This window comes from Limnobacter sp., from assembly GCF_036405155.1.
GTDB lineage: Bacteria > Pseudomonadota > Gammaproteobacteria > Burkholderiales > Burkholderiaceae_B > Limnobacter.
In genome coordinates this window covers 1-115,343 of the sequence record NZ_DASWYD010000003.1, presented here as the reverse complement: position 1 = coordinate 115,343, position 115,343 = coordinate 1, and the positions used below count along the sequence as shown (strand labels likewise).

The window sequence follows — 115,343 nt, the reverse complement described above, 5'->3', positions numbered from 1 at the left end:
GGCGACCGTGGTGCGCCAAACAGCGGATGGACTAACGGCCGACCATGTACCCCTGCTGTATGAAGCCAGTGACACCGGTTTGGGAACGCTGATTGGCCACGTGGCCAAAAACAACCCGCTGTGGCAAGCGCCTGCCGAGGAAGAACTGCTGCTGGTGTTTCAGGGGCCGTCCACCTACATTTCGCCCAACTGGTATGCCACCAAAGCCGTGCACCACAAAGTGGTGCCCACCTGGAATTACGCCGTGGTGCATGTGCACTGCACATTGCAAGCCGTTCACGAACCCGCCGAGTTGCTGGGCATTTTGACGACGCTGACACAACACCATGAAGCCACGCAACCTACACCGTGGCAGGTGGCCGACGCACCCGAGGAATTTACTCGCACACTGCTGAACCACATTGTGGGCATTCGCTTGAATATTCTGCGGTGGCAAGGCAAATGGAAGGTGAGCCAAAACCAGCCACCAGAAAACAGGCAAACTGTGGTTGAAGGGTTGATGAAAACACCCACCGAGACGCACACAGAGATGGCGCGCATGGTGCAATCGAACAACAGAGGGGACACATGAACACCACACAGCGCTGCATTGGCGCCATAGCCACATGCTTGCTCATCGGCTTGCTGGCCGCCTGCGGCGGCTCAGACAACTCAACAGGGGCCATCAACGGCCGCACCACCGCCAGCGGCTTTACACCCAACCCCTACGGCGCCTACCAAAGCACCGTTTACCAAGGCACGCAAAACTGGTTGTGCCACCCTGAGTTAACTGGCTTGCGCAATGTGTGCCTGGGTAACTTCGACACCACGGTGGTGCCTGCTGGCAATGCACCGGCCACCATCAAACCTTACAGGCCAGCGGCTGCACCGGCAGTGGATTGCTTCTATGTGTACCCCACTGTGAGCCCCGACCCCGGAGAAAACTCCGACCGAATCACCGACCTTCAAGAGCAGCAAACCACTGCCCTGCAACTGGGCCTGTACGGCAGCGTGTGCCGCCAGTTTGCACCGGTGTACAAACAACGCACACTGACCACGCTGGCCCTGCAAAGTTTTGCCAGCAGCGCACTGCCCGACAACTTTGCCGCCAACGCAGGCGAAGTGGCCTATGCCGATGTGCTGGATGCCTTCAAGCACTACATTGCCAATTTGAGCGAAGGCCGCGGCTTTGTACTCGTGGGGCATTCGCAGGGGTCAGGCCTGTTGCGGCGTTTAATTGCCGAAGAAATTGAAACCAAACCTGAACTGCTCAACCGGCTGATTGCTGCACACATTCCCGGCTCGAATGTGTTGGTGCCCATTGGGCAGGATGTGGGGGGCTCGTTCAAACAAGTGCCCGCCTGCCGAAGTGAAAGCCAAACCGGTTGCGTGATTGCATTTTCCACCTACCGCAAAGGCGACCCCCAACTGGCCAACCCACGCTTTGGCTTAAGCACTGTGCCCGGCACGCAAGCCTTGTGCGTCAACCCCGCTGCACTGGCCGGCGGCGCAGCCACCACCGACCCCCACATACCGCGCGTGTTGCCCCCTGTGTTTCAGGCGTTGCTCATTCCGCGCGGCACCGGTGGGCCGTATGCCAACCCGGTGAACAACCTCACCATCAGCACGCTGTACTACAGCATGCCCAACCAGCTCAAAGCCGAATGCAAAGTGGGGCCCAACGGTGTGAGCTACCTGGAGCTTGAAATATTGGCAGACGCCGCCGATGGGCGTGCCGACGACTACCCGGGTGAATTTATTGGTGGCATGAACTGGGGTTTGCATTTGCCAGAATTGTCGCTGGCGCAAGGGGATTTGGTGCGCTTGGCTGCAACACAATCGGCTGCGTGGTTGGCAAAAGGCCGTGCGGATTGATGATGGCCGCTATTCGGCCAAAGCGGTTATTTGCCGGTTGAGCTTTCGAATTTGATATATTTGCAATATATGTTACAGTATAAGCAACTTATATTACAAGCCTAGGTTGATCATGTTGACCGACACAATCGAATCCAAGGCGGAGATTGATCGCTCCAAAGCAGCGGTCATGATCATGAAACTTTTCGACCTTTGGGGCTTACAAACCGAAGAGTCCACCGCTTTGCTGGGGCTGGCCAAAGACAACCGCACAGCGTTGGCCAAGTACCGCAAGGGAGACCCCATCTCCAACTCCAGGGACAGCCTTGAGAGGCTAAGCCACCTGTTTGCCATCCACAAAAACCTGCGACTTCTATACCCACAAAAAGAGGTTTGCTACGCCTGGATGAAAAAGAGAAACCTGGTGTTCGATGGCTTGACACCCGTAGAGGTTATCGATCGCTTCGGCTTTAGAGGTTTGTTGATGGTCAGATCCTACCTGGACCGGGCCAGAGGTCACTGATGGCAGACGCTCAAACCATTCTCGGTCAATCCAAGAATGTGGCCTTCGACGGCACCGTGTACCGCAACATTTGCTCTTTGGTGTTAAGCCAGGACTTGTTTGACGACATTGCCGATCCGGAAGATTTTGCAATGGCGCAAGCCATTGAAGAATACGCCAAACCCCCACACTTTGCGAGCCATCAACCCATCATTCACCGCCCCTTTGAAGAAGCCGACTGGAATGACTCGGTTGATTATCCTTTCGAGAACTGGCAAGAATCCAGGTTTAGTACCGGCAAATTTGGTGTTTGGTATGGCGCCTCTGATTTGATGACGGGTGTGTATGAAACGGCATACCACTGGATCAAACGCATGGTCGATGAGGATGGGCATTGGGCCGAGGGACGGATTGCGCAACGCAAGGTCTACAGCGTGGACTTGAAAGCCGTGCTGATTGATCTTCGCACCACGTGCAAAAAGGTGAAGGCACTGACCGACAAGAACGACTACACCCTCACCCAATCCATTGGCAAGGTTTTGAGTGAACAGGGCCACCCTGGACTGCTGTCCAAATCGGCCCGCTGTGATGGTGATATTCAAGCCATTTTTACCCCAAGGGTGTTGTCAAATCCGAAGGTGAGCTGCTGGTTTGAATACAGGATTGAGGGTGACCAAGTGATTGCGAGCAGTGGATCAAACTCGACATCAATACACATCAAGATCGATCAGTTGGTTGCTTGAAAGAAGTGATGCCCCAACGACTCAAGGATCAGAAAAACAGATTACCGGTCGAAAGAGGATGCGGGTCTGATTTCGGCAGGAGCTGCTACTTGAGGTATTGCAGTTGAGTGTCAGCTATTCGGCCAAAGCTGTCGTTCGGATTGCCACAATCGTGGGACAGTTACCGGTCCAAAACGTTAGTCCTGAAAGGCGCGACATTGCCGGACGCTCAGCTGGCCGCCACTCCACTTCGCGATCAGATCGGTGTGGAGATTCCCATCTGCATCGTCGACAATTCGGAAAATTCAACATAATGTGTCCTACTAAGGGGGATAGTGATGACATCGATTAATGCATTTGTAGGGCATAGCTTCACCGAGGACGATGCAGTCGTTGTTAACTCGGTTCTAAATTACTTATCACGTGTAGCCGAGTTGCATCCATCCTTTTCATGGACTCACGCAAAGCACCCCGAACCGATTTCGGTTGACGAAAAGGTATTGGCTATATTCGAAGGAAAGAACCTATTTATTGGCATCTGCACACGTAAGGAACTAGTCGTTACTTCCAATGCACTGTCATCATGCTGGCTGTCTCGACAGAAACAGGCAGTCGAGACGACTGCTCTTGTGTGGAAGACGTCCGACTGGATAATCCAGGAAATTGGATTCGCCATCGGTCGTGGCATGGACATCATTCTTCTCGTCGAGGAAGGTATCCGCTCGCCAGGTACGCTACAAGGAAATCTCGAGTACATTCCGCTAAACCGAGATGCTCCCGAACGATCATTCGACGCTTTGCTGGCAATGCTAGCCTCTCTTACCCCCCGACCAACTAACGGTGCTGCCACAGCCTTGCCGCCAAGCACAACCGAGCTCTCCAAATCGACCGAGAAATCTGAGAGTGACTGGATTACACCCACGCCTGAGTGGGCTCAGAGCAACTTCGAATTTGCAATGATGCATTGCGTCGTAACGAAGAACGATCAGGCAAAAGAGCTTGTCGACAAGGCGTTCCTAGCATCAAAGGTTGGGGCTTCTTTTGAAGCTCAAAAGGAATGGTCAGCCTACAAGGAATATATCTGTATCCAACTTGGGTGTGGTGGCGATCTCTCAAGGCTTGAAGCCATTGCAGCTGAATTGCCAGAAAACACCAACGTAACGCAGCGTCTCGCAAAAAGCTATGCCCGATTTGACGAACACGGTAAAGCTGCGTCTCTTTACCAGAGCATCGCAGGAAAGGCCAAGTCGGCTCTCTCCCAAATTGAACTATATGGCCAAGCTGCCCTAAGTCTTGAGAGGGCAGGGAAGAAGGTTGACGCCGATCGATTGGTAAGCCAAATCCGGATGCTCAGCGCCGAAGCAGGTGAAGGTGAGATGGATGTTCTACTCGCCGAAACGGAGATAGCAGCGCTTCGAAAGGACGATGATGCGGAAATTGCATTGCTTGAACGGCAGCTTGAACTTAATCCCTCTGACAGCGATACCCGATTTTCCCTTGCTTACAAGTACTCAACTATTGACCGGGATGACATAGCTGCTTATCACTACTCACAAATTCAAAAACCTACGAGAACTGCCATTGCATGGAACAACTACGGTGTCGCGCTTCAAGCACTGAAATTGCCAGTGAAAGCTGTCGAGGCGTATCGCAATTCTGCTAGCCTCGGCGAAACACTCGCCATGAGCAATCTTGCACACCAGTTTTTGAACGCTGGCTTTGTTGACGAAGCCAAGCAGATTCTTGCTGAAGCTTTGAGCATCCCTAACCATCACAAGAACGTTGACAAGGCCCTAGGTATTATTCGTGACCGTGTGGACGATGAAGAAAAGCGGGAAATCTTGGTATATGACAAGGCGAAGGCTGTCAGCAAATTCTTCCGATCTTTTGGGCAGGCACGAATAAAACCTCTCACGATCGGATTGCAGGGAGCATGGAAATGCCCCACCTGCGATGTCATAGTTCAGATCGATGGGACATCTTTCGTAGCCCATGGCACATATGAGGTCAAGACAGCCGGACTTCTTGCCGCCGCGCTCATGGATACAAGGACTATTGACTCCACGCCGCTGAAATACTTTTTAGAATATAGGGGCGAACTCTGCGGTCAAACGATCAGCGGAACCGTTTCTCGCGAACAGGTTGGCATCACGAAATCGGCTGGTATTTCAACACTGCTCAGTGCCGAGACAAAACCGACGTTCTTGATGTGGCTCGGCGATGCCGGAACTGTGATGTATGTCATGGAACGTCCAACGCCGGAAGAATCTCGCTTCTACCAGTTAAAGCGAATTTAGTTTCGACGACTTCGAAATTACCGACGCGCGGTCGTTTTGTTTCCTGTCAAACTCAATTCCGGTGATAGATTCGCGCCTGCCTTCGGAGTTGAGTGGTGCCAGCGGCAGCTTTGGCCGAAAAGCCGTCATTCAGTACCTGATCTAAATTTCTCATTGACCGAAAATCGACCAAAGCAGCCAATCGACATAATGAATCGAGTATCCATCACTTACAGCAGATCGTTAACTCACTTCCAGCCCTGGATCCATCGCTCTTCGTCCAGTAGTTCACGCCAGTGGATAATCTGCGAATTCCCTGAATAAACAGCTTCCAGCACAAACTGCTCCGCTGGAAGTTTATCGTCGTCAGGTGGAACAACGCCGCTCACAATAAAATGCTTTTCTTTGCGCAAAGGAGTTACGGCGGTCCATTTGCTCAACAAAAGTTTTTTGGGGTTTAAGCGTCGCATAATTTAAACAGGCTTAAGTACACCTCGACTACTCCGCAAACAACGGCGCTTGGCAGCTTTTACACAACCGGTACTCCGCCGTGCCATCAGACCACACAATCAGTATTCTGCCGGTGCGGTCCAAAGTCCAGGTACCAGTCTTTCGGTTCCAAGTTAAGGTGCCAGTCGCGCTGCAGTTAGACGCATCAAGGTCATGCGCATACACCCGCTCGCTCACCAATTCCGACCCAGCAATGGCCGCCTTCGCCAACGCAGCATCCACAGTAAAGGTGGAGCACACTTCGGCTGTCTCATCACTGGATATAAAGTGGGTCAACACGCCTGTTTTATTCACTGTTAATTGCATGGTTTGGGGCTCAGCCTGCAAAGCAGCGCATGCTGCCAACAGCAAAGTGGATATGGCAATCCGAAAGGCCACAGCATTAACCCTCCAGCCAGTACTGGGTATCACAACACATCTCCAACCCCTTCGCAATCGGCGTCACCTCAAACTCTGGAAACCGCTGTTTGAATTTGTTGGAATCAAAAATGTTATCCACCGCATAGCGGGGCAATAACTCGACCGCATCACAAATTTGCTGATTGAACATGCCAGCCAAAACAAGCTGCCATTTTTTCACGACGGTGTACTTGGGCTGTTTACCAAACGTCTTCGCAGCCAGTTGAACAAACTCGCGGTAGGTCAGCCGGTTGTCGTCACAGGGCAAATGCCAGGTTTGTCCAAACCCATCAGGTGTGTTGCCAAGCAAAGCCATGGCTCTACTGGCGTCGGGCGTAAAAATGAGCGTCCGCAATGTGTCGTCCGCCAAAAACACTTTGGCTTTTTTACCGGCTTTCAGCGGTTCAATCACCGTGGTGTTGGTAATGCTTTGGGTCAGCCCTGGTCCATAAAATTCTGGTGCGCGGCAAATCAGTCCGTCTACCCTGCCCGCTTGCATGGCCTGCAACAAGTCATTCGCAATCTCGGCACGCACTTGGCCTTTCAAACCGTTGGGCTGAAAAGGGCAGTCTTCAGTTTGCACCTCGCTGGTTTGCGGGTACATGTAGGTGTTGTCGAAGAACACCAACTTCGCCTTGTGCTGCTCACAGGCGGCAATCACGTTGTGCATCATCACCGGCCATTGGGCAATCCACAAGTCGGTGTTCATCGGTAAACCCACGGTGAGGTAAGCCACGCTAGACCCTTCAACCGCCCGCGCTGTTTGCGCAGCATCCATCAAATCGGCGGGCATCAATTCGTCGGTGCCGTTTACCTGCTTGGGGTTGCGGCTCACCAAGCGAATGGTCTCATTCGTTTTACTGGTGAAATCGCGGTGCAGACAACGCGCCAGTTCTCGGCCAATTTGCCCGTTGGCACCCAAGATGGTTTGCATGTCAGTGTCCCTTCCTTGTTTACGATTGAAGCAACCAACAACGTCAAAAGGTTACTGATTGAGTGTGTGTTTTCAAGCGAACGTGTAGAGCCAACGAATGTTAGCCCCAACAAAGACCTTAATTTACCTCAGCATGGCAGCGTTCATGTTGGCTGGCTGCAATCATGCGCAATCCACCGTAAGCGGCGCTGGTCTCACAGAGTTCTCTATCTAGGGTGTACGGGGAAATAGAGTGGGATTAGCCACGGAAGCAGCTGAGGGTGTGTTGACGTTCAAAGATGGAAAATACAGTTGGACAGAAAACCCCAACTGAGGCGCAGTAAACAACAGGTCAGCAGATGCTACCTGGAATGAGCTTTCCCTTTTTAAGGTCAATTCCGATGTAGCAGATGTAACCATCGCTGGGGGTGTAGGTGCAGGCAATTGACCCGTCCGACTTCATGCGAAAGCGACTGCCAGGGTCCTGCAAACAGGTATCTTTTGAATCACTGCCCAACTGGTTGAAAATATCTTCAGCAGCTTGACTTGAAATTTCAATTGAAATTTTTGCGTCTTTCTTTGTGGGCTTTGCGGGATCACCCAATGAGCCCGAATAGACCATGTACTGAGAATCCATTTTTTTGAATTCTTGGGCCATTGCTGAATTCACCGATAACAAGGCGATGCAAGCGATGTAAATCAAGCGAGTCATGCAGGTGGCTCCATGTAATGTGGGCATGGTTAATAACCCTGTTGGCTCAGTGACTGGCCTCTGACAGAGTGAGCCGAACTTCCACGCTATCAAAAGGAACAAATACCTTTTTGGTATCCTCTGTTCTCAGCACAAGGCCTAGCTCAATCAATTTATTGATATCACTGTGCACATTTGAATAATTTCGCCCAACCAGTTTGGCCAAGGCATAGATTGACTGTTCGCCCGCTTTCCGCAGGTCTTCGAGCAAGGCAATTCTAGCTGTACTTAACTCGCTCAGCAGCAGCTTCGATGATTCGAATGACAGGTGATAGTTACCACGCACTGCTTTACCCGAATCTACCTGACGAGCCGTTTTGAGAAGGCTATTCACCAAACCGCCTTTCGGACTTACATCAATGATCGCTTTCATGAGCAGTACCCCAAGCTTCAATATCATGCTGAAAATCTGTCAGCAACGTTTCCAAATCTCGAAATCGATAGGGAAACTCATGACCATTGATATGTCGATGGTCCCCCTTTCCCAACTCGTTGTCGTATCGCACTCGGCACACGCCGGGCAATCCGTAATACAAGCGATATTTGTAGGAATGAGTACAAGGCTCAAGGCGGGCGGGTAGCTTCCACACAACCACTTCGACAATCGTTCCGTCTTCTCGAATTTCCTTCGCCTTGAGAACTGGAATTGCTTTCATATATTGTACGTAAACAATATATTGTTTTCAAGCAATATAGTGTTTTTAGATATGCTCTGAATGGATGATGAAAAATTGGTAACCATCCCCCAGGAAAGATTCCACCTAAACAACCCTATTCACTGTGAATCAATAACCAACTGAACCTTCTAAAAACTAACACCCCATGTTCAACGATCAACTCTTTCTGGCAGGCATACTCGCCAGCATCACCCCCCTAGCAACCGCCGCTAACAACATTCAATGGGTGGATGGCCCTGCCTTGGTCATCGGCAACACATCAAACCTAACAACCAACGCAGACGCGCCGACCACGTTGGAAGCGTTTGTGCGCAACTGGTCTCAATTCGAAATCCTGGTGCCTAAAAACCAGTTTCCAATTGCAGCCCCAAATTGCAAGCAGACCGTCCAGATTCGGTTCAAAGGAATTGAGCCTACAACGGCAGACATCAATGCCGTGCAACAAGCCCGGTGGAATTTGCTTCAGGCCATTCGCACCGAAGATGCGTCTCTGTTTCCGATCACTCTGAAGGTCGACACATCGGCTTACATCGCTAAGGGCAACAATGGGCAATACGCCCTGCGCTATTGCAATGTGTTTGTTGAGTAGAAGATGAATGACAGGGGAAACGCCACCCCTGCGTGCCGCTGTCGCGTCACTGGGCGTGTCGATTCTCCCGGCTTTTCGCTGGCAGGCGAAAAGCTTCGAATCCCCCAGGCGAAGTCCGCAGGGACTTCGCTTCTGCTCCGCCAGAAATGCAAAAAGCCCAGTCAAATGACTGGGCTTTTTGTTGAATTTCTTGGCGGAGAGAGGGGGATTCGAACCCCCGATGGGCTATTAACCCATACACGCTTTCCAGGCGTGCGACTTAAACCACTCATCCATCTCTCCGCGTGGTCAGCCCGCAAGTATAGCAAACTTTTGCCAAAAAGCGCTATGGTTCTCTGGTTTCGAGGGTACGCTCGGGTGTGCGCAGGGTCACAATCATGTCGGGCATTTCCCGCTTGTGCCCGTCAATGGTCGAACCCAGCACCATGGCCAGTGCGCTCAGGGGCACGGTGATGGCACCCGACGCCACACCGCTCAAGCCCCACAGGGTCACGGGGTCGGCATTGAACACGCCCATGAAACTACTGTTGGACAAGGCCAAATAGGTGGCCGAAGTACCAAAACCGGTGCCCATGGCCCACAACGCGCCTTTGCGGGTGGCCCTGCTCCAAAAAATGCCGGCCACCAGCGGCACAAACAGGCTGGAGGCCGCCAATGCAAACGCCGCGCCCACCAGCAGCACAATATTGCCGGGCTGCAGGCTGGTCACCCAGGCGGCCAGCAAGGCAGCCGTCATGAGGGCAATTTTTGACATCGTCACCCGCCGTTGCGAGGTGGCTTCGGGGTCCAGCATTTTGTAATACAGGTCATGCGACAGCGAGGCGGCAATCGCCATCAACAAGCCATCGGCTGTGGACAACGCAGCGGCCAAACCACCCGCCGCAATCAGGCCCGACAGGAAAAAGGGCAGGCCCGCAATTTCCGGGGTCACCAGCACAATGATGTCGGGGCTGAGGCTGATTTCAGCAAACTGCACAATGCCGTCCTGGTTAATGTCCTGAATGGCTGCAAGCCCGGGGGTGATGCGGCTCCAGGCAGCCATCCAGTTGGGCACATCAGCATAGTTCAGCCCCACCACATTGTCGTACACCACCACTTTGGCAATCACCGACAACCAGGGAGAGGCCAAATACACCAGCAAAATGCAGCCCAGGGCCACCACCACCGACCACCGGGTTTGCGAGGCGTTGGGCGTGGTAAAAAACCGAACAATGATATGCGGCAGGGCCACGGTGCCACACATCAAGGTGAAGGCCACCGCCAGAAAACTGAAGGCCGAGGCCCAGTCGGTGGGTTTGCCCTTGTCCACATTCACACCAAAATGCGGCACGCTGGTTTTAACCTTTTCCAGCAGACGCAGGCGCTCTTGTGACCACCGCTTGCGGGCTTCGCGCACGTCTTTGGGGTATTCGTTCAGCACGCGCTCTGCATTCTTGATTTCCTGAAATGTCGAGCCGTCGTAGCGGGCCAGTTCCAGGTTTTTGCGGCGGGCTTCGTAACCTTCTACCCATGAGGTGGGCAAGGCATCCATCAGCAATTCATACCGCTGTGCCTCATGCAGGTACATGCGCCGCACATCGGCTTCTTTGGGGTCGTTCAAAATGCGCTTTTCCTGAATGCGCACATACTCGGCAAAGCCCACTTTGTGGCCCTGCTCCACATCGTGTTTGGGGTTGCGGCTGGAAAAAGTCATCAGCGAACCAATCATCAACAACATGGTGATGATCATGACAATGCACTGGGCCACAGCCGTCCAGGTGACGGCGCGCATGCCCCCCAAAAACGAGCACACCAGCACACCGGCCAAACCAAAAAACACGCCGATGCCAAACTCCACACCCGCAAAGCGCGAGGTAATCAGCCCCACCGCGTAAATTTGCGCAATCACATACACAAAGGAAATGGCAATGGTCACTCCAATGCAGAACAGGCGCACCACGCGCCCATCGTCGTCACCGCTGTAGCGTTCGGCCAAAAAATCGCCCACGGTGTAATACGAAAACTTGCGCAGGTAGGGTGCCACCAGCAGGGCAATCAATACGAAGCCACCCGTCCAGCCCACCAACAGCGCCAACGCCTCAAAGCCGCTGTAAAACAGGGTACCGGCCACCCCCAAAAACGAGGCGGCGCTCATCCAGTCGGCGGCAGTGGCCATGCCGTTGTATATGCCGGGCACGGTGCGCGACGCCACAAAGTATTCGTGAATGTCGCTGGTGCGGCTCAGCAGGCCTATGACTGCATACGCACCCAGTGTGGCAAATATGAAGTAGTAGCCGATCCACTGGCGCGCCACGCCATACAACTCCATGACGGCGGCGCTGCCAATGCACACCATGAACGCGAGCGTGAGCACCGCAAAAAAGCGGGTCAAGCTCAGCGTGAAGCTCATGGTGTGGGCGTGCTCTCGGTGAGACTAACTTGGTTGACCTTCGTTGGCCTTAGTTGGCCTTACCCAACTGGTCCAGAATCGCCGGGTTCTCCAGAGTGGAGGTGTCCTGCGTAATCTGCTCACCCTTGGCCAGGCTGCGCAGCAAGCGGCGCATGATTTTTCCTGAGCGGGTTTTGGGCAGGTTGTCGCCAAAGCGAATTTCTTTGGGCTTGGCGATGGGTCCAATGTCCTTGCCCACCCAGCCTTTCAGCTCATTGGCCAGTTTGGCGCGGGTGTCATCGTCGGCCGGGCGGTCGCCTTTCAACACCACAAAGGCCACAATCGCTTCGCCGGTCAGGTCGTCTGGGCGGCCCACCACAGCAGCCTCGGCCACCAGTTCATTGGCCACCAGCGAGCTTTCAATTTCCATGGTGCCCATGCGGTGTCCCGACACGTTCAGCACGTCGTCAATGCGGCCCATGATGGTGAAGTTGCCGTTGTCTTTGTCGCGCACTGCGCCATCACCAGCCAGGTACAGCTTGCCACCCAGTTCTTCGGGGAAGTAGCTTTTCTTGAAGCGCTCGGGGTCGCCCCAAATGGTGCGAATCATCGAAGGCCATGGGCGCTTCACCACCAAAATACCACCTTGACCGTTGGGCAGGTCGCCACCAGTTTCATCCACCACGGCGGCCATAATGCCGGGCAGCGGCAGTGTGCACGAGCCGGGCACCAGCGGTGTGGCGCCGGGCAGCGGCGTGATCATGTGGCCACCGGTTTCGGTTTGCCAGAAGGTGTCCACAATGGGGCAACGCTCGCCGCCCACGTTTTTGTAATACCACATCCACGCTTCGGGGTTGATGGGCTCACCGACTGAGCCCATCAAACGCAGGCTCGACAAATCGTAGCTCTTGGGGTGCACTTTCTCATCGGCTTCCGAGGCCTTGATGAGTGAGCGAATGGCCGTGGGTGCCGTGTAAAAAATCGTGGCCTTGTGGCGGGCAATCATGTCCCAGAAGCGGCCCGCATTCGGGAATGTGGGCACACCTTCAAACACAATCTGTGTGGCTCCGGCAGCCAATGGGCCATAGGTGATATAACTGTGGCCAGTCACCCAGCCAATATCGGCCGTGCACCAAAACACATCGTTGGGCTTTAGGTCGAAGGTCCACTTCATGGTGAGCAATGCCCACAGCAGGTAACCCGCCGAGCTGTGCTGCACACCCTTGGGCTTACCGGTTGAGCCCGATGTGTACAAAATGAACAAAGGGTGTTCAGAGTCCACCATCACCGGGGCGCACTGGTCGCTTTGCTTGTCGGCCAGTTCGTGCATGTACAGGTCACGGCCGGCTTTCATGCCCACGTCGGCACCGGTGCGCTTGTACACAATCACATTTTTCACGGCGTCGCAGTCGCCCAGGCTCAGGGCCTCGTCCACAATCGTCTTCAGGGGCAATTGTTTGCCGCCGCGCACTTGCTGGTCAGCCGTAATCACGGCCACGGCGCCGGTGTCCACAATGCGGTCTTGCAAGGCCTTGGCCGAGAAACCACCAAACACCACGGAGTGGATGGCACCAATGCGCGCGCAAGCGTGCATGGCGGCCACGCCCTCAATGCTCATGGGCATGTAAATCACAACCCGGTCGCCCTTGTTCACGCCAAGGCTTTTCAGGCCGTTGGCCAGTTTGTTCACACGGGTCAGCAATTCCTTGTAGGTCACCTTGGTCACTTCGCCGCCATCGGCTTCGAAAATGATGGCCACTTTGTCGCCCAAACCGGCGTCGATGTTTTTCTCAAGGCAGTTGGCCGACACGTTCAACTCACCACCGGTGAACCACTTGTAAAACGGCGCGTTCGACTCATCCAGCACTTGTGTAAATGGCTTGGAGAACTTCAGGTTCTCCTTGGCCAGGCGGCCCCAAAAGCCGGTGAAATCGCGTTCGGCTTCGTCGCACAGGGCCTTGTAGGCCGCCATGCCACTGATGTTGGCCTGGCGCTTGAATTCTTCGCTGGGGTTGAACACACGGGTCTCGTGCGAGACTGACTGAATTGCTGACATCCTGTCCTCCAAGGGTTGTTTTTTAATCTGTTGAATGTGGCAGCGCGCACAAAAAGCCGGCTTGCAGCGGCGCCCAGATTGATGGATATCGCCCAACAATAGGCAAACGCTCTTACTGTCACCTTACACACCGCCGCTGTACAGCAAAACGTGTTCCACACCGCCAAGTGCTTGATAGAAAGCCAATTCAGCACAGCGCGGTCTGCTATCATGTGGCACTACTTCATCCACATATTGCTGCACTGCACACTTGCTACAAAATGGAACAGAGACACCACCGACCCCCTGCCCTAGCCCGCCTCATGTTTGCCAGCCGCTGGCTGCAATTGCCCTTGTACCTGGGCCTCATCGTGGCGCAAATTGTGTACGTGTACCACTTCCTGATCGAGCTGTGGCACCTGGTGGGTGGTGCAGCCACCCACACGCTGGACGAGACCGGCATCATGCTGATTGTGCTGGCCCTGATTGATGTGGTCATGATTTCCAACCTGCTGATCATGGTCACCATCGGCGGCTATGAAACCTTCGTGAGCCGCATGCACCTGGAGGGGCACCCTGACCAACCTGAGTGGCTGGACCATGTGAATGCCTCGGTGCTGAAGGTGAAACTGGCGATGGCCATCATCGGCATTTCGTCCATTCACCTGCTGAAAACCTTCATCAATGCCCAGCAGTACGATGTGAAAACCCTGGTGGCGCAAGGCAGCATTCATGTGATTTTCCTGCTGTCCGCCATTGCCATTGCGTACTGTGACAAACTGATTTCCCAACCCCATTCTTCGCCGGAGTCCCACTCATGAGCACCATCAAGCAAGAGGATTTCATCGCCTCCATCGCCGACGCGTTCCAGTACATCTCCTACTACCACCCACTGGACTACATCCAGGCGCTGGGCAAGGCCTATGAGCGTGAAGAAAGCCCGGCTGCCAAAGATGCGATTGCGCAAATCCTGACCAACAGCCGCATGTGTGCCGAAGGCAAGCGCCCCATTTGCCAGGACACGGGCATTGCCGTGGTGTTCCTGAAAGTGGGCATGAATGTGAAGTGGGACAGCACCCTGAGCGTGGCCGACATGGTCAATGAGGGCGTGCGACGCGCTTACTTGCACCCGGACAACAAGCTGCGTGCCTCGGTGCTGCTCGACCCCGCCGGGGCCCGCAAAAACTCCAAAGACAACACCCCCGCCGTGATTCACTATGAAATTGTGCCGGGCGACGACGTGGAAGTGATTTGCGCAGCCAAAGGCGGTGGTTCCGAGAACAAATCCAAGATGGTCATGCTCAACCCGTCTGACTCGATTGTGGACTGGGTTCTGAAAACTGTACCCACCATGGGCGCGGGCTGGTGCCCGCCTGGCATTTTGGGCATTGGCATTGGCGGCACACCTGAAAAGGCCATGTTGATGGCCAAGGAAAGCCTGATGGCCCCTTGCGACATTCACGAACTGCTGGCGCGTGGCCCCCAAAACCGCATTGAAGAACTGCGCCTTGAACTGTACGACAAGGTGAATGCACTGGGCATTGGCGCACAAGGCCTGGGCGGCCTGACCACCGTGCTCGACGTGAAGATCATGGACTACCCAACCCATGCGGCCAGCCTGCCCGTGGCCATGATCCCCAACTGTGCCGCCACCCGCCATGTGCACTTCCACCTGCACGGCGACGGCCCCGCCAAGCTGCAAGCCCCCAACATTTCCGACTGGCCCCAAGTGAGCTGGAAGGCCGACACCGAGAAAAGCAGGCGCGTGAACCTGGACACCCTTACCCCCGAGGAAGTGGCCAGCTGGAAACCGGGCCAAACCCTCTTGCTGAACGGCAAAATGCTGACTGGCCGCGATGCAGCCCACAAGCGCATTGCCGACATGCTGGCCAAGGGCGAAAAACTGCCCGTGGACTTCACCAACCGTGTGATTTACTACGTAGGCCCCGTTGACCCTGTTCGCGACGAAGCCGTTGGACCAGCCGGCCCCACCACCGCCACCCGCATGGACAAGTTCACCCGCATGATGCTGGAAAAAACCGGCCTGATCGCCATGGTGGGCAAGGCCGAGCGTGGCCCGGTGGCCATTGAAGCCATTCGCGACAACAAGTCGGCGTACCTGATGGCCGTGGGCGGCGCAGCTTACCTGGTGTCCAAGGCCATTACCCAAGCCAAGGTGGTGGGCTTTGAAGACCTCGGCATGGAGGCCATCTATGAATTCGAGATCAAGGACATGCCCGTGACGGTGGCTGTGGACAGCACCGGTACTTCCGTGCACAACACGGGCCCCAAAGAGTGGCAAGCCAAGATCGGGAAAATTCCGGTCTCTGTCGCGTAAATTCTCCGTGGCATAAAATGCGCCGGGCTGAACCCATCCAGCTCGGCCAAAAAAAGGCCTCTGCAAGCAAATTGCAGAGGCCTTTCAATTGATGCGGCCCGGAAAGAACCACATCACCCCAAACTAATCGTCTTCAATGGACCACGGCAGACTTGATTTGTTCCAGCGCAGCCGGGTCTTCAATGGTGGTCATGTCGCCTGGGTCCCGCCCTTCGCAAATCGCCTGAATGGACCGCCGCAGCAATTTGCCCGAGCGGGTTTTGGGCAACACATTCACGAAGTGCACTCGGGCCGGTCGTGCCACAGCGCCCAATTGCGAATCCACCACTTTCATAATATCCGCTTCCAGGGCTTTTGCCTTCTCAGGGCTTTCCATGACATCCGAGGTTTTCAGAATCGCGAAAGCCATCGCCACCTGACCTTTGAGCTGATCGGCCACGCCCACCACGGCCACTTCCGCCACGGCAGGGTGGGATGAAATGCTTTCCTCAATTTCACGGGTGCCCAAGCGGTGGCCAGCCACGTTGATCACATCGTCGGTGCGGCCCAAAATGAAGAAGTAACCATCTTCATCCCGAATGCCCCAGTCGAAGGTGGAATACACCTGCCGGGCTTTGAAGCTGGACCAGTAGGTTTTGACGAAACGCTCGTCGTCGCCCCACACCGTTTGCATGCACCCCGGTGGCAAGGGGCCCTCAATGGCCACCACACCTTTTTCATTCACCTTGCAGGGCTGCGCGGTGCCCTCATCCAGCACATTCACATTGAAGCCAAACACCGGCACACCTGGGCTGCCAAATTTGGGGTCCATGTCTTCAATGCCCCGCTGCACACACAAAATCGGCCAGCCGGTTTCAGTTTGCCAATAGTTGTCGATGATGGGTTTTTGCAGGGCATCCGAAATCCACTGCGCGGTGGTCTCATCCAGCGGCTCGCCCGCCAGAAACAAGGCCTTCAGGCTGCTTAAGTTGTACTTGCGCAGCAGGCTTTGGTCCTGTTTTTTCAACACCCGAACCGCCGTGGGTGCCGAGAACATGACCGACACTTGATGGTCCTGCACGATCTTCCACCAAATACCTGCATCGGGCCGAATCGGCACACCTTCGTAAAACACCGTCCCCATGCCGGCAATCAGTGGGCCGTACACAATGTAACTGTGGCCCACCACCCAACCAATGTCACTGGTGGCAAAAAAGTTTTTGCCCGCTTCACCCAAAAACACGTGCTTCATGGACGCGGCCAAGGCCACTGCATAACCACCGACATCGCGCTGTACACCTTTGGGTTTGCCGGTGGTGCCGCTGGTGTAGAGGATGTAACTGATGTCTGTGGACTTCAGCCAGGTCACCGGCACCTCAGCATCTTTCAACTGAGCATGCAATGTGGCGTAGTCTTCATCGCGACCCGCTACAGTCTGAAAGGCTGACAGCCCACGGTTCACCATCAACACTTTGGCGGGTTTGTGCGCTGCGCGTTCAATGGCCTCGTCCAGCAAGGGTTTGTAGGCCACCACTTTGCCAGCCCGGCTGCCGGCATCGGCCGACACAATCACCGTGGGCTTCGCATCGTCAATGCGCGAGGCCAGGCTGTGGGAGGCGAACCCCCCAAACACCACCGAGTGAATGGCACCAATGCGCGCGCAGGCCAGCATGGCAAACGCGGCTTGCGGAATCATGGGCATGTAAATCAATACCCGATCGCCTTTCTTCACCCCCAGCTTTTGCAACATGGCGGCAGCCACCTGCACTTCCCGATGCAACTCACGGAAGGTGTAGGTGCGCTCCTGCTCCACCTCGGTGGACACATAAATCAGCGCCGCTTGGTCGGCACGTGTGGCCAAGTGGCGGTCCACCGCGTTGTAGCACAGGTTGGTTTCACCGCCCACATACCACGCAGCAAAGGGGGGCCGGGAATCGTCCAGCACTTTGTCAAACGGCTTGTGCCAGTCGATCAATTCGGCTTGACGGGCCCAAAAGCCTTTGGGGTTGCGGATGGATTCCTCGTACAGGTTTTGATAGGCGCCCGAGGACTGATACTTCTTGATTGAGCTCACAGCCATGTCTCCGTGTGTGGTGTCAGGGTTGCACCCTTTGTTTGTCGTCCCACTGTAGAAAGTGGCCCTTACGGCACTCTGACGCGATATTTCGTGTATTCTAGTAAATAGGAATGCTTCTTGTTTGCATCTCGATTACCGAGATACAAACGTCCGGCGTGAAGCGACCTCTTTTCCACTGTTTAACCTGAATCATGAGAGTGTCCATGAACATGTCACTGAAACGATTGATGGCCCTGAGTGCCCTGGGCTTGTTGAGCGCCACTGCGCACGCCGAAGACAAGGTATTGAACCTGTACTCCGCCCGCCATTACGCCACCGATGAAGCGCTCTACAGCGACTTCACCAAGCAGACTGGCATCACCATCAAGCGCCTGGACCTGGGCGATGAAGCCCTGCTGGAGCGCCTGCGCAATGAAGGGCCCCGCAGCCCGGCCGATGTGGTGTTGCTGGTGGATGCTGCGCGCTTGTCCACAGCACAAGACCAGGGCTTGTTCCAACCCGTGAAATCCAAAATATTGGCTGACCGCATTCCCGCCCAGTACACCGGCAAAGATGGCCTTTGGTATGCCTTCTCGGCCCGCAGCCGCGCCATTGTGTACAACAAGGCCAACATCGACCCCGCCACCGTCCAAACCTACGACGACCTGGCCAAACCCGCGATGAAGGGCAAAGTGTGCACCCGCAGTGGCGCACACCCTTACATGCTCAGCCTGCTGAGCAGCATTGTGGCCAACCAGGGTGAAAAAGCAGCCACCGACTGGGCCACCGGCATGGTGGCCAACATGGCCCGCAGCCCCAAGGGCGGCGACACCGACCAAATTCGGGCGGTGGCCAGTGGTGAATGTGGCGTGGCCCTCACCAACACCTACTACTGGGTGCGCCTGTTGAATTCCGACAAACCGGAAGACAAGGACGTGGTCGCCAAAGTCGGCTTTATTTGGCCGAACCAAAAAACCACGGGTGCGCACATGAACGTGTCTGGCGGTGCCGTGGCGGCCAATGCGCCCAACAAGGCCAACGCGGTGAAGTTTCTGGAATACCTGGCCAGCGACTCTGCCCAAAAATACTTTGCCAATGGCAACAACGAGTGGCCAGTGGCCAAAGGTGTGAAGCTGGACAACCCCGGGCTTGAATCCCTGGGCCCATTCAAGGCCGATGTGACACCCGCCAAAACACTGGCTGCCAACACGGCCTTGTCGCAACGCATCATGGACAAGGCCGGTTACAAATAAACCGAACCTGTAAGCTGCGCCATCCCCCTGCCCCGCACTTGCGGGGCACATTTTTTACAATTGTGCTGGAAGCTTGTTACACTGCCAGCAACAATGTAACTCACGAGTAATTTGTGAAGAAATCCACCGACCCGAAAAAGACGGCATCCAGCAGTGCCGCGGGTGTGTCGGCCAAGCGCCTGGGTACCCGCAAAGTGCCCAAAGAGCAGCGGATGGAACAAATCCTGGAAGTGGCCGGCGCGGTGTTTTCCAAACACGGCTTCCACTCCACCAGCATGGAAGAGATTGCAGAGGGAGCCGGCGTGACCAAACCCCTTCTGTACCGCTACTTCGGTTCCAAAGATGCGCTCTACCTGGCCACCATCACGCAAGTGGGCAACCATTTGATGTCAGGCCTCAGCCTGCTCATGGCCAACCCCAACGCCACCGAGCGCTTGAAGTTCATCATGTTGAGCTTCCTCACCTTTGTTGAACGCCACCGGGAGGGCTGGTCTGTGCTGTACAACGAGGCCCTGACCAGTGTGGGGCCTGTTGGTGAAAAGGTGACCTTCTTTCGCAACAGTTTTATTGAGGCAGCGGCCCGCACCATTGAAGAAATGAAGGGTGCGCGCAAAGCGGGCGACCCCGCCAACAGCGCCGTGGGCATTCAAGCCATGGCCATGGCCAGCGTGATGGTGGGCGCCGTGGAAGCCGGTGCACGCTGGTGGATTCAACATCCGGAAATTCCCATCCGCGACATGCAGGTGCTGATTGAAAAAATGCTGGTACCCGGCCTGGCCGACTGAATAAAAAAAACCACCGCCTTGTGAGCGGTGGTTTTTTGTTAAAAGCCTGTGTGTGTTCAGGCCGAAATGGTACCCACCATCAATACTTTGGAATCGCGCTCAGCCAACAGTTCATAGCGAGCCACGCCGTTGCTGGTCACGCTCTTCAAACTGGCCTTGGATGGCAAAAACACCGGCTGCTTGAAACTCAAGCTGTACTGCCTGGCCGGCGCGCCCAAACTGGCTTCCAGAATGCTCAGGGTTTTGGCTGCACTCCACATGCCGTGTGCAATCGCCTGCTTGAAACCAAACATTTTGGCGGTTTGCGCATACAGGTGAATCGGGTTGTAGTCATTGGACACCTTGGCGTATTTGCGCCCCTGGTCTTCCGGCACCTTCAGGCTCACATACTGAGCCTGGGCAGGGTCCAGCGACTCGGCGGCCGCTGGTTTGCCAGCGGGTTTGGGCATGCCCTTCACCCGGCACAACACACTCATGGTGCCGCGCCAATGCACATCGTCACCCTTGAAGAACTCGGTGTGCACATCAAATTCCAGACCTTGTGGAATGGCGCGGGTATCGCCAATGGTGACCACCACGTCGTAGGGCACACCAAATTCCAGGGGCTGAATCAGTTCCACCGAATTGTGCAAATGCACCATGCCCAACATGGGGAACGGGTGCTCGGCACGGCTCATGAGGTACATGTGCAGTGGTGAAGCCAGCACCTGAGGTGCAGTCAGGGAAATAAAATCTTCCTGAAAACCACACACCGCGTTGTAGGCACGCACCCACTCCCGATCGATGTACACCTTCTTGACTCGGGCACCCAGACGCACGGCCTGGGTGTCGGTCTTGGGTTTTTTCGTCGAGGTGGTGGCGGCCTTCAGCAGCATCACCTTGCCATTGGGCATCTCGCCGAGTTCAAAGAACTTGGTCGAGGACTTCAAACGGTCGGCGGCGCTCATGGATTACTTCTCGAGAATGGCGGTTACACCGATACCACCAGCGGCGCACACGGAGATCAGACCGCGACCGCTGCCCTTCTCGTTCAGCAGCTTGGCCAGGGTGGCAATAATGCGACCACCGGTTGCAGCAAATGGGTGGCCAACAGCCAGCGAACCGCCTTTGACGTTCAACTTGCTGCGGTCAATTGAACCCAATGGCTTGTCCAGACCCAGCTTTTCCTGGCAGAACTTGGGGTCTTCCCAGGCTTTCAGGGTACACAGCACCTGTGCAGCAAAGGCTTCATGGATTTCATAGAAATCGAAGTCCTGCAGGCTCACACCGGCTTTTTTCAACATGCGGGGCACGGCGTAGGCGGGGGCCATCAACAGGCCTTCCTTGCCAGACACAAAGTCCACACCAATGGTTTCGCAGAAGGTGAGGTAAGCCAGGGGCTGCAAGCCACGAGCCTTGGCCCAGTCTTCCGATGCCAGCAACACGGCGGATGCGCCATCGGTCAGCGGTGTGGAGTTACCGGCGGTCATGGTGCCTTTGCCGCTCTTGCGGTCAAACGCAGGCTTCAGGCCAGACAGCTTTTCCACGGAAGAATCGGCACGCAGGTTGTTGTCTTTGGTCAAACCGTTGAAGGGTACGATCAGGTCGTCAAAGAAACCTTCTTCGTAGGCCTTGGCGGCTTTCAGGTGGCTGCTCACAGCCAGCTCGTCCTGCTCTTCACGACCAATGTTCCAGGTTTGAGCCATCACTTCGCAGTGCTGGCCCATGCTCATTTTGGTGCGGGGCTCGGAGTTGGCGGGTGGCAGGGGTGCCAGGTGCTTGGGGCGAATCTTCAGCAATGCAGCCAGTTTGCCTTTGGTGTCGCGGGCGCGGTTGGCTTCCAGCAGAATTTTGCGCAGGCCTTCGCTCACAGCGATGGGGGCGTCGGTGGTGGTGTCTACACCACCGGCCATGCCCACTTCGATTTGGCCCAGTGCAATTTTGTTGGCCACCAAAATGGCGGCTTCCAGACCGGTGCCGCAAGCCTGTTGAATGTCAAATGCAGGGGTCATGGGGCTCAAGCCAGAACCCAGTACCGATTCGCGACACAGGGAGAAATCGCGGCTGTGCTTGACCACCGCACCGGCCACCACATCACCCAGCTCTTCGCCGTGCAGTTGGAACTTGTCCACCACGCCACGGAAGGCAGCGGTCAGCATGTCCTGGTTGGACTTGCCAATGTAAGCCGTGTTGGAACGGGCAAAAGGAATGCGTGAACCGCCAAGGATTGCAACGCGACGACCGTGTTTCATAGTGTTCTCCTAGATATTCTGTGTGTTGATCAGGCTCACTGCGTGAGCCTGACTTTAGACAAATCAGTTCAATTAAGCGCCGACCAAGTTCTGGCCGCAAACGCGCAGTGTGGCGCCATTCACGCCGGATGCCAGCGGGCTGGCCATGAAGGTCACGGCTTCAGCAATGTCCACTGGCAAACCACCCTGGGACAGGGAAGACAGACGGCGGGCCACTTCGCGGGTCACCACGGGAATGGCTGCTGTCATTTGGGTTTCGATGAAGCCTGGGGCAATGGCGTTCACTGCAATGCCCTTGCCACTCAGTTCCTTGGCCAAAGCGTCCACATAACCAATCACGGCGCTCTTGGTGGCAGCGTAGTTGGTTTGGCCCACATTGCCGGCAATGCCGCCAATCGAGGAAATGCACACAATGCGCGCGCCTTCACCAAACGCTTCACCAGCCAGCAGTTGTTCGTTGCAACGAACAATCGCACCCAGGTTCACGTCCAGCACCATGTCCCACAGGTGGGCAGCCATGTTGCGCAGCATTTTGTCGCGGGTAATACCGGCGTTGTGCACAATGATGTCGATCTTGCCGCCGCGCTCAGCAGCCACGGCAGCCAGCTTCAAACCAGCGTCGGCTTCGGTAATGTCCAGGGGGCACACAATGCCACCAATGGCACTCATGGTTGCACCCAAGGTGCTTTCATCGGCGGGGCGGTCAACGCCAATCACTGTGGCGCCTTCACGGGCCAGCACTTCGGCAATGGCAGCCCCAATGCCGCGCGCAGCACCGGTGACCACAGCCAGCTTGCCGGTCAGTGGCTTCTCGGAAATCACAGCTTTCACGCCCTTGGGGCCACCCACCACGGGCAACACCTGGCCTGTTACATAAGCGGAATGGGGGGTCAGGAAGAAACGCAGTGCGCCTTCAATGCCAGACTCAGCACCGCTTTTCACTTGCAACAGGTTGGCCGTGGTGCCGTTCTTGCCGTTTTCCTTGGCCAAGCTGCGCACAAAACCGGGCAAGGATGCCTGGGCTGTGTCGGCCACAGCGTCTTTGGCATCGCCCTTGGGGCGACCAATCACCACAATGCGCGAATTGCTGGGCAGCTTGCGCAGGCGGGGGTTGAAAAAGTCATACAGCAAACGCAGGTCGGCCACGTTGGCTGCGGCGGTCATGTCCAGCACGTACACGCTTTCGGCCACACCGGCGTCGGCTTGGCTAATACCCACTTCCACCTTGGCTTTGGTGGCGGCCTGTTTGATGCCATCCAAACCGGCCAGGTCGGACGACACTTTCAGGTTGGCACCCATGGCGCTCAAGCCTTTCACCACGGCAGTGGATGCTGCACCGTAGGCCGATGCGCCCACCAGTGCATTCACGCCCGCCAAGGGCTGCTCGGCATAACCCGCTTTGGCACGCTTCAATTGGGGAGGAACGGGCAGACCCAATGCTGCGGCGATCTGTTTGCCAGTGGAAGAATGGAGGTATTCAAGAATCTTGTCGGCCATGAGTCTCGTCCTTGTTGTTTGATTGGATTGGGTTTTTAGGCCATCAGAATAGCCCGGATCGCCCATGTTACTAACGCGTAACTTCGGAGTGTATAGAAACTTCCGTGGAAAATCGTAGAGGGCCTTCTCTAACCCTTACGGGTCACTCGCCAAGCATTGAAGTGCTGAAGTTATCAGGTCACGCCGGGAAGCGCAAAGGGGCGTCGCCAGCCTTCCACGGCGCCAGCTTGGGCATGGCCGCCTCAAACCAATCAGCCGTTAAAAACCGCTGCAGCCACTGTTGCAAAACCGGGAATTCGGTTTGGGCATCGAACCAGGCTTCGTCGGCAATTCGGAATTGGCGCACAAACGGCAATATCGCACAGTCGTAAAAACCGGGTTGGTCACCAAACAACCAGGCACTGCCCTCCCCGGCCAAGTGCGCATCCCAGGTTTTGAGAATATCCACGCACACCTGTCGGTGCGGCAGTGGGTCGCAGTGGTCGTAACGGTTGGGGTATTTGTAACGGTCCAGGGCCTGTTTGAACGGCCCATCGAGCAATGCCAACCAGGCGTCACCCTGCGCAGTTTGCACCAGGTTGGTTTGCAACCAGCCAGCAGGCCAATGCTGGCCAACAGCCCAACGCATCACATCCAGGCTTTGGTCGATCACGGTGCCATTGGTCAGCCACAACACGGGCACTGTGGCCTTGGGTGAAATATCGCGCAGGTGGGCTGGTTTGTCGCGCAACACAATTTCCCGCACCTCCACCGCGCAACCACTGGCCAGCAAGGCCAGTCGCGCACGCATGGCATAGGGACAGCGCCGGAAGGTGTACAGCACCGGCAGCCCCAATTGATGTTGAACAGTTGGGTCAGTCACCACAGCGCAGGCGGGTTACGCTTCGGTGGTTTCGCGCGGGGGCATTTTGCGGCCAATGTGGCGCTCGTTGCGGGCTTGCGCCAAGCGAATCTGCTTTTGCCGCTCGCCAAAGCGCTGCTTTTGGTCTTCTGTCAGGGAGTCATAACAGTGTGGGCAGCCCACGCCTTGAATGTACTTGTCGCTCTGTTTTTCTTCATCGGTAATCGGCATGCGACAGGCATGGCACAAGTCATAGTGGCCCACTTGCAAACCATGCGTCACCGACACCCGTTGGTCAAACACAAAGCATTCGCCCTTCCACAGGCTTTCTTCTTCGGGCACTTCTTCCAGGTATTTCAAAATGCCACCCTGCAGGTGGTACACCTCGTCAAAACCCTGCTCCAGCATGAAGGCAGTGGCCTTTTCGCAGCGAATGCCACCCGTGCAAAACATGGCAATTTTCTTGGGGCGTTTTTCAGCGGGTAAGCTTTTCAGGTTGTTTTCCACCCATTCAGGAAATTGGCGGAAGGTGGTGGTTTTGGGGTCGACGGCATGTTCAAACGTACCAATGGCATATTCGTAATCGTTGCGTGTGTCGATCACCAAGGTATCGGGATCGGAAATGAGTGCATTCCATTCCTTGGGCGGCACGTAGCGACCCACCAGCCGGTTGGGGTCGATGCCCTCCTTGCCCATGGTCACAATTTCTTTCTTCAACTTCACCTTCATGCGAATGAAGGCCTGCTCGGGCGACAGCGAATACTTGGGGGCCAGGTCGGCAAAGCGAGGGTCTGACCACAAGTGCTTCATGAGGGCCACAATGCCTTCGCGCGGGCCACTCACTGTGCCATTGATGCCTTCAGCCGCCAGCAACAAAGTGCCCACAATCTGGTTGGCATGGCACACCTGCTCCAACACGGGCTTGATCTGCTCAAAGTCGGGCAGGCTCACAAACTTGTACAAGGCAGCCACAACAAACTGGCCGCTTTGGGTATCGATTTGCGGAATGGAATCTTCGTTCAAGGTAGTGGCCATGGCAGCACAGCAATTCAAATCAGGTAACCCGGTATTGTACTTCACCTGCCTTTTCAAGACCATGCCCGTGCCAACGGCCTGACCATCGCGCCCATCGCCTCACTGTTAAAACTGCCCGCAAAACCCTGTTTGCTACACTAGCGTCTGTTTCAACACCAACGAGCGCCCCATGCACGCCCTGTGGATCCTGATTGCTTTGGTGCTGGTTTCCGGCTTTTTCGCCCTGTCAGAAATGGCTTTGGCCTCCAGCCGCCGCAGCAAATTGAGCAGTATGGCCGAGCAAGGCAACCCCAAAGCCCAACTGGCCCTGCACATCATTGACCACCCCAACCGCCTGCTGGCTGCCACGCAAACAGGCATTACTGCCGCAGCCTTGTTGATGGGCGTGTACGGCGAGTCGGCGTTGTCCACCGTCTTTGAAGGCGCCATTCAAACCCACTGGCCAGCGTTGGCTGAATATGCCGGCACGGTGTCATTTGTGCTCACCATTGCCCTGGTGACAGCGGTGTCCATTGTGCTGGGCGAAATTGTGCCCAAGCGGCTGGCCATTGCCAACCCGGAGGGTGTGGCCGTTTTTTGCGCGCCCATCATGTCCGCCTTCATCGCGCTGATGCGCCCCGCCATCGCCCTGCTGTCCAAGGGTGCTGACTTGGTACTGGCCCTGGTGCCCTTCAAGGCTGCGCCTGCGGTGAACAGCGTTGAGGATATTCTCGCCTTCCTGAACGAAAACCAGCAGGACGGCGCACTGGCCCCTGAAGAAACCCACCTGATGGGCAATGTGCTTCGCCTGGAAGACCGCCGCTTGGCGGCCGTGATGACCCCGGTGAGCGATGTGGCCTGGATCAATCTGGACGCACCGCTGACCCAAAACCTGCTCACCCTGCGGGAAGCCCCACACTCGGTGTTGCCGGTGTGCAAGGGCAATTTGCAAGAGGTGGTGGGGGTGATGGAAAGCCACGACATTTTGCAAGCGGCCATCGCGGGGCAAATCGATTTCAGTCAGGTGCCGGTGCAACCCGCCTTGTTTGTACCCGCCTCACTCACCTTGGTCGATTTGCTGCGCACCTTCCGCAAGCAGAAAAACACCTTTGCATTTGTGGTGAGTGAATTCGGCATGACCGAAGGCATTGTGACCATTGATGACGTGATTTCCAGCGTGGTGGGCGACATGATGCCAGTGCTGGATGAAGACCTCGAAACATTGGCTGTTAAACGCGAAGATGGCTCTTGGCTGCTGGACGGCCTGCTGCCCGTGGATGAAATGTGCGAGAAATTGCGTCTGCGGGAATTGCCGATCGAGGAGCTTGGCAACTTTCACACGGTGGGTGGATTTGTGTTGGCCGTGCTGGGTCGCAAGCTGGGCCGCATTCCGAAAAAATCGGAAAAATTCAGCTATGGCGATTGGACATTTGAAGTGATGGACGTGGACGGTCACCGGGTTGACCAGGTGCTGGCCTCACCGATGACCACAATCAATGCTTGATTCCGGATGGCTGCCCTGACAGACCTTTGGGCAGTGGGAAGGAAATGTTTTCCTCCACGCCATCCAGATTGCGCACCGACGCGGCCCCCCATTCTTTCAGCCGCTTGATCACCGCTTGCACCAAATGCTCGGGCGCAGACGCACCTGCAGTCAAGCCAACCTGCTTCACGCCTTCAAACCAACCCTGCTCCAGGCTATCGGCATTTTCAATCAGCTTGGCAGGCACACCCAACTTCTCGGCCACTTCGCGCAAGCGGTTGGAATTTGAACTGCTGGGGCTGCCCACCACCAAGACAATGTCCACCTGCCGCGCCATGAACTTCACCGCGTCTTGCCGGTTTTGGGTGGCATAACAAATGTCGGCTTTTTTGGGCTCGCGGATGTTAGGGTATTTGGCCTTCAGTGCTGCAATCACTCTGGAAGCGTCGTCCACACTGAGTGTGGTCTGGGTGACATAAGCCAAGTCATTGGACTGCACCTGCAGGCGGGCCACATCCTCCTCGGTTTCGACCAGGTAAATGCCATCCTTGACCTGCCCCATGGTGCCTTCCACTTCCGGGTGGCCTTCGTGGCCAATCATGATGATTTCGCAGCCCTGCGCACGCATTTTGCTGACTTCCACATGCACCTTGGTCACCAGCGGGCATGTCGCATCAAATACTTTCAACCCCAGGCTCTCGGCCTGAGCCCGAACATCCTGCGACACGCCATGGGCTGAAAAGACCACTGTAGAGCCCACGGGCACATCTTCCAATTCATCGACAAAAATGGCGCCTTTGTTGCGCAGGTCGTCCACCACGGTTTTGTTGTGCACAATTTCATGCTTGACATAGATGGGCGCCCCAAACTGCTGCAGCGCCCGCTCCACGATTTCAATGGCACGATCAACACCCGCGCAAAAACCGCGTGGCTGGGCCAGGCTGATCTCGATGCTCATTACAACACTCCAATCAATTGCACTTCGAAACTCAAGCGCTTTCCAGCCAATGGGTGGTTGAAGTCAAACAGAATGCTGTCTTCGCGGTCTTCCACCACAGTGCCTGCAAACTGGCCGCCGTCCGGTGCAGGAAAATGCACGAAGTCACCCGGTTCAAACGTGGTGCCCTCTTCGGCATAGCTGTTCAACAAGGCCTTGCTGACAGGCCGGTACAAATCGGGGTTGGTGTCGCCGTAGCCGTTCGATGCAGGCAAAATGAATGTGTCCCGTTGACCTGCCTGCATGCCCATCAGGCAGCGCTCAAGACCCTCAGCCAGCTGACCGGCCCCCATTTGCAAGGTGGCGGGCTTGTCTTCAAAGGTGGACACCACCACCTGCTGGCTATCGGCCAGGCGAATGCGGTAATGCAAGGTGACAAAAGACTGCTCGTTCACAACGGGCTTGGAGTCGGCCGCATCGGTCATGGTGGGGGTCCTGCTGTTCAATGTTGATTCAGCCGACATTTTAAGCCATTGCGGGTGCGCGCTCCATGCACATTGCGGGAACTCGTCCGCCAAGCTGTCCACCCAAGTGCCTAAGCCGCCGGGTGTGTACCGGGGCACGTCGTAAACTCCCCAACAGGGCCCGCACATGGGCAAATCATCATGAGCATTCAAGAATGGCCTCAACATGAGCGGCCACGCGAGAGGTTGATTCAACGCGGCGCAGGGACCTTGTCCGATGCTGAATTGCTGGCGATCTTCCTTCGCACAGGCCTGCCGGGCAAAAGCGCCGTGGACCTGGCCCGCGAGATTATTCAAACCTTTGGCGGGCTGCAAAACCTCAACCGAGTCCATTTGAAGGACTGGTTAAAGGTAAAGGGTTTGGGCGAGGCGAAATATGCCCAGTTGCAGGCCTGCCTGGAAATGGCCCGACGCTGCCTGAGCGGCGAGCTGAATGACCCTCAACAGCTGGTGAATTCGCCCGAACGCTTTGAGCAATTCGCGCGGGCGCACATTGGCTTGTCGGGCGTGGAGCAGTTTTTGGTGATTGCGCTGGACAGCCAATTGAAGGTGATTCAGCACCGGGTGCTGTTCTCCGGGACGGTGAACAAAACCGCTGTGTTTCCACGGGAAGTGCTGAAATTCGCGTTGGATTGCCAAGCCAGCCGCGTGATGGTGGCCCACAACCACCCCAGCGACTGCTGCACCCCCAGCGCTGCCGATGACAAACTCACCCGCGACCTGTTCGCAGCCCTTCGCCTGGTGGACATTGAGCTGACGGATCACCTGATTGTTGGCAAAAGCTGCCTGTTTTCATACCGGGAGGCACTGCGAAACCCGTTTTGATGGGCTTGCAGGGCCAACAGAGGCACAACACCAGCGTGCTTGTTCAAACAACTGTCGGATGGATTGGTAAAAAGCAGAAATACCGCTGGGCATTCGGAGGGGTTTTGGGTATAATCCAGCCTTCGTTGCAAAGGTGAGGCTTGATGGCCTTGGGCTTTGCTGTTATACTAATGGACTTTGCTGAATTTGGGGTCATCATGGCTCGCGTATGTCAAGTAACGGGTAAGCGCCCGATGGTAGGAAACAAGGTTTCCCACGCCAACAACAAAACAAAACGTCGTTTTCTGCCGAACCTGCAAACTCGCAAGTTCTGGGTTGAAAGCGAAAACCGCTGGGTTCGCCTGCGTTTGACCAACAATGCCCTGCGCACCATCGACAAGAACGGTATTGATGCTGTTCTGGCCGACCTTCGCGCACGCGGCGAAATCTAAGGCAGGAGTTGAATCATGGCTAAAGGTGGTCGCGAAAAAATCAAACTGGAATCTACCGCTGGTACAGGTCACTTCTACACAACGACCAAAAACAAGCGTACAAAACCAGAAAAGATCGAAATCATGAAGTACGACCCAGTCGTGCGCAAGCATGTTTCGTACAAGGAAACCAAACTGAAGTAATTCAGTTCGGCAAAGTCCTCCAGAGAACCCGCTCGGTGAAAAGCTCGGCGGGTTTTTTGTTGCCCGTGCCTTTTGATTGCCCCCCAGCAACACCGGCAGCCCGTGCCTGTTTATTGCCCCTTGATCAACACCGGCAACCCGTGCCTGTTTATTGCCCCCCAGCAACACCGGCAACCCGTGCCGAACGCCCCCCCCGAAAGTAAAGGTTGCCCCGCGCCTTCGAACCGGACCGATAACTCGCCACTGCGTGGCTCAAACATCTCGGTCCGCGTGTTCGAATGCTGTGCGGGTCAAGCCGATCGGGGGACTGACTGTTCGGCACCGGGCACACCGGCATTGCTAGGGGCGCGGCCTGCGCGGTTAAACTCCCCTGCAGCGACAGTCAGGGCCATTGGCCCGAGCGTGACAAACAGGCGCGGTGGGCCAAGCTCAAAGAGTTGGCCCAGAGGTCGATCCCGACTCGCTGTTTGGAGGGGCGACCTCAGCGATCGTGCGGCTCAGCGAGGGAAACACCAATGGACCGTCGCAAAGGGGTGTGACCGCGCGGAGCCACAAATCTATCCATGCGCAATGCGCACACCAAGCCGACAAACAAAAACGCCCCGGCGAACCGAGGCGTTTCAGCATTCAATCCAGCGATTCAAATCACGCAGCGTACCGGCGAATCCGCAAGGACATGTCCTGCAACCACTGGTTACCGCTCTGCTCAGCTTTCTCACACCACTGCTGCAGATGGGTCAGCATTTGCTCCTTGCTCAGGTTGGTCCGCTCCCAAATCACGCGGAGCTCGCGGCGCATTTCAACCAAACCACGAATGAGGGACGACTGGGCACACAACTGCTCCAGTTCCATGCGCTGTGCATCACTCAGTTTGGCTTCATCGATGGACAACAGTTTTTTGGCCTTGGCCAGCACACTGCGCTCTTGGGCGCTTTTAGCCTGCTGCTTTAAACGGGCAGCCTCTGCGCGGAAGGCTTTGCGCATGGAACTGGCGTAGCGGGCCATCACGTCATACCGGTGGTTAATCACCGCTTGCACAGTGACCAAATCCAGGCTGGCCTTGCTTTTGGACGCAAAGCGCGGCCGCTGGGCCACTTTTTTAACCTTGACCAAACCCAAAAAGCTGAAGATGCGGATGTACATCCAACCAATGTCGAACTCATACCACTTGGAACTGAGCTTTGCCGATGTGGCATGGGTGTGGTGGTTGTTGTGCAGCTCCTCGCCACCAATCAGGATGCCCCAGGGGAAAATATTGCGGCTGGCATCCACACAATCGTAATTGCGGTAGCCCCAGTAGTGGCCAATGCCATTGATCACACCCGCAGCCAACACGGGGATCCACAACATCTGGATGCCCCAAATGCTGACACCGGGGAAGCCAAACAGGATGAATTCCAACACCAACGTTACACCTACACCCTGCCAAGGAAAACGTTCGTACACATTATTTTCCAACCAGTCGTTGGGGCAACCATGGCCATAACGGGCAATGGTTTCGGCATTGTTGGCCTCAGCACGGTAAAGCTCAGCACCCTGCCAAAAGACGGTCTTCAAACCCCGTGTTTGAGGGCTGTGAGGGTCATCGGGCGTTTCACATTTGGCATGGTGTTTGCGGTGAATGGCGGCCCAGGCACGGGTGCTCATGCCGGTGGTCAACCACAGCCAAGCCCTGAAGAAATGGGCCAATGCCGGGTGTACATCCAGGGCGCGGTGGGCTTGTGCACGATGCAAATACACGGTGACCGCCACAATCGTGATGTGGGTGGCAATCAGTGTGTAAATCACCATTTCAGTCAATGAAGCCCCGGTGATCCCGGAGGTCAGAAAATCAGCAATCATGGTCACAATCTCAAAAAAGAGTGGTTCTGTTAACGGCAGCTCTTTTCGTCCTCTGCATGCTTCTGAAGCGGCCGCAATTCAATTTCAGTGCACAACTGTACTTTATAAAGCGAATGATGTTTGGAATTTCTCTTCGGGAAATTTTCAGACGGATTACGCTTTGGACCGTTGCAACACTGCTGCAAAAAACCCGTCCGATTCGCCATCTTCAGGCCACAACCGGAGCATGTCTGCCGTGGTGTCGGCCTTTGAAGGGCGTTCGTTGGGGTTGAGCACTTCCGTCCAGCGACGCAGGCGAAACTCAGGATGCGCCGCCAGGAAGGCTTCCACCACACGCTCGTTTTCATCCTGCAAAACACTGCATGTGACGTAGATCAAACGCCCATCGGGCTTCACCAGTTTGCTGGCGTGCTCGATGATCGACATTTGTTTCTGATTTAATTCTGCCAGACTTTGCAAATCCTGTCTGAATTTTAGATCCGGGTTACGCCGCAGGGTTCCCATGCCCGTGCAGGGTACGTCCACCAACACCCGGTCTGCCTTGCCGTAATACTTGTTCAGGCGTGGGTCGGCCTCGTCATTGATCACCAGGGTGTAGAAGTTGCTCATGCCTGCGCGGGCCGCGCGGGGGCGGAATTTCTGCAGGCGGCGTTCGGATGTGTCCAGCGCAACCACACGACCCGTGTTTTTCATCAATGCAGCAATGGCCAGGGTTTTACCACCCGCACCGGCGCAAAAATCAACCACCAGGTCACTCCGACGGGGGGCCACCAAGCGGCTCACCCACTGGCTACCAGCGTCCTGAACCTCAAAAGCACCCTCCTGAAACAACTCGGTTTTGCCCAACGCAGGCTTGCCATCAACCCGCAAGGCATCGGGCAGGCCTTCAATCGGTTCGCTCTTCACACCCATGCCAGCCAAGGCTTGCTGAAGCTCACCCACGGTTATTTTCAAGGTATTCACCCGCACATCCAACGGGGCTGCCTGCAACACAGCCTGTGAAAAAGTTTCTACGCGGTTTGGACCAAATTGTTCCAGCAGCTTGGCGGTCAGCCAGTCGGGCAAGCAGGTACGGGGTTCAGACGCCAAGTCGTCCGCCGACACGTTGATAACACGGCTTAACCACTCGTTGTCACTTTGACGACCCGCCGACCAAATCGGCTCGGGGGCACCGGACCACAACAGCGCCAACTTGGCCTGACGCATCAAGGCTGGGCCTTCCGCCGCCTGCGCCAGGTGGTTGATGCGGAACCGGTAGCGCAACCAGCAATACACGGCTTCGGCCACCAGCGGACGGTCTCGACCACCCAGCTCGGGATGGTCTTTGAAAAAGCGGGAAATGGTGGCATCGGCCGGCCCCTCGAACTGGTCAAGGAGGTCAATCAGCTGGGCCACTTGGCTCACCAGCCCAAAACGGGACACAGCCCCTTGACGCGGCTCACCCGCGCGACCGCGACCACCGCTCTTGTTGGCCTGCGGCTTGCGGAAGGGGGTATTTTTTTGCTTGGAACCCGTCATGGTTCAATGTCCTTTGTTCGAAATGTCAATCAACAGCGGGGCATCCAGTGCGCCGTTTACCCGCAAGCTGCCCGAGGCTTCCGTCCAGTTCAGTCGACCCGCGCACAACCCGGCCAAAGCCCTGGGAAACAGCCGGTGCTCCAGCTGCAACACCCGCGCGGCCAGGGTTTCGGCGGTGTCATCGGGCAACACCTGCACGGCCGCTTGGTCCACAATCGGCCCATGATCCAACTCGGGCGTCACAAAATGCACCGTGGCGCCGTGTAAACGTACACCGGCCTCAATGGCCTGCTGATGGGTTTTAAGACCCGGAAACGCGGGCAACAGGGACGGATGGATGTTGATCAACCTTCCCAGGTAGCGGTTCACAAAACCGGCCGTCAGCACCCGCATGAAACCGGCCAGCACCACCCAATTGGCCTGAAAACCGTCGACCAACTGCGCCAACTCGGCGTCGAAAGCTTCGCGACTGTCAAACAGGGTGTGGTCCAGCACCGCGGTCTCAATGCCAGCGGCGCGCGCCAAATCAAGCCCTGCGGCTTTGGGGCGGTTGGAAATCACGGCTCGGATTTGGTATTCGGACGTCTCTGTTGCGTGGTCGATCAAGGCTTGCAGGTTGGACCCTCGACCCGAAATCAGAATGACCACGGAAGGAATGGATTTTTGCATGGCGCGAGTTTATCACTGCACGGGGAAAAAAGCCCTTGTTTTCAGAATTCAGGCCGTATAATGGCAGGTTGTTTTGCAACTCGACAACAGCCCCGATTCCGGTATGAAAATCATCCGCCGGCCTGGAACCAGCCATGGTCACCAGGGCGCAGCACTCACCATCGGCAATTTTGACGGCGTCCATTTGGGTCATGCCCAATTGTTCCGTGAAGTGGTGCATGCTGCAAAAGCGCAGGGATTGGTGCCCACAGCGGTTACCTTTGCTCCGCACCCCAAGGAGCTGTTCAGCAACAGTTTCAAGCTGGACCGCATTGCCACGCTGCGCAACCGCATCACCGAGATGAAGCGTTGTGGTATTGAACAGGTGTGCATACTGCCATTTGACAAAGCCATGGCCAGCCTGAGCCCTGAGGCCTTTGTGGACGAGGTACTCGTCGGCCAATTGAACGCAAAGCTGGTGTGGGTGGGCGACGATTTTCGCTTCGGGGCCAAGCGCGCCGGGGACTTTGCAGCCCTTCAAACGCTGGGGCAAAGCCGTGGCTTTGAGGTGCGTGACTTGCCCGAGGTGCAACAGCACGGCCAACGGGTGTCCAGCTCCAGCGTGCGCGAAGCACTCAAAGCCGGCCAAATCGCTGAGGCCACAGCCATGCTGGGCCACCCGCTGGTGTACTCCGGCCACATCATTCATGGCAAAAAGCTGGGTCGCACCCTGGGCTTTCCCACCATGAACCTGCACATTCCTGGCCGGGCCAGCGCGCTCAGCGGCATTCTGGCGGTGTGGGTTCATGGGCTTGAGCCGCAGCCACTGCCAGCCGTGGCCAGCTTGGGCGTTCGCCCCACGGTCGAACAATCCGACCTTATTTTGCTGGAAACCTTCATACCCGGCTGGCAAGGCAATGCCTACGGCAAACTGCTCCACATTGAAGTGGCCACGCACATTCGCCCGGAAGCCAAATTCGACGACCTGGACACCTTGGTGGTCCAGATGCATCAAGACACTGAACAGGCCATGGCATTTCTGGCCAGCCACACCCCCCAATTCACCCCTGCAGCCTGCTGAACCATGGATTACAAAGACACCCTCAACCTGCCCGACACCCCCTTCCCCATGCGCGGCAACTTGCCCCAACGGGAACCCAACTGGGTTGAACAATGGTGCCGCGAAGACCTGTACAAGGCCATCCGCCAGTCCAAGGCGGGCAAGCCCAAGTTTGTGCTGCACGACGGCCCACCCTATGCCAATGGCGACATCCACATTGGCCACGCGGTGAACAAAATCCTGAAAGACATCATTGTGAAATGCCGCTGCCTGGCCGGTTACGACGCGCGCTACGTGCCCGGCTGGGACTGCCACGGCATGCCCATCGAAATCCAGATTGAAAAAACCCACGGCAAGGGCCTGCCTACGCTGGAGGTGCAGGAAAAAAGCCGCGCCTACGCCACCGAACAAATCGAGCGCCAGAAGAAGGATTTCATTCGCCTGGGTGTGTTGGCCGATTGGACCAACCCCTACAAAACCATGAATTTCAAAAACGAGGCCGACGAACTGCGCGCCTTGGGCAAAATTCTGAAGGCGGGGTATGTGTTCCGTGGACTGAAACCCGTGAACTGGTGTTTTGATTGCGGCTCAGCACTGGCCGAAGCTGAGGTGGAGTACAAGGACAAGCAAGACATTGCCGTGGATGTGGGCTTTGCCTTCAATGCGGCCACGCTGGACAAATTGGCCAGCGCCTTCAATGTGCCCACCGACACACTGAAGGCCAAGCCGGGTCAATTGGTTATCTGGACCACCACACCGTGGACCCTGCCGGCCAACCAGGCCCTGAACGTTCACCCTGAGTTGGTTTACAGCTTGATGGATGTGGGCAGCAAGTACCTGCTGCTGGCGCAAGAGCGTGTGAAGCCCTGCCTGGAAAGCTACAGTCTGGAAGGCACTGAAGTGGCCTCGACCACGGGTGCGCAGCTTGAGGGCCTGGCTTTTCACCACCCCTTTTACGATCGCCTCAGCCCCGTGTATTTGGCCAATTATGTGAGCACCGATGCGGGTACCGGCATTGTGCATTGCTCCCCCGCCTACGGTGTGGACGACTTCATCACCTCGAAAGCCTACGGCCTGAAAGACGCCGACATCATCAACCCGGTGATGGGCAATGGTGTGTATGTCGATTCACTGCCCTTCTTTGGCGGCCTGCACATTTGGAAAGCCAACCCGCTGATTGTTGAGAAACTGATCGAGACAGGGGCGCTCATCAAGCAACTCAAATTTGGCCACAGCTACATGCACTGCTGGCGCCACAAAACACCGGTCATTTACCGCGCCACTTCCCAGTGGTTTGCGGGTATGGATGTTGCCCCCAAAGACGGCACTGGCACATTGCGCGAAAAGGCACTGGCCGGCGTTGAAGCCACCCAGTTTTACCCGGCATGGGGCAAGGCGCGCCTGCACGCCATGATTGCCAACCGCCCAGACTGGACCTTGTCACGCCAACGCCAATGGGGTGTGCCCATGGCCTTCCTGGTGCACCGTGAAACCGGGGAATTGCACCCCCGCACCGACGAATTGATTGAAGTGATCGCCCAGCGCATTGAACGCGAAGGCATTGAAGCCTGGCAACACATCACGGTGGAAGAACTGATTGGTGCGGAGGCGAAAGACTACGTCAAAAACCCGGACACACTGGATGTGTGGTTCGACTCGGGCACCACCCACGAAACCGTGCTGCGCGGCAGCCATGCCGATGAAAGCCACTTCCCGGCAGACCTGTATCTGGAAGGCTCGGACCAGCACCGCGGCTGGTTCCACTCCAGCCTGTTGACCAGTTGCATGATCAACGGTGTGCCCCCCTACAAAGCACTGCTGACGCATGGTTTTGTGGTGGATGGACAAGGCCGGAAAATGAGCAAGTCGGTGGGCAATGTGATTGCTCCGCAAGAAGTGACCAACAAAATGGGCGCTGAAATTTTGCGCCTGTGGGTGGCCAGCACCGATTATTCCGGCGAACTCACCATCTCCGATGAAATCCTGAAACGCGTGGTGGAAAGCTACCGCCGCATTCGCAACACCCTGCGTTTTTTGCTGGCCAATATTTCAGACTTTTCTGTAGAGACCCAAGCGGTGTCTGTGGAAGACCTGTCTGAAGTGGACCGCTACGCACTCACACTGCTGGCCAAACTGCAGGATGAATGTGAAGAACACTACACACGCTATGAATTCCACCCCATCGTGAGCAAACTGCAAATTTTCTGCTCTGAAGATTTGGGTGCGTTTTATCTGGACGTGTTGAAAGACCGCCTGTACACCACCGGCGCCAATTCCCGCGCCCGGCGCAGCGCCCAAACTGCGCTGTACCACATCACCCACGGCCTGCTGAAACTGATGGCCCCCATTTTGAGCTTCACGGCTGAAGAAGCATTTGCAGACATGCAAGGCGACGCCAAGCAGCCCTCCGTGTTCTGTGGTGAATTCCATGCAGTGCCGGAAGTACACGATGCAGCGCAGCTTCAAAGCCGATGGCCCAGCCTGCTGGCCCTGCGCGCCCGGGTGGTGAAGGAACTGGAAAACCTGCGCACTGCCGGGCAGATTGGATCGTCCCTGCAAGGCCGGGTGAAACTTGTGCTGCCCGCCGAACTCTATGCAGCATGCGCGGCATTGGGCGAAGACCTGAAATTCCTCTTCATCGTGTCGCAGGTCGACATTGAAGCTGGAGAACAGGAAGTGATTGAAGTCAACACCGCCGAGGGCAAAAAATGTGAACGTTGCTGGCATGTTCGCCCCGACACGGGCGCCGATGAAAACCTGCCTGACCTGTGTGGCCGCTGCGTAAGCAACCTGCACGGCGATGGCGAGGAGCGGGCGCATGTCTAAACCAACACCGCCGAAAGCCAACGTGCAGGCTGCACCCAAAGCGGCACAATCAGGCGCCAAGGTCGCAGTTCGGCCCAACGCACCGGCCAAACCCTCCAAGCGCCCCTCCATACTGCCCTGGCTGGGTTTGAGCATCATCTGGATTTTGCTGGACCAGCTCACCAAGCTGTGGGTGGTTGCGCGCCTGGACCTGGGTGCGGTGGTTGAAGTCACTTCTTTCTTCAACCTGGTGCATGTGCTCAACCCAGGCGCTGCATTCAGCTTTCTGGCCAGCCAGGAAGGCTGGCAACGGCATTTCCTGTCGGGTGTGGCGGTGGTGGCCTCCATCGTGATTCTGTTCATGATGCGCAGTTCAAGCCACCGCAAATTGGCCATGCTCTGCCTGGCCAGCATTCTGGGCGGCGCTTTGGGTAACTTGCTGGACCGCAGCATGCATGGCGCGGTCATTGACTTTCTGGACTTTTACTGGGGTAATTACCATTGGCCAGCCTTCAATGTGGCCGACATGGCGATCAGTATGGGTGCGGTGGGCCTGATCATTGACGAACTGTTGTTCAACAAGGCCGACAAAGCCAAGGGTGCATGAGCAAAAGCGAACTTCCCCAACTTCCTGGCCTGAAGGGCCTGCGACTGGTGCTCGGCGTGTGTGGTGGCATTGCTGCTTACAAGTCGGCTGAACTGACGCGCCTGCTGATCAAGCAAGGGTGTTCGGTTCAAGTCGTCATGACGCCATCGGCCACGCAATTCATCGCGCCCCTCACCTTTCAGGCACTCACCGGCAAACCGGTTTATGTGTCGCAATGGCCAGAAGGTGCCAACGACCGTGGCATGCCCCACATTGACCTGAGCCGGGCCTGTGATCTGCTCTTGATTGCCCCCTGCACCGCCAACTCCATGGCGAAGTATGCACATGGGCTGGCCGACAACTTGCTGGACAACCTGGTGTTGGCCCGCAATTGCCCGTTGGCCATTGCACCAGCCATGAATGTGGAAATGTGGAACAACCCCGCCACACAACGGAACCTGGCACAACTCAAAGCCGATGGTGTGCATGTGTTCGGCCCAGCGCATGGTGAACAAGCCTGTGGTGAAGTGGGTGCGGGCCGCATGCTGGAACCTGAAGAATTGGTGTATGAACTGGCTCAAGCGGTGAGCCCGAAACCGCTTGTGGGTCAACGGGTACTGATTACCGCTGGCCCCACCTTCGAGGCGATTGACCCGGTGCGAGGCATCACCAATCGCTCCAGCGGCAAAATGGGCTATGCCATTGCGCAATCAGCTTGGCTGATGGGCGCACAGGTGACGCTGGTGAGCGGCCCCACCGCCCTGCCCACACCACACGGTGTACAGCGCGTGAATGTCGACAGTGCCAAGCACATGCTGGCCGCAGTTGAAAGCCACATACCCAACACCCAACTGTTTGTGGGCGTGGCGGCCGTGGCGGACTATGGCGTTAAAAACGCCAGCGCACACAAGCAGAAAAAAGTGGACGGTGCTGCGCCAGGCTTGCAGATCGAGTTCGAACTCAACCCCGATATTTTGGCCACGGTGGGTGAGTGGGCCTCAACACGCTACCCGCAACTGACCGTGGTGGGCTTTGCTGCTGAAACCCAGCAACTGGATGAATATGCACAAGCCAAGTTGATGAAGAAAAAGGCGCACTGCATTGTGGGCAACCTGGCGCAGCATGCCTTGGGCGCTGACGAAGTGACGCTCACGGTGTATACGCACCACCATCCACCGGTTGAATTGCCCCACGCCGACAAGTTAACGGCTGCGCTGGAATTGCTGCGCACCTTGCCGACATTACTCCACCAATAAGCCCAACCCATCGCAGCCCCATGAATATTCAAGTAGAACTGAAAGTGCTCGACCCCCGGATGAAAGACTGCCTGCCAGCCTATGGCACGCCGGGCAGTGCCGGCATCGATTTGCGCGCAGCGCTCGAACAACCCTTGACCCTGCAACCCGGTCAAGCAGAGCTGGTGCCCACAGGCCTGTCCATGCACCTGGCCGACCCCAACTACTGCGCCACCATTTTGCCGCGCTCGGGTCTGGGTCATAAAAAGGGCTTGGTCTTGGGCAACCTGGTGGGCCTCATCGATTCCGACTACCAAGGTCCGTTGATGGTCTCCGCCTGGAACCGCAGCAGTGTGCCGGTCGTGATCGAACCCATGGAACGCATTGCGCAAATGGTGATTTTGCCTGTGGCCCACGCTACCTTCAAACTGGTGGATGAATTCGCGCCCAGCCAACGGGGTGAAGGCGGTTTTGGCAGCACTGGGACACGCTAAGCCAAGGAATCGATTTGGTTCTGGGGGAACCACTCCCCCTGGGCACACCACTGACGTGCATACCACCTTGGACACATTGGCATGCACACACACCGTTTGCCCGGCGCCGGGCGAAAAATACACCTGTGGTCCCTGTTGATTTTGCCTTGGTTGGCCGCTGCTGTACTCATGGTTTGGTTAAACAATGCCCGCCAACAGGAGCATCAACATGCACTGACCGCTTTGGCGCTGTCCGACCTCATCGTTCAAAGCCAAGGCCTTCACTGGCTGCATGACACACGAACACCCCTGGCCAATGCGCAATTGGCAGTTGCCGGCTACCCCTCCCCCATGGCGCTTCTCAATCAACTCGATCGCCGTTTGGCCATTCTGGAGCAATTTCCCCACTTCAAGGACAATTCTGCAGCCGGCACCTTGCGCGCATCACTGGAGGGGCTGATCAACATCTACCGAAACAAGTCTGGCGTGAGCGCACAAGCCGATGAACTTCAGCGTAGCCTGAAAGCAGGCAGTCAATATCAGGATGCGCTTCGCACCCTTCAAAACAGGGCCGAGCTGTCTGCATTTGGCAGCAGCCGCATACCGAACATGGTTTGGTGGCTGCTGGCAATCGGTGCCTGGGCAGGGGCAGCAGCCTGCTCGAGCATGGCGTGGCGGGCTTTGCGCGCACCAACAACCAAGGCAGGCACTGGCCCTCAAACCCGCAAGAAACCAGTGCAAATGGGCGGGTGGCTAGAGCCTGCCGCATGGAACAAACGGGTTGGACAACACCTGGATGACTTCTCAGGAAAACCGGAGAACAGTTGTGCCTTGCTGATATTCCGCGTCATGCACTGGGCTGATTATGTTGAAACCTACGGCGAAGAAGCCGCAGAGACGCAGTTTGAGCTTCTGAAACAAACCGTGCTGGGGCACTGTCGACCATGGGACATCTCGACCCGCTTGTCCTCAACCGAATGCGCCATCCACCTGGACCGTTGCCATGCGACCCAAGCCCGTGAACTGGGTAAGCGTTTGTTGAAAAAGCTGGGGGCCGCCAGTTTCGACCTGGAGGTGAAAATGGCAGCCATTGGGGAGGCTCAGGGCATGAGCCTGGATCGCTTGATGGCAGAGGCTGACCTCGCGTTGCACAAAGCCGCTGTGTCGCGGCCAGCACATCGCAAGGTCAAACCAGCCGGGGTTTACTCAACCACCACTTCGGCACCGCTTTCCGACTCTTCACCGGTGGCACCCTCGGTGAATGTCAAGCTGACCTGATCACCTTCTGTGTCGTAATCCACGGTCACCTTGCCACCGTTGACCAACTTGCCAAACAGCAACTCGTCCGCAAGTGCCTTGCGGATGGTGTCCTGAATGAGGCGTTGCATGGGGCGTGCGCCCATCAGGGGGTCGAAGCCCTTCTTGGCCAAGTGCTTGCGCAGTTCGTCGGTGAAAATGGCATCCACTTTCTTCTGGTGCAACTGCTCTTCCAGCTCCATCAGGAACTTGTCGACCACCCGCAGGATGATTTCTTCGTCCAGCGCCCGGAAGGAAATGATGGAGTCCAGACGGTTGCGGAATTCAGGGGTGAACATGCGCTTGATGTCTTCCATCTCGTCGCCCTGCACCTTCGATTCCATGAAACCGATGCCACGCTTGGTCAGGGCTTCTGCACCCGCGTTGGTGGTCATGATGATGATCACATTTCGGAAGTCGGCCTTGCGACCGTTGTTGTCGGTCAAGGTGCCGTTGTCCATCACCTGCAACAAAATGTTGAACACATCCGGATGGGCCTTTTCAATTTCATCCAGGAGCAACACGCAGTGCGGCTTCTTGGTAATGGCCTCAGTCAGCAAGCCGCCTTGGTCAAAGCCCACATAGCCGGGGGGCGCACCAATGAGGCGTGAAACAGCGTGGCGTTCCATGTACTCGGACATGTCGAAACGCAGCAACTCAACACCCAGGATGTAGGCCAACTGCTTGGCCACCTCGGTTTTACCAACGCCCGTTGGACCGCTGAACAAGAAAGAACCAATCGGCTTGTCGGCCTTGCCCAAACCAGCGCGTGACATCTTGATGGCTGCAGACAGGGCTTCGATCGCCGGGTCTTGACCAAACACGGTGGCTTTCAAATCACGGTCCAGGGTCGACAACTTGTTGCGGTCGTCCGTGTTGACCGACTGCGGTGGTATGCGGGCAATCTTGGACACGATGTCTTCGATGTCCGCCTTGGTGATGGTTTTGCGCTGCTTGCTCTTGGGCAAAATGCGTTGGGCAGCACCGGCCTCGTCAATCACGTCAATGGCCTTGTCGGGCAGGTGGCGATCATTGATGAACTTGGCAGACAACTCGGCAGCAGCGGTGATGGCGCCGGCCGAATACTTCACACCATGGTGCTCTTCAAAGCGGCTCTTCAGGCCACGCAGAATTTCAATGGTCTGCTCCACAGTGGGCTCAGACACATCAATTTTCTGGAAGCGACGCGACAACGCATGGTCTTTTTCAAAAATGCCACGGTACTCGGTGAAGGTGGTGGCACCAATGCACTTCAATTGTCCAGAGGACAGCGCGGGCTTCAACAAATTGGAAGCATCCAATGTGCCGCCAGATGCCGAACCTGCGCCAATCAAAGTGTGGATTTCGTCGATGAACAAAATGGAATCCGGATTGGCTTTGAGCTGTTTCAGTACAGACTTCAAACGCTGCTCAAAATCGCCACGGTATTTGGTACCGGCCAGCAAAGCGCCCATGTCCAGCGAGTGCACTTGGGCTGTCTCCAGAATTTCAGGCACATCCCCTTTCACAATGCGCCAGGCCAGGCCTTCCGCAATGGCGGTTTTGCCAACACCGGCTTCACCCACCAGCAGCGGGTTGTTTTTGCGGCGGCGGCACAGCACTTGAATGACCCGCTCCACCTCTTGCTCGCGACCAATCAGTGGGTCGATTTTGCCCTCACGGGCCAAGGCGTTCAGGTTTTGTGTGTACTGGTCCAAGGGGGACTGCTTTTCACCCGACGACTGGGTGGCTTCAGCTTCCTGTTCCTGATTTTCATTTTGCTGCGCCTCGGGTTTGGGTGCGGGCGCTTGCGGCGTCTTGGTGATGCCGTGAGAAATGTAATTCACCACATCCAGGCGTGTAATGCCTTGCTGGTGCAGGTAGTACACCGCGTGGGAGTCCTTCTCGCCAAAAATGGCCACCAGCACGTTGGCGCCGGTGACTTCCTTTTTGCCATTCGACGTGCTTTGCACATGCATGATGGCGCGCTGAATCACCCGCTGGAAACCCAGTGTGGGTTGTGTGTCGACCTCGTCTTGTCCAGACACCACCGGGGTATTGTCCTTGATGAAGGTTTGCAGGTTCTTGCGCAACTCTTCAATGTCTGCAGAGCAAGACCTCAGCACCTCGGCGGCAGAGGGGTTGTCCAGCAGGGCGAGTAGCAAATGCTCAACCGTGATGAATTCATGCTTTTGTTGACGGGCGTCCACAAAAGCCATGTGCAAACTGACTTCCAACTCTTGCGCAATCATGTTTCCTCCATCACGCACTGCAGCGGGTGTTGGTGCTGCCTCGCAAAACCACTGACCATTTCAACTTTGGTTGAGGCGATGTCTTTGGGATACACCCCGCAAACACCTTTCCCTTCACGATGCACCTTCAGCATGATCTGGGTGGCCTGCTCTCTGCCCTTGCCAAAAAACTTCTGCAAAACAATCACAACGAACTCCATGGGCGTGTAGTCGTCGTTCAAAAGTACGACCTGATACATCGGGGGCAGCTTGGCTTTTTGCGCCTGCGATTCCAGTACCGTAGATGGGCTATTTTGCGAACTCATAACTTCATTGTAATCACTTCTAAAGGGCGTGCAACATGGATTAGAGCCCATTACACCGCCTTTATTGTGGACTGAAAATTTTCCCTGTCGAATCAGTGAAATGCTTCTCGGGATGTTGAAGATCGACCCGAGCAAATTGCAGTGTTAAACCGGTGAAGTCAATCACTCGGAGCGGCGAACCGTTTGGGCGACATCACACCACTCTGTCGTAGACAAGGGGTAAACCCTTAAAAATGTATCTATTGTATGGTTGACCCACCTCAAAACTGCTTCAACAATAGCCCTTAAGCCAGTAGGGACTGGCGAGTTGTCGGAAAGTTCATGCGATCCGACCGAAGTATTTGTTTTTAGAAGGAGGTCTCGCGATGGCGACCGGCACCGTAAAATGGTTCAATGATGCAAAGGGTTTTGGATTCATCACGCCCGATCAGGGCAGCGAAGAATTGTTCGCTCACTTTTCCGCAATCCAGGCATCTGGGTTCCGCTCCCTGAAGGAAGGCCAGAAAGTGTCTTTCGAAGTGGTGGACGGACCAAAAGGCAAGCAGGCACAAAACATTATGGTGATTGAGGCGACCAACGCAGCCTGATAACAATCAGAACAAGGCCCCATACCGAAAAAGAAGCCAGTCCCAAGCTGGCTTTTTTTTCGCCTGCTGCTAGCCCATCGTTGACCAATAAAAAAAGGCCCGTCACCGGGCCTTTTTCATGGATGCAATACGAGTCACATGTTGTCGATCATCACCTGACCGAAACCGGAGCAGCTCACCTGCGTTGCGCCATCCAGCAGACGGGCAAAGTCGTAGGTTACCTTCTTGGACAGGATGGACTTTTCCATCGAGCTGATGATGAGGTCAGCTGCTTCAATCCAGCCCATGTGACGCAGCATCATTTCCGCAGACAGAATTTCGGAACCTGGGTTCACGTAATCCTTGCCAGCGTATTTGGGCGCTGTGCCGTGGGTTGCTTCGAACATGGCAACCGAGTCGGACAGGTTGGCACCGGGGGCAATACCGATACCCCCCACCTGCGCAGCCAGCGCGTCGGAGATGTAGTCGCCGTTCAGGTTCATGGTGGCAATCACACTGTACTCGGCGGGGCGCAGCAGAATTTGCTGCAGGAACGCATCGGCAATCACGTCCTTGATGACGATGTCGCCGTGGGCGGCCTTGATTTTCATCCAGGGACCGCCATCCAGCAACTCGGCACCAAACTCACGCTGGGCCAATTCGTAACCCCACTTGGCAAAGGCACCTTCGGTGTACTTCATGATGTTGCCTTTGTGCACCAAGGTCACAGAGGGCTTCTTGTTGTCGATGGCGTACTGAATGGCCTTGCGGAACAGACGCTCAGTGCCTTGCTTGGAAATGGGCTTGATGCCGATGCCCGATGTTTCGGGGAAACGGATTTTGGTCACGCCCATTTCTTCCTGCAGGAATTTGATGAGCTTTTTGGCCTTGTCGGTTTCGGCTTCGTACTCAATACCGGCATAAATGTCTTCCGAGTTTTCACGGAAAATCACCATGTCGGTTTTGTGGGGCTCTTTCACGGGGCTTGGCACGCCCTGGAAGTAACGGACTGGGCGCAGGCACACATACAAATCCAGTTGTTGGCGCAGTGCCACGTTAATAGAACGGATGCCGCCACCCACGGGGGTCGTCAATGGGCCCTTGATGGAAACCACATAGTCTTTCAACACTTCCAGCGTTTCATCGGGCAGCCACACATCGGGACCGTAAATCTTGGTCGACTTTTCACCCGCATAAATTTCCATCCAGCTGATTTTGCGCTTGCCGCCATAGGCCCTGGCAACCGCCGCATCCACCACGTCAATCATCACTGGAGTGATGTCAAAACCTGTACCATCGCCTTCAATGTAAGGAATGATGGGTTGGTCGGGAACGTTCAGTGAGTAATCGCTGTTGACGGTGATTTTTTCGCCAACTGAGGGAACTTTGATGTGCTGGTACATGGTCTCTCCGATGCTTCTAATTGTTAGAGGGATTACTCTAGTGTAGCCCCTCGAGATTCAAACAACCACAATTATTTCACAATGCGAAAATGCGTTCCTCATTGCGCTATACCGCTATGATAACCGCATCTTCTTTCAGATCTCTGACAGCCTTCCGGAACTTGAGAAACTTTCTGACCATGCTTGCCTGCACCAACCAAAACAATGCATCACGCCGTTTGAGTCCACTGGTTTTAATCAGCATCGTGACGTTGCTGTCGGCATGTGCCGGGGATTCACAGGCAACACCCCGCATGCAACCGCCCTTGCCCACCATTGAGCTGCAAGTGGGAAGCCACCACGTTCAAGCGGAACTGGCCAACACCCCCGACACCCGTCAAATCGGCCTGATGGGACGCAAGCAACTGGGCACCAACCAAGGGATGCTGTTTGAGTTTGATCAGGCTGAGACACAATGCATGTGGATGAAAAACACGCTGATTGATCTGGAGGTGGCCTTCATGAACGATGCAGGCACAATTTTGAACATCGAGCGGATGAAAGCAGGCACCGAAGACATTCACTGCTCAAGGGGCCCTTCAAGGTATGCCTTGGAGATGGGCAAAGGGTGGTTTGGTGAAAAAAGCATCAAACCCGGTTTGACCGTACAAATGCCGCGCATGATGAAATAAAAAAGCCAGCCATGAGGCCGGCTTTTAACATCTGGAAGATGAGGTCGATCAAGCGCCGTAGTTGGCTTCGGCGAACTTCCAGTTCACCAGCTTGAAGAACGTTTCCACGTACTTGGGACGCAGGTTGCGGAAGTCGATGTAGTAGGCGTGTTCCCACAGGTCGCACGTCAACAACGGCTTGTCAGCAGTGGTCAAAGGCGTGGCTGCATTGCTGGTGTTCACGATGTCCACGGAGCCATCGGCTTTTTTGACCAACCATGTCCAGCTGGAGCCAAAGTTGCCCACGCAAGATTTGGTGAAGGCTTCCTGGAAAGCTTCAAAACTGCCCCACTTGGCATTGATGGCCGCAGCCAAAGCACCAGAGGGCTGGCCACCACCGTTGGGGCTCAAACCATTCCAATAAAACGTGTGATTCCAGATTTGGGCAGCATTGTTGAACACGCCACCTGTGGACTTCTTGACGATGTCTTCCAGGCTGGAATTTTCAAACTCGGTGCCTTTGACCAGGTTGTTCAGGTTGGTCACATAGGCCTGGTGGTGCTTGCCGTAGTGGTACTCCAGGGTTTCCTTGGAGATGTGGGGGGCCAATGCGTCCATGGCATATGGCAGTGCGGGCAAGGTGTGTTCCATGTTCGGGTCCTCTCTCACTTCAAAATTGAACAGTTGATTCTAACGTGAATTCATTTCAAGGTTGGGTCAGCGTGTCGGTTACGGGCTGAACCGTCTGCACCGCCAGGCCGACACGACCATCCCGCAATGTGGCCACCAGAGAATCGCCAGGCTGCACATGCTGGATGGAGCTCACCACTTGAGCTTGATCGGGTCGCTCCAAGTACGCATAGCCACGTTCCAAGGTACGTTGGGGCGACACCGCTTCCAGAATATTGGCATGCTGGGCAATCTTGCGCTCCAGGTTTTGGAGACTTCGGGCAGACTCTCGGGTCAAGCCATCCTGTTGACGATTCAGACTGTCTTGCAGGCTGCGAATGCGTTGTTGCACCGCCCGCTGACTGAGGTCGACGTGTTGCCGGATAACCATGGCGTGGCGATTGAGGGTTTGATCCAGCACAGGTCGCAAACGGTTTTGCAAACCATTCAGTCGCGCTGCCAACACGCCCACATACGCGGAAGGCGTGACCAAGCCCAGTTCAGCCCGGTCAATGCGCTGCGCCCACTGCTCCACCCGTTGTGTCACCAAACTCTGCAGCCGGTCCCAATGGACTTGAAGATCATTCAATAAGTCCGCTGTGGGCCGGCTGACCAGCTCAGCCGCTGCGCTGGGGGTTGCAGCACGAAGGTCTGCTGCAAATTCAGCCAAGGTCACATCGGTTTCATGGCCTACGCCCACCACAATTGGCGTGTGGCAAGCGGCCACAGCCCTCACCACGGCCTCGGTGTTGAAGGACCACAGGTCCTCGAGACTGCCACCGCCGCGACACAGGATGAGGGTATCGTGCCCGGCTTGGTCCGCCTTGCGCAAAGCATTCACAATCTGGGGAACCGATGCATCACCCTGTACAGGCGTATGGTAAACCGTGAACTGCACATGTGGCGACCGACGTGCCAAGGCTTGTCGCACATCGGCCAATGCCGCTGCTTGCAACGAGGTCACAATGCCCACATTGAACACATGCGGTGGCAGGGCCTGTTTGCGCTGGCTGTCAAACAAACCCTCTGCGGCCAGCTTGGCTTTCAATTGCAAAAATTGCTCGTAGAGGTTGCCCAAACCCGCTTTCTTGAGCACATCGACCACCAGTTGGACTTCGCCCCGTTGCTCGTACAAGGCCAGTTGCGCCAACACCTCGACCTTGTCGCCCAGCTGTGGCGTAAAACCTGTCAACACGTTGCGGGGTCGAAACATGACGGCTTTCAACTGGGCCTGTTCGTCTTTGAGCGTGAAGTACCAATGACCAGAGGACGCGCGCGTGAAGGATGAAAGCTCACCTTGCAAGCGAACGGAACGAAATTGTTCACGGAATGTGTCGTTGAGCAGACGGGCGAACTGACTCACTGAGAAAAGCGGTTTGTTGTCAATCATTTAATGATCCAATCAAGCACTTACAACCACACCATCGGGAATTTTCCACAAACGGCTAGCAAATAACGCAAAGCCCTGCAACACGCCTGAAACAAAGTATTTTCAATGCAAGTTATTGAATTAAATTGAATTATTCAAAATCTGACGAATCACAAAAAGTTCATTTTTTGTGAAATCCTTGACATGTCAAAAATTTAAGCCAATTTTCCCCAAAGTTATCCACAATCCAATGACACCCGGCCAAACCGGAATTTGTGTAATCTGGAAAAGTTCGCTAGAGTCGCGTTCTCTTTCAGAAGGAGTCTACTGTGTGGTCCATTGTGTCTGCCGCCGGATGGCCGATTTGGCCGTTGATTTTTGCCTCCGTGGTGGCTGTTGCCATTGTGATTGAACGGGTGGTGGCCTTGAATGCCAACAAGCTGTTTCCGGCAGACTTGGTGAATGACGTGGTTCGAACCCTGCCCCAGTTTCGGGATGTACAAAATATTCAGCGGCTTCAGCAACACAGCCCTCTGGGCAGCATTCTGGCCAGTGGACTGTTGGCCTGGCGAGAGGGCAAACCCGCCGAAGAGCCCATGCAGACTCGACTGGGCCAGGTGCAACACCACATGGACAAACACCTGGATGTGTTGTCACTGATCGCCAGTGCATCGCCCCTGATGGGTCTATTGGGCACCGTGGTGGGCATGATCGAGATTTTTGCTGTTCAAGGGGCAACCAGCCAGACGCCGGAAGCGCTGGCCGCCGGCATTGCGGTCGCACTGTACAACACGGCGTTTGGTTTGATTGTGGCCATCCCGGCGCTGGTGGCCTACCGTCTGCTTCGCATCCGGATCAACAATTTGCTCAATGCCCTGGAAGACATGCTGCTGCCTTTTGAGCAGGCACTGGACAACACCCGCCCTGCCCCCGCACAACGCAAGGCCTCCTGACAGTCAAGCCGAATGAAGATACGTCGAACCCGTAGCAGCACGCCACCAGAGATCAATTTCATCCCGTTGATTGACGTGCTGCTGGTGATTGTGATCTTTTTGGTTTGCACCACCACCTACGTGCGGCAAAGCCAATTGAAAGTTGAATTGCCGGGAACACAAGCAGCGCAGGCAACCCCACCCAATGAAAAACCCTTGGTGGTGAAAGTGGGTGCGGATGGGAATTACGCTGTGGAGGGCGAACTGATCAACAACGAAGCACTGTTGAAAAGCCGCTTGGACAGCCGGCTGCGCCAGACACCAAAACCATCGGACAGTCGAGTGGTGATCGAAGCGGATGCGGCGGCCACCCATCAGTCCGTCGTCACGGTGATGGATGTGCTGGCATCACTGGGTGTGGCCAAGGTGTCCATCGCCACCGCGTCTGCAAGCAGCAAAACTCGCTGAAGCGGCATGCAACCTCACAAGCACCCACACAACAACCCTGCACGACTGGAACGCTGGCTGAACTCGGTGTGGTACGGGCAACACACACCCGCCAGCCTGACCCGTTTGGGTTTGAGAGCGTTGGGCGTGGTCTACAAGGCCTTGCGATGGGCGACCCGCCAGAACAGCCGCGCAGCAGCGGCCAAGCGGCCCTTCCAGCGTCGTCCGTTAATCTTGGTGGTGGGCAACTTGATTGCGGGTGGAGCGGGCAAAACACCGGTGGTGATGGCCGTGTGCAAAGCCTTGACAACCCGGGGCCATCGCGTGGGCATTGTCAGCCGGGGTTATGGTCGAAAAACAGACACCGTGGTGGTTTACACCCCAGGGCAGCAAGCACCCTTTGATGCTGCAGCCGTGGGCGACGAACCCCTGTTTTTGGCCCGGTCCACCGGGCGCCCCATCGCTGTGGGTGCACGGCGCGCCGAGGCTTTAAAGGCCTTGCTAAGCGAACACCCAGCCCTCGATGTGGTGGTGTCGGACGATGGCCTTCAACATGCAGGACTGGAACGCCATGTGGAATGGGTGGTGTTTGACCGCCGTGGTGCAGGAAATCGACAATTGCTGCCGGCCGGCCCACTTCGAGAGCCGCTGGGCCGCCTAAACACTGTGGACGCTGTGTTGTGCACGCAGGGCACCGTGGAGGAGTTGGCAGCACAATTGAACCAAGTGGCTGATGACCGCTGGCATGCGGTAGACGTACGTTTGACCGGTTTCACGCAAGCGGCAAGTGGACAACAGGTGACGATTGAGGCGGCCCGGTCTGCATGGCAAGGGCTCTCTGTGACAGCGTTCACCGGTTTAGGCAACCCAGACAAACTGTTTGAGGCAATTCGCCAAAGTGGCATCAACCTGTCGGGCTGCATGGGTCTGCCTGACCATGCCGACTACCCGGAGAACTTCTGCAGCACGATGCACGGCGATATTTTGCTGACCAGCGGAAAAGATGCCGTAAAATTGCCAATAACAGATGCACGTTTGTGGGTCGCTGACATTGAGGTCACGCTGCCAGCGGTGCTGATTGATCGCCTAGAGGAACAACTTGGACTCACAACTGATTGAAATACTGGTCTGCCCACTGTGCAAGGGGCCCCTGGAAAAGCGGCCGACGGACGGTTTTTTGGTGTGCAAAGCCGACCGTCTGGCCTTTCCGGTTCGGGATGGTATTCCAGTGATGCTGGTTGATCAGGCCGAGCCCCTAAAAAACTCAACAGAGGGCTGAACGGCATGTTTAAAGCCGTTGTTCCTGCCCGCCATGCGTCAACACGCCTGCCCGGCAAACCACTGCTGGACATCGGTGGCAAGCCGATGGTGGTGCGTGTGGCCGAACAGGCTTTGAAGTCGGGCGCTGACGAAGTTTGGGTGGCCACCGATCACCCCGCCATTGAGACCGCCTGCAAGGCTGAGGGTTTGAATGTGGTCATGACCCGCAGCGACTGGCCGACCGGAACCGACCGACTGGCGGAGGTGGTGCAGTTGCAGGGCTGGGGCGATGACACCGTGGTGGTGAATGTGCAAGGCGACGAACCGTTGATTGACCCGGCCCTCATTGACCGCGTCGCACAAGCTTTGCTGGAGGGCGATCAGGCCATTGCCACCTGCGGCCATCCCATTCACGATCTGGAGGAATTTCGCAACCCGAATGTGGTGAAAATCGCCCTTCGGGACGATGATGAGGCGCTGTACTTTTCCCGCGCACCCATTCCCTACCCGCGCGATTACTTCAACAGCGGCTGCGCCCCGTCCGTTCAACCTTCGGGCCCAATCGGCATACGGCACATCGGTTTGTATGCCTACAAAGCGCATTTTCTTCGGCGTTTCCAGACCTTGCCCCCGGCCCGCATCGAGACACTTGAATCACTGGAACAACTGCGTGCCTTGGCCCACGGCTTCCGGATAAAAGTGTGTATGATTCATGAAGCCCCGCTTCCCGGGGTTGACACTGCGGAAGACTTGGAGCGCGTGCGCGCTCTGTTTGTCTCCCGCTCGGGCTGAAAATCATCTCGAAGCCGCCCCGCCGAAAGTCCAGGTAAGTTTGCTGCAAGTTGAACCCCCTAGACTGCGCGAGGCTTCGAATAATAACCACAGCCCAGAATTCGCTGCCTGTCCATGACCGCACCGAGACCGCGTCGTGACAGTCGGCCAGCCAAATTTAATACTCTTGAGGCGACTATGCGTTTGATTCTTTTGGGAGCGCCCGGTGCTGGTAAAGGCACACAGGCGACATTCATCAAGGAAAAATTCGGGATCCCCCAGATTTCCACGGGTGACATGCTGCGGGCCGCAGTGAAAGCGGGTACACCGCTGGGCATTGAAGCCAAGAAGGTGATGGACGCAGGTGGATTGGTGTCTGATGACATCATCATCAACCTCGTCAAGGAACGCCTGAAAGAATCAGACTGCCAGAACGGCTACCTGTTTGACGGTTTTCCGCGCACCATCCCACAGGCCGAAGCCATGAAGCAGGCTGGCGTGAAGATCGACTTCGTGCTTGAAATTGATGTGCCGCACGGTGAAATCATTGAACGCATGAGCGGACGTCGCACACACCCGGCATCGGGCCGTACTTACCATGTTCGCTTCAACCCACCCAAAGTGGAAGGCAAAGACGACGTGACCGGCGAACCGTTGGTTCAACGGGACGACGACAAGGAAGAAACGGTGCGCAAGCGCCTGGATGTGTACGAGAGCCAGACTCGCCCCTTGGTGGACTACTACGGTCAGTGGGCCGCCACAGGCGATGCCAATGCCCCGCAATACCGAAAAATTGCAGGCGTGGGCAGCGTGGATGAAATTCGCGAACGGGCTTTTGCTGCGTTGGTTTAAGCGGCCTGGTAAGACTTAAAAATGGGAGGCTTCGGCCTCCTTTTTTTGTGCTCCCCGAAAGTGAGTTGACTGCGCGTTACCTCGCCCTTGGCGACGGTCCATTGGTCTTTCCCTCGCTGAGCCTCACGATCGCTGAGGTCGCCCCTCCAAACAGCGAGTCGGGATCGACCTCTGGGCCAGCCCGGCGGCTGCGCCCACCGCGCCTGTTTGTCACGCTCGGGCCAATGGACCTGACTGTCGCTGCAGGGGAGGTGAACCCCGCAGGCCGCGCGCACCGAGACCCCTCGCCCCTAGGCAATACCGGTATGCCCGGCGCCGAACAGTCAGTCCCCCGATCGGTTTGACCCGCACAGCATTCGAACACACGGACCGAGATGTTTGAGCCACGCAGTGGCGAGTTCTCGGTCCGGTTCGACAATGCGCGGGGCAACCTTTACTGCCGGGGGGCGTTCGGCACGGGCTGCCGGTATTGCTTGGGGCACGACTGCGAGCGTTGGCCAAGAGCTATAAACAAGCGCTGGCTAAGGGCATTACTCGGGGTATGTAAACGGCAGACTCGAATCACGCCGGTTTGCGTATCAACTTCCTCGGTGTCAAACCCATCGCAGCCAAAGCGGCGAAATAAACCACACCCGCCGCTGCAATCACCAACAACACCCAAACAATCCGCAAGGCCGGTTCTGCGCGCAACGCAATCCAGTCAAAGTGCTGGTTGGCCAACACCAGCACCACCGCCATCAAGACACTGGCGACCACTGTGCGCAACCAATACCCAGCCCAACCAGGCTTGGGTGTGTACAAACCGCGTCGGCGCAAGCCCATGTACAAAATCAGGGCATTCAACATGGCACCCAGGCCAATGGACAAGGGCAAACCAGCGTGATCAAACAAAGGCACAAAGACCAGGTTCATCAATTGTGTGGCCACCACCACACCGATGCCGATTTTCACGGGTGTTCGAATGTCCTGTTTGGCGTAAAACCCCGGGGCCAGGATTTTGATGAGCACCAACCCCAGCAAGCCCACACTGTAGGCCACCACAGCTTGGCTGGTCATGTGCACATCATGGGCTTCAAACCGACCATAATGAAACAGGATGGACACCAGCGCGTCGCTGAACAAGCCAAGGCCAACGGCTGAGGGCAAAGCCAACACCACGGTGAGGCGTAGCCCCCAATCCATGAGGCGGGAGTATTCTTCTGCGCTGCGGGTGGCGGCGGCCGACAACGATGGCAACAAGACAGTGCCCAAAGCCACGCCCAGCAAGGCGGTTGGAAATTCCATGAGGCGGTCACCAAATGAAATCCACGACACGCTGCCCGGTGCAAGGTGAGACGCAATGTTGGTGTTGATGATGAGGCTGATTTGGGCAACCGACACCGCCAGCGTGGCTGGCACCATGTTTTGCAACACGCGGCGAACCTGCGGATCGGCCCATGCAGCCCCGAGGCGGGAAATACCCGCCAACGGATTGATCCAGCAGCCGTTCACTTTTAACCCCCACCACAGCACCAGCACTTGCAACACGCCGCCCACCATCACCGAGATGGCAAACGCCATGGATACTTGCGGCATGTGGGGTGCCAGCACCAAAGCACCCACAATAAAGCTGATGTTCAAGAGCACGGGAGCAAAGGCAGGCAAAGCGAACGACCTGAACGTGTTCAACAAGCCAGAAGCCAAGGCCACCATGGATATCAGGAGAATGTAAGGAAACATCCACCGGGTGAGCAACACCGTGAGTTCAAACTGCGCGCTGCCCGGCTGTAAGCCGCTGGCCATGCCCAGCACCACCCAGCCAGCCCCGAGGCAACCGACCACCGTGATGGCGAGTAAAACCAGAAACAGCAAGGAACTCACCCGTCTGGCCAGTTCGATGGCCACAGATCGCCCCTCAGCAGCTGCCGTTTGGGACAGGATGGGGATGAATGCCTGGGAAAAGGCACCTTCCGCAAACAGCCTGCGCAACAGGTTCGGAATTCGAAAAGCAATAAAAAATGCATCGGATTCCGACCCGGCACCCAACAAACGGGCGGTGATGGTTTCCCGGACCAGCCCGGTAACCCGCGACAATAGGGTCATGGCACTGACCGAGGCGGCCGACTTCAATAAATTCATAGAAACGATTGTGAAAGGACTGGGTTTTTGTTAAAATCGTGGGTTTCCGAATTCTACACCCTGGATTAGAGCAACATGGCTAACACCGCACAGGCGCGTAAGCGCGCTAAACAAGCCGCTAAACTGAATGCGCACAACTCTGCGATTCGTTCAGCAATGAGAACTGCCGTCAAGAAAGTACGCGCTGCCGTTGAAGCAGGCGACAAAGCTGCTGCACAGGCAGTGTATATCGAAACCACCAGCATTCTGGACCGCGTGGCTGACAAAGAAATTATCCACAAGAACAAGGCTTCTCGCCAAAAGTCCCGTTTGTCTGCATTGATCAAAGGCATGGCTGCTTAATTTCAGCGCCTCTTGATTAAATAGATGTCAAAAAGCCCCGACATGGTCGGGGCTTTTTGTTTTGATTCGTGTGTGCAAATATGGCCGACCGTTATGGCGAGGGTGGGTCGGGCAACAAGCAGGCATCCAGCACCTGCAAATCGTTGTCACGTGCGAAATTGAGCACAAAATTAAAGGCCATCGGTTCCACTTCCCGCAAACGCTCGTCCACCACCACGCACTTGATGTTGTTCATCACGATGGGTAAACAGTAGGGGCTGTAAACCAAGTGCTGTTGGCTGGCTTGACGGCCCGGTGGCTTGAACTGCGACATGACGCCGCACAAACGTTCGGACCAGTCCGATGGACGGAATGTTTTCCCGGTCGAGGTGATACCGAGAATAAACACTTCCTTGGGCTTGACCTTGGGTGGTTCAGCCATAAACACAAAGCTCCTGAGCTTGGGCATTCACCCGACATTGTTGTGCGTTTGTGTATTGTCGGGTGTTTGACTTACATCGGACTGAAACAACGCTGCAAGACGCAGAAATCGTGATCAGACCCGGTCAATTCGGGCATAGGCCGAGTGGTTGTGAATGGACTCGAAGTTTTCCGCTTCCACGGTGTAGTGGCCAATTTCCCTGAATTTGTTCAAGGCAATCGCCACGTCACGCACCAAATCTTCCACAAACTTCGGGTTGTCGTAAGCACGTTCAGTCACGTATTTTTCATCGGGCCGCTTGAGCAAGCCGTAGAGTTCGCAAGACGCCTGCTGCTCGATGCTGGAAATCAGCATGGCAATGTCAAGGTCGTCTTTCAGCTGAACACGGGCTGTCACGTGGGAACGCTGGTTGTGCGCACCGTACTCGGAAATTTTCTTGGAACATGGGCACAAGCTGGTCACCGGCACCACCACGGTCAGGAAAATGTCCTCACCCGCATCAGTACCTGTTGCACGGGCTTGCCCTTCCAGGGTCAGTTGGTAGTCCATCAGGCTGGACACGCCACTGACTGGGGCCACCTTGGATAAAAAGTAAGGCAAAGCCATTTTGATGCGACCAGACGGTGCGTCCAGGCGCGTCAACATTTGCTTGAGCATGCTGCGGAAACCAGCCACGGTCAGCGTGCTGCCTTGGGATTCTTCCAACAATGCAATGAAGCGGGACATGTGTGTGCCCTTCTGCTCGGCAGGCAGGAACACCGTCATCTCGAATTCGGCCACGGAGGGCATGGGCTTTTGGCCCTGCAACTCAATCAGCACGGGGTATTTCACGGATCGAATGCCGACAGACTGGATCGCAATGTGCCGGGTATCAATCGAACTTTGAACGTCTGGAATGGCCTGACCAGTCTCTTGGACCGCGGCAGATTCCAAACCTTTGTCACGTGTATTCATAACTTCCTCATGGTTTTGTGGCTCGGCTTGGGACATGCCGGACCACATTGCTGTGGCGATCAAACAGATCGCCGTAGTACTGCTCAATGGATGCCTGGATACCGGGGGCATCCAGTCCAATGTTTTTCAACAACAAGGCAGGGTCGCCATGGTCGATGAATTCGTCGGGCAAACCGAGCTGCAACACCCGGTTGGTGAAACCCTGCGCGTGCAGGTATTCGGTAACAGCCGAGCCTGCCCCACCCATGATACAGCCCTCTTCAACGGTGACAAAACCGTAACGCTGCTCGGCAAGGCGCTGCAACAGCGCCTCATCCAGGGGTTTTACCCAGCGCATGTCGACCACCAAGGCACCCAGCGCACGGCCAGCAGCCAGTGCAGGTTCACACATGGAGCCAAATGCCAGAATTGCAAGCTTTAAATCATCTGCCTGGGGTTGATGTCGCACCACCGCCTTGCCCAGCTCCACCGTGTCCAGCGATTCGTCGGGCACCAGGCCTGGGCCTGTGCCGCGTGGGTAACGCACGGCTGCACATCCAGGGTACTGGTATGCGGTGGACAAAAGCTTTCTGCACTCGTCTTCGTTGGACGGGGCAGCGATGACCATGTTCGGAATGCAGCGCAGGTAAGCAATGTCGTAATTGCCCGCATGCGTGGCGCCATCGGCCCCCACCAAGCCAGCCCGGTCCAGCGCAAAAGTCACGTCCAGGTTTTGCAACGCCACGTCGTGAATCAGCTGGTCGTAGGCGCGCTGCAGGAAGGTGGAGTAAATGGCCACCACGGGCTTCATGCCTTCGCAGGCCAAGCCGGCTGCAAAGGTCACTGAATGCTGTTCAGCGATGCCCACATCGAAATAACGCGAGGGGAAGCGGCGCTCAAACTCGACCAGGCCGGAGCCTTCTCGCATGGCAGGCGTAATGCCAATCAACTTGCGGTCGGCTGCGGCCATGTCGCACAGCCACTGCCCGAAAATCTGCGTGTAGGTGGGCGGCTTGGGGCCGGTGGCTTTTTGAATGCCAATGCTGGGGTCGAACTTGCCAGGGCCGTGGTACAGCACCGGGTCTTGCTCGGCCAACTTGTAACCCGCACCTTTCTTGGTGATGACGTGCAAAAACAGGGGCCCTTTGAGCTTGCGCAGGTTTTGCAAGGTGGGAATAAGCGCATCCAAGTCATGGCCGTCGATGGGGCCGTAGTAATTGAAGCCGAATTCCTCAAACATCGTCGCCGGTGTCACCATGCCTTTCACATGTTCTTCAAGGCGGTGCGCAAATTCGTACAAAGGCGGGGCAACACCCAGCAAACCCTTGCCCACCTCTTTGGCGGTGTTCATCATGCGGCCCGACATCAATTTGGCCAGGTATTTGTTGAGCGCACCCACAGGCGGCGAGATCGACATGTCGTTGTCGTTCAAAATCACCAGCAAATCAATGTCGGGTGTTACACCGGCGTTGTTCATGGCCTCAAAGGCCATGCCTGCGGTCATCGACCCGTCGCCAATGATGGCCACATGCTTGCGGTTCACGCCCAAATTGCGGGACGCCACGGCCATGCCCAATGCAGCAGAGATGGACGTGCTGGAATGTGCCGTGCCAAAAGCATCGTACTCAGACTCGGACCGTTTGGGAAAACCGGAAATGCCGCCGTACTGGCGCAGTCCGGGCATGGCATCACGACGGCCAGTCAAAATTTTGTGCGGGTAGGTTTGGTGGCCCACATCCCACACCAGGCGGTCTTGCGGTGTATTGAACACATAATGCAAAGCCACCGTCAGTTCGACCGTACCCAAGTTGGAGGACAGGTGCCCTCCGGTTTTGGACACCTGCTCCACGATGTAATTGCGCAGCTCATCGGCCAGTGCAGGCAGCTGGCTGATGGAGAGGCGGCGAAGGTCCGCCGGCGAATCGATTTTCTTGAGCAAGTTGGTCATGATGTTCGGTTGGTGATCAATTCAACAAGCGTTTCCAAGGGGGTGCGGCGGTATTCATCAAACTGTTCACAGGCGGCCATGGCATCGGCTTTCAAGCTGGCCAACCAATGCTTGGCCTCCTGCAAGCCCATCAGGCTTACCACGGTGGGCTTGTTGTTCATGGCATCTTTCCCGGATGTTTTGCCCAGCACTTCGCTGCTGGATTCCACATCCAATATGTCGTCTATGATCTGATAAGCCAAGCCCAATGCGTTGGCATATGCCTCTAAAGCCTGTTGTTCGCCATGCCCGATGTGCGGGTTGGACTGGTAGCCCATTCGAACAGCAGCGGCAATCAAGTCGCCAGTTTTGCGGGCATGCATTTCCTTGAGTTCGCCCAAGCCCATGGCTTTGCCCACATGGGCCAAGTCGATGGCCTGGCCCGCTGCCATGCCCATCAGACCGGCGGCGGTGCTTAAAGTTGCAAGCTGTGCCATGCGCACGTCAGCACTGCCTTGGCGGGAATGGGCCAGCCAGTGAAATGCCGTGGTTTGCAAGGCATCGCCGGCCAGCAAGGCCATGGCTTCACCGTACTGTACGTGGCAGGTCGGCTTGCCGCGCCGAAGAACATCGTTGTCCATGCAGGGCAAGTCGTCGTGCACCAGTGAATAGGCGTGCATGGCCTCAATCGCACAGGCTGCGTCGTGCAAATGTTCAATGGGCGTGGACACAGCATGGCCTGCCGCATACACCAACATTGCGCGCAGGCGCTTGCCGCCTTCCAACAAACCATAACGCACGGCTGCATTCAGCTGTTGAGAAGGCCCTGCAAAATCATTCAATTTGTCGAGCAACACCTGCTCAAAGTCACTGCGGACCTGTTCGAACCAGGAGGGGCCATGCACAAAGGGGTTGTTCAAGCTCAAGACGGCTCTCCGCCCGCATCGCCTGTCAAGTCGGCTTCTATCACCTTGACCTCCTCGCGAACCTGCTGAAGCCGGTCGCGGCAATACTTCACCAACTGTGCACCGCGCTTGTAGTCCTTGACCAACTGGTCCAGACCCAGGCCCTGTTCATCCATGCCATCCACCAAGGCCTCCAGCTCGGCCATGGCCGATTCAAAGGACTCGGGCGGCTGCAACAGGCTATCGGCTTCAGGACTGACCGGCTTTTTGCTCATCGGGGGTGTTTTTCGTCACAAAGTCTTCTATTTTACTGCGACTTTGCTCAAACGCGAAAAGTCTTTGGCGGGAACTTCAATCCGAGGGTACAATCCCCTTTCTCTTTTTGTTCAACCACTTATTAGCAGCAGCCCCGGTTTGCACCCCGGGCCTTGTGGAAGGAGGTCCCCGGCATCATGTCCGATTTGAGCGATTTGTCGAATTTGTCACAGTCGAATCAGCAACCCCATGTATCGACGTACTTTGATGAACGTGTACTCAAAGCTGAAATCGATCAGCTCTATCGTGACGGTCCGGGTTATGTAGGCCACACCCATTGGGTGCCTGAGTCTGGCGACTGGCGCTCCCTGCCCTGGGAAAATGACGGTCGAATTCTGGTCAACAATGGCCAGTCCATCGAACTGCTGTCCAATGTTTGTCGCCACCGCCAAGCGGTCATGCTGAAGGGCCACGGCAATTCAGACAATATTGTGTGCCCGCTCCACCGCTGGACCTACGACCTGAAAGGCGAGCTGCTGGGTGCGCCCCATTTTCAACAGCAACCCTGTACCAAGCTGCAAGGCTTTGACCTGCAAAACTGGCGCGGCCTGTTGTTCAACAGCAGTCGGGATGTGCTGTCCGAGCTGGCCAATGTGCCTTTTCTGGAAGAAATCGACTTTTCGAACTACCAGTTGGACTCGGTCAAAACCAACACCCTGCCCTACAACTGGAAGACTTTCATTGAGGTGTACCTTGAGGACTACCACGTAGAACCTTTCCACCCGGGCTTGGGCCAGTTTGTGAGTTGCTCGGACTTGCAGTGGCACTACGGGGACAACTGGAGCGTTCAGTCGGTGGGCATCAAGTCGGGCCTGCGCCGCCCTGGCACCCCGGTGTACAAGGCGTGGCACGATGCGGTCATGAAATTTGGCAACGGCGTGGCACCCAAATACGGCGCCATCTGGTTCTGCATGTACCCCAACATCATGGTGGAGTGGTATCCGCATGTGTTGGTGGTGTCCACCTTGCACCCCAAAGGTCCGCAGGAAACCCTGAATGTGGTGGAGTTTTACTACCCGGAGGAAATTCGACTCTTTGAACGCGAGTTTGTGGAGGCCGAACAAGCCGCCTACATGGAAACCGCGGTGGAAGACGATGAGATTGCCATTCGGATGGATGAAGGCCGAAAAGTGCTCATGCTGCGCGGCGAGCATGATGCGGGCCCTTACCAAAGCCCCATGGAAGATGGCATGGAGCATTTCCACAAGTGGTATACCCGGCAGATGTACCCCAGCCAACCGGCTTTGAACCGCTTGAAGTAAGTCATCCAACACGGTTCAGTCCGTACCCCCCCCAAAGCCAGTCGTGAAACCACGGCTGGCTTTTTTGTTCGGTTCGGGTCTGAATTGTCCGATTTTGTCGAATGTTTTTCTGGTACATTGGCTGGACAATAATAAAACTCTTGAACCTGAACTGGACCCTTATGGATGACACTGCGTGGGCGGACAGCGCCCCAGTACCTGGCCTTGGGCCCGCCTATGTGCAAATCGGCTTGCGATTGGAGCAGGAGATTGTGCAAGGCTTGTGGGTGGCAGGTGACAGTTTACCCAACGAAAAACGCTTGGCTGAGCGATTCGGCGTATCCATCGGGACCATTCGCCGAGCCATCGAGAACCTGGAGTCTGCAGGGCTGGTTCAAAAAATGCAGGGCCTGGGCACGTTTGTTCGGAGCAAACCTGTCGGGGATGCAAACACCAAACCCACGCCCCCCTTCCACCTGCAAGAGCCATGGGCCAGCCATGTGTTGCAATCTGACCTCAGCACCGAGGTGACGCATCTTGAGAAAAGATTAGCGGATACCGACGAGGCCCGTGCATTGGGTTTGAAGGAAGAGGCTTTTATTTGGCACATTGAGATGCGGCACCAATTCAAAGCGCAATTGGTTGCGCTTGAAACCTTGAGCCTGTCCTGTCGGGTGTTTCCCACCCTGAGCATGGACTTGCTGAACCGTACAAAAGGCAATTTGTACCAATTGGCAGCCGAGGTGTTTAAAACCCGGATTGGGCGAGTGACCGACGAAGTCATGGTCAAAAACCTTGACCAAAACATGGCCACCCTGTTCAACAAGAGCGTGAATGAACCCACGCTTCGGGTTTATCGCATCACGCGGTCTGTGGACAACACGCCGATTGAAAAGCGGGAGGTTTGGCTGGACCCCAGTCTGGCCCATTACCGGGCCACACCGGGGTTGAACTAAGCGCGACGCTGAAGGCGTTCTTGGATAACGCCCACAATGCCTTTCCGGAAGGCCAGCACACACACGATAAAGATGAAGCCGGTCACGATGGTGACCGATTCGCCAATGGAGCGGAACCACTCAATCTGCGTGGCATTGGCAATCCAGGTGCCGGTTTCGCCCAGGCGGTTCTCTAGGGTAACAATCACGACGGCACCCACCACGGGGCCCCACAGGGTGCCCAAACCACCCACCAGCGTCATCAACACCACCAAACCCGACATGCTCCAGTGCACGTCGGTCAGGGTTTCAAAACCCAACACCGATGCTTTGGTGGCGCCCGCCAAACCCGCGATGGCGGCCGACAACACAAAGGCGAGCAGCTTTTGTTTTTCAACGTCATAACCCAGTGAAATGGCCCGGGGTTCATTTTCCTTGATGGCCTTTAACACCTGGCCAAACGGCGAATGCACAATGCGGACAATCAACGCAAAACCAGCCACGCAAATGGCCAACACCAGGTAGTACATGGTGATGTCGTTGTGCAAGTCGATGAGGCCAAACAAGTGCCCGCGCGGTATGCCCTGCAAACCGTCTTCACCGCCCGTAAATGGGGCCTGCAAAAAGATGAAATACAGCATTTGCGCCAGCGCCAAGGTGATCATGGTGAAATAAATGCCTTGCCGCCGAATGGCCAGGCTGCCCATGATGTAACCGATGACGGTGGCAAACAGCACGCCCGCCAGAATGCCGACCTCAAACGGCATGCCCTTGTCGCGCAGCAAGTAACCGGTGATGTAGCCCGCACCACCCAAAAATGCAGCGTGACCAAACGACAACAAACCGGTGTAACCGATCAGCAAATTGAACGCGCAGGCAAACAGTGCGAAACACAGCACCTTCATCAAAAAAACCGGGTAAATGGCCATGGGCGCCACCAGCGCCAGGCCCAATACAATGAGGAGGACTATGCGGTTCATGCTTCACGTCCAAACAGGCCAGATGGCCGAATAATGAGAACCACCGCCATGATGATGAACACCACAGTGGAGGACAGTTCGGGATAAAACACCTTGGTCAACCCTTCCAGCACGCCCAAGGTGAGGCCAGTCACGATGGCCCCAAGAATGGAACCCATGCCGCCGATGACCACCACCGCAAACACCGTGATGATGAGGTGCGAACCCATGAGGGGCGAAATCTGGATAACGGGTGCTGCCAACACCCCGGCCAGCGCGGCCAGTGCCACACCAAAACCATAGGTCAGCGTGACCATGCGCGGCACGTTGATGCCGAATGCTTCCACCAAACGCGGATTCTCGGTGCCGGCGCGCAGGTAGGCACCCAGCTTGGTTTTCTCAATCACAGCCCAGGTGGCCAGGCAAATGACCAAGGAGGCCACCACCACCCAGGCCCGGTAGTTCGGCAAAATCATGAAGCCCAGGTTGGTGGCACCCCGCAGTGCTTCAGGCACCGAGTAAGGCTGGCCCGAGACACCGTAGAACGAACGGAACAAACCTTCGACCATCAAGGTGATGCCAAAGGTGAGCAGCAGACCATACAGGTGGTCCAGTTTGTACAACCAACGCAGCATGGTTTTTTCAATCACAACGCCAAAGACGCCGACCAACAGTGGGGCCAGCACCAGCATCACCCAGTAATTGAGGTTGAAGTAGGCCATGCCCATCCAAGCCAAAAAGGCACCCATCATGTACAGGGCGCCGTGGGCAAAATTGATCACGTTGAGCAGGCCAAAAATAACCGCCAAGCCCAAGGACAACATGGCATAGAACGATCCGTTGACCAAACCCAGCAACAATTGCCCCAACAGGGCTGGCAACGGAATTCCAAAAATATCCATCACAACTCACCATGGAAAGCGGGCTCACCGAGCAACCGGTGAAACCCGCAAATTGACCGTGTGTTTAAGCCCGCATCACTTCCAGGCGGCGCACTTGGTTTCGGCTTTGGTGGTAAAAGCCTGGTCGCCTGGAATGGTTTGAACCACTTTCAGGTAATCCCAAGGCTTCTTGGACTCGTTGGGGGCTTTCACCTGCATCAGGTACATGTCGTGAATCATGCTGCCGTCCACACGGTAGTATCCGTTTTTGGCATACACATCATTGACTTTGCCTTTGCGGATGGCGTCCAGCACTTTGTCTGAATCGTCCGTGCCAGTGGCCTTTACCGCATTCAGGAACTGCAGGGTTGCGGAGTAATCGGCCGCATGCAGGCTGGTGGGCATTTTTTTCTGGGAATCAAAGAAACGCTTGGACCACTTGCGGGTTTCATCATTTTGATCCCAGTACCAGCTGTCAGTCAGGTACATGCCCTTGGTTTGCCCCAAGCCCAGCGCGTGCACGTCGCTGATGAACATCAACAAGCCAGCCAGCTTCATGGTGGAGGTCACGCCAAATTCGTTGGCGGCCTTGATGGAGTTGATGGTGTCACCACCGGCATTGGCCAGGCCCAAAATTTGAGCCTTGGAGGCCTGGGCCTGCAACATGAACGAGGAGAAATCCGACGCAGACAAGGGGTGGCGAACTGCGCCCAACACCTGGCCGCCACTGGCTTTTACCACGGTGGAGGTGTCGTTTTCCAGCGAGGTGCCAAAGGCGTAGTCGGCTGTCAGAAAGTACCAGCTTTTGCCGCCCTGCTTCACCACGGCAGAGCCTGTGCCTTTGGCCAATGCCACGGTGTCGTAGGCGTAGTGAATGGAATACGGGTTGCACTCCTCGTTGGTGAGGCGGGCAGAGCCGGAACCAATCACGAACACGGGTTTTTTCTTCTCGCCAGCCACCTTGGCAATCGCCAGGGCTGTGCCTGAGTTGGTGCCTGCAATCAGGAAGTCCACGCCTTCCTGGTCAAACCATTCGCGCGCCTTGCTGGCTGCAATGTCGGCCTTGTTTTGGTGGTCGGCGTAGATGAATTCGATTTTCTTGCCGTTCACTTTGCCGCCAAAATCGGCGATGGCCATTTTCACGGCTTCCACGCCCGAGGGGCCGTCGATGTCTGCATACACACCCGACAGGTCGGTGATCATGCCGATCTTGACCACATCACCGGACACTTGCGCGGCGGCGGTGCCGGCCATGGCCAGACTACCCACGGCCAACAGGCCGGCTACGATTGGTTTCAATGTCATCTCCTTCTCCTTTCTTTGCTTGTAAGAATGATGTTCAAACACCGAGCAGCGAATGCAGCACCGGCATTTTGTCGTCCAGTTGACTGGATTCGAATGTTTCAACAATCTGCCCGTGCTCAACCACATAAAAGCGATCGGCCAACGGTGCAGCAAACCGGAAATTCTGTTCCACCATGACGATGGTGTAGCCCTTGGCTTTCAGCGTGGTGATCATGCGGGCCAGCGCTTGCACAATCACCGGTGCCAGGCCTTCCGAAATTTCATCCAGCAGCAGCAATTTGGCGCCGGTTCGCAGAATGCGGGCCACCGCCAGCATTTGCTGCTCGCCGCCGGACAACCGGGTGCCCTGGCTTTTCCGGCGTGCCTGCAAATTTGGAAACATCTCGTAGATTTCGGCAACACTCATGCCCTTGTCGGTCTTTGATACAAAGGGCGGCAGCATCAGGTTTTCTTCGGCAGACAAGGATGAAAAAATGCCGCGCTCTTCCGGGCAGTAACCCACACCCAAGTGGGCAATTTTGTGGGTGGGCAGCGCAATCGATTCCTGCCCGTTGATCTGGATGGAACCCGCACGACGGCCGGTTAAGCCCATGATGGCCCGCAATGTGGTGGTTCGGCCCGAACCATTGCGCCCCAACAGGGACACCACCTCCCCTTCTTTCACCGAAAAAGTCATGTTGTGCAGAATGTGAGACTCACCGTACCAAGCATTCAGGCCTTCAATCTTTAAAACGGTTTGGCTCATGCATGGGCCCCTTCCAACTGCCCCGCGCTGGTGCCCATGTAGGCTTCCATCACCTGCGGGTTTTTCGACACTTCTTCATAGGCACCTTCAGCCAGCACAGCACCCTGCTGCAACACGGAGATGCGGTCGCAAATGCTGGCCACCACGTTCATGTTGTGCTCCACCATCAGGATGGTGCGGCCTTTGGACACTTTCTTGATCAATTGGGTCACCCGGTCCACGTCTTCATGGCCCATGCCTTGGGTGGGCTCATCGAGCAACATCACCTCGGGCTCCATGGCCAATGTGGTGGCAATCTCCAGGGCGCGCTTGCGGCCATATGGCAAGTCCACGGTTTGATAATCCGCGTACTCTTGCAGCCCCACTTCCGCCAGCAGTTCCATGGCCCTGTCATTCAGGCGGTGGAGAATTTTTTCGCTGCGCCAAAAATGAAATGCATTGCCCATGGGGCGCTGCAAGCCAATCCGCACGTTTTCAAGCACCGACAGGTGAGGAAACACCGCAGAAATTTGAAAGGAACGAATGACCCCACGCCGGGCAATTTGGGCTGGTTTTTGATGGGTGATGTCCTGTCCGTTGAACAGAATTCGCCCAGAGGTGGGCGTGAGAAACTTGGTGAGCAGGTTGAAACACGTGGTTTTGCCTGCACCGTTGGGCCCGATCAGCGCATGGATATGCCCGCGCTGAACCCGCAAATTCACTTGATTGACCGCCGTGAAACCCTTGAATTCCTTGGTGAGGTCATTGGTCTCCAATACAACATCCGCCATGCCTGCTCCGCCGTGTTTTTTAGTTTAGTGGCGCGGCTCATGTTGTCACGGGGTGTTCGGGGCGTGTATTAGGGCAAACCTCAACAGGGTTTTAATGGTGGTGGTGCAGAATACTGGCCAGGTAAGCCACCAGCACAACCCCGGCCGTGATGGTGGTGACCTGCATGATGCTGGAACGCAGGGCAAGGCGCTGCTGCATTTGGGGAATGAGGTCGGCCACGGCCACGTACAGAAAACTGGCCGAGGCCAGCACCAATGCAATGGGCAGTACATGCTGCAATTGCGAAAACAGGGTGAACCCAAGAAAGGCGCCCAGCACCGCCGCAACACCCGCCACGGCCATCAGGCGGATGGCTTTGGCCCGGGCAATGCCGGCATTCATGAGCACCAGAAAATCGCCTGTTTGTTGGGGAATTTCGTGCAGAACGATGGACAGCGTGGTGAGCAAACCCAATTGCACATCCACCAAAAACGCACTAGCAATCAGCAAACCATCGGCAAAGTTGTGGATGGAGTCACCCACCACAATCAAGAGGCCGCCCCGCCCTGCCTCATGTTTGTCAAAGCCATGTTCATGGTGGTGACCGTCATGCTCGTGGTGGTGGCTGTGGCGAAATATCGCAAACTTTTCCAGCACGAAAAAGAACAACAAACCACCCAACAACCAGATGAATAGATCGTGATGTTCCATGCCTTTGTCCAGCGCCTCAGGCAGCAGGTGCAACAGGGAGGTGCCCAACAACACACCTGTGGACAAGCTGACCATGGGCTCGAGTGCGCGGGCGATGCTGCGCGAACTGAGCCAGGCCGCAGCCAGAATGGCCAGCGCCGTGCCGGTGGCCGAGGCCACCATGACAATCAACAAACTGGAGTGCACGTTGGGTTAGAGCAGGCCACGCCTGCGCAAAAACTGAAGTGCCTGATTGTACGCCTGTTTGGCAGCCGTCGAGTTGTAGGTATTCCGATAATCCGCGTGGAAGCCGTGCTGCGCATTGGCAAACACCTCGATGTGTGTTTGGGCCGCATTCGCATTGCCGGGCGCAGCCTTGACCAAGGCTGTGCGCATGTCGTCGATGGTGTTCAAGGGGATGGAGGTGTCTTCCGCGCCATACAAGCCGAGCACAGGGGCTTTCAGGTCAGCAGCCAGGTCAACCGGCTGTTTGGGTGTTAGCGCGGTTGAAGGCCCCACCAGCTTGCCATACCAGGCCACCCCTGCACGCACCATGGGGTTGTGGGCTGTGTACAGCCAGGTGATTCGCCCCCCCCAGCAGAAGCCCGTCACGGCCAACTGGCCGGTGTTGCCGCCATCACCCGCCGCAAATTCCACGCACTTGTCCAGGTCCTGCATCACCTGGGCATCGTCCATTTTCGAAATCACGTTCTGGAGAATTTCAGCCACGGTTGCATACTGGCCCGGCTCACCATGGCGAAAAAAGATGTCGGGTGCCATGGCGTAAAAACCCGCTTGGGCAAACCGGCGCACCACATCCTCTATATAAGCGTGCACACCAAAGATTTCAGGCACCACCAAAATAACCGGCGGGTGCTTTTTGTGCGCGGGCTTGGCACGGTAGGCAAACATGTCGTCGTCGCCCACGTTCACCAACACCCGGTCTTCAATCAAACCGGTGGACGGCGTGGTGATGGCCTCGGACAACACCGGGCCAGCGGCCATGGCAAAGCCACCCGCCGTCAAACCCTTCAGCACGGTGCGGCGATCGGCTGCCAGCTTTCCGCCACCCGCTAGGGCTTTCAAGTGTTCGCTGTCTGTGTCGTGTTGGTCTTGCATGCTTCTACTCCCCCCGGTTAGTGGGCCTCTTCCCAATTCAGCCCCACGCCACAACCCACTTCCAGCGGCACTTTCAGGTCGGCCACTTGGGTCATGATCTCCGGCACTTTGCCCTGAATCACAGCCAGTTCGGAATTGGGGACTTCGAGTATCACCTCGTCATGCACCTGCATGATCATTTTGGTTTGAAGTTGCTCAGCCTTTAACCAGGCCGACAATTTGATCATGGCCATTTTAATGAGGTCTGCCGAGGTGCCCTGCATGGGCGCATTGATGGCAGCCCGTTCCGCCGCTGCACGGCGCGGTCCATTGGGGCTTTTAATCTCGGGTAACCACAGGCGGCGGCCAAACACCGTGCTCACATAGCCGTCTGCCTTGGCTTGGGCCCGCACATTCTCCATGTAGCGGGCCACGCCGGGGTAGCGCGTGAAATAACGGTCAATGTACAGCTTGGCCGCGTCGCGATTGATGTTCAAATTGGCCGCCAGTCCAAAGGCACTCATGCCGTAAATCAGACCAAAGTTGATGACCTTGGCGGTGCGCCGCTGGTCTGAATTCACCTCGCCCAAGGGCACGCCAAAAATCTCGGACGCTGTGGCACTGTGAATGTCCAGACCATGCTGGAAAGCGTGGATGAGCGCCTCATCGCCACTGATGTGGGCCATGATGCGCAATTCAATTTGCGAGTAATCGGCCGACACCAACACATGGTCAGCCGGTGCGACAAAGGCTTCCCGCACTCGGCGGCCCTCGGCCGTGCGCACGGGAATGTTTTGCAAATTGGGGTCGTTGCTGGCCAAGCGCCCGGTTACAGCCACGGCTTGCGCATAGTTGGTGTGCACGCGGCCCGTGCGCGGGTTCACCATGCGCGGCAGCTTGTCGGTGTAGGTGCTTTTGAGCTTGGCCAAGCTTCGGTGCTCCAACAATTTGGCAGGCAAGGGGTAATCCTCGGCCAGTTTGCTCAGCACCTCTTCATCGGTGGAAGGCGCGCCGCTGGCGGTTTTCTTCACCACCGGCAGGCCCAGCTTGTCAAACAACAGCTCACCAATTTGTTTGGGTGAATTTAAATTGAACTCACCACCGGCCAATTCAAAGGCCTGGGTTTCAATCACCTTGAGCTTGTCGGCGATTTCAGCGCTTTGGGCATCCAGTTTTTCGCTGTCAATCAACACCCCATTGCGCTCCACTTCAAACAACACCTGGCTGAATGGCAACTCCACCGTGTCGTACAGTGTGGCCAGTTCTGGCACTTGCTGCAGCTCAGCCCGCAGCACACTGGCCAAGCGCAGGGTGACTTCTGCATCTTCAGCGGCGTAGCGGGTGGCTGTCTCAATCGGTACTTGTTCAAACCCAATCTGGTTGGCGCCTTTGCCGGCCACTTCTTCATATTTGATGGTGTTGTAGTTCAACCAGCGCAGGGCCAGGGCATCCATGCCGTGGGGCTTGTGCGCTTCCAGAATGTAGCTGGCCAGCATGGTGTCTTCAACCAAACCTTGAACCCACACATGGTGATTGGCCATCACATGCAAGTCGTACTTGGCATTTTGGGCAATTTTGGGGGCCTGCGCGTCTTCAAACCAAGGCTTCAATGCGGCCAGGGTGTCGCTCAAACTCAGTTGTGGCTCGGCGGTCAGGTCCTGATGGCCCAGGGGAATGTAATAACCCACGCCCGGTTCCAGGGCAAAGCACAGCCCCACAATCTGCGCGTTCATGGGTTCCAGCGAGGTGGTTTCCGTGTCAAAGGCCACAGCACGCCGGGCTGACTTGGCCTTGGCCAGTTGGTCAATCAGTTCATGCAACGCATCGGCGGATTGAATGCTCACCGTGCCAATGGAATCGATGGACTGCGTGGGCGCATCAAACAATGCATTGGGGCCAGCGGTATTGGATGCCAAAGATGTTGAGCCCCCGGGCTCAGCGCTTGAGCTCGAGAACAAATCACCGGATACACCGCTTGGTTCTTCAGCAGCACCACCCAAGGCTCGAAACCAGGTTTTGAACTCAAACCGCTGAAACAGCTTTTTCAACACCTCGGCATTTTCGGTGCCAGCTTGCAGTTGGTCTTCAATGTGACGGGCCAGTTCAATGTCACAGTCTGTTTTCACGGTCACCAAGGTTTTTCCGGTGGGCAGCCAATCCAGGGCTTTTTGCAGGTTTTCGCCCACTTTGCCGCCAATTTGATCTGCATTGGCAACCACCCCATCCAGGGTTTTGTATTCGGCCAGCCACTTGGCGGCGGTTTTGGGTCCCACCTTCTCCACACCAGGCACGTTGTCCACCGTGTCGCCAACCAGGGTCAGGTAATCAATAATCTGCTCGGGGTACACGCCGAACTTTTCAAACACCGCATCACGGGTCATGACCGAATTTTTCATGGTGTCGACCAGGCGGATTTTGTCGTTCACCAGTTGCGCAAGGTCTTTATCGCCGGTGGAAATCACCACCTCATCAAAGCCTTGGCGCAGTGCGGTCTGGGCCAGGGTGCCAATCACGTCATCCGCTTCAATGCCGGGCTCGGCAATCACAGGCCAACCCAGCGCTTTGGTCACCTCGTAAATATGGGGTATTTGCGCAGCCAAATCTTCCGGCATGCTGGACCGATTGGCCTTGTATTCCGGATAAAGGTCATCCCGGAAGGTTTTGCCCGGCGCATCGAAAATACAGGCGATACAATTGGACGTGAGCGCGTCGCTCGGGAAGTCTGCCCGAAGGCGGCGAAGCATGTTCACCATGCCGTAGATTGCACCTGTGGGCTCACCAGCCCGATTGCGCAAATCCGGCATGGCGTGAAAGGCGCGGTACAGGTAGCTGGACCCATCGACGAGGAGTAAACGCTTCATATGACAACCAAGAACAAGAACATTCCGACCCTTCGCCACCTTCCATCCAAGGAGCAGTCCACCGCCGTCAAAGCGCGTGAATCGTGGCACGTGCTGGGAATTATGGCAGAGTTCATTGAAGCGACCGAGAAGCTGTCGGCAATTCGGCCGTCGGTGTCCATCTTCGGCAGTGCGCGAACCAAGCCCGAGCACCCGTATTATCAACTCACCGAAAAAATTGCACGTGCGCTGTCGGACTCTGGTTTTGCAGTCATTAGTGGCGGTGGGCCCGGCATCATGGAAGCCGCCAACAAAGGCGCCCACGCCGGACCATCGCCCAGTGTGGGCCTCAACATCGAGCTGCCTTTTGAGCAGCATGGCAACCCCTACCAAAACATCTCATTGACCTTCCGCCACTTTTTTGCACGCAAGGTGGCATTTGCCAAATACGCCAGCGCGTATGTGGTGATGCCTGGCGGCTTTGGCACGCTGGACGAACTGTTTGAGGCGCTAACGCTCATTCAGACCAGCAAAGGCCGCCGCATCCCCGTGGTGCTGGTGGGTCATGCCTTCTGGGGCGGGCTGATTGACTGGATACGCGGTCACCTCTTGGGCGAAGGCATGATCAGCGAAACAGACCTGGACCTGTTTGAACTGGTCGAAACACCCGAGGAAGTGCTGGCCTGCATCTTCCGGTTCTATGAAAAGCGCTCCTTCAGGCCATCGGATGACGAGTCCGAGATGCTGCTCGACCTGTAATGCAGGCGCAAACCCGGGTAAAATCGCCGGGTTTGCTTGCCGCTAAACCATGCGGGGCATCTGATCACTTTCAGGACCATTCATGGCTGTTTTCACCCGCATTACCCACGATGAGCTCAACGCCTGGCTGGCAGGCCGCCCTTGCGGCAGCCTGCAGTCCTTTGAGGGAATCAGTTCGGGCATCGAAAACACCAACTACTTCGTGAACACCAGCAACGGCCGCTATGTGCTGACGATTTTTGAAAAACTTCAAGCCCATGAATTGCCCTTCTACCTGGGTTTGATGGGCCACCTGGCTCACAAAGGGTTGCCTGTACCCGGGCCGGTGGCGGACGAGAGCGGCGCGTTGTTTTCCATGTTGAAGAACAAACCAGCAACGCTGGTGAACTGCCTGCATGGCCGTTCGGTGGACCACCCAAACCCGGCGCAATGTGCCGCCATTGGCGAATTTTTGGCCCGAGCACACCTGGCTGTGGGCGATTTCAACGGTCAGCTGCCCAACCCGCGAGGTTTGAGCTGGGTGCAAGAGGCCACTGGTCATTTGGTTCGTCATGCCCCCGAGGAGGTGCTGGCCTTGCTGAGTGACGAGGTGGCCCATCAGTCGCGCGTTGCAGCCAGCGATGCATACAGCAAGTTGCCCAAGGGCGCCGTGCATGCGGATTTGTTTCGCGACAATGCGCTGATGGATGGTGATGATTTGGGCGGCGTGATTGATTTTTACTTCGCCGGGGTCGACACCTTCCTCTTTGACCTGGCGGTGACCGCGAATGACTGGTGCATCGACCTCGACACGGGTGCACTCAACCCGGAGCGAACCTCCGCACTGCTGAATGGCTATCAAATGCACCGCGCTTTGGAAACCCACGAACAGGCCTTGTGGCAAGACATGCTGCGGTCCGCTGCACTGCGGTTCTGGACCTCACGACTGGTGGATTACTACATGCCTCGCGATGCTGAGGTTCTGACTGTGAAAGACCCGTCTCACTTTGAACGGGTTTTGAAAGCACGCCGTGCCGGTTGCCCGGCCTGCCTTATTTAACCGGGCCACAGGAGTATCCACATGGCCACACACCTGCACATTTGTACCCCCCGCCAGGGCTGGGAATGGCTAATGACAGGTCTCTCCCTGTTTCGCAAAAAACCGTCTGAACTGTTTCTATTGGGCAACACCTATCTGTTCATTCTGCTGTTTGTGGGCATGCTGATCCCCATGTTGGGTGCAGCAGTGGTCACGCTGCTCACGCCGGCTTTGGGCTTCGGCATCATGCTCGCAGGCAAAATGATGAAGTCCGGTTTGCGCGTTTCGCCCTCGATTCTGTTTGCAGGTTTTGGGCAGGCACATCGGCCCCATTTGCGACGTTTGCTTCAACTGGGGTTTGTGTACACCGTCAGTTTTGCTGCCATCCGGCTGCTGGCCAATGCTGTGTTGGGTGGACAGCCCACGCTGGACGTCAGCAATGTACAAAAAATGGATCCGGACCACATCGTCCGGTTTTATGAGTACATGGCCAGTTATCTCAGCGTGGTGGCCTTGGCCAGCCTGCCCGTGATTCTGGCGTTCTGGTTTGCGCCGGTGCTGGTGGTGTGGCATGGCATGTCGCCAGGCCAAGCACTGTTTTCGAGCTGGGTGGCCGTGTGGCGCAATAAGTCGGCATTTCTCATTTATGGCATGGGCTGGATTATTCTCAGTGTGGGTTTTTGCTCAGCAGTGGTGGCGGTGTTCAGCCTCTTGGGCCTGCCCGCATCGCTGTTGAGTGCACTCAACATCCTCACCATGGCGGTGGTCATGAGTGCGTCGTTGGCCACGTTCTACCCCAGCTACACCGCTGTGTTTGAGCACGACCCAGAACACTTCCAGGCACAAGCCTGATCACACCTTGCTGAGCTTGGCCAAGCTCAGCATCAGCCACTTCATGCCTTGGCGACCAAAGTTGATTTGTATGCGTTGGTCGTCGCCTTCGCCCTCATAGGCCACCACAACACCCTGACCAAACTTGGCATGCTCCACCCCGGTGCCAATGGGGTAAGGCCGGTTGGCCGCTTTCTGCGTGTAGGCCTTTCCACCGCCAAAACTGGCTGTGTTATTCCAGGACTTGGCATCCAATGCATCCCACCCCGAGCTCGCAATATGAGCCCGTTTCGGGGTCAGCCATTTCAACACATCTTCCGGCAACTCATCCAGAAAACGCGACCGCAGGTGGTAACGAATTTGCCCATGCAGCATGCGCTGTTGGGCATAACTCAAAAACAGTTGCTCTCGGGCACGGGTAATGGCGACATACATCAGGCGGCGTTCCTCTTCCACCGCCTCCACGCTGGTGCCATCGCCCGCTTCAATGGTGTTGCCAACGCTGTTTTCATGGGGGAACAAGCCCTCCTCCAGCCCAGTGACAAACACGCAATGGAACTCGAGCCCTTTGGCCGCATGGGCTGTCATCAATTGCACAGCTTGTTCACCGGCGGCAGCCGCGTTGTCGCCGGCTTCCAAAGAGGCATGCGACAAAAAGTCGGCCAGTGGTGTGATCAGCTTTTCAGCATCCATCTCGGTGGCTGGGGTGTCTTGGAAATAGCCCTCTGCCACTGCAAACGAGGCAGCTGCGTTCACCAATTCCTTCAAGTTTTCAACCCGGTCTTCACCATCCTTGTCGGTTTCAAAGTGTTGCAGCAAACCACTTTCCACCACCACTTTGTCCACCAGCTCGGCCAACCCCAGGCCCCGGGTTTCAAAGCGCAGTCGTTCAATCAGCTGAGCAAATTTTTGCAGACTGGCTTGGGCACGCCCATCCATCAGCGGAATGGCCCGGTACAGTGAAATACCCTGCTGCGTGGCCAAATCCTGCAGTTGTTCAATGCTGCGCGCACCAATGCCCCGGGTTGGGAAATTCACCACCCGTGAGAAGGAATTGTCATCGTCGGCATTGTCCAGCAAGCGCAAGTAGGCCAGCGCGTGCTTGATTTCAGCGCGTTCAAAAAAGCGCAAACCACCATACACCCGGTACGGAATACCCGCATTGAACAGGGCTTGTTCCACCACCCGCGACTGGGCGTTGGACCGGTAAAGAATGGCAATATCGGACCGGCTCATGCCCTCTTCCGTGATGAGTTTCTTGATGCGGTCGATGATGAAGCCCGCCTCATCCTGATCACTGATGGCTTCATACACACGAATCGGTTCGCCCTCGCCAGCGTCGGTCCACAAGTCTTTGCCCAAGCGGGCCTTGTTGTGCGCAATCAACACGTTGGCCGCTTTGAGCACATTGCCCACCGAGCGGTAGTTCTGCTCCAGCTTGATGCGGTTTTGTACATCGAAGTCGCGCTCAAACTGGCTCATGTTGGCCACCCGTGCGCCCCGAAACGCGTAAATGGACTGGTCGTCATCGCCCACTGCGAAAATGCACCCCTGAGGGCCCGACAAACGCTTTAACCACTGGTACTGCAGCGTGTTGGTGTCCTGAAACTCGTCCACCAAAATGTAACGGAAGCGCTGCTGGTAATGTTCACGCAAAGCCGGGTTGGCGCCCAACAGTTCAAAGCTGCGCAACAGCAGCTCGGCAAAATCCACCACGCCTTCCCGCTGGCATTGGGCCTCGTAGGCTTCGTACAGCCTCACCATCATGCGGTGGTACTCATCGAAAGCATCCACGTCCTTGGGGCGCAAACCTTGCTCTTTGGCTGAGCCAATAAAGTAGGCCAGTTGTTTGGGCTGAAATTTTTCGGGATCAATGTTCAGCACCTTGTACATGCGCTTGATGGCCGACAACTGGTCCTGCATGTCCAGAATCTGAAAAGCCTGCGGCAAACCCGCTTCACGCCAGTGGGCACGCAACATTCGGTTGCACAGGCCGTGGAACGTGCCCACCCACATGCTGCGGGTGTTGATGGGCAGCATGCTGGAAATGCGGTGCAGCATTTCCTTGGCCGCTTTGTTGGTGAATGTCACCGCCAGCACACCGCCTGGGCCCACCTGCCCGGTTTGAATCAACCACGCAATGCGCGCCGTGAGCACCTTGGTTTTGCCACTGCCAGCGCCCGCCAAAATCAAGGCTGATTCTCGCGGCAGGGTAACAGCGGCCAATTGCTCAGGGTTCAGGTTGTCGAGTAGGGACACGTGCACAATTCCAAGGTTCGATGGCTGTTGATTTTAACAGTGTTATTGCCGCAACACCGGTGCAGCCCCAACTCACGCGACGTCGAAACCCACACAAAGCCCGATATAATGAAAGATTGCCCCAAACCCCTGAAAAACCGGCGTTGTTCACCCAAGTGACCAAACCGGCGGGCCTGATTTTTTGCATTCCATCACCACCATGCTCAACCAATACGCCGCCCAAGACATCGAATCGTCCGTACAGGGCCAATGGAAGTCCACCGACGCCTACAAGGCCGAGGCCTTTGCCAAAGACGCCCAGGGCCGGGAAAAACCCAAGTACTACTGCGTGTCCATGCTGCCCTACCCCAGCGGTAAACTGCACATGGGCCATGTGCGCAACTACACCATCAACGACGTGATGATTCGCCAAAAGCGCATGAAGGGGTACAACACCTTAATGCCGATGGGTTGGGACGCCTTCGGCATGCCTGCGGAAAACGCCGCCATGGCCAACGGCAAACCACCTGCCGCCTGGACCTACAGCAACATTGCCTACATGAAGAAGCAGATGGAATCCATGGGCCTGGCCATTGACTGGTCCAAGGAAGTGGCCACCTGCACACCCGAATACTACAAATGGAACCAGTGGCTGTTTTTGAAGATGCTGGAAAAAGGCATCGTCTACAAAAAAACCGGCACGGTGAACTGGGACCCGATTGACCAAACCGTGCTGGCCAACGAACAGGTGATTGATGGGCGCGGCTGGCGCTCGGGTGCGGTGGTGGAAAAGCGCGACATCCCCATGTATTACATGGCCATCACCAGCTATGCCGACGCATTGCTCGACGACCTGAAAGACCTTCAATGGCCCGAACGCGTCAAGCTGATGCAGGAAAACTGGATCGGCAAATCCACCGGCGTGCGCTTTGCCTTCCCGCACAGCATTGCGGGTGCGGATGGCAAACTGGTGCAGGACGGCAAGTTGTATGTGTTCACCACCCGGGCCGACACCATCATGGGTGTGACCTTCGCAGCCGTTGCAGCCGAGCACCCCCTGGCCACACTGGCTGCCGCCAACAACCCCGAGCTGCAAGCTTTTATTGCCGAATGCAAAGCGGGTGGCGTGGCCGAGGCCGACATGGCAACCATGGAAAAGAAAGGCATGCCCACTGGGCTTTCCGTGAAGCACCCCATCACCGGCGCAGACGTGCCCGTGTGGGTGGGCAACTATGTGCTGATGAGCTATGGTGACGGTGCCGTGATGGGCGTACCCGCGCACGATGAACGCGACTTTGCCTTTGCCCTGAAATACGGCATTGAGATCAAACAGGTGATTGATGTGAAAGGCCAAGCCTTTGACGCCACCGCCTGGGCCGATTGGTACGGCGACAAAGAGCACGGTGTTTGCATCCATTCAGGCGAACTGAACGGCAAAAGCCACACCGATGCGGTGAACTGGGTGGCCGACACCATGGCCGCCAAAGGCCTGGGCGAAAAGCGAATCCAGTTCCGCCTGCGCGACTGGGGCATTTCCCGCCAACGCTACTGGGGCACCCCCATTCCCATCATTTATTGCGACACCTGTGGCGATGTGCCTGTGCCCGAAAAAGACCTGCCCGTGGTGCTGCCCGAAGACCTGGTGCCGGATGGCAGCGGCAACCCGCTGGCGAAAAGCGCAGCCTTCTACCAATGCAGCTGCCCCAAGTGCGGCAAGCCGGCGCGTCGGGAAACCGACACCATGGACACCTTTGTGGATTCCAGCTGGTATTTCACGCGCTATGTGTGCAACGACGCCGACACCATGACCGATGCCCGCGCCGACTACTGGATGCCCATGGACCAGTACATTGGCGGCATTGAACACGCGATTTTGCACCTGCTGTACAGCCGCTTCTGGACCAAGGTCATGAACGACCTCGGCCTGGTGAAATTCCGCGAACCCGCCACCGCCCTGCTCACCCAAGGCATGGTGCTGAACGACACCTATTACACCGAAGAAGCCAACGGCAAGAAAACCTGGATCAACCCCGACGACGTGGAAGTGAGCTTCGACGACCGAGGCCGCCCCATCTCTGCCAAGCTGAAAACCAATGGTGCAGCGGTGCACATTGGCGGCGTTGAGAAAATGTCGAAGTCCAAAAACAACGGCATCGACCCGCAGGCCCTCATCGACCAGTACGGTGCCGACACAGCCCGCCTGTTCACCATGTTTGCAGCGCCGCCCGAGCAAAGCCTGGAATGGAGCAGCTCTGGTGTGGAGGGTGCGCATCGCTTCCTCAAGCGCCTGTTCCACTTGGGTGCGAATTTTGAAGCGGTGTTCACTGCACAAACCGCACTGCCGACCAACCTTGGCAAAGCAGCACAAAACACCCGGCGTGAAGTGCACGACATTTTGAAGCAAGCCAACTTCGACTACGACCGCAACCAGTACAACACCGTGGTGTCGGCCGGCATGAAAATGCTGAACACGCTGGATGCATTTGCGCCACAAGCCAACACCGACGATGAAAAGGCCGTGTTGGTGGAAGGCATGGGCATTTTGCTGCGCGTGCTTTACCCGATTGTGCCGCACCTCACCTGCCACCTGTGGCAAGCGCTGGGCTACACAGGCTCATTGGGTGAGCTTCTGGATGCGCCCTGGCCTGAAGTGGATGCACAAGCACTGGTGCGATCTGAGCTCACCTTGATGGTGCAAATCAACGGCAAACTGCGCGGCAGCATTGAAGTACCGGCCGAGGCTAACAAAGCCAGCATTGAAGCCACCGCGCTGTCCAGTGAAGCCGCCCAAAAGTTCATGGAAGGCAAGCCTGCGAAAAAAGTGATTGTGGTGCCTGGCAAGTTGGTCAATATTGTGGTGTAAGGTACAGCAATCAACAAATACAACCATCGGATGGGTTTCACTTTGCAAAGCGTATTCATGACACGAGTCCACACCCTGAGCGCCCTGCTGCTGTCTGTTTGCTTGCTGGCGGCATGCGGCTTTCAACTGCGCGGGCAGTACACCTTCGACTTCGATCGAATTGAACTGCGCGGCATGGAAAAGACCGAAATGAACCGCAACATGAACCTGCAGATGCAGATCATGAACATCGTGGTGAACCCAAGCGATGGGGCCCCGTTGAAACTCACCTTGCTGAAGGAAAAGCGGGACCGCAGCATTGTGACCTTCAGTGCGTCAGGCCGGGCTCGGGAAGTTCGCCTCACCTACGACCTGGACTACCAAGTCACCGACAAAAACGGCGATTTCCTGATTGCCACCACCACCTTGCAGCAACGCCGTGAACTCACCTACAGCGACGATCAAATTCTGGGCAAGGAAATGGAAGAGGCCAACCTGTACACCGAAATGCAACGCGACATTGCGCGTCAAATTTCGGTTCGCCTGGCGGCCTTGAAACTGAACAAGGGCAACGCCAAACCTTGAAACCCATCTCACTGGACCATTGGTTAGACCCTGCCGCAGGCCAACAGCCACTGCCAGCGCTGGTGTGCCTGTTCACTGACGAACCCCTGTTTAGTACACAGGCTGCAGACTTGTACCGCCAACGGCTCAAGCGCAGCACCGAGTATCAACGGCATGTGCTGGACATGGACCGACAGTTTGATGCACAAGAGTTTCTGGCGCAGTTCGCTGAAGCCTCTTTGTTCGGCGACGTGTCGCTGGTCGAAGTTCGACTGACTCAACCCAAGCTCAACAAAGACGCTGCCGAAGCGCTGACCCAGGTTGCCCAATGGATCAAGGCCGGGGAAACTGCTCACCATCTCTTGGTGCTGGGCCCCAAACTCAACAAAACGCAGGAAAAATCGGACGGTTTTGCGCAACTGCTGACACTGGGCTGCGAAATCCAATGCAAACCCGTGACTGCAGAAAACCTGCCTGCCTGGATCGTTCAATCGGCCCAACGCAAAGGGCTCAAGCTGGACAGGGAAACGGCCACCTGGCTGGCCGAAAAAACCGAAGGCAATCTCTTGGCAGCGCATCAGGCCATTGAAAAACTGGCGGTTGAACACCAAGGCCCAGTGCCCTTCGACACCGTTCAGGCCATGGTCTCCAATTCCGCCCGCTTCAACGTCTTCGACCTGGGCCCCAGCTTGCTGGGTGGCGACACCCGCCGGGTGGCGAGGATGATTCAGGGCCTGGAAGCGGAAGGGGAAGCCTCAACTTTGGTGCTGTGGGCCCTCCAAGAGGAAATTCGCGCCATTCGCGACACCCAGATGGCGATTAGAAAGGGCATGGCATTGGCGGATGCCTGCAGACAACATAGAATCTGGGGTGCGCGCCAGAATCACATCAGCGCAGCGCTGAAACGGCACAACCGAACCAGCCTGCAAAATCTGACCGCCTGGTGCTACAGCGCGGAAAAAACCATCAAAGGCATGAAGGCTGGCAACCCCTGGACCCTGCTTGAAATCATCGGGCTGGGCATTGCCGGGGTGGCTCCGCCCCCACACGCATGAACTGAAACGCGCCGAACGCGTCGAACAGGGGTGCAAGGCCGGCACCGAGCAATTGGGCAATACAACCAGGCCACACCGGAAGACCAACCATGAGCATTGAAAACGACGTACTAGAGATTGGACGACAGGCCCGCGAGGCCTCCGCGGCCATGGCCCGTGCCAATACCGACGCCAAAAACAAGGCCCTGCTGGAAACAGCCCGCCTGATCCGCGAACAGCGAGCTGCCCTGCGTGCGGCCAACCAGGCTGACCTTGACCAAGCCAAGGCCAACGGCCTGGAGCTCGCTTTGCTCGACCGACTGGCCCTGAGCGACAAAGCCATCGACACCATGGCTGAGGGCCTGGAACAAATTGCCCAACTGCCCGACCCCATCGGCGAAATGACCGACCTCAAAAACCGCCCCTCGGGCATTCAGGTGGGCAAAATGCGCGTGCCGCTGGGCGTGATCGGCATCATCTACGAGGCGCGTCCCAATGTCACCGTGGATGCGGCCGGCCTGTGCATCAAGTCGGGCAACAGCACCATTCTGCGTGGCGGTTCCGAAGCATTTCGCTGCAACCAAGCCTTGGCCAAGCTGGTGGCACAAGGCCTGGAAGCGGCCGGCTTGCCCGCCGCGGCGGTGCAGGTCATCGACACCACAGACCGTGCTGCGGTGGGTGCGCTCATCACCATGACCCAATACGTGGACGTGATTGTGCCTCGCGGTGGAAAGGGCCTGATTGAACGCATTTCGCGTGAAGCCAAGGTGCCTGTCATCAAACACCTGGATGGCATTTGCCATGTGTTCATTGATGAGTCAGCAGACCTTGAGAAAGCCATCGCGATTGCCGACAACGCAAAAACCCACCGCTACGGCACCTGCAACACCATGGAAACCCTGCTGATCCATCAGCATTTGGCCAAACCCGTGCTGACAGCACTGGGCAAAATCTACGCGGACAAAGGCGTTGAGGTGCGGGGGTGTGGTCGCACCTGCGCGCTTTTGCCAACGGCCAAAGCAGCCATCGAGGAAGACTGGTCCACCGAATACCTGGCCCCCATTCTGTCCATCAAAGTGGTCGACAGCCTGGACCAGGCCATTGCACACATCAACCGGTACAGCTCACAACACACCGACAGCATCGTGACTGAAAACCACAGCCACGCCATGCGGTTTATTCGTGAAGTGGACTCGGCATCGGTCATGATCAATGCCTCCACACGGTTTGCTGATGGCTTTGAATATGGTCTGGGCGCCGAGATCGGCATTTCCACCGACAAAATCCACGCCCGCGGTCCCGTTGGGCTGGAGGGCTTAACCAGTCAGAAATGGGTGGTGTTTGGTCACGGCGAAATTCGCCAGTAACACACCGACCCGCCAACAACACACAAGGAGTATTTGCAATGAATGGTTATCTGTGGGTGAAGTCGTTTCACCTCCTGTTTGTGGCGTCCTGGTTTGCAGGCCTGTTTTACCTGCCCCGCATTTTTGTCAACATGGCCATGGAAACCGATGAAAAGGCCAATGCACGCCTCTTGCTGATGGCGCAAAAGCTATATCGCTTCATGACCCTGCTGGCCATTCCAGCCCTGTTGCTGGGCTTTGCACTGGTGGGTATTTACCAAATAGGCATTGCGCCGCCCAACGGCTGGTTTCACGCCAAAATTTTGGTGGTGTTGCTGATTGTGGGTTACCACCACGGCTGTGGTCGGCTGTTGCGCAAGTTCGAAAAAGGCCTGAACACCAAAACCCACACCTTTTACCGCTGGTTCAATGAAGTGCCTGTGGTGCTCATGGCGATTGCCATCATCCTCGTGGTGGGCAAACCGTTTTGAATACCCTGTCCATCAAACCCGGAAAACCCGTGAATTCAACCCGGCAAAGCACCTTCGAGTGTTTTGCCAGTTGCCCGCGCGGCCTGGAAGCCCTGCTGCAAACCGAACTGGAACAGTGGGGTGCCTCCAACTGCAAACCCGTTCCGGGCGGCCTGCACTTTCAGGCCAGTTGGCGCCAGGCCACACGCATGACCTACTGGAGCCGCCTGGCTGGTCGCATCGGCTTGCAGGTCATGAAAGCCCCCTGCGACAGCGACGAAACCTTTTACAAACTGGCCAAAGCCGTGGACTGGCACAACTGGTTCAAGCTCAGCCACACATTCCGGGTTGACCTCAACAACCTGGGGGCCGATGTCAACAGCCTGCGCTTTACACAGTTGCGCCTCAAAGATGCCATTTGTGACCACTTCATTGAACAGTTCGATGAGCGGCCCAATGTGAGTGTTGAAAACCCGGATGTCCGCGTATTTGGCGCCATTTCGCCCAATGAAGCGGTGCTGTATATCGACCTAGCGGGTGAAAACCTATTTAAACGGGGTTGGCGTGAAGACAAAGGCGTTGCGCCCCTGAAGGAAAACCTGGCCGCCGGCCTGTGGACCATTGTGGCCAACAGCCAGGCTGGCAAAGCCTTGGCGGAAGAAAGGCCCGCGCATTATCTGGACCCTTTCTGTGGCAGCGGCACCTTGGTGATTGAATCGCTGTCGGCCCTGTGCAACCGGGCACCCGGGCTAGAGCGGCGTTTTGCTTTCGAAAACCTCAAGGTGTACGACCCAGCCTGGGGCGAAGAATTGCAGCAAGACGCCAACAAACGCTTCAATGCAGGGCTGGACCGTGCCTTGGCAGAAAAGCACTTCCGCTGGCATGCCAGTGACATCACCGAGGCACTGGTGCAAATGGCCGTGGACAACTGCGACAGGGCCGGTTTTGGTGAACTGGTGGATGAAGGGCTGGTGATTTTTTCGCAGCGCGATGCGTTGACTGTTCAACCACCGGCACCCACGGGCATTGTGTTGTCCAACCCGCCCTATGGTGAACGGGTTAGGGCAAAAGGGGCCGACGTGCCCGAGGACGAGGCCTACCAGCGCCTGTTCAAAGCCTATGGCGATGTGCTGAAGCACCAGTTTTCGGGCTGGACCGCTTTCCTGTTCTCGGGTGACCTGGAGATCAAGAAAACCTTGAACCTGAGCCCCAAACGAAAAGCCCCGTTGTACAACGGGGCCATCGAATGCCGGCTGTTTGAAATACCGCTCACACGCGGCATCTACCGACCACGCGCCGAGGGCACCACCCCCAGCGAGTAAACGGTTTATTCGGCCAACAATTTCTGGATATCTGCCTTGAGGTCTTCAGGCTTGGTGGTGGGGGCGTATCGGTCATACACCTCACCGTTTTTGCGAATCAGGAACTTGGTGAAATTCCACTTGATGGCCGATGTGCCCAAAATACCCTTGGCTTCTTTGGTCAGGTATTGGTAGAGCGGATGGGCATCCGAACCGTTCACATCAATCTTTTCAGACATCAGGAAACTAACCCCGTAGTTCTTCTGGCAAAACGCGCCGATGGCGCTTTCATCACCCGGCTCCTGCTTGCCAAACTGGTTGCATGGAAAGCCAATAATGACCAGGCCGTCTTGGCCCAGCTCTTCATGCAGTTTTTGCAAACCGTCGTACTGCGGCGTAAACCCACACTTGCTGGCGGTGTTCACAATCAGCAGCACCTTGCCGGCAAAGTCCTTTAATTCCAGCGGCTTGCCATCCAATGTTTTCGTAGAAAATTGATAAACGCCCGTGGCCATGTCTGTCTCCCGCGATGAGCCTGTTGAGTCGAAACACTGAGTGTATCGGCTTCATCGACAGAGAGTTGTACCAGTCTTCCAAACATCATGATGCGTTCACCTTCGAGAGCACTGAGGACGCCGTTTCACGGGCAATTTTTCCGGTCACCAACAGGCGCTGTATGGCCTGTTCCATGGTTTGCATGCCTTGCTGCGCGCCGGTTTGGATGGCAGACACCATTTGGGCCACCTTGCCTTCCCGAATCAAGTTGCGGATGGGCGGCGTGGCCAACATGATTTCGTGCGCCGCCACTCGGCCACCACCCTGCTTTTTCAACAAGGTCTGGCAAATCACAGCGCGCAGTGACTCCGACAGCATGGTCCTCACCATGGATTTGTCTGCGGACGGAAAGGCATCGATGATCCGGTCGATGGTTTTGGGTGCCGAGGAGGTGTGAAGCGTGGCCAACACCAAATGGCCGGTTTCGGCTGCGGTCAGGGCCAGTTGAATGGTTTCCAGGTCCCGCATTTCACCAACCAGAATCACATCCGGATCCTCGCGCAGGGCCGCTCTCAGCGCTGCCGAAAACGAGTGGGTGTGCTCGCCCAGTTCGCGCTGGTTCACAATGCAATTCATGGGGTTGTGCACAAACTCGATGGGGTCTTCGATGGTGAGGATGTGTCCTTTTTGATGTCGGTTGACCTCATCGACCATGGCCGCCAACGTGGTGCTTTTGCCCGAACCAGTCGGCCCAGTCACCAGCACCAGGCCATTGGGCTCACGGGCCACCGACCGGAACACGGCAGGGGCCTCCAATTCATCCAGCGTGCGCACCCGGCTGGGAATCACCCGAAACGCCGCCGATGGCCCACGGGCCTGCATGAAGGCGTTCACACGGAAACGCGACAGGCCTTGCACTTCCCAACTGTAATCGTGTTCATGGTCCCGCTGCCAGGCCTCGTGCTGTCCTTCGGTCATCGAGCTGCGAATCAGCTGCATCACTTCGCGGGCGTTCAGCACGGTCTCCGACAAGCGGCGGACATCGCCATCCACACGCACCATGGGCGGCATGTCGGACGACAAATGCAGGTCCGAGCCGCGCAGCTCCACCGTCCAGTTCAGCAATTCAGTCAGGGTCATGAGAAAATAACCTTTGTTGAAACACATTGGGAATGTCGCCAACATTCCAACATCTGCATGAACAGCGCCCAAGAACGGCTCACATCCATACAGCAGCGCATTCGCGCAGCCTGTCAACGCAGTGGCCGTGACGTGCAATCGGTCCAACTGCTGGCTGTCAGCAAAACCTTTCCCGCCGAGTCTGTGCTGGACATGGCCACACTGGGACAAACAGCCTTTGGTGAAAATTACCTGCAAGAGGCTTTGGATAAAATCACCCACCTGGCTGAGCTTCCTGCCTGCAAAGCCCTGCAGTGGCACTTCATTGGCCCCATTCAAAGCAACAAAACCAGGCCGATTGCCGAGCACTTTGACTGGGTACACAGCGTGGACCGACTCAAAATTGCCCAGCGCTTGTCCGAGCAAAGGCCTGCGCACCTGCCACCACTGAATGTGCTGGTTCAAATCAACACCTCCGGCGAGGACAGCAAATCGGGTGTCAACCCAGCCGATGCGGTTGCACTGTGCCAAGCGGTGGCCAGCCTACCCAATCTTCGTTTGCGTGGGTTGATGACCATACCCAGCCCCACCGAGAACACTGAACAACTGCGCGGTGAATTCAATATTTGCCGAACAACATTCAACGCACTCAACGAAGCCGGACTGAGCCTGGACACCCTGTCCATGGGCATGTCGGCCGACCTGGAACTGGCCATTGAATGCGGCTCCACCTGCGTCCGCGTGGGCACTGCCCTGTTTGGCGCACGCCACTGACCCCTCACACAAGGAAGAGCATGAACCACACACTGTTTATTGGCGGCGGCAATATGGCATTCGCCATCATCGGCGGGCTACTGTCGCAAGGCGAAGATGCCACCCAATTCAGGGTCATCGACCCCAGCCCCGAAGCCTCCCGAAAACTCAATGCGCTGGGCATTGAATGCGGCGCCGATTGGCCCGAGAACTTTGCCCCTGAAGTGGTGGTGCTGGCGGTTAAACCGCAAATGATGAAGGACGTGTTGCAAGCGCATGGTGCAAGCCTTGGCGACAGCCTCATCATCAGCATTGCCGCTGGCGTCAGTGTGGCCCAAATCCGCCAATGGAGCGGCCAGGTGGACGCCAAGGTGGTGCGCTGCATGCCCAACACCCCTGCTTTGGTGGGCGAAGGTGTGTCTGGTTTGTACTTCACGGCCAACTGCGATGGCGAAGACCGTGAAGAGGCCACTGCCATCTTCGAAAGCTGCGGCAAGGTTGTGGTGGTGGATGAAGAATCCAGCATCAATGCCATCACCGCCATTTCGGGCAGTGGCCCAGGCTATGTGTTTTACCTCATGGAAGCACTGGCCGAAGGTGCACGCGCGCTGGGCTTTGATGAAGCGAAAGCCAACCTCCTGGTGTCACAAACCTTTCTGGGTGCCGCCACACTGGCTGCACAATCCAGCGACTCGTTTGCAACGCTGCGGGAAAAGGTCACCTCCAAAGGCGGCACCACCTTTGCAGGGTTGGAAGCCATGCGGGCTCATGCGGTGAGCCTGGGCATTGTCGAAGGGGCCAAGGCTGCCATGGCCCGGGCTGAAGAATTGCAGAAAGGGGCTTAAAAAACTGCAGTAAACCTCAGCAGTAGTTGAGCAACAGCCCTGCAAACAGGGCTGCCCCCACCCAGTTGTTGTGCAAAAATGCCTTGAAACACAGCGCACGCTCGCGATTGCGGATAAGGGTGTAGTGGTACCCCACCAAGCCCAGTGCCACACACCAGGCCAGCCAAAACACGGGCTTGAACCCGAGGCTGAATGCCACCATGGCCCATATGCCCAAAAACAGGCTGTAGCAAACCATCACGCCCAGCACATCAAAACGCCCAAAAGTAATCGCCGATGTTTTGATACCGATTTTCAAATCATCCGGCTTGTCCACCATGGCGTATTCCGTGTCATACGCAATGGTCCAAAACAGGTTGGCCAACAGCACCCACCAAGCCTGCGCGGGCACCGCGCCCTGAATGGCGACAAATGCCATCGGTATGCCAAAACTGAACGCCAGGCCCAGATAAGCCTGTGGCATGGGAAAAAACCGTTTGGTGAATGGATAACTGCCCGCCAGAAATGCCGCTGGCACACTCATGGCGATGGTGGCCCATCCCAAGGGCAGCGTGATCAACAACGCCACCAGTGACAACACCGCCGCCAAAACCACGGCTTCACGCGGTGTAATCCTTCCGGCGGTCAATGGCCGGTGCTGCGTGCGCTCCACATGCCGGTCAAAGTCCCGGTCGGCGTAATCGTTGATGGCGCAGCCTGCAGAGCGCATCAGCACCACACCCACCACAAACGCAAACAGCACATAGCCCGAGGGTGGGCCTTCGGCCGCCATCCACAGCCCCCACAAGGTGGGCCACATCAGCAACAAAATACCGATCGGCTTGTCCAGGCGAAGCAGCAGCCAATACTCTCGCAACCGGGCTTGTGTCAGGGCAACCATGCAAACTCAACGGACCATCTGGGGCGAATCCAGAAATTGTACGCCATTGAGTTTGCATTCCAGAATGCAGTTCCGCAAAGCCTCCACCGCCTCACGTCGTCCAAAGCTCTTGCGCCACACCAAGGCCACGGTTCTGCGTGTGTCCGAATCCGCCAGCGGAACATAGGTGAGCAAAGAATTGTCGGGAACGGGGTCTGGAACCGAACTGGACGGCAGCACCGTGATGCCGATGCCAGAGGCCACCATGTGGCGAATGGTTTCCAGCGAACTGCCTTCAAAAGTGCGTTGAATGCCTTCGGACGACTGCGAAAACCGGGACAACTCTGGACAGACGCCCAACACCTGGTCACGGAAACAATGCCCCGTGCCCAGCAACAACATATTCTCCAGACGCAACTCGTCCGAGTCGATCGCTTCGCGGTTGGCCCATCGGTGGCTTTTGGGCAGCGCCACCACAAAGGGTTCGTCGTAGAGCGGTTGAATCACAAAACCGGATTCATTGATGGGCAAGGCCAGCACTGCCACGTCAATCTCCCCTTGCTTGAGCAACTCCAGCAAACGCACCGTGAAGTTTTCCTGCAACAACAGTGGCATGCCCGGGTGGTCCTCAATCATGCGGCTCACCAGCTCTGGCAACAGGTACGGTCCAATGGTGTAAATCACCCCAACCCGCAATGGACCGGCCAAGGGGTCCATGCCCTGCTGCGCAATCGCCTTGATGGCCGATGCCTCTTCGAGAACACGCTGCGCCTGAACCACCACCCGCTCACCCACGGGCGTCAGCGAAACCTCGTTGGACCCCCGCTCAAACAGAGAGACGTTCAATTCGTCTTCCAGCTTTTTGATGGCCACCGACAGGGTTGGCTGACTGACAAAACACGCATCCGCAGCCCGGCCGAAATGCTTTTCACGGGCCAAAGCCACAATGTATTTCAGTTCCGTCAGGGTCATGGGCATTTCCTTGTATGTGCCAAGAGGTTGGCAAATGATCGTCTAATCATTGACGTTTTCTATCACAACGCTATTTTTGATTATTGCAAACATCAAGCTGACTGGCAACCACCGCTCTGCAAGCCGGCGCCCAACGGACTGTGCATCCAGCGGTATCATGACGCCATCTTCACTTTTGTTTCGACAGCGCATTCATGAGCACCCCACAGGTTATTTCCACACCCAAAGCCCCTGCCGCCATTGGTCCATACAGCCAGGCCATTCAACTCGGCAACTGGGTGTTCACATCGGGCCAAATCGGACTCAATCCCAGCACGGGCGATTTGGTCGGCCCCAGCACTGCAGAACAGGCCCGCCAGGCATTTACCAATCTGAAAGCCGTTGCAGAACAAGCGGGTGGCAGCCTGGCCAATGTGGTCAAGTTCACCCTGTTTTTGACCGACCTGAGTGAGTTTGCCGAGGTGAACGCCATCATGCAGGAGTTTGTTTCCGCACCCTTCCCGGCCCGTTCCACGGTGGGTGTAGCCAGCTTGCCCAAAGGCGCCCGTTTTGAAGTGGAAGCCATTCTCGCCCTTTGAGCAGCAACGCCCCGTTTCCTGAGCTTACCCCGCTGCCTGCGCACCTGGCGGAGGCTGTGGGCGGCCTGATTCACGCCCCACACTGGATGGGGCTGGCCCTTCACTTGCCCCTGCGTTTTGAAGACCGGGTCACCGTGACCGCCATGGATGCACTGCAGGTGGGTCAAAAGGCCAATTTGGTGGCCACGGTGGTGGGCTCGGAAATTCAATACAAACCCCGCAAGCAACTGCGCGTGTGGGTGGAAGACGGAGAAGTCTCACTGGTTCTGCGCTGGCTGCATTTTTACCCCGGCTTGCGCGAAAAAATGCCAGACGGTGCCCGCATTCACATCAGTGGTCAAATCCGCCAAGGCTACGGCACGCTGGAAATTGTTCACCCTCAAATTCGTCTGGCACGTGTGGATGAGCAATCAGAATCAGGCTCACCGGGTGAGCCCGACAGATCACAATCGGGTGTACTCGAACCGGTTTACCCCAGCACCGGCAGCGTGAAACAAGCCGACTGGCACCGCTGGATGAAAAAACTGCCAGACGCCTGCTTCATCGACACCCTGCCGCAACCCCTGAGACAGCGACACAAGCTTCTGCCCTGGGACACCACATTGCACACCTTGCATGGCCAGGCAAACCCCAGCCAATTGTTTGACCTTAACCTGCGCACCCATGCAGCCTGGGTTCGAGTGAAGGTTGACGAATTGCTCGCACAGCAACTGCTGCTTCAGGAATACCGCAACCAACGCACACAGGAAAAAGCGCAAGCCCTGAAAAAGGCTGTGCGCAAAGGGCTGGTAGAAGAATTCCTTCAAGGCCTGCCATTCAAACTGACAGGCGCACAGCAGCGGGCCGTTCGGGAAATTTTTGAGGATTTGAAAAACCCTTTCCCCATGCAACGCCTGTTGCAAGGCGATGTGGGCAGCGGCAAAACCCTGGTGGCCGCGCTGGCCTGCATCCGGGCCGTGGAATGTGGTCATCAGGCGGCATTGCTGGCCCCCACCGAGGTGCTGGCCGAGCAGCATGTTTTCAAGCTAAAGCCCCTGTTGGAACGTGTGGGCATTCGCAGCGGAAAACTGCTGGGTGCCATGAAAAAAAGCGAGAAAAAAGCCACGCTGGAGGCGCTGGCCCTGGGCGAACTGGATGTGGTGATCGGTACCCATGCCCTGGTTCAAGACACCGTTGCTTTCAAGTCGCTGGCGCTGGTCGTGGTGGACGAGCAGCATCGATTTGGTGTGGCTCAACGTTTGAGCCTCATCGCCAAGGCAGGCAATGGATTGCTTGCGCACCAATTGATGATGAGTGCCACCCCAATTCCCCGAACGCTGGCACAAACCTATTTGTCAGACCTGGCGGTGTCCAATCTGGATGAAAAGCCACCGGGTCGACAACCCATCGTGACCAAATTGCTCTCGCAGAAAAAGCGGGAGCAACTGGTGGCTGCGATTGAACATGAAATTGAGAAGGGGCAACAGGTGTACTGGGTCTGCCCGCTGATCGAAGAGAGCGAGACGCTGGATCTTCAGGCGGCTGAGGCCACGTATGCTGCCTTGGTGGAACTCATGCCCAAACGCCGCATTGCCCTGCTGCATGGCAAACAGGACAGCAAGCTGAAACAAGCCACCATGGCTGCCTTCAGTGCAGGGAATGTGGACCTGCTGGTGTCGACCACCGTGATTGAGGTGGGCGTGGATGTGGGCAACGCCAGCCTGATGGTGATCGACCAGGCAGAGCGTTTTGGTTTGGCGCAGCTGCACCAACTGCGCGGGCGAGTTGGCCGAGGCAGCTTGCAAAGTGTGTGTGTGCTGTTGTATGGCAGCGAACTGTCGCAAACCGCCAAACAACGGCTCAAAGCCATGCATGAAAGTGACGACGGCTTTTACCTGGCCGAGAAAGACCTTGAAATTCGCGGCCCCGGAGAGCTGCTGGGCAAACGCCAGTCGGGCCTGCCATCGCTTCGGTATGCAGACCCCTTGGTGGACAAAGACCTGCTGGAGACAGCACGGGCGATTGCGCAGCAAATGCCACTCGATGAAGCCAATACACGGCGGCATATTCAGCGATGGACGGAAGACACGCCCTGGTGGTTGAGCTGAGGTTGTGCCGGTAGCCCGTGCCTTTTTGGTTACCCCCAGCAACTTCGGTAGCCCGGTGCTTTCTTAGCCCCCAGCAACACCGGCAGCCCGTGCCGAACGCCCCCCCGAAAGGTAAAGGTTGTCCCGCGCATGTCGAACCGGACCGATAACTCGCCACTGCGTGGCTCAAACATCTCGGTCCGTGTGTTCGAATGCTGTGCGGGTCAAGCCGATCGGGGGGCTGACTGTTCGGCGCCGGGCACACCGGCATTGCTGGGGGCAAAAGGATTCGGTGCAATTTGGTAGCACCGTCTAAGCGGCCTGCACGGTTCACCTCCCCTGCAGCGACAGTCAGGACAATCTGCAAAACCGTGACAAGCAGGCGCGGTGGGCCAAGCTCAACGAGCTGGCCCAGAGGTCGATCCCGACTCGCTGTTTGGAGGGGTGACCTCAGCGATCGCGAGGCTCAGGTTTTGAACAACAGATTGGCCGTCGCCAAGGGGTGTGACCGTGCAGGCCTGAAAAAATCAAAGGCGCTGTAATCACGTCGAGTGGCAGCTGAATATCATGCAGCCCCCAAAAAGCAAAACGCCCCGGCGAACCGAGGCGTTTGAACAGCTGCACCGTAACCGGCCAGTGGGGAGTGATTACTCGCCAGCTTGGTCGTTGTTGCGGAAGGCCAGCTTTTCCTTGATACGTGCGGACTTGCCGGAACGCTCGCGGAGGTAGTACAGCTTGGCGCGGCGAACGTCACCACGACGTTTCACTTCGATCTTTTCGATCAGGGGAGAGTACAACTGGAATGTACGCTCCACGCCTTCGCCAGATGAAATCTTGCGAACGATGAACGATGAGTTCAGGCCACGGTTGCGCTTGGCAATCACCACGCCTTCGTAAGCCTGCAAACGGGAACGGGTACCTTCAATCACGCGCACGCTCACAATCACGGTGTCACCAGGAGCGAATGCGGGAATTTCTTTACCCAGACGAGCAATTTCTTCTTGCTCAAGTTGTTGAATCAAATTCATGAGTATCTCCGAACCATCGTAAACGGCACCTTGTTGTGTTCACATTGAATGAGCGGCCGCCAGAGGATGACCAATCACGGTTGAAAGTTGACAAGACAGACTCGCCAACCACAACCACCTGTTTCAGCCCGGCCTGCGTTTGCTTTTGGACGGTCCATCCGCAGTGGGCGGTTGGGCCTGTTCAAAGGCAGCCAGCAGATCTGGCCGATGACGTTTTGTGAACACTTTCGATTCTTCAAAACGCCAGCCCGCTATTTTAGCGTGGTTTCCTGATAAAAGCACCTCTGGAACTGCTTTATTTTCAAAAACTTCCGGCCGAGTGTAGTGCGGACAGTCCAGCAAACCGGTTTCAAATGAATCCTGCGTGGCCGACTCCGCATGATTCAGGGCCTCCGGCAGCAGGCGCACCCATGCATCGAGCAAGCAGGCCACCGGCAATTCGCCACCGGACAACACAAAATCCCCAATGCAAAAGGTGCGGTCTACGTGGTGGTCGATAAAGCGCTGGTCCACACCTTCATAACGTCCACACAACAAAATTGCACCGCGCCCGTCCTGTTCCAGAGCTCGAACATGGCCCTGCTTCAACAAGGGGCCATGGGGCGTGAGGTAAATCAGGGGAGCCGGCTCCTGAGCCTCCCCGGGCAGCACCTGTGCGCGCGCTGTCCGGATGGCCTCCAAGGTTTTGACCAAGGGCTCAGCCAGCATGACCATGCCGGGACCACCGCCATACGGGCGATCATCCACGGTCCGGTGAGGGTCCAATGTGAAGTCCCGCGGGTTCCAGCACTTCAGGCTGAACAAGCCCCGCTTTAGCGCACGCCCCACCACGCCAAATTCCAACAGGGCTGGAAATTGTTCCGGAAACAGGGTGATGACATCAAACCGTGGGCCGGCCATCAATAGTCTTCCTGCCAGTCGGCCACAATACGCCGGGCAGCCAAATCCACTGTGGGCACATACGCCTCCACAAACGGAATCAGGTGCTCAAGGTCGCCTTTGGTGACTTGTAAAATGGCGTGCGCGCCATGATCAGCCACCTGCGTCACCACCCCCAACTCGACACCTTGCACGTTGGTGACTGCACAACCCACCAAGTCCACCCAGTAAAACTCACCTTCCGGCAACGCAGGAAACCGGGACCTGGACACATACACACGACAACCTTTGAACCGGGCAGCCAGATCTCGATCCTCAACCCCCTCAAGGTGCGCGACCAAACGGTCCGCATGCACTTTGGCGCTCAATATCTTGAAAGGCTCGTACAACAGGTCGTCTTCGGTGGGTTTGTTCACCTTGCGCACGGCACCATCTGCAGTCGGCTTTAGGCGTGAAACCCACCATTGGCGCGCTTTCAGCAACACCTCAGGCTGTTCGGACGATGGCAGCACATTCACCAGGCCTTTCAGTCCGTAGGGCTCACCAATTCGGCCCAGCTCAATCAAATCATCGGGTTTGTTCACCTGCACTCCTCGTTTGCAACCCGCCAATAACAAAAAGTCCGCGAATGCAGGACACTCACGGACTCTCGGCAATTCATCTGCTGTTCAGGCTGCTCAAAAGGGCATTTGCCCTCAGTCAACAACCCAATTAAGCGGCTTTTTGGGACTGCTGCTTTACCAGACGGTCTACGGTTTCGGACATCTGTGCACCCACGCCGGTCCAGTAGGTCAGGCGGTCCATGGCAATGCGCAGGGACTCGGTACCCTGAGGAGCCATTGGGTTGTAAAAGCCGATGCGCTCGATGAAACGGCCATCGCGACGGTTGCGGGAATCAGCAGCCACGACGCTGAAAAAGGGGCGCTTTTTGGAACCACCACGGGCGAGTCGAATGACGACCATAATATCCTCTATCAAAAAACGGTGTGTGAGGTGCCGTTATAACCAAGTATAAAGGCTCAGACCACAGGCACCAGCACAAAATGGAATGTTGATTTCCGACCCGGTTCAGCACTGCCAAACCACACTTGGGCCATTACGAAATCCGATAACCCGCTATTATATCCAGCGTAGACCAAACTCACAAGCTGTCTGACCAAAAATGACCACAAACCCCCAAGAACCCCTTAAATCCAAGTTGCTGTTTTGCTGGCTCAGCCTGATTGGCGGGTCATTTGGCGCCCACTGGATTTACGCCGGTCGCAAGCGCTTTTGGTTCTACATGCTGTTTTTCCCCTTGTCGGCCTTTGCAGGCTGGCTGGACACGATGCGCTATGGCCTCATGCCCGATGAGCGTTTTAACGCCGATTTGAACCCGGAATATCCACCAGACACCCGCCAGACCAGCGGCATGGTGGTCGTGTCGGTTGCATTGGCGCTGGGCCTGTCGGTAACTGCCCTGATGTCACTGCTGGCGATGTTGTTTCAATGGTTTTTTTCGGGCACCGTGGCCTAAAAAAAAGCCCGCCGTGAGGCGGGCTTAAACAGGGCTTGAGGAGACAGAGACACTTGCTGTTGCACGCGGGGCCGAAACCCCGCCTGTACAGACCAAGCAGCTGGCGACCCAGCAACCCGTTGGGCCGCTAGGCGATTCGGTTCAAGGGCCGAATCAGCCAACATACATGAGTGCCCGCCTGCTCCGATTAGTTCGGTTTTTTAAAAAAATCAGCCAAATTTTTTGATCAATCGACTCACATACCGCTGAACACCCTCCTCCACCGAGAAGAATGACCCGGTGTAACCCGCCTTTCGCAAGTTGGTCAGGTCAGCCTGTGTGTAGCTTTGGTACTTGCCTTTCAGCGCGTCCGGAAACTCAATGTAGTGAATAAAGCCACCCGATACGGCGTCTGCCAGGCTGAGTGCGCTCTGGCCATGCGCCACGCGCAGTGTATTCAGGGTACTCAATGCCACATCGTTGAAAGTCTGCGCACGGCCGGTTCCCAGGTTGTAAACACCGCTGGGCGCCGATGAAGCGTGCTCAAAAAAGTGCATGTTCACTTTCACCACATCTTCAATCGACACGAAGTCCCGCTGCTGGCAACCGGCCTCATAACCGCCGTAAGGCCCAAACAGCTTGACGCTGCCACCTTCGCGAAACTGGTTGAAATTGTGAAACGCCACCGAGGCCATGCGCCCCTTGTGTTGCTCTCGGTCGCCATACACGTTGAAGTAGCGAAACCCGAAAACAGGCGCTTTCAGACCCGCCTTGATGTGACGTCGCAAAACCTGGTCAAACAAAAACTTGGAATAGCCATACACATTCAGGGGCTTTTCAACCTCACGGTCCTCAACGAACTGGCTGCTGCCGCCATACACGGCGGCCGACGAGGCATACAAAAACGGGGTACCCGTTCGCTGCGCCCAATCGAACAGCACCTGGGTGTAGCGGAAGTTGTTGCTCATCATGTACAGGCCATTGTGCTCCATGGTGTCGGAACAGGCACCTTCATGAAAAATGGCGTCACAAGGCCCGTATTCACCCCGCTCAACCCGAGCCAGGAAATCCTGTTTGTCGATGTAATCGGAAATTTCGCAATCCACCAAATTCAGGAATTTGTCACCCTTGGTGAGGTTGTCCACCGCCACAACATCGGTAATGCCCCGTTCATTCAAGGCTTTTACCAGGTTACTGCCAATAAAGCCGGCTGCGCCGGTCACGATGACTGTCATGTCAAATCCTCGGTGTTCAGTTCAATTCATGGGGCAAAATGACGGCGGTGCCCAACTTGCCCACCACCACACCACCGGCTTTGTTGGCCAGTGCAACACTGTCGGGCAAACTCATGCCCGAGCCGATGGCACACGCCAGGGTGGCAATGACGGTGTCGCCTGCACCGGACACATCAAACACCTCACGGGCCTGTGCAGGCACATGAAACGCACCATCGTTGTTGAACAGTGTCATGCCCTCTTCCGATCGCGTCAACAGCAAGGCCCCCAAGTTCAGGCGCGTCCTCAAGGTTTGCGCTTTTTCGTGCAGTTCAGCCTCGGTCTTCCAGCTGCCCATCACCTGTTTGAATTCCGAGCGGTTGGGTGTCAATACAGAAGCGCCTGCGTACTTGGCGTAATCGTCGCCTTTTGGGTCGACCAACGTTGTTTTGCCTGCTTGCTTGCACAGGGCGATCATGGCAGCCACATGCTCCAGCGCACCTTTGCCGTAATCCGAAAACACCACCACATCGTGCTTGGCATACTCCTGCTCAAACAGCTCCATTTTGGTGGAGAGGTGTTCGGCGCTGGGGCGTTCCTCAAAATCGATGCGCACCAACTGCTGCTGCCGGGCAATCACCCGCAATTTGACAATGGTTGGAAACTGGGGGTCGTGCAGCAGGCGGGATTGAACACCAGCCTGTTGAAGCATGGTCTCCACGGTCTGACCAGGCTCATCATTGCCCACAACGCCCATCAAACAAAGCTGCGCGCCCAGTGAAGATGCGTTGATGGCCACGTTGGCAGCACCACCCAAACGCTCATCCCGATTGCCCACCAGCAAAACCGGCACGGGTGCCTCGGGGGAAATGCGTTCCACATCGCCGAACCAATAACGGTCCAGCATGACATCCCCAACCACCAGGATGTTCGCTTTGGAGAATGTGCGGGTGTCCACCATGCTTGTCTCGATTGAGTTGTTGTTCGTGGCCGGTTCAGGCTGTTTTTTTCAGGGGTACGGGGTAAAAATCCAATTCCTCGGCACGCCGGGGAACAATCGAGTCCCAATGCGCACAACCGGGGCATTGCCAGTAAAACTTTTTGGCCTGAAAGCCGCAGTGCTGGCAACGGTAACGTTCAAGCCGCTGGGTGTGCTTGGAAATCAACTCACGGGTCAGGCGCAAATCCTGGCTGCGTTCATCGTCGGTCATGTCGCGCAACTGGTGCTCCAGCAGTTTGTCCAGGCCCAGCAAACTGGGCCTTGCACGCACTTGGTCTCGCAGCAAAACAAAAGCCGCTGCCGGCCCTTTCGCCTCTTCGATGGCTTTGGCCAGCACCAGCAGCAAATCGATGGAGGGGTACATGCTGCAATAGGTTTGCAAAGCTGCGATGCCCTCATCCATGCGGTTTAAGCGTTTGAAAGCTTCCCACATTTTGGGACCCACCAAGGGCAAGTACCAGGGGTTTTGTTTCTCGGCACTGCGCCATTGGGCGATCGCTTCTTCGAAGCGGTCTTGCAGAAAGTAAATTTCACCCAGCAACAGGGAGGCGCGCACATTTTTGGGCTCGCTGAGCAACGCATTTTGCAAACCCCGGCGGGCATCATCAAACTGACCGGCCTCGATGGCCTGTTGAGCCTGCTCACAGTAAAAGTGCGCAATGTCACCCGACGGAATGGGCGCTCCAAATTCCCGCAGCTTCTCGGCCTGCTCGATGGCTTTGTCCCAAGCCTTCTCCAGCTCATAAAGCTCCAGCAACTGTCGGGCTGCATCGGCCTTCAAGTCGGTTGCAGCCAAGCTGAAAAAAGCCTTTTCGGCCCGGTCCAGTATGCCAGCCCGCAAAAAGTCCACGCCCAATTCGTAGGTGGCGCGCTCTCGCTCGGACTGCTTGATCTGCTCGCGTGTGCTTAAGAATTGGTGCACGCGGATGGCCCGATCAACCTCACCTTTTTTGCGAAACAGATTGGCCAATGCGAAGTGCAATTCAACGGTGTGAGTGTCGATGGAAGCCACTTCGAGAAACGCGTCAATGGCTTTGTCAGGCTGCTCACTCAACAGGAAGTTCACACCCTTGAAATAGGAGGTGGGCACGCGTTCTTGCGTGCTTTCATCTGAACGCCGGTCCAGCCGGGCAGCCAACCACCCCAGACTAAACAGCACCGGGATGAGGACAAGCCACCAGGTTTCAAATTCCATGCGTGGGCCCCACTGGCAATACCATCGCTTCGTCAGCAGCACCATTCGCACTGGCCGGCTTCACCGCTTTCGCTTGCTCCCGTTCAGCGCGTTCCAACGCTTTGTTGGCCGAAGAAGCTGCCCGCTTGGCACGCAGCCAGGAAGGCAGCAGGGAGACCCACGCAAAGGCGGCCCCGCACAGGAATGCCGTGAGCAGGGCGACCACGAGTTGCACCTGGATTTCAAGCCCAGGCAACCACTTCACGGTCACGATGTCAATGTTTCGGATGGAGAAGGTCAGAACGACCAGGAACAGTGCGATGCGCACCACCCAAGCGATTGCTTTCAATGTGAGTCCCCTTTGACGATTGACGGTGCGCCGTCGCGCAACCGAGCCATGTCAAGGATTACTCCGTGGCCATCCCTCAGCTGGCACTTCAGTCGGCTTGCCTGCAGACCAGGCAGGTCGATGGCGCGATCAGATCAACTCTGTTTCTTGGAGTATAAATCAACTCGCTCGCGCAACTCTTTGCCGGGCTTGAAGTGGGGCACACGCTTTTCAGGCACAACCACTTGCTCACCGGATTTTGGATTGCGGCCCACGCGTTGCGGACGCTTGGTCAGGGAAAAACTGCCAAAACCACGAATCTCGATGCGCTGACCTTCGGCCAAGGCTTGTGTCATGGTGTCCAGAATGCTTTTGACGGCAAAGTCAGTGTCCCGAACCGGCAGTTTGGGAAACCGCTTGACCAACTGGTTGATGAGTTCTGATTTTGTCATTGTTGTTGGCATCAGAGTGCTGCCCAATCAGGAACAACACTTGTTGAATACAAAGTACGACCTGCAAAACAGTGCGGCCGCCCGGCACACGCCGGACAGCCGCACCATCACACTCGATTACTGATTGCCCAGCTTGGCTTTCAGCAGCGCGCCCAGGCTGGTGGTACCAGCAGAACCTGCGCTTTCATCGGCGATTTTCTTCAGGGCTTCATCGGTGTCAGCCTGGTCTTTGGCCTTGATCGACAGCGCAATCGAGCGGCTCTTGCGATCAATGTTCAGAACCATGGCAGTCACGGTGTCGCCTTCGTTGAATGCATTGCGTGCATCTTCGACGCGGTCGTTGGAGATCTCGGAAGCACGCAGGTAACCTTCCACGTCGTCGCCCAGGTCAACCACAACGCCTTTGGCATCCACTGCCTTGGCCTTGCCGGTCACCATGGAACCACGGTCGTTGGAAGAAGCAAACACGGTGAAGGGGTCGCCAGACAATTGCTTGATGCCCAAGCTGATGCGCTCGCGCTCGGTGTCGATGGCCAGCACGAGTGCTTCCACTTCGTCGCCTTTCTTGAAGCGGCGTACAGCTTCTTCGCCGGTTTCGTTCCAGGACAGGTCGGACAGGTGTACCAAGCCGTCGATGCCACCGGGCAGGCCGATGAACACGCCGAAGTCGGTGATGGACTTGATGGCGCCAGAAACCTTGTCACCCTTCTTGAAGGATGTGGAGAACTCTTCCCAAGGATTGGCTTTGCACTGCTTCATGCCCAGGCTGATACGGCGACGCTCTTCGTCGATTTCCAGAACCATGACTTCAACTTCGTCACCCAACGTAACCACTTTCTTGGGATCCACGTTCTTGTTGGTCCAGTCCATTTCGGACACGTGCACCAAACCTTCGATGCCCTGCTCCACTTCAACGAATGCACCGTAGTCGGTGATGTTGGTGACTTTGCCGAACAGACGAGTCTGTGCGGGGTAGCGACGGGACAGACCGACCCATGGGTCTTCGCCCAGCTGCTTCACGCCCAGGGACACACGGTTCTTGTCCTGGTCGAACTTCAGAACCTTGGCTTCGATTTCTTCGCCCACGGTCAGCACCTCGGAAGGGTGACGTACGCGGCGCCATGCCAGGTCGGTGATGTGCAACAGACCGTCGATACCACCCAGGTCCACGAACGCGCCGTAGTCGGTGATGTTCTTGACGATGCCCTTGACCACAGAACCTTCCTGCAGGTTGGAGAGGAGCTTTTCGCGCTCTTCACCCATGGTGGCTTCAACCACAGCACGGCGGCTCAGCACCACGTTGTTGCGCTTGCGGTCCAGCTTGATCACCTTGAACTCGAGGGTTTTGCCTTCGAATGGGGTGGTGTCCTTCACAGGGCGCACGTCGACCAGGGAACCTGGCAGGAAAGCGCGGATGGAGTTCACCATCACTGTCAGACCACCCTTCACCTTGCCGGTGATGGTACCGGTGACCAGTTCGCCAGATTCCAGCGCCTGCTCCAGGCTCAGCCATGCGGACAGGCGCTTGGCCTTGTCGCGTGACAGGCGGGTTTCGCCGTAACCGTCTTCGAGAGACTCGATGGCCACGGAGATGAACGCACCTTCAGCAACATCGAGGTTGCCGTGGTCGTCTTTGAATTCTTCAATGGGGATGTAGCTTTCAGATTTCAGCCCGGCGTTTACAACCACGTAGTTGTAGTCCACGCGCACCACTTCGGCGGTGATTACTTCACCTGTGCGCATTTCTTTGCGCATGAGGCTTTCTTCGAACAGTGCTGCAAAACTTTCGGGGGCTTGGGTAGTTTGAGTTGCGGTCATAACAGTTGATGTTGACACGCCCATGCTGGCGCAAGAGCGGAGTTTCAAAACGCACCAGCACACCATGTGCAGGCACGGCTTCCGTGAAAACCAGCCAATTTGCCCAAAATTTAGGCAGACATCCGGTTTACAAGGGCTTGAATGATATCAAAAAAAGCTTGAATCATCAAGCGTTTAAATACCAGTCGATGATGGTGTTGACCACTTGATCGATCCCGATGTCGGAACAATCCAACACCCGGGAATCCGGATAGGGCTTGAGCGGTGCCACGGCCCGTTGCATGTCGCGCGCATCGCGGGCCACCAGGTCATCGTAAATGGCCTGGAAATCGGCTTGCTGACCACGCCCCTCGATCTGTTTGAAGCGCCGCTCAGCGCGCACCTGGGCACTGGCGGTGAGAAACACTTTCAACTTGGCATCCGTAAATACCACCGACCCCATGTCCCGACCATCGGCCACCAGCCCTGGCGACTGACGGAAATCCCGCTGGCGCTGCAAAAGCCCCGCACGAATATCCGGGACCACCGCCAATTGGGATGCCATCAAACCCGCCTGCTCGGTGCGAATGCTGGACGACACATCCGCACCCGACAACAGCACGTGGTCGCCCTGAAATTCCACCGGCAATGACCAGGCCATCTGGATGAGCGCAGGCAGGTCCTCCGCAGAACTGGGCGTCAAACCGGCCTGCGCAGCGGCCACGGCCAACACGCGGTAAATGGCACCGCTGTCGAGGTAATGAAACCCCAACCGGCCCGCCACCAGGCTGGCCACCGTGCCCTTGCCCGACGCCGTGGGGCCGTCAATGGCAATCACCGGGATCATGGGGCGACCTTTACAGACTGAACCGCCATGCCCAGCGATTGGCACAGGTTCACAAACCCGGGAAAGGAAGTGTCCACCGTTTGTGCGCCGCGAATGCGCATGGTGCCCTGCGCTCGAATGGCCGCCACAGTGAATGACATGGCAATGCGGTGATCGCCCTGTGACTCAATCTCGGTGGCGTTGTAGCGCAAACCAGGCTTTGCACCGAGGCCTTCAATCACCATCCCGTCTTCGGTCGGTTGTGCATTCACGCCGCAGGCCTTCAAGCCATCGGCCATCACGGCAATCCGGTCAGACTCTTTCACGCGAAGCTCTTCCGCACCCGTCAGCACGGTGGTGCCCAACGCATTGGCAGCCGCCACAAAGATCACCGGGAATTCATCAATGGCCAAGGGCACCAATTCCTCTGGAATGTCGATGCCTTTCAACTGCGCACTGCGAATGCGCACATCGGCCACAGGCTCGCCGCCCACCACCGCGTGGTTGGACAGTTCAATGTTGGCACCCATCAGTTTCAGGATGTCGATCACACCTGTGCGTGTTGGGTTCATGCCCACATGCTTCAGGGTGATATCGGCCTGTTCACAAATGCTGGCGGCCACCATGAAAAACGCTGCCGATGAAATATCGGAGGGCACATCAATTTTGGTGGCCTTCAGGCGCTGTCCACCGCGAACGCGTGCGGTTGGTCCATCGGTTTCAACCTCAACACCGAAGCCGCGCAACATGCGCTCGGTGTGGTCCCGCGTCACAGCGGGCTCGGTTGTTTCAGTCACGCCATCGGCATACAAACCCGCCAGCAGCACACAGCTTTTGACTTGCGCTGAAGCCATGGGCAAGGTGTACGAAATGGCTTTGAGGGCTTTGTTGGCTTTGATTTTCAAGGGAGGACGACCACCCTCTTGAGCTTCAATCTGCGCACCCATCAAGGCCAACGGGTCCATGACACGTTTCATGGGGCGCTTGGAGAGGCTGGCATCCCCCACCAGCTCGACATCAAACCCCTGGCCTGCCATCAAGCCGGAAATCAAACGCATGGAGGTACCGCTGTTGCCGCAATCCAGTGGCGCTGTGGGCTGCTTCAAACCATGCAAACCAACCCCATGCACTTTCACGCGCCCCTGGTCGGGCCCCTCAATGTGAACGCCCATGGCCCGAAATGCATTCATGGTGGAAATGGCATCCTCGCCTTCCAGAAAGCCTTCCACCTCGGTGATGCCATCGGCAATGGAGCCCATCATGATGGAGCGGTGGGAAATGGACTTGTCGCCCGGTACACGCGCACTGCCAGTCATGGCTGCGGTGCTGCTGGCATGGAATTCAATCAGGTTTAAATCGGTGGCCATATGGGTTCTCTTTACTTTTGAGCCCACTGGCTGCGGTAGTCCGCCGCCAGGGACAGCACACGTTCCAGCGTGCTTCTGTCATTGTTTTCAATGGCCTTGCGCAACGCACCGGTGGTGGCTTCAAAAGCACTCAAGGCATCCAGCAAGGCTTTGCTGTTGTTCTGGAAAATATCGGCCCACATTTCCGGTGAGCTGGCTGCAATGCGGGTGAAGTCCCGGTAACCGGCCCCACCCTCTTTCATAAACTGGGCACCCTTGGGGTGACTCAACACACTGGCCACATAGGCAAACGCCAACAAATGTGGCAAGTGGCTCACCGTGCCAAACATTTCGTCATGGTCCAGCGCTGGCATGAACGACACCCGTGCACCCAAGGCCTTCCAGAATGCTTCAACCTTGTGCACATGGCTGGTGTGGGTTTGTTCGATCGGCGTCAGCACACAATTGCGGTCTTGAAACAGGCCGGCCGTGGCGGCCTGTGGACCATGGCTTTCACCGCCCGCAATCGGGTGGGCCGGCACGAAACGCGACTTCAACCCCGGGAAGGCATGCTCCAATTCATTGAGCACATGGACCACATCGGCTTTGGTACTGCCCGCATCGAAAAACACACAGTTTGCGGGCAACACCGGCAAAAACTGGGTCAACACCGGTTTGTACTGCTGCACCGGAATGGACAGCACCACGGCATCCACGGTGCGTACATTGGCGTCGCCGGGCCCCACCACACACTCGTCGATCAGACCCAGACGCAGCGCCTCATGGGCGGTTTCCAAACGGCGGGAATACCCCAGCACATGGCCGACCAGGCCTTTCTGTTTGGCAGACAGGCAAATGGAACCGCCGATGAGGCCCACACCAATGGCCAACATGCGTTGAAAATGCCTCGGTTTGCTCACCATGATTTAACCCAGCACCTTCAGGGCTTCGGGCAACACATCCAGAAAACGCTGATTTTCAGCAGGTAGTCCAATGGACACACGCAACCACTGCGGCAGGCCGTAATTGTTAACAGGCCGCACAATGACACCCAAACGCTGAAGGGCATCAAACACTTTCAGACCCGCATCATCGCTGTTGCCCACTTTCACCAACACAAAGTTGCCATACGACGGCACGTACTGCAGCCCCATGCGGTCAAACGCAGATTGCAACAGGTTCAAGCCTTGCTGATTGACCTCGTAGGTTTGCTGCAGAAATTCCGCATCGTCCAAAGCGGCTTCAGCAGCAGCCAGCGCGATGGAATTCACATTGAATGGCTGGCGAACGCGATTGAGCAGGTCGGCCACCTCGGGGCTGCTAACGGCATAACCCACTCGCAACCCAGCCAAACCATAGGCCTTGGAAAAACTGCGCGACACCAGCAAGTTGGGAAACTCCGCCACCCACTGCGTGCTGTCGTATTGGTCTTCCGGCATCAGGAACTCGTTGTAGGCCTCGTCCAGCACCACCAGCACACGGCTGGGCACCTGCTTCAAAAACGCGCGAATGCGGTCTGCCGGCAAAAAGGTCCCGGTTGGGTTGTTGGGGTTGGCAATGAACACCACGCGGGTGTTGTCATCGATGGCGGCCAAAAAACCGTCCAGATCGTGGGTGAAGTGGACGGCGGGTACCACTTTGGACTGCGCACCACAACCCTGGGTGGCCAAGGGGTACACCGCAAAAGCGTACTGCGAAAACACCGCATTGGTGCCCTGGGTGAGAAAGGCCTTGGCAGCCAGCTCTAACACATCGTTGGAGCCATTGCCCAAGGTAATCTGCTCGGGTTTTACAGAATGCTTGGCCGACAGCTTGGCTTTCAACGCAAAACCATTGGCATCCGGATAACGCCCCAAATCGGCGGCAGCCTGTGCGATGGCGGCCTTGGCCTTGCTGCCCAATCCCAAGGGGTTCTCGTTGGAAGCCAGCTTGACCACCGTCTCGGGGTTGAGCCCCAACTCGCGCACCACATCCGACACGGGTTTGCCCGCTTTGTAAGGTGCAATCGCCCGGATAAACTGAGGTGCAAGTTCGGTGAGTTGTGACATGGTGCTAACCTGTGAATCAAAGGGTGTTGTGTGCTGGTGCTTCAGACACGTCAGGCTCATTCCATGAGCCTGATGCACCTGCGCAGCGCATGTTCAAATTCGTTGTGCCGCTGGATAAGAGCCGAGCACCTTCAAAAATGACGCTGTTTTTCTCAACTCATCCAGCGCTTTGGCCACTGCAGCATCTTGCTGGTGCCCTTGCAGATCGATGAAAAAATAGTATTCCCATCGTCCAGTGCGCGCTGGGCGGCTTTCCAAGCGGGTCATGGACACATTCTGGGCATTGATGGGCTCCAGCATTTTGTACACGGCGCCGGGCTGGTTGGGCACCGAGGCCACCAGACTGGTTTTGTCGATGCCTGATGGACCAGGCTGTTGATTGCCCAACACCAAAAAACGCGTGGTGTTGTTGGCATCATCCTGAATGTGTTCCTGAACCGCTTTCAGCCCATACCGTTCCCGGGCAGTTTGACCCGCGATGGCAGCAATGGTGGCGTCTTCACTGGCCAATTTTGCCGCAGCCCCGTTGCTGGACACGGTTTCCTGCTGGATGTGCGGTGCGTTTTGTGCCAACCAGTTTCGACATTGCGCCAGCGCCTGTGGATGCGCGCAAATCTTTTGAATGCCCTGAAGCGAACCAGTTTGGGTCAACAGCTGATGGTGAATGGCCAACTGGACTTCGCCGCAAATGCCCGCGTGGCTTTCAACCAACGCATCCAGGGTGCGGGCCACAGAACCTTCCGTGGAGTTCTCCACCGGCACCACAGCAAAATCCACTTGCTGGGCATCCAGTTGTCGAAAAGCCTCTTCAATGGTTTCCACAGGCTCTGCCTGTACGCAATGCCCAAAAAAAGACCACACAGCTTGTTCGCTGTAGGTGCCCAATGGACCGAGAAATGCAACATGCACCTCGCGCTCCAGCGAGCGGCAAGCCGACATGATTTCCTTGAACAGGGTACTGACATGCTGTGCGCTCAGCGGGCCAGTGTTGGCCTGGGTGAGCTTGTCCAGCACCTGTGCCTCGCGCTCAGGGCGCATCACCGGGGCATCGGTTTTGGCCTTCACGTGACCAATGTCCTGCGCCAGCTTCGCCCGCTGGTTCAGCAAGCCCAAAATCTGCTGGTCCAGCGCATCGATCTGATCGCGAAACTTCAGCAATTCCTGATTGATGTCGGCGGTGGGTTTTTCACTGTTGCCCATGGTCAAGCCACCTCTTGCTCAAACTCGCGCATGAATGCAGCCAGCGCCTGCACGCCCTCGAGCGGCATGGCGTTGTATATGGACGCACGCATGCCACCCACCGATTTGTGCCCTTTCAACTGCACCAAGCCGCGCTCTGCCGCTTTGCTGAGAAAAGTGGCATTCAGCGATTCGTCGGCCAGGGTGAACGGGACATTCATGCGCGAGCGGTCAGCTTTGCGCACCGGGCAACGGTAAAAGCTGCTCTGGTCGATCAGGCTGTACAACACATCGGCTTTTGCGCGGGATTGTTCTTCCGCCCAGGCAACGCCGCCGTTGGCAAGCAACCACTCAAACACCAATCCAGCGATGTAGATGGCGTACGTGGGTGGCGTGTTGTACATGGAGCCGTTGTCGGCCACGGTCTTGAATTCAAAGGCAGAGGGGCAAATGGGCAATGCACGCTCCAGCAGGTCTTTGCGCACCACCACAATGGTGACACCGGCGGGGCCGACATTTTTCTGTGCACCCCCGTAAAGCACACCGTAGCGCCCAACGTCCAACTGGCGGGACAAAATATTGGACGACACATCGGCCACCAAAGGGCAATCGAATGCGTCGGCCATGGCCTCAATCTGACCATTGAACTCCACGCCGCCGATGGTTTCGTTGTCGCAGAAATGCAGGTACGCCATGCTCTGGCCGTTGACCCGGTCCACCAAATGCGCACAATCGGGCACGTAGGCGCCCGCGGCGGCATCGGCTGCGGCGTTGGCATTGTCAAGCACCACACGGGCTGTGCCGTATTTTGAAAACTCTTTGCTGGTTTTTTTGGACCAGGCGCCAGTGTTCACGAATGCGGCCTGCTCAAACCCTTGCAGCATATTCAAGGGAATGATTGCATTCATGCCAACGGCACCACCCTGCATAAACAGCACCTCATGGCTGTCGGGCACGTTGAGCAGGGTTCGAAAATCTTCACGGGTTTTTTCAAAAATACCCATGTACTCCGGGCTGCGGTGACTCATTTCCATCACCGACAAACCCTTGCCCTGCCAATCCAGCATTTCGGCGGCCGCACGCTGCAGCACCGCTTCAGGCAGTGCGGCTGGGCCTGCAGAAAAATTCCAGACCCGGCCCATCACACACCTTCAGCAGGCTCATCGCTTGAGCCTGTGTCTGCACCACTCTCGACGTCTTCTTCAGCATCGCCTTCGACAATGCGCTGCAAACCGCTGAGCCATGTGCCTTCATCCACACTGATCAAGGTCACACCCTGTGTGGCGCGCCCCATTTCGCGGATTTCGGACACACGGGTGCGAACCAACACACCACCGGTGGTGATCAACATGATTTCATCCGTGGGGTCAACCAACACGGCGGACACCACTTTGCCATTGCGCTCCGAAGTCTGGATGGCAATCATGCCCTTGGTGCCGCGACCGTGGCGCGTGTATTCAGCCACCGGCGTGCGCTTGCCATAGCCGTTTTGTGTGGCTGTCAGCACCGACTGGCCCTCATGCTCAGCCACCAGCAGCGCAATCACCCGCTGGCCTTCCTCGAGATTCATGCCGCGCACACCCCGAGCATTTCGTCCCATGGCACGCACATCGTTTTCATCGAAACGCACGGCTTTGCCGGAATCGGAGAACAGCATCACATCGTGCTGACCGTCGGTCATGGCTGCGCCAATGAGGTAATCGCCTTCGTCCAGGTTCACAGCGATGATGCCGCGCTTCATGGGGCGGGAGAAGTCGCTCAACTTGGACTTTTTAACAGTGCCCAGGCTGGTGGCCATGAACACATATTTTTCATCTTCGAACTCTTTAACCGGCAGGATGGTGGTGATTTTTTCACCCTCTTCCAGCGGCAGCATGTTGATGATGGGGCGACCACGGGATGTGCGCGAGCCCTGCGGCACTTCGTACACCTTCAACCAGTACACGCGGCCAGCATTGCTGAAGCACAAAATCGTGTCGTGGGTATTGGCCACCACCAGGTAGTCGATCCAGTCGTCTTCCTTGGTTGCTGCGGCTTGCTTGCCCCGGCCGCCCCGCTTTTGTGCGCGGTACTCGGTCAGCGGCTGGCTTTTCACATAGCCGGAATGGGACAGGGTCACCACCATGTCTTGCGGGGTGATCAGGTCTTCAGTGCCCAGTTCGGTGGCATTGAATTCGATGGTGGAGCGGCGGGCATCTGCAAACTCATTGCTGATGCCGGTGAGCTCATCCTTGATGATCTGGTTGATGCGTGCCGGTTTGCTCAAAATGTCCAGCAGGTCCGCAATCTGGTCGATCACCTCTTTGTATTCGTTGATGATCTTGTCCTGCTCGAGGCCGGTCAGGCGCTGCAAACGCATCTGTAGAATTTCCTGCGCCTGCTCGTCGCTCAATCGGTACAAGCCGTCGTCTTGCAAGCCCAAGCGGGCGGGCAAACCTTCGGGGCGGAATGCCTTGGCACCGCCCGCATCGGCCAGTTCGGTACGGCTCAACATTTCGCGCACCAGCGAAGAGTCCCAACCACGGGCCAGCAATTCGGCTTTGGCCACAGGAGGTGTGGGTGCCGCCTTGATGATGGCGATGAATTCGTCAATATTGGCCAGCGCAACCGCCAGGCCTTCCAACACATGGCCACGCTCGCGGGCTTTGCGCAGGTCGAACACGGTGCGGCGTGTCACCACCTCGCGACGGTGCTGCAGGAAATAGACAATCAACTCGCGCAAGTTCAGCAACTTGGGCTGACCATCGACCAAGGCCACCATGTTGATGCCGAAGGTGTCCTGCAACTGGGTGTTTTTATACAGGTTGTTCAGCACCACTTCGGGCACTTCACCCCGCTTCAATTCAATCACCACCCGCACGCCGTCTTTGTCAGACTCATCGCGGATGTCTGAAATGCCTTCCATTTTCTTTTCGGACACCAGCTCGGCGATGCGCTCCAGCAGGCTTTTCTTGTTCACCTGGTAGGGCAGCTCGTCGACGATGATGGCAACCCGGTTGCCGCGGTCGATGTCCTCAAAATGGGTTTTGGCCCGCATCACCACGCGGCCCCGACCAGTGCGATAACCCTCGCGCACACCCGCAATGCCGTAAATGATGCCGGCGGTGGGAAAGTCGGGCGCGGGGATGAACTCAATCAGATCATCGACCGTGCAATCGGGGTGGTCGATGGCATGCAAACAGGCCGCCACCACCTCTTTCAGGTTGTGGGGCGCCATGTTGGTCGCCATGCCCACCGCGATACCGGACGAGCCGTTGATCAACAGGTTGGGCAAACGCGCAGGCAGCACCTTGGGCTCTTTTTCGCTGCCGTCGTAGTTGGGCCCGAAATCAACGGTTTCCTTGTCGATGTCGAGCAACATTTCATGGGCAATCTTGTCCAGGCGGATTTCGGTGTAACGCATCGCCGCTGCGTTATCGCCGTCGATAGAACCGAAGTTACCCTGACCATCCACCAGTGTGTAGCGCAGGGAAAAGTCCTGCGCCATGCGAACAATGGTGTCGTACACGGCTGAATCGCCATGGGGGTGGTACTTACCGATCACATCACCGACAATACGCGCCGACTTTTTGTAGGCCCGGTTCCAGTCGTTGTTCAACTCATGCATGGCAAACAGCACACGCCGATGCACGGGCTTCAAACCATCCCGCACATCGGGCAACGCCCGCCCCACGATCACGCTCATGGCGTAATCCAGATAAGAACGCCGCATCTCCTCCTCAAGGCTGATGGGGAGCGTCTCTTTTGCAAATGAATCCATGTGTGTTGTGTGTATTTTGAATGACTGGAACAGTTGAACAGGCGTTGGATGCCGATCCCGCGGGACCGGCGTGAAGCCATGCTTGCAAGCTTTTGATTGTATCAGCCAAAATCAGGGCTTCGCAGCACCCCGGTGCGTTCACACCCAACTAGATGCCGACCATGCAAATCCTCGCACCCCGCTACCTGATCCAAACCCATCCAACGGTTGAAGTGCTTGAAAATACGTGTGTTTTGATTGAACAGGACCAGATCAAGGGGGTGGGCGGACGAGAAGAACTCACCCGGGCGTACCCGCAAGCAACCCTTGTTGAGCTGCCCCACCAGGCCCTGATGCCAGGCCTCATCAACTGCCACACCCATGCGGCCATGAATTTGCTGCGGGGTGCGGCCGATGACTTGGCACTGCACGACTGGCTTCAAACCCGCATTTGGCCGTTGGAGGGTGAACTGGCCGACGGCGAATTTGTATACGACGGCACCGTGCTGGCTGCTGCCGAAATGTTGCTCGGGGGCACCACCACCTTCAACGACATGTACTTTTATCCAGAACAAACCGTGCAAGCCGCGCTGGACGTGGGGGCACGGGTGGTGGCTGGCATCACGGTGATTGAATTTCCAACCCGTTATGCGGCAGAACCTCGCCAATACATTGAACTGGGCCTGCAGGCGCGGGACAAATACCGCGATGAACCCACCGTGCACTGGGCGGTGGCCCCGCATGCCCCCTACACAGTGAGCGATGAGACATTCACGCACCTGGCAACACTGGCTGAGGAACTGGACTTGCCCATGCACTGCCACCTGCACGAGACCGCCAGCGAAGTGAGCGACGCCGTGAGCCGCCATGGGGAGCGGCCCTTTGAACGGTTTGAACGCCTGGGCTTGATCAATGAGCGCCTGTTGGCCGTACACGGCGTCCATTTGAGTGAACGGGAACTGGCCAGCATGGCCAAGGCGGGCAGCACCCTGGTGCATTGCCCCAGCTCGAATTTGAAACTGGCCAGCGGACTGGCCCCCACAGCCAAGGCATTGTCTCTGGGGGTGAATGTGGTGGTGGGCACCGATGGCGCAGCCAGCAACAACAAGTTGGACCTGTGGGAGGAAGGCCGATTGGCCTCGCTGTTGTGCAAGGGGGGTAGCAGCGACGCCACCGCTTGGCCGGCGCACCGCTTGATACAGGCATGGACGGTGGATGCCGCTCGGGCCTTGGGCCTGGAAAACAAAATTGGACAAATTGCCACGGGATTTCAGGCTGACCTGATTGCTGTCAACATCGACCTTGCCCCACACCAACTGCCCCTTCACAATTTGGTGTCCAAACTGGCCTACAGTGGTGCAACGCGCGATGTTCAGGACGTTTGGGTCAATGGCAAGCAAGTTGTGCGAGCGCAACAACTTCAAGGGGCCGCCGCACAATTGCTGGCTGAAATCATGCGAAAAACACAACGAGTGTGGCAGACTCGTGTCGAGAAAGTCGGGCGATAAGCTGGTTACCGTGACATTGCCTGCTGTAAAATGCTTTCCGACTTGAATCCCTATTCTTTCCCAAGGAGCTACAATGAAAAAAATGTCGACTCTCACACAAGTGCTGCTGGCCGTTGCTGTAGGCAGCGCGTCCACCGCCGCTGTGGCCCACACCACTGACAAAAACGAAGCCCTGTCCGGCTACGTGGTTGATGCACAAGGCAAAATTGTGAAAGACGGCTCCGGCGAGTGCATCCGCACCAGCTACTTCACCGCCGCTTTGGCCGTTGCAGAATGCGACCCAGACCTGCTGCCCAAGAAAGCTGCTCCAGCACCTGCCCCTGCAAAGCCTGCTCCAGCCCCAGCACCAGCACCCGCTCCTCAGCCACAAGTGAGCAAAGTGACTCTGGAAGCCGACGCATACTTCGACTTCGACAAGGCAACACTGAAGCCAGGCGGCAAGACACGCATCGACAGCGAAATCCAGAAGCTGGGTGACGTGAACCTGAACAGCGTGATCGCCATCGGCCACACCGACTCCATCGGTACCGACGCCTACAACCAGAAGCTGTCCGAGCGTCGTGCTCAGGCCGTGAAAGACTACATGGTGTCCAAGGGCGTTCCAGCCGACAAGATCAGCATCAAGGGCATGGGCGAAAGCCAGCCTATCGCTGACAACAAGACCAAGGACGGCCGCGCCAAGAACCGTCGCGTTGAAATCGAATTCAACGTAACCCAGAAAGTGGCCAAGTAATCGCCACCCGAAGGTTCTGCCTTGAAAAGCCCGGCTTCGGCCGGGCTTTTTTATTGCCTTGATCGGTTACACTGCTTCACTTCGGCAGCACTTTTACTGTTTCCCCATGAGCAGCGACCTCAATACCCAACCAGGTACCCAGACCAACCCCAATGTTGACCCAGCCGAACTGGCCAAGTTTTCGGCACTGGCCAGCAAATGGTGGGACCCCAACAGCGAATTTCGCCCCCTGCACCAAATCAACCCACTTCGCTTGAACTGGATTGACGAGCGGGCCGGTTTAAAAGGCAAAACGGTTCTGGACGTGGGTTGTGGCGGCGGCATTTTGGCTGAAAGCATGGCCCGGCGGGGCGCCAACGTGCTGGGCATTGACCTGGCAGACAAGTCATTGAAGGTGGCCGAACTGCACAAGCTGGAAAGCGGCGTTCAAAACCTGGCTTACCGGGCAGTGTCTGCCGAGCAACTGGCGCAAGAACAACCTGCGCAATACGATGTGGTGACTTGTCTGGAAATGCTCGAACACGTGCCAAACCCAGCACAAACCGTGCAGGCTTGCGCCGACCTCTGCAAACCGGGTGGCTGGCTGTTTTTCTCGACCATCAACCGCAACCCCAAGAGCTTCATGTTTGCGATTGTGGGGGCTGAATATGTATTGCAGTTGTTGCCCAAAGGCACCCACGCATACGAGAAGTTCATCAAGCCCTCTGAGCTGGCCCAGTACACCCGCCGAGCCGGGCTGGACACATCGGAAATCATTGGTTTGACCTACAACCCGATCACCAAAATCTACAAACTGGCCCGCGACACCGACGTGAATTACATGATCGCTTGCCGGAAACCTGCATGATGATTACGGCTTTGCTGTTTGATCTGGATGGAACACTGGTGGACACGGCACCGGACTTGTGCGGCACCATTCAGGACATGCAAAGCGATCGTGGATTGGACATCACCCCCCTTTCAGCCATGCAACACCTGGCCTCCGGGGGAGCTCGAGCCTTGCTGAAAGTCGGCTTTGGCCTCGAGCCTGCATTTGCCGAGTTTCCCACTTTCAGGGCTGAATTTCTGGCGCGTTACGAGGCCCGGATCGCTCGCGAAAGTGCCGTTTACGCCGGTATTCGGCCGTTGCTGGACGGTTTGGAGGCCCAAAGGCTGCGATGGGGGGTTGTGACCAACAAACCGTTTTACCTCGCTGAAAAACTTCTGGCTGAACTTGGGCTGCTGAATGCCTGCGAGGTGTTGGTCGGCGGTGACACGGCCGCTGCTGCCAAACCATCGCCAGCACCCTGCCTGTTGGCTGCGTCACGTATGAATCTACCCCCATCAGCGTGCGCCATGATCGGTGACGACGAACGTGACATTGTCGCCGGGCGAGAGGCCGGGATGTTCACCGTTGCAGCGGGTTATGGATACATTGCCAGCACCATCGAGGCTTGGAAGGCCGACGTACTGGTGCACAGCACGCAGGAGTTGCAACGCTGGGTGAACGAACTTCAACGGTCGATAGACTGAATCCGTAACCCTGGGTTGATGCCCGAACGGGTGTAGTCAACACTGAAACACCTCACCAAACTGTGGATTCGACTTGTTAACAGCGGTCTGGGGTTCAGGTGAAGCCAAAAACGATTGTTCTGATTGCTCTGACCGTATTGGGCTACAACTTATACCAGCATGGGGTGACCATCAACGACATCAAGCACCAGCAACAGCCATTGTCTGGCATTCAGTTCAAAAAAATCCCTGAGCAGTCTCCCACAAACATCCCGCCTTTTACTGCCAACAACCACACCATCACCCCATTGGCTCGATTCACAATCCGGGCCCGTGTTTTGTCGGTCGAGCAGTACCGCTTTGACAGAGCGGCGGTTATTGCTCCAGTTGATTTGGCCTTGGCCTGGGGACGAATGGCAGACCCAATGTATTACGAGCGGATGGAGGTGTCTCAATCGGGGCGCTGGTATTTTTATCACTGGGCAGGAGAGCCACCCTTGCCACAGCAGGAAATACTGGAATCCTCTGCAAATATGCACATGATTCCGGCCAATGATGCTGTGCGCAATATTTTGAAGCATGTCAGGCGTCATCAGATGGTGCGACTCAAGGGCTTCTTGGTAGAGGTGAACTCACCGGACGGCTGGCGTTGGCGCAGTTCACTGCGACGGGACGACAGTGGTGATGGCGCTTGCGAAGTGGTGTACGTCGAAGCAATCGACATTGAAGCAAACTGAGGATTTGGGTTCGCGTCTTGTTTTTTGGGGGGTAAGCCCCATATACTGGCTATCCCTTGGGGCCGATCCGGTTTCGACGTGGATTGCGAAGCTATTAGGGCGTGTCGAGGACCAGTGACCTCGTTAATCCATCTGGAAAACTTTAAACGCAAACGACGAACAGTTTGCACTAGCAGCCTAAGGGCCGCTAGTCCTCACACCAGCTTGCTGATGGGCTGGGCAGGGTCAAACCTGCGGTGGGGTCATCGCACATCAGATCGCTCTGGATGGGGTTGCGACAATCAGGGCTAAATCAAGCGACTCGCGGTGTCGGTAGGGTGTCGCTTCCCGACCGAGACCGTTAAAACCAAATAAGACGACTACACACGTAGAACTGGTAGTGGAGGATTTGCGGACGGGGGTTCAATTCCCCCCGGCTCCACCATTATTGAAGCCCCAACTGTTCTCAGTTGGGGCTTTTTCTCGTCAGATAGCGACAGTTCCCGCGTGTTTGCGCGGGTTCATGAGGAACCCTGCGGACTTCGCCCGCCGCCCGAATTGCCCGTTCCGGGCCACATTTCATTCTCTCCTGGCCATTCCTCGCTCCGACCTCGCTCCCTGAAATTGGCCCGAAGTCCGCAACGCAGGCCCATACAGATCAAAGGGTTACCCGACGAATCGGAACATCTCAGCTCGCCCTGATGCTGCCCCTGCTTGCTGACACAGCTTGGAAGTTCTGGCTGCAATATTGCCCTCCAATCGCTGTGGAAGGTAGCTCCCTGGGCAAGTGCAATCGGAGCGGGATCGCTGCGTAGGGCCGTGTGACCCCCATCCTGCAGCGTGACCTGATTGGGTCAAGGCCGGGTTGTCATGCAGGCAGTTTGGCTGCAAGCAGTTCGACCTTCTCGATATTGGGCGGAGAACTGAGCAAGGTCGCGGCGTTGGCCATCAAGGCCGCGGCGATCTGGCCGTTCAGATGTGCTTGGCGACCTGCCTCATCGGCAAAGGCATCGAACACACCGAAC

Annotated in this window: 110 protein-coding genes, 1 tRNA gene, 1 other RNA gene and 1 pseudogene (1 of these 113 running past the window's edge); 51 read left to right on the top strand and 62 right to left on the bottom strand. The window is 56.5% G+C overall.

Annotated features, from left to right (window positions below):
* The 5 genes from VGE55_RS03020 to VGE55_RS03000 all read left to right on the top strand — a co-directional run.
* Positions 1-571 carry the 3' portion of an FMN-binding negative transcriptional regulator gene (locus VGE55_RS03020; protein ID WP_331130239.1) on the top strand. 71 nt of this gene lie to the left of the window's left edge, so the window shows 571 of its 642 coding nt (coding positions 72-642); its start codon lies beyond the left edge, outside the window; its stop codon occupies positions 569-571.
* Entirely contained in the window at positions 568-1,854 is a 1,287-nt protein-coding gene (locus VGE55_RS03015) for a DUF3089 domain-containing protein (protein WP_331130238.1), read from the top strand. Before VGE55_RS03020 ends, VGE55_RS03015 begins: the two co-directional genes overlap by 4 nt.
* Before the next feature lie 112 nt (positions 1,855-1,966).
* Positions 1,967-2,356, top strand: a complete 390-nt coding sequence (locus VGE55_RS03010) for an MbcA/ParS/Xre antitoxin family protein (protein ID WP_331130237.1) — start codon at positions 1,967-1,969, stop codon at positions 2,354-2,356.
* Positions 2,356-3,078, top strand: a complete 723-nt coding sequence (locus VGE55_RS03005; protein WP_331130236.1) for an RES family NAD+ phosphorylase — start codon at positions 2,356-2,358, stop codon at positions 3,076-3,078. Before VGE55_RS03010 ends, VGE55_RS03005 begins: the two co-directional genes overlap by 1 nt.
* A 317-nt stretch (positions 3,079-3,395) precedes the next feature.
* Positions 3,396-5,354, top strand: a complete 1,959-nt coding sequence (locus VGE55_RS03000) for a hypothetical protein (protein ID WP_331130235.1) — start codon at positions 3,396-3,398, stop codon at positions 5,352-5,354.
* Between the two features lie 227 nt (positions 5,355-5,581).
* Here the strand turns inward: VGE55_RS03000 and VGE55_RS02995 are convergent, their stop codons facing one another.
* The 6 genes from VGE55_RS02995 to VGE55_RS02970 form a co-directional block, all read right to left on the bottom strand.
* Positions 5,582-5,773 (bottom strand): TIGR02450 family Trp-rich protein, encoded by a 192-nt coding sequence (locus VGE55_RS02995; RefSeq protein WP_331130234.1) that lies wholly within the window; start codon positions 5,771-5,773, stop codon positions 5,582-5,584.
* 58 nt (positions 5,774-5,831) lie between these two features.
* Entirely contained in the window at positions 5,832-6,221 is a 390-nt protein-coding gene (locus VGE55_RS02990) for a hypothetical protein (RefSeq protein ID WP_331130233.1), read from the bottom strand.
* Positions 6,222-6,225: 4 nt separating this feature from the next.
* Positions 6,226-7,176: an NAD-dependent epimerase/dehydratase family protein gene (locus tag VGE55_RS02985; protein ID WP_331130232.1), complete on the bottom strand. Its 951-nt coding sequence runs from the start codon at positions 7,174-7,176 to the stop codon at positions 6,226-6,228.
* Positions 7,177-7,507: 331 nt separating this feature from the next.
* Complete coding sequence (locus VGE55_RS02980) at positions 7,508-7,867, bottom strand: hypothetical protein (RefSeq protein WP_331130231.1); 360 nt, start codon at positions 7,865-7,867, stop codon at positions 7,508-7,510.
* Between the two features lie 46 nt (positions 7,868-7,913).
* On the bottom strand, positions 7,914-8,279 hold the full coding sequence (locus VGE55_RS02975; protein WP_331130230.1) for a hypothetical protein: 366 nt from the start codon (positions 8,277-8,279) through the stop codon (positions 7,914-7,916).
* A complete protein-coding gene (locus tag VGE55_RS02970) occupies positions 8,263-8,562 on the bottom strand; it encodes a toxin-antitoxin system TumE family protein (protein WP_331130229.1) in 300 nt (99 codons plus the stop codon). The genes VGE55_RS02975 and VGE55_RS02970 overlap by 17 nt, the downstream gene beginning before the upstream one ends.
* 166 nt (positions 8,563-8,728) lie before the next feature.
* Here VGE55_RS02970 and VGE55_RS02965 point away from each other — a divergent pair, with 166 nt between their 5' ends.
* Positions 8,729-9,172: a hypothetical protein gene (locus VGE55_RS02965; RefSeq protein ID WP_331130228.1), complete on the top strand. Its 444-nt coding sequence runs from the start codon at positions 8,729-8,731 to the stop codon at positions 9,170-9,172.
* Positions 9,173-9,363: 191 nt separating this feature from the next.
* Here VGE55_RS02965 and VGE55_RS02960 read toward each other — a convergent pair.
* The 3 genes from VGE55_RS02960 to acs all read right to left on the bottom strand — a co-directional run bounded on the left by VGE55_RS02960 (position 9,364) and on the right by acs (position 13,596).
* A tRNA-Ser gene (locus tag VGE55_RS02960) sits at positions 9,364-9,454 on the bottom strand.
* Positions 9,455-9,497: 43 nt separating this feature from the next.
* A complete protein-coding gene (locus tag VGE55_RS02955; RefSeq protein WP_331130227.1) occupies positions 9,498-11,561 on the bottom strand; it encodes a VC_2705 family sodium/solute symporter in 2,064 nt (687 codons plus the stop codon).
* Between the two features lie 49 nt (positions 11,562-11,610).
* Positions 11,611-13,596, bottom strand: coding sequence for an acetate--CoA ligase (acs, locus tag VGE55_RS02950; protein WP_331130226.1), 1,986 nt, complete (start codon positions 13,594-13,596; stop codon positions 11,611-11,613).
* A 302-nt stretch (positions 13,597-13,898) separates the two neighbouring features.
* On the opposite strand from acs, the gene VGE55_RS02945 reads away from it, so the two are divergent.
* On the top strand, positions 13,899-14,396 hold the full coding sequence (locus tag VGE55_RS02945) for a TIGR00645 family protein (protein WP_414674947.1): 498 nt from the start codon (positions 13,899-13,901) through the stop codon (positions 14,394-14,396).
* The gene (locus VGE55_RS02940; RefSeq protein ID WP_331130225.1) at positions 14,393-15,913 is read left to right on the top strand and encodes a fumarate hydratase; all 1,521 of its coding nucleotides are present in this window, start codon (positions 14,393-14,395) and stop codon (positions 15,911-15,913) included. The genes VGE55_RS02945 and VGE55_RS02940 overlap by 4 nt, the downstream gene beginning before the upstream one ends.
* A gap of 133 nt (positions 15,914-16,046) precedes the next feature.
* Here the strand turns inward: VGE55_RS02940 and VGE55_RS02935 are convergent, their stop codons facing one another.
* Entirely contained in the window at positions 16,047-17,972 is a 1,926-nt protein-coding gene (locus VGE55_RS02935) for a propionate--CoA ligase (RefSeq protein WP_331130224.1), read from the bottom strand.
* 200 nt (positions 17,973-18,172) lie between these two features.
* On the opposite strand from VGE55_RS02935, the gene VGE55_RS02930 reads away from it, so the two are divergent.
* Both VGE55_RS02930 and VGE55_RS02925 read left to right on the top strand, forming a co-directional pair.
* Positions 18,173-19,201 carry an extracellular solute-binding protein gene (locus VGE55_RS02930; protein ID WP_331130223.1) on the top strand — a complete coding sequence of 343 codons (1,029 nt, stop codon included), beginning with the start codon at positions 18,173-18,175 and terminating at the stop codon, positions 19,199-19,201.
* A 113-nt stretch (positions 19,202-19,314) separates the two neighbouring features.
* Entirely contained in the window at positions 19,315-19,986 is a 672-nt protein-coding gene (locus VGE55_RS02925; RefSeq protein ID WP_331130222.1) for a TetR/AcrR family transcriptional regulator, read from the top strand.
* A 56-nt stretch (positions 19,987-20,042) separates the two neighbouring features.
* On the opposite strand, the gene VGE55_RS02920 is transcribed toward VGE55_RS02925, so the two are convergent.
* From VGE55_RS02920 to VGE55_RS02900, 5 genes are all read right to left on the bottom strand, one after another.
* Positions 20,043-20,933 (bottom strand): MaoC family dehydratase, encoded by an 891-nt coding sequence (locus VGE55_RS02920; RefSeq protein ID WP_331130221.1) that lies wholly within the window; start codon positions 20,931-20,933, stop codon positions 20,043-20,045.
* Positions 20,934-20,936: 3 nt separating this feature from the next.
* Positions 20,937-22,217, bottom strand: a complete 1,281-nt coding sequence (locus VGE55_RS02915) for an acetyl-CoA C-acetyltransferase (protein WP_331130220.1) — start codon at positions 22,215-22,217, stop codon at positions 20,937-20,939.
* A 72-nt stretch (positions 22,218-22,289) separates the two neighbouring features.
* Positions 22,290-23,714 (bottom strand): 3-oxoacyl-ACP reductase, encoded by a 1,425-nt coding sequence (locus VGE55_RS02910; RefSeq protein WP_331130219.1) that lies wholly within the window; start codon positions 23,712-23,714, stop codon positions 22,290-22,292.
* Between the two features lie 178 nt (positions 23,715-23,892).
* A complete protein-coding gene (locus VGE55_RS02905) occupies positions 23,893-24,576 on the bottom strand; it encodes a glutathione S-transferase (RefSeq protein ID WP_331130218.1) in 684 nt (227 codons plus the stop codon).
* A 15-nt stretch (positions 24,577-24,591) separates the two neighbouring features.
* Positions 24,592-25,590 carry a rhodanese-related sulfurtransferase gene (locus VGE55_RS02900; RefSeq protein ID WP_331130217.1) on the bottom strand — a complete coding sequence of 333 codons (999 nt, stop codon included), beginning with the start codon at positions 25,588-25,590 and terminating at the stop codon, positions 24,592-24,594.
* A gap of 169 nt (positions 25,591-25,759) precedes the next feature.
* On the opposite strand from VGE55_RS02900, the gene VGE55_RS02895 reads away from it, so the two are divergent.
* Entirely contained in the window at positions 25,760-27,073 is a 1,314-nt protein-coding gene (locus VGE55_RS02895) for a hemolysin family protein (RefSeq protein WP_331130216.1), read from the top strand.
* Here VGE55_RS02895 and ispH read toward each other — a convergent pair.
* Complete coding sequence (ispH, locus tag VGE55_RS02890; protein WP_331130215.1) at positions 27,063-28,010, bottom strand: 4-hydroxy-3-methylbut-2-enyl diphosphate reductase; 948 nt, start codon at positions 28,008-28,010, stop codon at positions 27,063-27,065. The two genes, VGE55_RS02895 and ispH, sit on opposite strands and share 11 nt — an antisense overlap.
* Positions 28,010-28,474 (bottom strand): FKBP-type peptidyl-prolyl cis-trans isomerase, encoded by a 465-nt coding sequence (locus tag VGE55_RS02885; RefSeq protein ID WP_331130409.1) that lies wholly within the window; start codon positions 28,472-28,474, stop codon positions 28,010-28,012. The genes ispH and VGE55_RS02885 overlap by 1 nt, the downstream gene beginning before the upstream one ends.
* A 180-nt stretch (positions 28,475-28,654) precedes the next feature.
* Between VGE55_RS02885 and radC the strand changes: the two genes are divergently transcribed.
* The 3 genes from radC (at position 28,655) to rpmG (ending at position 29,952) form a co-directional block, all read left to right on the top strand.
* Positions 28,655-29,338, top strand: a complete 684-nt coding sequence (gene radC, locus VGE55_RS02880; protein WP_331130214.1) for a RadC family protein — start codon at positions 28,655-28,657, stop codon at positions 29,336-29,338.
* A gap of 197 nt (positions 29,339-29,535) precedes the next feature.
* Positions 29,536-29,769 carry a 50S ribosomal protein L28 gene (gene rpmB, locus VGE55_RS02875; RefSeq protein ID WP_256764441.1) on the top strand — a complete coding sequence of 78 codons (234 nt, stop codon included), beginning with the start codon at positions 29,536-29,538 and terminating at the stop codon, positions 29,767-29,769.
* A 15-nt stretch (positions 29,770-29,784) separates the two neighbouring features.
* Entirely contained in the window at positions 29,785-29,952 is a 168-nt protein-coding gene (gene rpmG / locus VGE55_RS02870) for a 50S ribosomal protein L33 (RefSeq protein ID WP_256764298.1), read from the top strand.
* A 645-nt stretch (positions 29,953-30,597) separates the two neighbouring features.
* Here rpmG and VGE55_RS02865 read toward each other — a convergent pair.
* The 3 genes from VGE55_RS02865 to purN all read right to left on the bottom strand — a co-directional run bounded on the left by VGE55_RS02865 (position 30,598) and on the right by purN (position 33,969).
* Positions 30,598-31,794, bottom strand: a complete 1,197-nt coding sequence (locus tag VGE55_RS02865; RefSeq protein WP_331130213.1) for a DesA family fatty acid desaturase — start codon at positions 31,792-31,794, stop codon at positions 30,598-30,600.
* Positions 31,795-31,947: 153 nt separating this feature from the next.
* Entirely contained in the window at positions 31,948-33,312 is a 1,365-nt protein-coding gene (locus tag VGE55_RS02860; RefSeq protein WP_331130212.1) for an RsmB/NOP family class I SAM-dependent RNA methyltransferase, read from the bottom strand.
* Between the two features lie 3 nt (positions 33,313-33,315).
* Entirely contained in the window at positions 33,316-33,969 is a 654-nt protein-coding gene (gene purN / locus VGE55_RS02855; RefSeq protein WP_331130408.1) for a phosphoribosylglycinamide formyltransferase, read from the bottom strand.
* A gap of 115 nt (positions 33,970-34,084) precedes the next feature.
* Between purN and VGE55_RS02850 the strand changes: the two genes are divergently transcribed.
* The 6 genes from VGE55_RS02850 to VGE55_RS02825 all read left to right on the top strand — a co-directional run bounded on the left by VGE55_RS02850 (position 34,085) and on the right by VGE55_RS02825 (position 41,397).
* Positions 34,085-35,041: a bifunctional riboflavin kinase/FAD synthetase gene (locus VGE55_RS02850; RefSeq protein ID WP_331130211.1), complete on the top strand. Its 957-nt coding sequence runs from the start codon at positions 34,085-34,087 to the stop codon at positions 35,039-35,041.
* Between the two features lie 3 nt (positions 35,042-35,044).
* Positions 35,045-37,846, top strand: a complete 2,802-nt coding sequence (gene ileS / locus VGE55_RS02845) for an isoleucine--tRNA ligase (protein ID WP_331130210.1) — start codon at positions 35,045-35,047, stop codon at positions 37,844-37,846.
* Positions 37,839-38,432, top strand: a complete 594-nt coding sequence (gene lspA / locus VGE55_RS02840; RefSeq protein ID WP_331130209.1) for a signal peptidase II — start codon at positions 37,839-37,841, stop codon at positions 38,430-38,432. Before ileS ends, lspA begins: the two co-directional genes overlap by 8 nt.
* On the top strand, positions 38,429-39,667 hold the full coding sequence (gene coaBC / locus VGE55_RS02835; RefSeq protein ID WP_331130208.1) for a bifunctional phosphopantothenoylcysteine decarboxylase/phosphopantothenate--cysteine ligase CoaBC: 1,239 nt from the start codon (positions 38,429-38,431) through the stop codon (positions 39,665-39,667). Before lspA ends, coaBC begins: the two co-directional genes overlap by 4 nt.
* Positions 39,668-39,687: 20 nt before the next feature.
* The gene (gene dut, locus VGE55_RS02830) at positions 39,688-40,140 is read left to right on the top strand and encodes a dUTP diphosphatase (protein WP_414674946.1); all 453 of its coding nucleotides are present in this window, start codon (positions 39,688-39,690) and stop codon (positions 40,138-40,140) included.
* 81 nt (positions 40,141-40,221) lie between these two features.
* Positions 40,222-41,397: a diguanylate cyclase domain-containing protein gene (locus VGE55_RS02825; RefSeq protein ID WP_331130207.1), complete on the top strand. Its 1,176-nt coding sequence runs from the start codon at positions 40,222-40,224 to the stop codon at positions 41,395-41,397.
* Here the strand turns inward: VGE55_RS02825 and clpA are convergent.
* Together clpA and clpS are read right to left on the bottom strand one after the other, a co-directional pair.
* Positions 41,322-43,646 (bottom strand): ATP-dependent Clp protease ATP-binding subunit ClpA, encoded by a 2,325-nt coding sequence (gene clpA / locus VGE55_RS02820; RefSeq protein ID WP_331130206.1) that lies wholly within the window; start codon positions 43,644-43,646, stop codon positions 41,322-41,324. The two genes, VGE55_RS02825 and clpA, sit on opposite strands and share 76 nt — an antisense overlap.
* Positions 43,643-43,951 carry an ATP-dependent Clp protease adapter ClpS gene (gene clpS, locus VGE55_RS02815; RefSeq protein ID WP_256764307.1) on the bottom strand — a complete coding sequence of 103 codons (309 nt, stop codon included), beginning with the start codon at positions 43,949-43,951 and terminating at the stop codon, positions 43,643-43,645. The genes clpA and clpS overlap by 4 nt, the downstream gene beginning before the upstream one ends.
* A 365-nt stretch (positions 43,952-44,316) precedes the next feature.
* Between clpS and VGE55_RS02810 the strand changes: the two genes are divergently transcribed.
* Positions 44,317-44,538 carry a cold-shock protein gene (locus tag VGE55_RS02810; RefSeq protein WP_331130205.1) on the top strand — a complete coding sequence of 74 codons (222 nt, stop codon included), beginning with the start codon at positions 44,317-44,319 and terminating at the stop codon, positions 44,536-44,538.
* 134 nt (positions 44,539-44,672) lie between these two features.
* On the opposite strand, the gene icd is transcribed toward VGE55_RS02810, so the two are convergent.
* Complete coding sequence (gene icd, locus VGE55_RS02805; RefSeq protein ID WP_331130204.1) at positions 44,673-45,920, bottom strand: NADP-dependent isocitrate dehydrogenase; 1,248 nt, start codon at positions 45,918-45,920, stop codon at positions 44,673-44,675.
* Between the two features lie 179 nt (positions 45,921-46,099).
* Here icd and VGE55_RS02800 point away from each other — a divergent pair, with 179 nt between their 5' ends.
* Entirely contained in the window at positions 46,100-46,591 is a 492-nt protein-coding gene (locus tag VGE55_RS02800) for a DUF192 domain-containing protein (RefSeq protein WP_331130203.1), read from the top strand.
* A gap of 48 nt (positions 46,592-46,639) precedes the next feature.
* On the opposite strand, the gene sodB is transcribed toward VGE55_RS02800, so the two are convergent.
* Entirely contained in the window at positions 46,640-47,221 is a 582-nt protein-coding gene (gene sodB / locus VGE55_RS02795; RefSeq protein WP_331130202.1) for a superoxide dismutase [Fe], read from the bottom strand.
* A 55-nt stretch (positions 47,222-47,276) separates the two neighbouring features.
* The gene (gene xseA / locus VGE55_RS02790; protein ID WP_331130201.1) at positions 47,277-48,629 is read right to left on the bottom strand and encodes an exodeoxyribonuclease VII large subunit; all 1,353 of its coding nucleotides are present in this window, start codon (positions 48,627-48,629) and stop codon (positions 47,277-47,279) included.
* A gap of 308 nt (positions 48,630-48,937) precedes the next feature.
* On the opposite strand from xseA, the gene VGE55_RS02785 reads away from it, so the two are divergent.
* From VGE55_RS02785 to adk, 6 genes are all read left to right on the top strand, one after another.
* Positions 48,938-49,561, top strand: a complete 624-nt coding sequence (locus tag VGE55_RS02785; protein WP_331130200.1) for a MotA/TolQ/ExbB proton channel family protein — start codon at positions 48,938-48,940, stop codon at positions 49,559-49,561.
* A gap of 12 nt (positions 49,562-49,573) precedes the next feature.
* Positions 49,574-50,008, top strand: coding sequence for a biopolymer transporter ExbD (locus VGE55_RS02780; protein ID WP_331130199.1), 435 nt, complete (start codon positions 49,574-49,576; stop codon positions 50,006-50,008).
* Positions 50,009-50,014: 6 nt separating this feature from the next.
* Complete coding sequence (lpxK, locus tag VGE55_RS02775; RefSeq protein WP_331130198.1) at positions 50,015-51,106, top strand: tetraacyldisaccharide 4'-kinase; 1,092 nt, start codon at positions 50,015-50,017, stop codon at positions 51,104-51,106.
* Complete coding sequence (locus VGE55_RS02770; RefSeq protein ID WP_331130197.1) at positions 51,087-51,266, top strand: Trm112 family protein; 180 nt, start codon at positions 51,087-51,089, stop codon at positions 51,264-51,266. The genes lpxK and VGE55_RS02770 overlap by 20 nt, the downstream gene beginning before the upstream one ends.
* Before the next feature lie 5 nt (positions 51,267-51,271).
* On the top strand, positions 51,272-52,039 hold the full coding sequence (kdsB, locus tag VGE55_RS02765; RefSeq protein ID WP_331130196.1) for a 3-deoxy-manno-octulosonate cytidylyltransferase: 768 nt from the start codon (positions 51,272-51,274) through the stop codon (positions 52,037-52,039).
* A gap of 177 nt (positions 52,040-52,216) precedes the next feature.
* A complete protein-coding gene (gene adk / locus VGE55_RS02760; RefSeq protein ID WP_331130195.1) occupies positions 52,217-52,870 on the top strand; it encodes an adenylate kinase in 654 nt (217 codons plus the stop codon).
* 561 nt (positions 52,871-53,431) lie between these two features.
* On the opposite strand, the gene murJ is transcribed toward adk, so the two are convergent.
* The gene (gene murJ, locus VGE55_RS02755) at positions 53,432-54,988 is read right to left on the bottom strand and encodes a murein biosynthesis integral membrane protein MurJ (protein ID WP_331130194.1); all 1,557 of its coding nucleotides are present in this window, start codon (positions 54,986-54,988) and stop codon (positions 53,432-53,434) included.
* A 75-nt stretch (positions 54,989-55,063) separates the two neighbouring features.
* Between murJ and rpsT the strand changes: the two genes are divergently transcribed.
* Entirely contained in the window at positions 55,064-55,330 is a 267-nt protein-coding gene (gene rpsT / locus VGE55_RS02750) for a 30S ribosomal protein S20 (protein ID WP_256764320.1), read from the top strand.
* A 91-nt stretch (positions 55,331-55,421) separates the two neighbouring features.
* Here the strand turns inward: rpsT and VGE55_RS02745 are convergent, their stop codons facing one another.
* The 5 genes from VGE55_RS02745 to xseB form a co-directional block, all read right to left on the bottom strand.
* Positions 55,422-55,751 (bottom strand): DUF3579 domain-containing protein, encoded by a 330-nt coding sequence (locus VGE55_RS02745; RefSeq protein WP_331130193.1) that lies wholly within the window; start codon positions 55,749-55,751, stop codon positions 55,422-55,424.
* 114 nt (positions 55,752-55,865) lie between these two features.
* Positions 55,866-56,705, bottom strand: a complete 840-nt coding sequence (gene folE2 / locus VGE55_RS02740) for a GTP cyclohydrolase FolE2 (protein WP_331130192.1) — start codon at positions 56,703-56,705, stop codon at positions 55,866-55,868.
* 7 nt (positions 56,706-56,712) lie between these two features.
* Positions 56,713-58,635, bottom strand: a complete 1,923-nt coding sequence (gene dxs, locus VGE55_RS02735) for a 1-deoxy-D-xylulose-5-phosphate synthase (protein WP_331130406.1) — start codon at positions 58,633-58,635, stop codon at positions 56,713-56,715.
* A complete protein-coding gene (locus VGE55_RS02730; RefSeq protein WP_331130191.1) occupies positions 58,629-59,537 on the bottom strand; it encodes a farnesyl diphosphate synthase in 909 nt (302 codons plus the stop codon). The genes dxs and VGE55_RS02730 overlap by 7 nt, the downstream gene beginning before the upstream one ends.
* Entirely contained in the window at positions 59,534-59,791 is a 258-nt protein-coding gene (xseB, locus tag VGE55_RS02725) for an exodeoxyribonuclease VII small subunit (protein ID WP_331130190.1), read from the bottom strand. The genes VGE55_RS02730 and xseB overlap by 4 nt, the downstream gene beginning before the upstream one ends.
* A gap of 177 nt (positions 59,792-59,968) precedes the next feature.
* Here xseB and VGE55_RS02720 point away from each other — a divergent pair, with 177 nt between their 5' ends.
* Both VGE55_RS02720 and VGE55_RS02715 read left to right on the top strand, forming a co-directional pair.
* Positions 59,969-61,093 carry an aromatic ring-hydroxylating dioxygenase subunit alpha gene (locus tag VGE55_RS02720; protein ID WP_331130189.1) on the top strand — a complete coding sequence of 375 codons (1,125 nt, stop codon included), beginning with the start codon at positions 59,969-59,971 and terminating at the stop codon, positions 61,091-61,093.
* 161 nt (positions 61,094-61,254) lie between these two features.
* Positions 61,255-62,028: a GntR family transcriptional regulator gene (locus VGE55_RS02715; protein WP_331130188.1), complete on the top strand. Its 774-nt coding sequence runs from the start codon at positions 61,255-61,257 to the stop codon at positions 62,026-62,028.
* On the opposite strand, the gene VGE55_RS02710 is transcribed toward VGE55_RS02715, so the two are convergent.
* The 8 genes from VGE55_RS02710 to polA all read right to left on the bottom strand — a co-directional run bounded on the left by VGE55_RS02710 (position 62,025) and on the right by polA (position 71,296).
* Positions 62,025-62,987 carry a branched-chain amino acid ABC transporter permease gene (locus VGE55_RS02710; RefSeq protein ID WP_331130187.1) on the bottom strand — a complete coding sequence of 321 codons (963 nt, stop codon included), beginning with the start codon at positions 62,985-62,987 and terminating at the stop codon, positions 62,025-62,027. The two genes, VGE55_RS02715 and VGE55_RS02710, sit on opposite strands and share 4 nt — an antisense overlap.
* A complete protein-coding gene (locus VGE55_RS02705; protein WP_331130186.1) occupies positions 62,984-63,868 on the bottom strand; it encodes a branched-chain amino acid ABC transporter permease in 885 nt (294 codons plus the stop codon). The genes VGE55_RS02710 and VGE55_RS02705 overlap by 4 nt, the downstream gene beginning before the upstream one ends.
* A gap of 75 nt (positions 63,869-63,943) precedes the next feature.
* Entirely contained in the window at positions 63,944-65,101 is a 1,158-nt protein-coding gene (locus VGE55_RS02700) for an ABC transporter substrate-binding protein (RefSeq protein ID WP_414674951.1), read from the bottom strand.
* Positions 65,102-65,186: 85 nt separating this feature from the next.
* Positions 65,187-65,897 (bottom strand): ABC transporter ATP-binding protein, encoded by a 711-nt coding sequence (locus VGE55_RS02695; protein ID WP_331130184.1) that lies wholly within the window; start codon positions 65,895-65,897, stop codon positions 65,187-65,189.
* Positions 65,894-66,667: an ABC transporter ATP-binding protein gene (locus VGE55_RS02690; protein WP_331130183.1), complete on the bottom strand. Its 774-nt coding sequence runs from the start codon at positions 66,665-66,667 to the stop codon at positions 65,894-65,896. The genes VGE55_RS02695 and VGE55_RS02690 overlap by 4 nt, the downstream gene beginning before the upstream one ends.
* Before the next feature lie 91 nt (positions 66,668-66,758).
* Entirely contained in the window at positions 66,759-67,532 is a 774-nt protein-coding gene (locus VGE55_RS02685; RefSeq protein WP_331130182.1) for a ZIP family metal transporter, read from the bottom strand.
* Between the two features lie 18 nt (positions 67,533-67,550).
* Positions 67,551-68,456, bottom strand: a complete 906-nt coding sequence (locus tag VGE55_RS02680) for a dienelactone hydrolase family protein (protein WP_331130181.1) — start codon at positions 68,454-68,456, stop codon at positions 67,551-67,553.
* A gap of 17 nt (positions 68,457-68,473) precedes the next feature.
* A complete protein-coding gene (gene polA / locus VGE55_RS02675) occupies positions 68,474-71,296 on the bottom strand; it encodes a DNA polymerase I (protein ID WP_331130180.1) in 2,823 nt (940 codons plus the stop codon).
* Here polA and VGE55_RS02670 point away from each other — a divergent pair, their 5' ends adjacent.
* The 3 genes from VGE55_RS02670 to VGE55_RS02660 all read left to right on the top strand — a co-directional run bounded on the left by VGE55_RS02670 (position 71,297) and on the right by VGE55_RS02660 (position 73,904).
* Positions 71,297-72,034: a TIGR00730 family Rossman fold protein gene (locus VGE55_RS02670; protein ID WP_331130179.1), complete on the top strand. Its 738-nt coding sequence runs from the start codon at positions 71,297-71,299 to the stop codon at positions 72,032-72,034.
* 82 nt (positions 72,035-72,116) lie between these two features.
* Complete coding sequence (locus VGE55_RS02665; protein ID WP_331130178.1) at positions 72,117-73,073, top strand: homoserine kinase; 957 nt, start codon at positions 72,117-72,119, stop codon at positions 73,071-73,073.
* 21 nt (positions 73,074-73,094) lie between these two features.
* Positions 73,095-73,904, top strand: a complete 810-nt coding sequence (locus tag VGE55_RS02660; protein ID WP_331130177.1) for a BPSS1780 family membrane protein — start codon at positions 73,095-73,097, stop codon at positions 73,902-73,904.
* On the opposite strand, the gene VGE55_RS02655 is transcribed toward VGE55_RS02660, so the two are convergent.
* Positions 73,905-76,142 (bottom strand): UvrD-helicase domain-containing protein, encoded by a 2,238-nt coding sequence (locus tag VGE55_RS02655; protein ID WP_331130176.1) that lies wholly within the window; start codon positions 76,140-76,142, stop codon positions 73,905-73,907.
* Between the two features lie 199 nt (positions 76,143-76,341).
* On the opposite strand from VGE55_RS02655, the gene leuS reads away from it, so the two are divergent.
* From leuS to VGE55_RS02625, 6 genes are all read left to right on the top strand, one after another.
* Complete coding sequence (gene leuS, locus VGE55_RS02650; RefSeq protein ID WP_331130175.1) at positions 76,342-78,984, top strand: leucine--tRNA ligase; 2,643 nt, start codon at positions 76,342-76,344, stop codon at positions 78,982-78,984.
* Between the two features lie 57 nt (positions 78,985-79,041).
* Complete coding sequence (lptE, locus tag VGE55_RS02645; protein ID WP_331130174.1) at positions 79,042-79,548, top strand: LPS assembly lipoprotein LptE; 507 nt, start codon at positions 79,042-79,044, stop codon at positions 79,546-79,548.
* Complete coding sequence (holA, locus tag VGE55_RS02640; protein WP_331130173.1) at positions 79,545-80,582, top strand: DNA polymerase III subunit delta; 1,038 nt, start codon at positions 79,545-79,547, stop codon at positions 80,580-80,582. Before lptE ends, holA begins: the two co-directional genes overlap by 4 nt.
* An 89-nt stretch (positions 80,583-80,671) precedes the next feature.
* Complete coding sequence (locus VGE55_RS02635) at positions 80,672-81,928, top strand: glutamate-5-semialdehyde dehydrogenase (protein ID WP_331130172.1); 1,257 nt, start codon at positions 80,672-80,674, stop codon at positions 81,926-81,928.
* Between the two features lie 38 nt (positions 81,929-81,966).
* Positions 81,967-82,398, top strand: a complete 432-nt coding sequence (locus VGE55_RS02630; RefSeq protein WP_331130171.1) for a CopD family protein — start codon at positions 81,967-81,969, stop codon at positions 82,396-82,398.
* On the top strand, positions 82,395-83,699 hold the full coding sequence (locus tag VGE55_RS02625) for a THUMP domain-containing class I SAM-dependent RNA methyltransferase (protein ID WP_331130170.1): 1,305 nt from the start codon (positions 82,395-82,397) through the stop codon (positions 83,697-83,699). Before VGE55_RS02630 ends, VGE55_RS02625 begins: the two co-directional genes overlap by 4 nt.
* 5 nt (positions 83,700-83,704) lie before the next feature.
* Here VGE55_RS02625 and VGE55_RS02620 read toward each other — a convergent pair whose 3' ends face one another.
* Together VGE55_RS02620 and VGE55_RS02615 are read right to left on the bottom strand one after the other, a co-directional pair.
* A complete protein-coding gene (locus tag VGE55_RS02620; RefSeq protein ID WP_331130169.1) occupies positions 83,705-84,193 on the bottom strand; it encodes a glutathione peroxidase in 489 nt (162 codons plus the stop codon).
* An 85-nt stretch (positions 84,194-84,278) separates the two neighbouring features.
* Entirely contained in the window at positions 84,279-85,313 is a 1,035-nt protein-coding gene (locus VGE55_RS02615) for a type IV pilus twitching motility protein PilT (protein ID WP_331130168.1), read from the bottom strand.
* 57 nt (positions 85,314-85,370) lie between these two features.
* Here VGE55_RS02615 and VGE55_RS02610 point away from each other — a divergent pair, with 57 nt between their 5' ends.
* Positions 85,371-86,066 (top strand): YggS family pyridoxal phosphate-dependent enzyme, encoded by a 696-nt coding sequence (locus tag VGE55_RS02610; RefSeq protein WP_331130167.1) that lies wholly within the window; start codon positions 85,371-85,373, stop codon positions 86,064-86,066.
* A gap of 20 nt (positions 86,067-86,086) precedes the next feature.
* The gene (proC, locus tag VGE55_RS02605) at positions 86,087-86,890 is read left to right on the top strand and encodes a pyrroline-5-carboxylate reductase (protein ID WP_331130166.1); all 804 of its coding nucleotides are present in this window, start codon (positions 86,087-86,089) and stop codon (positions 86,888-86,890) included.
* A 16-nt stretch (positions 86,891-86,906) separates the two neighbouring features.
* Here proC and ubiA read toward each other — a convergent pair whose 3' ends face one another.
* The gene (ubiA, locus tag VGE55_RS02600) at positions 86,907-87,770 is read right to left on the bottom strand and encodes a 4-hydroxybenzoate octaprenyltransferase (RefSeq protein WP_331130165.1); all 864 of its coding nucleotides are present in this window, start codon (positions 87,768-87,770) and stop codon (positions 86,907-86,909) included.
* Between the two features lie 6 nt (positions 87,771-87,776).
* Entirely contained in the window at positions 87,777-88,721 is a 945-nt protein-coding gene (locus VGE55_RS02595; RefSeq protein WP_331130164.1) for a LysR substrate-binding domain-containing protein, read from the bottom strand.
* 194 nt (positions 88,722-88,915) lie between these two features.
* On the opposite strand from VGE55_RS02595, the gene VGE55_RS02590 reads away from it, so the two are divergent.
* Together VGE55_RS02590 and recG are read left to right on the top strand one after the other, a co-directional pair.
* Positions 88,916-89,299, top strand: a complete 384-nt coding sequence (locus VGE55_RS02590) for a RidA family protein (protein WP_331130163.1) — start codon at positions 88,916-88,918, stop codon at positions 89,297-89,299.
* Complete coding sequence (gene recG / locus VGE55_RS02585) at positions 89,296-91,386, top strand: ATP-dependent DNA helicase RecG (RefSeq protein ID WP_331130162.1); 2,091 nt, start codon at positions 89,296-89,298, stop codon at positions 91,384-91,386. Before VGE55_RS02590 ends, recG begins: the two co-directional genes overlap by 4 nt.
* Positions 91,387-92,012: 626 nt before the next feature.
* On the opposite strand, the gene rplS is transcribed toward recG, so the two are convergent.
* The 4 genes from rplS to rpsP all read right to left on the bottom strand — a co-directional run bounded on the left by rplS (position 92,013) and on the right by rpsP (position 94,235).
* Positions 92,013-92,393 carry a 50S ribosomal protein L19 gene (rplS, locus tag VGE55_RS02580; RefSeq protein ID WP_256764356.1) on the bottom strand — a complete coding sequence of 127 codons (381 nt, stop codon included), beginning with the start codon at positions 92,391-92,393 and terminating at the stop codon, positions 92,013-92,015.
* A 123-nt stretch (positions 92,394-92,516) separates the two neighbouring features.
* A complete protein-coding gene (gene trmD / locus VGE55_RS02575; protein ID WP_331130161.1) occupies positions 92,517-93,293 on the bottom strand; it encodes a tRNA (guanosine(37)-N1)-methyltransferase TrmD in 777 nt (258 codons plus the stop codon).
* The gene (rimM, locus tag VGE55_RS02570) at positions 93,293-93,856 is read right to left on the bottom strand and encodes a ribosome maturation factor RimM (protein WP_331130160.1); all 564 of its coding nucleotides are present in this window, start codon (positions 93,854-93,856) and stop codon (positions 93,293-93,295) included. The genes trmD and rimM overlap by 1 nt, the downstream gene beginning before the upstream one ends.
* 127 nt (positions 93,857-93,983) lie before the next feature.
* Positions 93,984-94,235, bottom strand: coding sequence for a 30S ribosomal protein S16 (gene rpsP, locus VGE55_RS02565; protein WP_331130159.1), 252 nt, complete (start codon positions 94,233-94,235; stop codon positions 93,984-93,986).
* 199 nt (positions 94,236-94,434) lie between these two features.
* On the opposite strand from rpsP, the gene VGE55_RS02560 reads away from it, so the two are divergent.
* Complete coding sequence (locus tag VGE55_RS02560; protein WP_331130158.1) at positions 94,435-94,788, top strand: hypothetical protein; 354 nt, start codon at positions 94,435-94,437, stop codon at positions 94,786-94,788.
* A 209-nt stretch (positions 94,789-94,997) separates the two neighbouring features.
* Here VGE55_RS02560 and rfaD read toward each other — a convergent pair whose 3' ends face one another.
* The 13 genes from rfaD to gyrA form a co-directional block, all read right to left on the bottom strand.
* Positions 94,998-96,002: an ADP-glyceromanno-heptose 6-epimerase gene (gene rfaD / locus VGE55_RS02555; RefSeq protein ID WP_331130157.1), complete on the bottom strand. Its 1,005-nt coding sequence runs from the start codon at positions 96,000-96,002 to the stop codon at positions 94,998-95,000.
* A 16-nt stretch (positions 96,003-96,018) separates the two neighbouring features.
* Positions 96,019-96,942, bottom strand: a complete 924-nt coding sequence (gene rfaE1 / locus VGE55_RS02550; protein WP_331130156.1) for a D-glycero-beta-D-manno-heptose-7-phosphate kinase — start codon at positions 96,940-96,942, stop codon at positions 96,019-96,021.
* A gap of 34 nt (positions 96,943-96,976) precedes the next feature.
* Positions 96,977-98,176: a lipopolysaccharide assembly protein LapB gene (lapB, locus tag VGE55_RS02545; protein WP_331130155.1), complete on the bottom strand. Its 1,200-nt coding sequence runs from the start codon at positions 98,174-98,176 to the stop codon at positions 96,977-96,979.
* Complete coding sequence (locus VGE55_RS02540) at positions 98,166-98,504, bottom strand: LapA family protein (RefSeq protein WP_331130154.1); 339 nt, start codon at positions 98,502-98,504, stop codon at positions 98,166-98,168. Before VGE55_RS02540 ends, lapB begins: the two co-directional genes overlap by 11 nt.
* Before the next feature lie 134 nt (positions 98,505-98,638).
* Positions 98,639-98,935, bottom strand: a complete 297-nt coding sequence (locus tag VGE55_RS02535; RefSeq protein WP_331130153.1) for an integration host factor subunit beta — start codon at positions 98,933-98,935, stop codon at positions 98,639-98,641.
* 117 nt (positions 98,936-99,052) lie between these two features.
* Positions 99,053-100,753 carry a 30S ribosomal protein S1 gene (rpsA, locus tag VGE55_RS02530; RefSeq protein WP_256764366.1) on the bottom strand — a complete coding sequence of 567 codons (1,701 nt, stop codon included), beginning with the start codon at positions 100,751-100,753 and terminating at the stop codon, positions 99,053-99,055.
* Between the two features lie 166 nt (positions 100,754-100,919).
* The gene (gene cmk / locus VGE55_RS02525; protein ID WP_331130152.1) at positions 100,920-101,579 is read right to left on the bottom strand and encodes a (d)CMP kinase; all 660 of its coding nucleotides are present in this window, start codon (positions 101,577-101,579) and stop codon (positions 100,920-100,922) included.
* Entirely contained in the window at positions 101,576-102,925 is a 1,350-nt protein-coding gene (aroA, locus tag VGE55_RS02520; protein WP_331130151.1) for a 3-phosphoshikimate 1-carboxyvinyltransferase, read from the bottom strand. The genes cmk and aroA overlap by 4 nt, the downstream gene beginning before the upstream one ends.
* 11 nt (positions 102,926-102,936) lie before the next feature.
* A complete protein-coding gene (locus VGE55_RS02515) occupies positions 102,937-103,827 on the bottom strand; it encodes a prephenate dehydrogenase (RefSeq protein WP_331130150.1) in 891 nt (296 codons plus the stop codon).
* 3 nt (positions 103,828-103,830) lie between these two features.
* A complete protein-coding gene (gene hisC / locus VGE55_RS02510; protein WP_331130149.1) occupies positions 103,831-104,952 on the bottom strand; it encodes a histidinol-phosphate transaminase in 1,122 nt (373 codons plus the stop codon).
* A gap of 93 nt (positions 104,953-105,045) precedes the next feature.
* On the bottom strand, positions 105,046-106,152 hold the full coding sequence (gene pheA, locus VGE55_RS02505) for a prephenate dehydratase (RefSeq protein WP_331130148.1): 1,107 nt from the start codon (positions 106,150-106,152) through the stop codon (positions 105,046-105,048).
* Positions 106,153-106,154: 2 nt separating this feature from the next.
* On the bottom strand, positions 106,155-107,273 hold the full coding sequence (gene serC / locus VGE55_RS02500; protein WP_331130147.1) for a 3-phosphoserine/phosphohydroxythreonine transaminase: 1,119 nt from the start codon (positions 107,271-107,273) through the stop codon (positions 106,155-106,157).
* Positions 107,273-109,891, bottom strand: a complete 2,619-nt coding sequence (gyrA, locus tag VGE55_RS02495; RefSeq protein WP_331130146.1) for a DNA gyrase subunit A — start codon at positions 109,889-109,891, stop codon at positions 107,273-107,275. The genes serC and gyrA overlap by 1 nt, the downstream gene beginning before the upstream one ends.
* Positions 109,892-110,052: 161 nt before the next feature.
* Between gyrA and VGE55_RS02490 the strand changes: the two genes are divergently transcribed.
* The 6 genes from VGE55_RS02490 to ssrA all read left to right on the top strand — a co-directional run bounded on the left by VGE55_RS02490 (position 110,053) and on the right by ssrA (position 114,763).
* Complete coding sequence (locus tag VGE55_RS02490) at positions 110,053-111,378, top strand: TRZ/ATZ family hydrolase (RefSeq protein ID WP_331130145.1); 1,326 nt, start codon at positions 110,053-110,055, stop codon at positions 111,376-111,378.
* 73 nt (positions 111,379-111,451) lie between these two features.
* Positions 111,452-112,111 (top strand): outer membrane protein OmpA, encoded by a 660-nt coding sequence (gene ompA / locus VGE55_RS02485; protein ID WP_331130144.1) that lies wholly within the window; start codon positions 111,452-111,454, stop codon positions 112,109-112,111.
* 106 nt (positions 112,112-112,217) lie between these two features.
* Complete coding sequence (gene ubiG, locus VGE55_RS02480) at positions 112,218-112,958, top strand: bifunctional 2-polyprenyl-6-hydroxyphenol methylase/3-demethylubiquinol 3-O-methyltransferase UbiG (RefSeq protein ID WP_331130143.1); 741 nt, start codon at positions 112,218-112,220, stop codon at positions 112,956-112,958.
* Positions 112,955-113,623: an HAD-IA family hydrolase gene (locus tag VGE55_RS02475; RefSeq protein ID WP_331130142.1), complete on the top strand. Its 669-nt coding sequence runs from the start codon at positions 112,955-112,957 to the stop codon at positions 113,621-113,623. The genes ubiG and VGE55_RS02475 overlap by 4 nt, the downstream gene beginning before the upstream one ends.
* Positions 113,624-113,721: 98 nt before the next feature.
* Positions 113,722-114,339 carry a hypothetical protein gene (locus VGE55_RS02470; protein WP_331130141.1) on the top strand — a complete coding sequence of 206 codons (618 nt, stop codon included), beginning with the start codon at positions 113,722-113,724 and terminating at the stop codon, positions 114,337-114,339.
* A gap of 58 nt (positions 114,340-114,397) precedes the next feature.
* Positions 114,398-114,763: a transfer-messenger RNA gene (gene ssrA / locus VGE55_RS02465) on the top strand.
* A 423-nt stretch (positions 114,764-115,186) separates the two neighbouring features.
* Here ssrA and VGE55_RS02460 read toward each other — a convergent pair.
* Positions 115,187-115,343: pseudogene (locus tag VGE55_RS02460) on the bottom strand (antibiotic biosynthesis monooxygenase); the annotation flags it as partial.

Coding starts and splice junctions, on each gene's coding strand:
- leuS (WP_331130175.1), top strand. CDS start 76,342: ATGCTCAACCAATACGCCGCCCAAGACATCGAATCGTCCGTACAGGGC.
- VGE55_RS02900 (WP_331130217.1), bottom strand. CDS start 25,590: ATGGCCACTACCTTGAACGAAGATTCCATTCCGCAAATCGATACCCAA.
- VGE55_RS02915 (WP_331130220.1), bottom strand. CDS start 22,217: ATGAAACACGGTCGTCGCGTTGCAATCCTTGGCGGTTCACGCATTCCT.
- VGE55_RS02800 (WP_331130203.1), top strand. CDS start 46,100: ATGCTTGCCTGCACCAACCAAAACAATGCATCACGCCGTTTGAGTCCA.
- VGE55_RS02560 (WP_331130158.1), top strand. CDS start 94,435: ATGACCACAAACCCCCAAGAACCCCTTAAATCCAAGTTGCTGTTTTGC.
- rpsA (WP_256764366.1), bottom strand. CDS start 100,753: ATGACCGCAACTCAAACTACCCAAGCCCCCGAAAGTTTTGCAGCACTG.
- VGE55_RS02930 (WP_331130223.1), top strand. CDS start 18,173: ATGAACATGTCACTGAAACGATTGATGGCCCTGAGTGCCCTGGGCTTG.
- radC (WP_331130214.1), top strand. CDS start 28,655: ATGAGCATTCAAGAATGGCCTCAACATGAGCGGCCACGCGAGAGGTTG.
- pheA (WP_331130148.1), bottom strand. CDS start 106,152: ATGGGCAACAGTGAAAAACCCACCGCCGACATCAATCAGGAATTGCTG.
- adk (WP_331130195.1), top strand. CDS start 52,217: ATGCGTTTGATTCTTTTGGGAGCGCCCGGTGCTGGTAAAGGCACACAG.
- VGE55_RS02515 (WP_331130150.1), bottom strand. CDS start 103,827: ATGGTGAGCAAACCGAGGCATTTTCAACGCATGTTGGCCATTGGTGTG.
- icd (WP_331130204.1), bottom strand. CDS start 45,920: ATGTACCAGCACATCAAAGTTCCCTCAGTTGGCGAAAAAATCACCGTC.
- VGE55_RS02705 (WP_331130186.1), bottom strand. CDS start 63,868: ATGGATATTTTTGGAATTCCGTTGCCAGCCCTGTTGGGGCAATTGTTG.
- VGE55_RS02780 (WP_331130199.1), top strand. CDS start 49,574: ATGAAGATACGTCGAACCCGTAGCAGCACGCCACCAGAGATCAATTTC.
- clpA (WP_331130206.1), bottom strand. CDS start 43,646: ATGATTGCGCAAGAGTTGGAAGTCAGTTTGCACATGGCTTTTGTGGAC.
- sodB (WP_331130202.1), bottom strand. CDS start 47,221: ATGGAACACACCTTGCCCGCACTGCCATATGCCATGGACGCATTGGCC.
- rpmG (WP_256764298.1), top strand. CDS start 29,785: ATGGCTAAAGGTGGTCGCGAAAAAATCAAACTGGAATCTACCGCTGGT.
- VGE55_RS02635 (WP_331130172.1), top strand. CDS start 80,672: ATGAGCATTGAAAACGACGTACTAGAGATTGGACGACAGGCCCGCGAG.
- clpS (WP_256764307.1), bottom strand. CDS start 43,951: ATGAGTTCGCAAAATAGCCCATCTACGGTACTGGAATCGCAGGCGCAA.
- acs (WP_331130226.1), bottom strand. CDS start 13,596: ATGTCAGCAATTCAGTCAGTCTCGCACGAGACCCGTGTGTTCAACCCC.
- hisC (WP_331130149.1), bottom strand. CDS start 104,952: ATGTCACAACTCACCGAACTTGCACCTCAGTTTATCCGGGCGATTGCA.
- VGE55_RS03010 (WP_331130237.1), top strand. CDS start 1,967: ATGTTGACCGACACAATCGAATCCAAGGCGGAGATTGATCGCTCCAAA.
- xseB (WP_331130190.1), bottom strand. CDS start 59,791: ATGAGCAAAAAGCCGGTCAGTCCTGAAGCCGATAGCCTGTTGCAGCCG.
- VGE55_RS02860 (WP_331130212.1), bottom strand. CDS start 33,312: ATGACGGGTTCCAAGCAAAAAAATACCCCCTTCCGCAAGCCGCAGGCC.
- VGE55_RS02665 (WP_331130178.1), top strand. CDS start 72,117: ATGGCTGTTTTCACCCGCATTACCCACGATGAGCTCAACGCCTGGCTG.
- VGE55_RS02940 (WP_331130225.1), top strand. CDS start 14,393: ATGAGCACCATCAAGCAAGAGGATTTCATCGCCTCCATCGCCGACGCG.
- rpmB (WP_256764441.1), top strand. CDS start 29,536: ATGGCTCGCGTATGTCAAGTAACGGGTAAGCGCCCGATGGTAGGAAAC.
- cmk (WP_331130152.1), bottom strand. CDS start 101,579: ATGATCCCGGTGATTGCCATTGACGGCCCCACGGCGTCGGGCAAGGGC.
- ompA (WP_331130144.1), top strand. CDS start 111,452: ATGAAAAAAATGTCGACTCTCACACAAGTGCTGCTGGCCGTTGCTGTA.
- VGE55_RS02630 (WP_331130171.1), top strand. CDS start 81,967: ATGAATGGTTATCTGTGGGTGAAGTCGTTTCACCTCCTGTTTGTGGCG.
- VGE55_RS02590 (WP_331130163.1), top strand. CDS start 88,916: ATGAGCACCCCACAGGTTATTTCCACACCCAAAGCCCCTGCCGCCATT.
- VGE55_RS02850 (WP_331130211.1), top strand. CDS start 34,085: ATGAAAATCATCCGCCGGCCTGGAACCAGCCATGGTCACCAGGGCGCA.
- VGE55_RS02920 (WP_331130221.1), bottom strand. CDS start 20,933: ATGAGCGCCGCCGACCGTTTGAAGTCCTCGACCAAGTTCTTTGAACTC.
- VGE55_RS02865 (WP_331130213.1), bottom strand. CDS start 31,794: ATGATTGCTGATTTTCTGACCTCCGGGATCACCGGGGCTTCATTGACT.
- VGE55_RS02660 (WP_331130177.1), top strand. CDS start 73,095: ATGGCCACACACCTGCACATTTGTACCCCCCGCCAGGGCTGGGAATGG.
- VGE55_RS02970 (WP_331130229.1), bottom strand. CDS start 8,562: ATGAAAGCAATTCCAGTTCTCAAGGCGAAGGAAATTCGAGAAGACGGA.
- VGE55_RS02695 (WP_331130184.1), bottom strand. CDS start 65,897: ATGAGCCAAACCGTTTTAAAGATTGAAGGCCTGAATGCTTGGTACGGT.
- VGE55_RS02745 (WP_331130193.1), bottom strand. CDS start 55,751: ATGGCTGAACCACCCAAGGTCAAGCCCAAGGAAGTGTTTATTCTCGGT.
- rfaD (WP_331130157.1), bottom strand. CDS start 96,002: ATGACAGTCATCGTGACCGGCGCAGCCGGCTTTATTGGCAGTAACCTG.
- VGE55_RS02595 (WP_331130164.1), bottom strand. CDS start 88,721: ATGACCCTGACGGAACTGAAATACATTGTGGCTTTGGCCCGTGAAAAG.
- VGE55_RS02895 (WP_331130216.1), top strand. CDS start 25,760: ATGCACGCCCTGTGGATCCTGATTGCTTTGGTGCTGGTTTCCGGCTTT.
- ubiG (WP_331130143.1), top strand. CDS start 112,218: ATGAGCAGCGACCTCAATACCCAACCAGGTACCCAGACCAACCCCAAT.
- VGE55_RS02715 (WP_331130188.1), top strand. CDS start 61,255: ATGGATGACACTGCGTGGGCGGACAGCGCCCCAGTACCTGGCCTTGGG.
- lpxK (WP_331130198.1), top strand. CDS start 50,015: ATGCAACCTCACAAGCACCCACACAACAACCCTGCACGACTGGAACGC.
- VGE55_RS02610 (WP_331130167.1), top strand. CDS start 85,371: ATGAACAGCGCCCAAGAACGGCTCACATCCATACAGCAGCGCATTCGC.
- VGE55_RS02885 (WP_331130409.1), bottom strand. CDS start 28,474: ATGACCGATGCGGCCGACTCCAAGCCCGTTGTGAACGAGCAGTCTTTT.
- lapB (WP_331130155.1), bottom strand. CDS start 98,176: ATGGAATTTGAAACCTGGTGGCTTGTCCTCATCCCGGTGCTGTTTAGT.
- polA (WP_331130180.1), bottom strand. CDS start 71,296: ATGAAGCGTTTACTCCTCGTCGATGGGTCCAGCTACCTGTACCGCGCC.
- dut (WP_414674946.1), top strand. CDS start 39,688: ATGAATATTCAAGTAGAACTGAAAGTGCTCGACCCCCGGATGAAAGAC.
- VGE55_RS02490 (WP_331130145.1), top strand. CDS start 110,053: ATGCAAATCCTCGCACCCCGCTACCTGATCCAAACCCATCCAACGGTT.
- serC (WP_331130147.1), bottom strand. CDS start 107,273: ATGGGCCGGGTCTGGAATTTTTCTGCAGGCCCAGCCGCACTGCCTGAA.
- VGE55_RS02475 (WP_331130142.1), top strand. CDS start 112,955: ATGATGATTACGGCTTTGCTGTTTGATCTGGATGGAACACTGGTGGAC.
- rpsT (WP_256764320.1), top strand. CDS start 55,064: ATGGCTAACACCGCACAGGCGCGTAAGCGCGCTAAACAAGCCGCTAAA.
- VGE55_RS02825 (WP_331130207.1), top strand. CDS start 40,222: ATGCACACACACCGTTTGCCCGGCGCCGGGCGAAAAATACACCTGTGG.
- VGE55_RS02670 (WP_331130179.1), top strand. CDS start 71,297: ATGACAACCAAGAACAAGAACATTCCGACCCTTCGCCACCTTCCATCC.
- lptE (WP_331130174.1), top strand. CDS start 79,042: ATGACACGAGTCCACACCCTGAGCGCCCTGCTGCTGTCTGTTTGCTTG.
- ispH (WP_331130215.1), bottom strand. CDS start 28,010: ATGAGCATCGAGATCAGCCTGGCCCAGCCACGCGGTTTTTGCGCGGGT.
- aroA (WP_331130151.1), bottom strand. CDS start 102,925: ATGGCCACCGATTTAAACCTGATTGAATTCCATGCCAGCAGCACCGCA.
- ileS (WP_331130210.1), top strand. CDS start 35,045: ATGGATTACAAAGACACCCTCAACCTGCCCGACACCCCCTTCCCCATG.
- lspA (WP_331130209.1), top strand. CDS start 37,839: ATGTCTAAACCAACACCGCCGAAAGCCAACGTGCAGGCTGCACCCAAA.
- kdsB (WP_331130196.1), top strand. CDS start 51,272: ATGTTTAAAGCCGTTGTTCCTGCCCGCCATGCGTCAACACGCCTGCCC.
- VGE55_RS02810 (WP_331130205.1), top strand. CDS start 44,317: ATGGCGACCGGCACCGTAAAATGGTTCAATGATGCAAAGGGTTTTGGA.
- gyrA (WP_331130146.1), bottom strand. CDS start 109,891: ATGGATTCATTTGCAAAAGAGACGCTCCCCATCAGCCTTGAGGAGGAG.
- VGE55_RS02690 (WP_331130183.1), bottom strand. CDS start 66,667: ATGGCGGATGTTGTATTGGAGACCAATGACCTCACCAAGGAATTCAAG.
- VGE55_RS02985 (WP_331130232.1), bottom strand. CDS start 7,176: ATGCAAACCATCTTGGGTGCCAACGGGCAAATTGGCCGAGAACTGGCG.
- VGE55_RS02680 (WP_331130181.1), bottom strand. CDS start 68,456: ATGCAAGACCAACACGACACAGACAGCGAACACTTGAAAGCCCTAGCG.
- VGE55_RS02980 (WP_331130231.1), bottom strand. CDS start 7,867: ATGACTCGCTTGATTTACATCGCTTGCATCGCCTTGTTATCGGTGAAT.
- VGE55_RS02700 (WP_414674951.1), bottom strand. CDS start 65,101: ATGGCCGGCACCGCCGCCGCGCAAGTGTCCGGTGATGTGGTCAAGATC.
- proC (WP_331130166.1), top strand. CDS start 86,087: ATGAACCACACACTGTTTATTGGCGGCGGCAATATGGCATTCGCCATC.
- rplS (WP_256764356.1), bottom strand. CDS start 92,393: ATGAATTTGATTCAACAACTTGAGCAAGAAGAAATTGCTCGTCTGGGT.
- ubiA (WP_331130165.1), bottom strand. CDS start 87,770: ATGGTTGCCCTGACACAAGCCCGGTTGCGAGAGTATTGGCTGCTGCTT.
- VGE55_RS02910 (WP_331130219.1), bottom strand. CDS start 23,714: ATGGCCGACAAGATTCTTGAATACCTCCATTCTTCCACTGGCAAACAG.
- VGE55_RS03000 (WP_331130235.1), top strand. CDS start 3,396: ATGACATCGATTAATGCATTTGTAGGGCATAGCTTCACCGAGGACGAT.
- VGE55_RS02965 (WP_331130228.1), top strand. CDS start 8,729: ATGTTCAACGATCAACTCTTTCTGGCAGGCATACTCGCCAGCATCACC.
- rpsP (WP_331130159.1), bottom strand. CDS start 94,235: ATGGTCGTCATTCGACTCGCCCGTGGTGGTTCCAAAAAGCGCCCCTTT.
- VGE55_RS02535 (WP_331130153.1), bottom strand. CDS start 98,935: ATGACAAAATCAGAACTCATCAACCAGTTGGTCAAGCGGTTTCCCAAA.
- trmD (WP_331130161.1), bottom strand. CDS start 93,293: ATGGCCGGCCCACGGTTTGATGTCATCACCCTGTTTCCGGAACAATTT.
- VGE55_RS02945 (WP_414674947.1), top strand. CDS start 13,899: ATGTTTGCCAGCCGCTGGCTGCAATTGCCCTTGTACCTGGGCCTCATC.
- VGE55_RS02710 (WP_331130187.1), bottom strand. CDS start 62,987: ATGAACCGCATAGTCCTCCTCATTGTATTGGGCCTGGCGCTGGTGGCG.
- VGE55_RS02620 (WP_331130169.1), bottom strand. CDS start 84,193: ATGGCCACGGGCGTTTATCAATTTTCTACGAAAACATTGGATGGCAAG.
- VGE55_RS03015 (WP_331130238.1), top strand. CDS start 568: ATGAACACCACACAGCGCTGCATTGGCGCCATAGCCACATGCTTGCTC.
- coaBC (WP_331130208.1), top strand. CDS start 38,429: ATGAGCAAAAGCGAACTTCCCCAACTTCCTGGCCTGAAGGGCCTGCGA.
- murJ (WP_331130194.1), bottom strand. CDS start 54,988: ATGAATTTATTGAAGTCGGCCGCCTCGGTCAGTGCCATGACCCTATTG.
- VGE55_RS02975 (WP_331130230.1), bottom strand. CDS start 8,279: ATGAAAGCGATCATTGATGTAAGTCCGAAAGGCGGTTTGGTGAATAGC.
- VGE55_RS02615 (WP_331130168.1), bottom strand. CDS start 85,313: ATGACCCTGACTGAATTGCTGAACTGGACGGTGGAGCTGCGCGGCTCG.
- folE2 (WP_331130192.1), bottom strand. CDS start 56,705: ATGAATACACGTGACAAAGGTTTGGAATCTGCCGCGGTCCAAGAGACT.
- rfaE1 (WP_331130156.1), bottom strand. CDS start 96,942: ATGGTGGACACCCGCACATTCTCCAAAGCGAACATCCTGGTGGTTGGG.
- VGE55_RS03005 (WP_331130236.1), top strand. CDS start 2,356: ATGGCAGACGCTCAAACCATTCTCGGTCAATCCAAGAATGTGGCCTTC.
- VGE55_RS02720 (WP_331130189.1), top strand. CDS start 59,969: ATGTCCGATTTGAGCGATTTGTCGAATTTGTCACAGTCGAATCAGCAA.
- VGE55_RS02955 (WP_331130227.1), bottom strand. CDS start 11,561: ATGAGCTTCACGCTGAGCTTGACCCGCTTTTTTGCGGTGCTCACGCTC.
- VGE55_RS02935 (WP_331130224.1), bottom strand. CDS start 17,972: ATGGCTGTGAGCTCAATCAAGAAGTATCAGTCCTCGGGCGCCTATCAA.
- xseA (WP_331130201.1), bottom strand. CDS start 48,629: ATGATTGACAACAAACCGCTTTTCTCAGTGAGTCAGTTCGCCCGTCTG.